Origin of the sequence: Arthrobacter sp. ISL-28 (genome assembly GCF_018613875.1) — a bacterium.
Lineage (GTDB): Bacteria > Actinomycetota > Actinomycetes > Actinomycetales > Micrococcaceae > Arthrobacter.
Map to the genome: position 1 here is coordinate 114,288 of NZ_JAGGPJ010000007.1, position 115,343 is coordinate 229,630.

Consider the following 115,343-nt stretch of genomic DNA (forward strand, 5'->3'; position numbering starts at 1 on the left):
GCCGGCGATCGCCGTCGTAGATCCCCAGGCGTAAGGCCGGAGGACGTTTTCGATTTCGTACACAGCCGGTAGTCCTTCTCTCTTGAAGCAGGTTCTTATCACAGGGGAGCGCATTGGCCGTTTGTGGCCACAAGCTCGCGGATGGCCTGCTCGTTCCCCTCACGCTTGAACTGGTTCAGCATCTCTTCGGTGATGGGCTCACCGTTGGGCGTGGTGGTTACCGGGGTGAAGTCCGACGACGACGACGGCGGGGGCGTCGGTGCGGTCAACGGCACGGAAGATCCGGCCGCCGTCAGCCCGCTGCCGCCGCCTGCGTACCGCGGCTGCAGCAGCGCGTCGTCGGGGGCGGCGGCGGGTGACGGCTCGGAGCTTTGGGCACTCAGCAGTTTCTTGACCTTTTCATGGATGAGGTCAAAATCCGGCGCCGTGGAGAAGGAGGCGTCAAAGTCCGGCGGACCAATGGTCAGGCGGCTGACTTCCTGGCCCTTGGCCTTCATGGCCAGGTCCACGAAACTGCCCAGCTGGCTTGAGGAAATGTTGGAGTCCACTACCTTGGTGCCGGCGTTGGCGATGTCCTCGAACTTGGCCAGGAGGGTGGCTGGGTCCAACTGCTTGAGCATGGCTTGCTGCACACACTGCTGCCGCTGGATCCGGGCGTAGTCATCGACGAACTCGCGGGACCGTCCGTACCAGAGCGCATGGAAGCCATCGAGCTTCTGATCGCCGGCGGGAATCCATCCCAGCGGCATGCCGTGGATGCCGTTGGCTTCATCGATCATGTCGCCGCTGATCGGCACCCAGCCGCCGGCCTTGATCCTGATTCCGCCCATCGCGTCAATGAGTTTGGCGAAGCCGTCCATGTCCACGAGCACGTAGGCCTGAACGGTGATGCCGAGCGTTCCCGACACTGCCTCCAGGGTGGCCTGTGCGCCCGGATCGGCGACGTCGGGATAGAGGTCTTTGTACTTGTTGGTGACCTCGGTGTTGATGGCGTTGATGAGGCATTCGTTGCCGCAGTCGTAGCCGTCAGGGTAGATCTGCAGCATGGGCGAGCCCTCGCTGAAACGGGCATTCTGCAGGTTGCGGGGGACCGAAATGATGGCTGTCTTGCCTGACTCGGCATCAACGCTGAGGACGGACAGGCTGTCGGGGCGCCGGCCGGTGCGGTCCGCGCCTGCATCGCCACCCATCATCAGGAAGTTGTACCGGCCGTCCACCGGCTCGATGGCCGGGCCGCCGGCATTGAAGATGCTGCCGATGGCGTTGCGGCTGACGTTGAGCAGGTACGCCGCGTACCCGAGGGAGCCGCTGCTGGCCACCATTGCGAGAGCCAGCGCGACGCCCACCACCGGCCGCATGCGCTGCGGCAAAAGCACGGGCCGGATCAGCCGCAAAGTGTTGATGAACAGCACCGCCCAGCCCACCGCCAGTGCAGCCAGGATCAGGACGATCAGCAGGGAGGCCACCGGATTGGTGACGATGTTGATGAGCAGGGTCCGGTTGGTGAACAGCAGCACCAGGGCCAGGATGAGCAGCGCCCAGACGGTCAGGGTGACGCGCAGGGCAATGCGGCCCAGCTTGCGGCCGCCGGCAGTGATCTGGGCGCTCCCGGGCACGAAAAGGGTGAGGAGGATCAGCAGAAAGGCCCGCTTTGTCCGGACGCGAGCAGGAGCACTCGCCGGGTAGCGGACGGGATCCGTGAGGAGCCCCTGGGATGGCAGTTCGGTGTTGGACATCAGTGTTCCTTAACGGCCGCCCCGGAGAACCACGTTGCCTTCCGAGAAGACTTCGCTGACCTTCTGCCGGAGGTTGGCGCCCTTCTGGCTGGCCACGTCATTGAGTTCCTGGGCGAACTCCAGGAGATCGCCGCGGAGGCGGACGGCGAGGTCGTCGGTGCCTGAGGCCAGCATCCGCACGGCGAGCAGGCCTGCGTTCCGGGCACCGGCGATGGAGACGGTTGCCACGGGGACTCCAGCGGGCATCTGGACGATGGACAGCAGGGAGTCCATGCCGTCCAGGGTCTTGAGCGGGACGGGAACCCCGATGACGGGAAGGGGAGTGACCGATGCCAGCATCCCCGGAAGGTGGGCGGCCCCGCCGGCTCCGGCGATGATGACGCGAAGACCGCGCTCGTGCGCCGTCTGGCCGTAGCGGATCATTTCAGTGGGCATCCGGTGCGCCGAGACGACGTCAGCTTCGAAGGGGATGCCGAACTCCGCCAGTGCTTCCGCGGCGGCCTCCATGACGGGCCAGTCAGAATCCGATCCCATGACGAGGCCGACCAGAGGGGAACGTGCACCTTGTCCCAGGGTGACAGCGGTTTCGGTGTTCATGCGTTCTCCTTGGTTGTACCTGGTCCTGTGTTGGAGGGAAGCCGGCCGTCGCGGATGATGTTCGCTACGGCAGTGGCCCGTTCCCGCAGTGACTCCACGTCGGCGACGGATGCGCCCACCAGATTGACATGGCCTATTTTCCTGCCCGGCCGCACGGATTTTCCGTAGCTGTGGACTTTAGCGGCGGGTTCAGTCGCCAGTGCGACGGGGTAGGCGGAAAACAGGTCCTGGTTCTCGCCGCCCAGGAAGTTTTTCATCACCACAACCGTGCCGAGCACATCCGTGGCGCCCAGCGGCAGGTTCAGAACCGCCCGCAGGTGCTGTTCGAACTGGCTTGTCACCGAGCCGTCCTGGGTCCAGTGGCCGGTGTTGTGTGGCCGCATGGCTAGTTCATTGATGAGGAACCCGGCTCCGGACCCGGGGGTCTCGAAAAGTTCCACCGCCATGACGCCGGTGACGCCCAGTTCGTTGGCGATCCGCAGGGCCGCATCTTCGGCGGCTGCGGCGACTTCGAGGGGGATGTCCTGCGCCGGGGCGATCACTTCGTCGCACACACCGTCGACCTGAATGGTGTGGACAACCGGCCATGCCCGGGACGCGCCGTCCGGCGTCCGGGCAACGAGGGCCGAGAGTTCACGGCTGAAGTCCACCTTGGCTTCTGCCAGGAGGGGAGTCATGACCGCAAACCAGTCGGCCGTCTCGGCCGCTTCCTCCGGCGATCCGACGATCCGCACGCCCTTGCCGTCATAGCCGCCCCTGGGCATCTTAAGCACTACCGGCCAGCCGGTCCCGTCGCCAAAATCGACCAGGGCGTCCACATCATCGACCGATGCCCACGCAGGATTCGGCAGTTCGAGGCGGTCGATGGCGGCGCGCATCACGAGCTTGTCCTGGGCATTAACGAGTGCGTCCGGTCCGGGCTGGACGTTGACTCCTGCCGCAATGAGGGCATGCAGGTGGTCTGCCGGGACATGCTCGTGGTCGAATGTCATAACGTCAAGGCCTTCTGAGAACTTCAGCAGTGCAGCCAGGTCCTTGTAGTCGCCCACCGGGGCGTTCGGCACGGCCGAGACCGCGGAAACGTCTTCGCCTTCAACCAAGACGCGGAGTTCGAAGCCTAGTGCTGTAGCGGCTGGGGCCATCATGCGCGCAAGCTGGCCGCCGCCAACTACGCCGATTACTGGAAAAGTCACATATGCCAGCCTACAGAAAAGGATCGGGGATACCGGCTTCCATGGCGAGGCGGACCCGGGAAATGCCCATTTCCGACGGCGGCACCTCCTCCGGAGGAGCTGGCAGTTGGTCCTTCGTTGAGTCTGCTGTGGGCAAAACGGGCTAAAATGGAAGCTTGGCCCATCGGCCCCAGTATTCACACGGCCATGGAGGGTCATGATTAACACATTTGCAGACCGCATCAGGGGACTCGCCTCGCTTTTCTGGCGCGAGGTGGCGAAATTCGGTGCCGTGGGCGGTGTGGCGTTTGTCATTGACTCGGCCGTTTTCATCTGGCTCTTCACCGGCCCGATGCATGGCAGCGAAGTGTGGGCCAAGGCCGTCGCTACCGTGGTGGCCAGTGTGTTTTCGTGGGTGGCTAACCGGTTCTGGACGTTCCGTCACCGCAAGCAGGCGAATGTGGTTCGCGAAGCAGCCCTGTTTGCCGTCATGAACTTCGTTGGCCTTCTCATCGCCTCCGGCTGCGTCTGGTTCGCGAAGTACATCCTGGACCTGAATGACAAGCCTTCCCTCTTCATTGCCGGCAGTGTCGTGGGGCTGGTGCTCGGAACGATCTTCCGTTTCTTCGCCTACCGCTTCTGGGTGTTCAACGAGGAACTGGACCAGGAACCGGAGTTCTCGCACGACCACGAGCTCATCGAGGGCCACCACCACCGCCATACAGCCGCCGCGACGGTGGCCGGAGACCCGCAGGCCAGGGAGCGGGGCGCCCACGACTCCGAGCTGCCTGTCCGGCCGGAGTAAGCTCAGACCCGAGGGGGCACTGCCCTCCGGCTAGCAGTCCGCTCCGGCTCGCACTGCCCTCCGGGCGCTAGTCCCCGTGGACCCGTTCGTCAGCCAGCAGCTTGTCGGTGAGCTCCACATCACCGTGGACCAGCACCACTGATCCGTCGTTTTTCCACGCTCCCAGGGCATTGGCCAGCGCCGCCTCCAGCCCGTCGTTGGCGCGGACCAGCAGTCTGGCGCCGGCCTCATGGCCGGCAGCGAAACTCTCCAGGAGTTCCGCGTGACGAACCGCCGTTCCGCTTGAGTTCCGCACAGCCGGCTGCTCCGGGTCGGGGTCCTCGTGAGCCATGAAGACGTCACCGTGGGAACGGACTTCCGCCGCGTAGTCGATCACGCCAGCTGGCAGATCGCCGGGCCACTTCATTGCGAGGGCCGGGAGCGGCACTGCTATGACGGCGTCGTACCCTGCTTCAGCCTCCGCCGGTTCCGCCGTCGCGAGCAGGTCTGCACCGTTGCCGTCCAGAACCACCTCCATCCCGAGCTGCCAGCCGGCGAGGGCCCAGATGATGGATTTCCAGTGGGCGGGAAGGTCCAGCCGGAGGCGCATGCCGGGGCCGGCGTCGAGTTCGTCCTGGAGGAGATTGCTCGTCTTGGCCACCCAGTTGTCCAGAACACGGCCGGAAAGTTCCACCCGCTCCGAGTCCGGGCCGTACCAGGTCAGGCGGGGGGAAGTGGAGTGGCCCGAGCGCAGGGCCGTCATCAGATCAGTGGCCGGGATATTCATGGCTACATCTTGCCACGCACGTCCTCAGTGTCTACCCGCTGGATGGCCCTGCCGGATGTCCTTGCACGGGAAGCGAAGAAGGTTGCCGAGGCTGTGGAGTTTATGTGATGTCTCCCACATCATTTAACTAACGTCATTTGCGTTATTCCGCTGTCGTGTCCGGTTTTCCCCGGGATTGCACAGGTTGCCTGCTGGATCGTAAGCTTGCTGTCAAATTTCGCGTGTCCCCCGGCGCGTTGCGGAAAAAATTCCCGGGCGTGGCGCGCCGCGTGTTCTGGCCCCGGGTTGATTATTATCCCGTGCGCGGCTTGACTCGTCTTACTTACACGCGTGTAATTAGTAATTGGAAGCCACCGCGAAATCTTGGGCACACAAACCTAGTGTCCTGAGTATCCGGGCAGGCTGCACAACTCAGGGGAGGGGACGCCATGGGGCAAGTTGAGCGTATCCATGAAGATGCCGTTGTAGCCGGTCAGGCCACGGCTAAATACCGTTCACGCGGGGTGCCAAGTGATTGGTATATCGATCCGGCCGATCCGGACGCCGCCGAGCGGTACAACCAGGACACGACCGCATCCTTGCAGGATCAGGCCACTGCCTTTCTTGCGGAGCACGAGGCGCTGCTTGGCGGGCGTCCGGAACAGGACGAGGACGTCAACGATCCTCCCATGGAGCTGCGCACCCCAGATGCAGGCGCCCTGGCCCAGCCCGTGTGGATCGGCCTGCCCTTTGAACGGGACTTCGACGACGAGGGCGAGCTCGGCTGGCAGACGGATGCGCTGTGTGCCCAAACCGACCCGGAAGCATTTTTTCCGGAAAAGGGCGGTTCCACGAGGGACGCCAAAAAGGTCTGCGGCGCGTGCAATGTGCGCTCGCAGTGCCTTGAATATGCCTTGGCGAACGATGAGAGGTTCGGCATTTGGGGAGGCCTCTCCGAGCGGGAGCGCCGTCGGCTGAGGAAGCGGGCAGTCTAATTCTTCAGGAAGTACACGTCACTGCCGTTGTGGTTGCACACAACGGCAGTGACTATCTCCCCAGGACCCTGGCCGCACTGGCTGGTCAGACCCGGCCGGCAGATCTTGCGATCGGAATTGATACCGGTTCCCAGGATAATTCCGCTGCCCTCCTTGAGCGCGCACTCGGCGAGGCCAATGTGACAGTCGCCAGTGCCGGCAAGACAGGGATGGGGGCCGCGGTAAACGCCGGGCTTGCTGCCCTGGCACCCTGGCATCCGGAAGCTCCGGAGGCAGGATCGGAATGGATCTGGCTTCTGCACGACGACGCCGCCCCCGGCCCCGAGGCGCTGGCCGAGCTGCTGTACGCCGTGGAGCGGGCCCCCTCCGTCACGGTGGCCGGCTGCAAGCAGTTGGACTGGGACGCGAAACGCAGGCTGATCGACGTCGGCCTGTCAACGAGCCGCTGGGCCGAACGCCTCACGCTGATCGAGGCAGATGAGCTTGATCAGGGCCAGTACGACGGCCGCTCCGACACATTCGCCGTCAATTCGGCGGGCATGCTGGTCCGGCGTGACGTATGGGAACTTCTGAAGGGGTTCGACCCAGCACTTCCCGGCACCGGGGACGACGTCGACTTCTGCTGGCGCAACCGTCTCGCCGGCCACCGGGTGGTAGTGGTCCCCAGTGCAAGGATGTTCCACGTTTCGCACCGGCCGCACGGGCTGGGCACACCCTCGGCGGCGCGCCGCGCGCAGGTGCATCTCCGGCTCAAGCACGCCTCGGCGTGGCTGGTCCCGGTACATGCCGTAGCCGCACTCCTGGGCAGCATCTTCAAACTCGTCTTCAGCATCGCCGTTAAGGATCCGGGGCACGGATTCTCCCAGCTCCTGGCCACAATTGCGGCGCTGGGCCGTCCGGCCGCCATCTTCCGCGGGAGGCGCAATGCCGCCCGAACCCGCCGCGTCCCGCGGTCGCTGGTCAGCAAACTGCAGACCGAACGGCGCGAAGTGTGGAGCCACCGGCGCTCCCTCATGGAAGCCCTCGGCGCCGACGACGCAGAGGCGGAGCAGACTGGCAGTGATTCGCTGGCGGAGCAGCCCAGCGGTGACTCCACCGACGACTTCTCCGCCCTCGCCACGGACGAACGCGGCTGGGCGGGCAACGGAGCCCTTGCCGCCGTCATCCTTGCCTGCATCGCTTCGTTCGCCGGGCTGGCGGGGCTCTTCCGCGCCGACGCCGTGGCCGGGGGCTCGCTGCTGCCTGTTTCTGACCGGGTGGAAGACATCTGGCAGCGGGCCTCCAGCTGGTGGATTGGGCTGGGCGCCGGGCTGCCCGGGCACGGCGACCCGTTTAGCTACGTCCTTTGGGTTTTGGGCGTGCTGGGCGGCGGCAACGCCAACGGCGCGGTCGTCTGGCTGCTCCTGCTGGCCATGCCGCTGTCCGGGCTCGCCGCGTGGTTTGCGGCGGGCGCCCTGACGTCGCGCCGGCGCCTCCGGCTGGCCGCCGCCCTGGCGTGGGCAGCTGCTCCGGCCCTGCAGGTCGCGCTGAACCAGGGGCGTCTGGGAGCCATCGTGGCCCACCTCATGATGCCGCTGGTGGTCCTCGCGCTGCTGCGTGCCACCGGGACGACGATCGGTCGCGGCCGCTTTGCCCTGCCCGCATTGTCCGAAGGGTCGTTTACGGAGAGGCCGCCGGTGAAGCCCGGCGTCAACGGAACGCCGTCCTGGACGGCCGCAGCGGCGGCCGGACTCGCCCTGGCCGTGGTTACCGCGGCCGCTCCGTCCCTGTGGGTGCCGGCCGCCGCCGTCATCATTCTTGCCGGCTTCCTGCTGCGGGGGAGGGGACGCACCCTGTGGTGGTCCCTCCTGCCAAGTGCGGCTCTCTTCATCCCCTTTGCCCTGTCCACCCTGGACCGCCCCCGCGCGCTCCTTGCGGACCCGGGGCTGCCGCTGGCATTTGACGCGGCTCCGCTTTGGCAGCGGGTCCTTGGCCAGCCGCTGGGCTTCGACGCCGCGGGTGGCCTGTCCGGGCTCGCGCCGTTCGCCGGCGGCGCCATGCCCTGGGCGCTGCTGCTTGCCCTCCTGATCGGAGCCCCGGTGCTGGCGCTGGCCGTGGCCGGGTTGTTCATTCCTTCCCGGCGCACCCGCGTTGCCCGTGCCCTGTGGGTGGCGGCCCTCATCGCAATGACGGGCGGCTGGCTGGCAGGGCACGTGGCCTCTGGCGCCAATGCGCACGCGCTGGTGCCGCCGTTCCCTGGCCCGCCAGTCTCCGCAGCCACTTTCGCATTGCTGGGCGCGGCGCTGATCGGCGGCGAAAGCCTGCTGTCCCTTGCCGGCAGCGCCGCCACCGCCGCGGGCTCGTCGTCCGGCAGGGCTGCCCAAAGCCTTAACAGGCGTGCTGTCCTGGCGCGGTTCACAGCAGCCCTTGCCATGGTGCTCCTCCTGTCAGGGCCGCTCGCCGGGCTCGCGGCCTGGACGGCCCAGAACGTTCTCCAGCCTGCCGCCGCCGAGGGCCCCGCCGGGACGCGGGGACTGGGTACACCCCGGCTGGTAGCCGCCACGGATCCGCGGACGCTACCGGCAACCGCGACTGACCGCGGTGAGGGTCCGGAGCAGACCCGCACCCTGCTGATCAGCATCGGCGACGACGAGACCTACGATGCCGCGCTCATGAGGGGCGGGGGCACCACCCTGGACGCCCTGTCCACGATTGCCTCGGCCCGTAACATCCGGGGTAATCCCGGCCAGGAATCCATCCGCGAGGATGACGAAGTGACGGCTGCCCTGCGTACCACCGTGGCCACAGTGGTCGCTGGCCAGGGGGTGGATCCGCGCCCCGAGCTCGAACAGATGGGCGTGGGATTCGTCGTCCTGCGGTCCGCGGACACCGCGGCCCAACTGACCGCGAGCCGGATGGACGCCGTTCCCGGCCTCGTGGCTGTCGGTCCGACCGACTCCGGCTGGCTGTGGCGGGTCAGTCTGCAGAACCAGGGCGTCCTCCAGCCCGCCGACGTCGCGCACCGGGCGCGCATTGTCGACGGCAAGGGCGCCACCACAAATCTTCTTCCGTCCGGTCTGACGGGTGTGGACACAGACGTGCCGAAGGGGCCCGAAGGCCGGCTGCTGGTCCTTGCCGAACGGGCGGATCCGGGCTGGACCGCGTGGCTCGACGGGCGGAAACTCACTTCCACCACGTCCGGCTGGTCGCATGCCTTTACCCTGCCTCCGAAGGCAGGCCACGTGACGGTCCGCTACGAAAGCCCCTGGGCAATCTGGACGGGGATTACCCAGGCGGCAGTGATCGGCCTGACCGTCCTGCTGGCTCTGCCAATGCCGGCCCGGCGCCCCAACACCGGCCTGTCCAGGGACGAAGGCTCCCTGCGTAAGGAATACCAGAATGCTTAAGCATGAGAACGACGGCGGCACACCTGCGCTGCCGGCAGAGGACGCCAAGTATTCGGACGCGTCAGATGCAGCATCCAGGGAAGGTGCCAAAGCCGCGAAAAAGGGCCGGCCCAAATCATCGAAAGGGGGCGGGGCCACAGCCGTGAACGAGGGCGGGGCGACAGTCCGGACTAAGGGCGGGCGTCCTGCCCGCCGCGGGGCGGTGGCCGGTCTGCTGTCCGCGGCCGCGATAGTTGCCGCCGGAGGGGGCATCGTGGCGGCGGCCTCGTTTGCGCCGCAACCTTCCGGCGGACATCCGCTTGACGTTCCACTGGCTTCGGTGCCGGCCGGCATCAGCCAGGACGTGTGCCCGGCCCCGGCCAAACTGGTGGAAGGGACGCCTGTGGGCACGGACCCGCAGTTCAGTCCCGTGTCTGACTCGGCCAAGAGCACTGTCTCCGCGGCGGTGGTCAGCGCGGCAGGCGCGCTGCTCCCGGGCAGCAGGCTCTCGGCACTGGATGGATCCGAACTGGTGCAGATTGCGAAGGCCCCAGGCTCTGCCACGGCTCCCGCCGGCGCCTCAGCGCAGCTTGCCGGCATCATTGCCCAGCACCACGTGAAGGATGTCACCGTCCTGAGTGCAGATGCCCTGGGCAACCGCCAGGCGGCGGCTGCCGGAATCATGAGCTATTCGGCGACCGACGGCGATCTCCAGGGCTCGGCTGCCGCCGCCTGCCAGGCCCCGCATAATGACCTTTGGCTGACCGGAGCCAACACGGCGGTTGGCCGGAGCAGTGTCCTCCACCTCACTAACGCTTCAACGACTCCAGCCACCGTCAGCCTGGAACTGTTCGGCAAGGACGGGCAGATTAAGGCCCCGGGCAGCCGCGGACTCCTGGTTGCCCCGGGAACCACGCGTTCCATCGTCCTCGCCGGGCTCGCTCCCGGCCAAGAGCGATTGAGCATCCACGCCCGCAGCACCGGTGGCCCGGTGAGCGCCGTCATTCAGCAGAGCGTCCTTCGCGGGCTGATGCCAGGCGGCGTCGACTTCATCGCCCCGGGAACGGCGCCCTCAGCGCTCCAGGTGATGACGGGAATAGGCATCCAGAATGCTGCCGGACTGAAAACGCTCACGAAGTCCCGCGACTTCAGTGATGCGGCGCCCTCGCTGCAGATCACCGTCCCCGGACCCGTCGACGCCGTGGTGGAACTCAAGCTCTTCGGCAGCGAGGGAGAGAAGGCACTGCCCGGCGGCGGCGTCGTCACTGCCAAGGCGGGAACCGTCACAGAGGTGCCGCTGGCAGGCGTCCCTGAAGGCCACTACACCCTCTCCGCGAGCTCGGATGTGGCCATCGTTGCGGCTGCGCGTGTCACCAAGGGACTGAAAGCGACGGAGGGTACGGACTTCGCCTGGGCACCGGCGGCAGGCAGGCTCGGCAGCCAGCACGTGGTTCCGGTCCCCGGTGCCGGCGAGCGGTCCATCGTCTTCGGGGCACTGGCAGACCGGGCAACGATCTCCTACACGCCCATCACCGCCGACGGTAAAGTGCGTCCTGCCGCCACCGCGGACATCGCCGGCGGAACCACGACATCACTGAAGGTGCCTGATCAGATCGGGAAGTCGCCCGTCGTTGGGTATCTGGTCTCCGCCGCCGGGGGTGCCGCCTATGGCACGGTGCTCCTCGAGAAGGAAGGCAGGAACGACGTCGCGACCGTCGCCGTCACGCCCGGCGCAACAGGCCAGGAGAAAGTGCCCGTATCGCTGGGATACTAGCCCGGACCGGGCGGTCCGCACTGATAAACAGCCGCCGGTCAGTAGCGCCTGCGGTAGACGGGGTCCAGGGTTTCGGGGGCCACCCCAAGCATTTCAGCGGTGTGTTCGACCACCACGTCGTGTACCAGGTCCTGCAGTTCTTCCCGAACCGGGCACCCTTGTTCCACAACCCGGCGGTACAGCGTGATGACCGGGCCTTCGTCCTCCGTGGCGGGCGTGTAGGAGCCCATGGGCGCGGGCGAACCGTCCGCCACCAACTGCTCCAGGTTCGGCGGGATCTCGTCAACCGCAAACCGCACGCCGTCGAGCGTCTTCCCCCAAATGTCGTGGAGCCGCTGGGCGGAGTCCATGACGAATTCGTCGAACCGGTCAGAACGGGTCCGGTAGGCGGGAAGTGTAGGCAACATCAGTTCCCCGCGAAGGCCGCGTCCATGGCGGTTTCGCCTGCGCTGTGCAAAGCTCCGCCCGGTGGCCGAGCCGGCGGCGCCCTGGGATGCCTCGGGGTCAGCCAACCGGACCGTAAAACTCGAATCATGGTGCGATGACTGCATATACCGACTCTAAACCCGCCCGATGATTTGCGCGACATAATCCGTGCCCGCAGCCACCCCCGTGGCGCGTGAGCGTCGTCAATGTGGGAATTCGCACTTCACGGGGGGTAGTCTGTGATGTCGTGGGTGCTATCCGTCAATGTTCCAGGTCAGCCTGCCGCCAGTCAGCGGTGGCAACTTTGACGTACGTTTACGCGGATTCCACGGCCGTCCTGGGGCCATTGGCCACCTATGCCGAGCCGCATTGTTACGACCTCTGCGAGCAGCATGCCGGCTCACTGACGGTTCCGCGGGGCTGGGAAGTCCTGCGCCTGGCCATGCCGTCCCAGCCGCCGCAGCCCGGCCCCGACGACCTTCTGGCACTCGCCGACGCCGTGCGTGAGGCGGCCTCCCGGCCGACGTCGTCCGTCACGCCACAGGGGCAGCGGACCGCCCATTCCACGATCGAGGCGCCGGCCGGCGCGGAGGGCACGCGGCGCGGCCACCTGCGGATCCTGCGAGAGCCGTCCTGATGACCAACTGGCGGTAGGCTGGAAGCTGCAAATCCGTCAGCCGCAGCGCGCCTTCGCCCAGCAGGGAGCATCCACCATGCCAAAGATCAGTCCTGAACTGTTGTCCGTCCTGCGGTGCCCGGTCACCGGCTCGGCCCTGACCCAGGAAGGCGAAGAACTGGTTTCCACGGCCACCGGGGAAAACGGCGAAAAGCTGCGCTACGCCATCGAAGACGGCATTCCGCTGCTTCTTCGCCCTGAGCTGCTGGCCGCAGCGAACACCGCCCAGTCAGACCAGCATGACGGCCCGGCCGCCGCCACCCCAGAATCCGCCAGCCCTGAAACCGCCGGCCCGGAAACTCCGGCCGTGCCCACAGCCTAACTCCACTCCCGCACCGCAGAAGGCACGACGCCGGATACACCAAAGGATCCCAATGACTCTCGATTACAAGGTTGCCGACATCTCCCTCGCGGAGGCCGGACGCCACCAGATCCGCCTCGCCGAGCACGAGATGCCGGGGCTCATGTCGCTCCGCAAGGAATTCGGACCGAGCCAGCCGCTGAAGGGCGCCCGCATCGCCGGCTCCCTGCACATGACCGTCCAGACCGCCGTCCTGATCGAGACGCTCACGGCCCTCGGCGCCGAGGTCCGCTGGGCATCCTGCAACATCTTCTCCACCCAGGACGAGGCCGCTGCCGCCGTGGTGGTGGGCACCGGAACCGTTGAAGATCCCCAGGGCGTCCCGGTCTTTGCCTGGAAGGGCGAAACCCTCGAGGAATACTGGTGGACGGCCGAGCAGATCCTTACCTGGCCGGGTGCGGACACCAACCCCGAACTCGGCCCGAACATGATTCTCGACGACGGCGGCGACGCCACGCTGCTGGTGCACCGCGGCGTCGAGTTTGAGGCAGCGGGCGCCGTTCCCGCCGCCGGCGAGAATGACCCCGAGGAATACGCCATCGTCCTGGACCTCCTGCGCCGGACCCTGGCCGAGGACCCGAAGAAGTGGACGCGGCTCGCCGCCGGAATCCACGGCGTCAGCGAAGAGACCACCACCGGCGTGCACCGCCTCTACCAGCTGGCTGAGCAGGGCAAGCTGCTCTTCCCGGCGATCAATGTCAACGACTCCGTGACGAAGAGCAAGTTCGACAACAAGTACGGAATCCGCCACTCCCTGCCGGACGGCCTCAACCGGGCCACCGACGTCCTGATCGGCGGCAAGGTCGCCGTCGTCTGTGGCTACGGTGACGTCGGAAAGGGCGCCGCCGAGGCACTCCGTGGCCAGGGCGCCCGCGTGATTGTCACCGAGATCGATCCCATCTGTGCGCTGCAGGCGGCCATGGACGGCTACCAGGTGGCCACGCTTGAATCGGTGCTGGCCCAGGGCGACATCTTCATCACCACCACCGGCAACAAGGACGTCATCATGGCCCGGCACATGGTCGGCATGAAGAACAAGGCCATCGTGGGCAACATCGGACACTTCGACAATGAAATCGACATGGCAGGCCTCAGCCGGGTGCCCGGCATCAAGAAGGTCGAAATCAAGCCGCAGGTCCACGAGTGGGTCTTCGAGGGCGACGCCGCGGACGGTTCGGATCCGCGGTCCATCATCGTTCTCTCCGAAGGCCGGCTGCTGAACCTCGGCAACGCCACCGGCCACCCGTCCTTCGTCATGAGCAACTCCTTCGCCAACCAGACAATCGCCCAGATCGAGCTGTTCACGAAGAAGGACCAGCCCGAAGGCGAGCGGGAATACGCCAACCAGGTCTACGTCCTGCCGAAGATCCTGGACGAGAAGGTGGCCCGCCTGCACCTCGGTGCGCTGGGCGTGGAACTGACGGAACTGTCCAAAGACCAGGCAGATTACCTCGATGTGGACGTGGCCGGCCCATACAAGCCGGAGCACTACCGCTACTAATCCCGGCGGTGCGCGCGTTCTGTGCTTCTGGTCCTTAACGAGGGCGGACGGTTGAACCTCCGCCGTGGGATAAAATTGACCGGTCAGCGTTTCTGCTGGGCATACGGACGGATGCCGATTGGCGGCCCGGCGGGGAACATGGAGAACCAATCATGACGGAAAAAGGCAACCGGAAGGTCGGAAAGATCCTTGCGGTCGTGGCGATTTGCGCGGCTGTTGCCGGCGGCGGCATCGGCGTTGCCACCGCGCCGGGCTGGGCCAATCCCGCACCGGAATCCGAGGCCTCCACGCCCGTCCGCAATGAGCCTGGCCTGGCCGCCCCCGTAGTAAAAGCCGTGGAACTGGGCGTGACGCCCACGGACGCTGCCAAGGGTGTCAATCCCGCCGTGGCACCGTCGGTCAAGGCTGTGAACGGCAAGGTCAAGGACGTTGTCCTGGTTCCGACAGCGGGAGGCGCGCCGGTCAAGGGCAGCGTGAGCGCAGACGGCACCACCTGGACCACGCTGGACCCGCTCCAGTTCAACACTGCATACAGCTACAGTTTCACGATTGTTGACGAGGCAGGCCGGGAGACCAAGAAGACGCAGACGTTCACCACGGTCGAAAGCGCCAACGAGGCGGATGCGGCGGTATATCCGCAGAATGGCGCCATCGTCGGCTCGGGTCAGCCGATCGAGATCGTCTTCAGTGAACCCGTGGCCAATAAGGCGGCAGTGGAGAAAGCCGTGAAGGTCACCGTTTCCTCCAAGCAACCCGTCGCATGGCACTGGTACTCAGACCAGCGCGTACGCATCCGGCCGGAGAAGTTCTGGGCGTCCAACAGCCAGGTCACCGTGGACATGAAGCTGTTCGGCGTCGATTTCGGCAACAGCATGATCGGCAACTTCAACGCCAAAGTGCAGTTCAAGGTGGGTCCCCAGCGGCTGGCCGTGGTTGACGACACGACGAAGACCATGAAGGTTTACTTCGATGGCAAGCTCGTCAAGACCGCCCCCGTCACCCTGGGCGATGCTGAATGGCGTTCACCCACCGGGTATGCCGTGATCATGGAGCAGGAACGCCGCTCCAAGTTCAACGCCGGCAGCATCGGCCTGAAGCCCGGCGACAAGGGCTACTATCCACCCCTCACCGTTGAATACGCCAACAGGCTCACGTCCTCAGGGGTCTATGTCCACCAGGCCCTGGAATCCGCCTGGGGCGCCGTGGGCAGGTACAACGTGTCACACGGTTGCGTGGGCCTGCTGCCTGCAGACGCCGCCTGGTTCTTCAACAACATGAAAAGCGGAGACGTCGTCCAGACCCTGAACACCGGGGCGCCAGCCGTCGAACCCCTCGAAGGGTACGGGGACTGGAACATTCCCTGGGCGCAGTACGCCAAGCGCTAACCAGAAGCATCTCAGGGGCACAGCCGCCTCCATCGGGCTGCGTCGTTGATTATTCGTTCCGGTTATAACGAAATAGCGGCATGATTGCTGTGCTGCGGGTGTCACCTCGCGGTGCCCAAGGGCCTGACGGTAGTCTCTTCAGGAGATACACAGCGTTGCCTGGTCCAGGCCTGGTGCGCGGACGCCTACGGAAGTGAAGCTCCAGTGAACGACAATTCTCCGATCCCGTCCAGACGGCTCGAGCCGCAGCTGGATCCGCAGCCGGGAGCCGATAATCCGGCCATTGATCCAGCCAAGGATTCTGACGAGCCAACGTTCGAGTGGATGAAGACGGCACCTTCGGCGGGGCCAGCCAGCGGCGCCGTGCCAGACGGGGGAGCCCAGCCTGCGAGGGGAGTCCCGCCTGCCGGGCCGGCCCAGCCCGGCACCAGGGCGGACCGCAAGGCGGCCGAGGCTGCCGCCGCGGACAGCGCCGCCCACGCTGCACCTGACTCCACCCCGCCGGCCGCCAGGCCTGCCATGGGCGCCCACTTCAGGGAACCCCTGCCGACCTCGGCTCTCCAGATCCGCCCTCCGCGCGAAGACGTGGAGCGCCGCAATGCGGAGCGCGAGCAGGCGGCCAACGCAAAGCCTGTGCTGCCGCGCGTCATGCAGGTCCTGCTGGCTGTTTTCTACCCCGTGGTCCTTTTGGTCCTCGCCGTGCGCGCCGTCACCAGTCCGCTCTTCCTCTGGGCCGAGTACCACCGGCCGGGCTTCCCGGGCGACGGCTACGGCTTCAACGCCGACGACCGCATGACGTACGGCTCCTACGCCGTGGACTACCTGAGCAACTGGTCGGGGCCCCGCTACCTGGGCGAGCTGGTGAACCGCAGCGGGGAGAAGCTCTTCCAGGACGGCGAAGTCAGCCACATGGCCGACGTCAAGCTCGTGATCCTCTCGGCATTCGGCGCCGGAGCCCTCGTTGGCCTGATCTGCATCGCAGTGATCATTTACCTGCGCCGCCGCAGCACGGGCGGTGTCCGGCGCGGCCTGTTCGCCGGCTCCATCGTGACACTGACGGTCATCATCGGTCTGGGTGCCCTGGCGGTACTGGGCTGGGAGCGGTTCTTCACCGAATTCCACCGGATCTTCTTCGCCAACGGTTCGTGGACGTTTGCCCTCGAGGATACGCTGATCCGCCTGTTCCCCGGGCAGTTCTGGATCGACGCGGGCATTGTGATCGCGGCCCTCGTCCTGCTCACGGCGCTGGTCACCCTGATCCTGACTTGGCCCACACGGCGCCGCCGCGGCCTCCCGAAGCCCGCCAAGAAGGTCAAGAAGGATGAGGCCGCGGATTCAGAGTCCCGGTCCGGCAGCCCCACGGGTGAAGACCGGCTGGCACCGCTGTAGAGCGTTCGGGCGAAGGGCTTGCGCGCTGCCGTCCCGCCTCAGATCGCGGTGGCCTCAGATCCAGGAGGGCATCCACATCCGGACCCGCCAGTCCTGGTAGGAGATGATCTCGGCGGTCCAGACGGGATAGAAGAATGCGGACAGCAGCACTGCGCCCACGAGGAACAGGACCACCCCGTACAGCCCTGAGCGCCGGCGCCACAACGGATCGGTTCTTCGCCCCAGGACAAGGCCCATACAGTACACGAGGCCGAGGACCAGGAATGGCGCGAAGGAAATCGCATAGAAGTAGAACATGGTCCTTTCGGGATACAGGAACCATGGCAGGTAGCCGCAGGCCACCGCCGCCAGCACGGCCCCCGCCCGCCAGTCCCTGCGGCCGGCCCACCAGAACAGCAGAACCGCCAACGAAACGGCGGCTCCCCACCAGATGAGCGGGTTTCCCACCGAAAGGATGGCGGACGTGCACTGGGCCACGTCACAGCCGGCCGTGCCCTGTTTCGGGGACTCGTAGTAAAAGGACGTGGGCCTGCCCATCACAAGCCAGCTCCACGCGCTTGCCTCGTAGGGGTGCTCCGAGCTCAGCCCCTGATGGAACTTGTAGGCCTCCAGATGGTAGTGCGCCAGCGACCGCACGGAGTCCGGGAGCCATCCCCAGTCCGCGCTCGGATTCGTCGTAGCCCATTGCCGGTAGTAGGCATCCGTCGACCGGAACCATCCCGTCCAGGTGGCAAGGTAGGTCACCGCGGCCACGGGAACGATGCTCAGAAACGCCGGAAGGCCGTCCTTGATGATGCCGGCGCTGATCCAGCCCCGGATCCCCGCGGTCCGGCGCGCACTTAGGTCCCAGAACACCGTCAGGAGTCCGAACCCGGCGATGAAGAAGAGCGCCGACCACTTGGTGCCGAGCGCCAGGCCCAGACAGACGCCTGCCAGGATGCGCCACCAGCGGATGCCAAGCCAGGGCCCGAACAGGAGCTGAAGCCGGGACGGCAACCCGCCTTGGTAAACAGCCGCCTGCCGGCCGAGCCGGGCGGCCAGTCGGCGCCGGCCGTCATCACGGTCCATGAGCAGCGCCCCGAACGCGGCCAGGATCCAGAACATGAGGAAGACGTCCAGCAGCGACGTGCGCGACATGACCAGATGGTGGCCGTCGATGGCGAGCAGCAGGCCGGCTGCGGCGCCCAGGATCAGGGACCGGAACAGTTTTTGGGCGATCAGGGCAAGGAGCACAATGGACAGCGTTCCTGTCAGCGCGGCTGAAAACCGCCAGCCCAGCGGATTGTCCGGACCGAAAAGCCACATGCCGGCGGCGATCATCCACTTGCCTACGGGCGGGTGGACCACGTATTCGGGGGAGGCCAGAATCACGGTGGGGTTCCCCGCGTTGAAGGCATCGTTTGCCTTGTCCGGCCAGCTCCGCTCATAGCCGCTGATGAGGTACGAGTAGGCGTCCTTGACGTAGTACGTTTCATCGAAGACCAAGCTCCGAGGCACGTCCAGGCGGACGAACCGCAGAATGCCGCCCACCGCGGCTGTCAGCGCCGGGATCAGCCAGAACCAGAGCCGAAGGGACGGCGGGTAGTCGCGCCAGCTTTGGATGCTGCCGATAAGCCGCCGGGTCAGTGCTTCGGCCGTAAACGCTTCGGCGGGGCGGCTGATCCAGCCGTGTCCTTCGAGGTTGCGTCCCCGAGGTGCGGCGGGGGAAACCGGTGTACTGGCGGAACCGGCCGTGTCGGGCCGAACGGAGGTCTGCGTCACGTGCCCATGCTACCTTCAGCCGCCGCCGGCCTCCTGCTGGCGCCTTCCGTGAGCCCGTCCCGGGCGAGCTTCCCGGCCCTCTGCCGCAGGGGTGGGTCTGTGGCGGCTCCGGGCCGGCAGTAGGCTTGAGGCGTGGACCATGAACCGAGCAGCGCGCAGACCAGTACCTCCGAGCAGGCGGCGGACTCGGGGCCGGGCACTCCCGCCGACCGGCCGGGACGCATCGTGCTGGCGGCCACGCCTATCGGCAACGTGGGGGACGCCTCGGCCCGGCTCATCGAGCTGCTGGGCTCCGCGGACATCGTGGCTGCCGAGGACACGCGGCGCCTGCACCGGCTCGTCCAAAGCCTGGAGGTCACCGTGGCCGGGCGGATCATCAGTTACCACGAGCACAATGAGGCCACGAAGACAGCAGAACTGCTGGATCAGGTGCGTTCAGGCAAGACCATTGTCATGGTGACGGACGCGGGCATGCCGGCGGTTTCCGATCCCGGGTTCCGGCTCGTCGAGGGTGCGGTAGCTGCAGGACTTACGGTCACGGCTGTTCCCGGTCCCTCCGCGGTCCTCACCGCCCTGGCACTGTCCGGGCTCCCCACCGACCGCTTCTGCTTCGAGGGATTCCTTCCCCGCAAAGCCGGAGAACGCGCCTCGCGGCTCGCAGATCTCGACGCCGAGCGCCGCACCATGGTCTTCTTTGAGGCGCCCCACCGGCTGGAGCCCATGCTCCGGGCGCTGCATGAACAGTTCGGACCGGAGCGCAAAGTGGCCGTGTGCCGCGAGCTGACCAAGACGTATGAGGAAGTCATCCGCGGCACGTTGCGCGAACTACTGCAGTGGGCAGAGACCAGCGAGGTCCGTGGTGAAATCGCCGTGGTTGTCGGCGGCGCCCCGGAGCGGGAGCCCGGGACACCGGAGGACAATGTGGCCGCGGTCAACGAGCTCGTTTCACAGGGCCTCCGGCTCAAAGACGCCGTGGCCGCCGTGGCCGAAGAAGCCCGCATCAGCAAGCGGGAACTCTATGCGGCGGTGCTTGCAGCCCGGTAAATTCCGGACCTTTGAAGGCTGTGCAGATGCACAGCAGACGGCGCCATGCGTAGTGCGCGCATGCGTAGACACTGGCGAGACGCGGGCAGTAGCGTGGCATTAAACCAGCCAAGCAGGCAGCAGGCGGAACGAGGTCCGCTGCAGGCAGCTGCAACAACCCGCAACCCCGATTGCTGACGAGGGAGTCACCGTGTCTGTTACTACAGAGTCCACTGTTACCGCAGAGCGCGAAAGCGAACTGCTCGCATCCGTTCCCACTGGCCTGCTCATCAACGGCCAGTGGCGTCCGTCGGCGTCAGGCAAGACGTTCGACGTCGAAGACCCCTCCACCGGCAACGTTCTCCTGACCATCGCCGATGCCGGAGCTGAGGACGGCATGGCCGCCCTCGATGCCGCCGCCGCCGCCCAGGAATCTTGGGCCAAGGTTCCTCCGCGGGAGCGCGGTGAAATCCTGCGCCGCGCCTTCGAGCTCGTCACCGAGCGCGCGGAGGACTTCGCGCTGCTGATGACCCTGGAAATGGGCAAGCCGCTGGCAGAGGCCCGGGGCGAGGTCACCTACGGCGCCGAGTTCCTGCGCTGGTTCTCCGAGGAAGCCGTCCGCGCCTTCGGCCGCTACTCGGTTTCCCCGGACGGCAAGTCCCGCCTGCTGGTCACCAAGAAGCCGGTGGGCCCGTGCCTGCTGATCACCCCGTGGAACTTCCCACTGGCGATGGCCACGCGGAAGATCGCCCCCGCGGTCGCCGCAGGCTGCACCATGGTGCTCAAGTCCGCGAACCTGACCCCGCTGACGTCGCAGCTGTTCGCCGCCGTGATGCAGGAGGCTGGCCTGCCGGCCGGTGTCCTGAACGTCATCCCCACGTCCACCGCCGGCGCCACCACGGGACCGCTGATCAAGGACCAGCGCCTGCGCAAGCTCTCTTTCACCGGCTCCACTGAGGTGGGCCGCCGCCTGCTCTCGGACGCCTCCGAAACCGTGCTCCGGACCTCCATGGAACTGGGCGGGAACGCCCCCTTCGTGGTGTTCGAGGACGCCGACATCGACGCCGCCGTCGCCGGTGCCATGCTGGCGAAGCTGCGCAACATGGGGGAGGCCTGCACTGCGGCCAACCGTTTCATCGTCCACGAGTCCGTCGCCGATGAATTCGCCGAAAAGTTCGCAGCCAAAATGGCGGACATGACCACCGCCCGGGGAACAACGCCCGAGTCCAAGGTCGGCCCGCTGATCGACGCCAAGAGCCGGAACAAAGTCCACGAACTCGTATCCGACGCCGTCGCCTCCGGCGCCACTGCCGTTGTCGGCGGCGCCCCGGTGGACGGACCCGGATACTTCTACCAGCCCACGATCCTCAAGGGCGTCACGGAAGGCAGCCGGATCCTCTCCGAGGAGATCTTCGGGCCTGTCGCGCCGATCATCACGTTCGCCAGCGAGGACGAGGCTATCCGGCTGGCGAACAACACGGAATACGGCCTCGTGGCCTACGTCTTCACCAGGGACCTGAACCGGGGCATCCGGATGGGCGAACGGCTCGAGACCGGCATGCTCGGCTTGAACGCCGGCGTCGTGTCCAATGCGGCAGCGCCGTTCGGCGGCGTCAAGCAGTCCGGGCTGGGACGCGAGGGCGGTCTCGAAGGCATCGAGGAATACCTGTACACGCAGTACATCGGGATCGCCGACCCCTACGCCGGCTAGCCTTCGCGCAAGCGACGCAGGCCGTCGCGGGCTTTGTTCCAGGAGCCCGCGACGGCGCGCCGGATCTTCGCCCCAAGGCTGCCAACCGCCCGGAAGGGCGTACCGGCGACTCGCCCCCACCGTGACGTGACCGACGGCGGCAGCCATTCCGCACGCAGCCAGCCCAAGAGCCCCGCATTGCGGCGCAGCACTTTCCGCACCGCCGCGATCTTGGCTGTAGTGGACGGGGCGGGGGAATTGCCCCCCGCGGCTTCAGGCTGGCCCACGGCGGCTGGCCGGCCGTACTGGTGGTGTTCGAAAGCGCTGGCAAGGTCCCGCACCGCGGCCTCCGCCGCACGGTGCGCTGAATCCTCCGCGGTTTCGGGCGCTGCCTTGTCGAGCCCGGCTTGTGCCGGCTTGAGTGCAGGCGAACCGCGAAGCCGGGCAGAAAAGGCCCGGGCTGTTTCACTGGGTCCCGGCCGCACGCCGTAGTCCGTGGCGAGGTCCAGTAGCTCCGACCACGCGAGCGGCGCAGCCTCTCCGCCCCTGGCGGCCGGTCCCCGCAGGCGGCGGGCCCGCAGGCTGGTGCGGATAATCTTCGGGGACGCTGCCATCAGGACCAGCAGGAGCGCTCCGACCGTACCGTAGACCATGGGAAGCACCTGGTTCCCGGGGCCGGCGCCCCCGTCACCCGGCAGAGGCAGAGCCCCTGGTTCCGGTGTGGGAGGCGGCGTGGCGCCATTCGTGGGCTGCAGGCCGTCATTCGTTCCATCATTCGTGCTGGCGCCGCCCGAGCCTGGGTCCTGGGCGTACGGTGGCACGACGCCCCGCGAGGGCGTGGGCTCGAACGGAACCCAGCCGAGGCCTTGGAAGTACAGTTCCGGCCAGGCATGGGCATCCCGGGCGTCGACCTCGAATTCGGGAAGGGCACCCTGTCCTGCAACAGACACCGTTGCCCCCGTCAGCCTGCCGGGTGCGTAGCCCACTGCAATCCGGCTGGGGATCCCCTCCACCCTGGCCATCACGGCCATGGCCGACGCGAAGTGGATGCAGTAGCCGCTCTTCTGGGCCAGGAAGTCCGCCAGCACGGACAATCCGTTGCCGTCGTAGCCGTTCTGGACCGGCGATTCCAAGGAATAGGTGAAGTCCCCGCCACGCAGGAACCGTTGGATTGCCATCGCCTTTTCGTACGCGGTCCGGCTGTTTGACGTGACAGAATCGGCGGTGGTCCTGACGATTTCCGGCAGATTGGCGGGCGGCCTGATGAACTCCTCGGGAATCCCCCGCACGGGCGCCGAGGACTGGTCCAGGAGCTCGGTTGTCAGTTTCGGAGCCGAGGACCGGACGAGGTATTGCTGATTCCTCGAGTTGGTGTCCGTGCCCTTGATACTGAGGGTGGCCGGGTCCCAGCTCCAGCGTCCCGTGAGGCCGTTGACCGCCTCTGGCGCGTACGGCACCGGAAGATAGGGGCTGGTGAAGTCTCCCGTGTTGACCAGCGTGAGCTGGCGGATCTGTTCTGGCGCCAGAATCTCGTGGCCCACCTCCATGCGGCCGGGACCGGCCCGGCGGATCGAATTCCGGTCGTCCGGCGACCAGGCCTCGCCGTCGAACCGGTCCACGGTCACGGACCGCAGATAAAGCGGAGTGGTGGCATTCGTGGCGTAGGTGATCCGGCCCTCGCCGGTCGGGCGGCGAAGGCTGTTGCCGAGGCTGATCATGGGATTCAGACCGCTGGAGGAGGCCCAGGGATTCAGCCGGGAGCCCTGCGGGAACGTGCCCTGGTCGAAGCCGGGGATGATGAGCTGGAGCACCAGCGTGGCCGCCAGCGCCGCGGCTCCGGTCATGGCGGCGCGTTTGATCTGGTCGGGATTCCTGGCGGTATCGGCCTGGGTGCGCGCGTCGGGGGCAAACCACTGGCTGCACGCGAGAATGAGCAGGAAGCCGGCCGCCGTTGCAAGGAATCCCACCAGGCCCACGCTTTGCGGCTTGATCATGGCGGGGACGACGAGCACCGCCAGGAGGCCGAGGCCGCTGGTGGCAGGCATGCCCAGCGGCAGGGCAAGGGCATCCACCAGTATGACCACCAGCCCCAAGGCGGCGCAGGTAACCAGGACGATGCCGGCGTTCGGGGCCACGGGAGAGCTCTCAGACAGCACCGTTTCGCTGGCCCGCCGCAGATGTCTGCCCAAGCTGGCCAGGGTTGCCTCGTAAGGGATGAAGCCGGCGAAGCTGTCCCTGCGGAAAAAAGTGAACGTCAGGATGAAGACCAACGAAACGAAGCCGCCCAGGGTGACCAGCAATGGCCGGACCCTGAGGGCGCGAAGCCCCGCCATGGTCAGGGACACCACGAAAATGGTGGTGAGTACCGGCATGTACCAGGCCCAGCCCCTGAGCACACCGTTGAGGGACAGCGCTGATCCGCATACGGCGAACGCCACGGATCCCGCCATGGCCCATGGATACGCACCAGCGCTGGGGCGCCGGGTCCTGCCTGGCGTGACCTCGTCCGGCTGGGCATCGGTGTCCGCCAGGCGCTGGGGTGTGAGGGTCACCGGGCCACCCCCGCTCCCCGGCGTACGTCGGCAGCTGCCGCTGCCAGGGCGTCGTCGCCTTCATCAAAATAGGTCCAAGCGGCCGGCAGGGAGGCGGAGGCATCCACGGCAACGGCACGCCAGCCGCCGAGCCGCAGGGCCTCGAGGACATCGTGGGACTCCGCTGGCCTGTCACTGATTACCATCGCAAACGCGTTCGCTGCGTACCCCGCCGCGGGCGCCAGCGCCCGCGCCTCGGCCAGCGTGATTTTGCCGAGGACCGCCAGGACCGGGCCGCGCATCCTGTGGGCAGCGAGCTTGTCAATGAGCCGGTCGTCGAAGACCGGCTGACCGGACTCCGGGCCTCCGGGGTGGTCCCGGCGGGCCGAGTCGTCCCGGCGCAGGTGGTGCGAACCGGAAAGCTGGATGGCGGCCAGGCTTTCGGCGACGGATTGGAGTCCGCCCGCGCCGCTGTATTCCTCACAGTCGGGTTCGGGCGCGGATGGCGAGCGGCGGAAGGCGGGGTCGCCTGCGGCGTCCAGGAACCTGAGGGCGTAATTGCGCTCGGACAGGTGCGCGCTGACCGACATTGCGGCCGTGACGGCCCACTCGAAGGCGTCACTTGTGACGAGGTCGTGGCCGTCGTCGCCGGAGCCGCTGAAGACTGAGCCGAACCCCGTGGAGTACGCGATGAACCGCTGATCGAGGATGATCGTCGCCTCCGGCGTGGTGACGGATTCCTCCTGCCTCACCATCAGGGCGCCGTGGCGGGCGGTCGCGGGCCAATGAACCCGGCGCATCGGATCGCCGTGCCGGTACTCCCTGGTCATCACGTCGTCGTCACTGGGATTGGCCCGGATCCGCGTGGCCGTTATCCCGTCATTTCCGCGGGCACCGGCCAGGCCGGTGACGGGAAGTTCGACGGCGGCCGGCGTCACGGTGAGCGTGTCGCCGTCGTCGATGGTGTGTCTGTGAAGCGAAAGCCCGAACGGATCCGTGAACTCCGCGGTCACCGGACCAATCAGGAACTGTCCCCGTTTCCCGGAGCGGAGACGGTACTCGTAGCGGCTCGTGCCGCCGCTGGCGGACATGGCGGGAAACCGGAAGACCGGCGATTCACCAAACCGCGATGGAAGCCGCTCTTCCATGATCACCCTGCCGGTGCCCGGCCCTGTCCTGGCGACGGCCAGCCGGACGGTCGTGATGGAGGCAGTCTCCACAGTGGAGGGACTGAATTCCCGGTACACGCGGAACCGGGGCTTGACCAGCCTGATGCTGGCGAGGGAGACGAGCGGCAGTACTACCAGCAGCACCCCCAGGGCCAGAAGGTCCCGGCGGCCCATAACCTGGGCGAAGAGCAACGAAATGACTCCGGCGGCGAGGAGCCCCCAGCCGCGCGTGCTGAAATGCTGTCGGGGGAGACGGTCCAGCAGTGCCACGGCGAATCCTCCTAGCGGCTGGGGCGCAAGTCGGGCGCCTGCCGGGGGTTATGAGGGCCGGAGGGTCCGGCGGCCGTGGATTTCCGGGGTCCACGGGCTGAGTTGTTCATCTCCTGGCTGATCGGAAGCTTGGCGAGCACGCCGCGGACCACGCTCTGCGGCGTCTCGCCCGTGCTGGCGGCTTTACGGTCAAGGATGATCCGGTGGGCCAACACGGATTCGGCAACGGCAACAACGTCGTCCGGGAGCACGAAGTCCCGGCCATCCAAAGCCGCTGTGGCTTTGGCTGCACGCAGCAGCTGAAGCATAGACCGCGGGCTGGCCCCGAGGCGCAGCATGGCGCTGTCCCGGGTGGCCCGACCCACCGCAACGGTGTACTCCTTCACGGATTGGGAGACATACACCTGCTGCACGGTGGCAATCATGGCGGCCACGTCCGCCGAAGTCACCACGGCTGTCACCCGCGCCAGCGGGGACGTCGCCTGATGGGTCTCCAGCATTTCGATCTCGGAGTCCTTGTCCGGATAGCCCATGGAGATCCGTGCCATGAAGCGGTCCCGCTGCGCCTCGGGCAACGGATAAGTCCCTTCCATCTCGATCGGATTCTGGGTGGCGACCACCATGAACGGTTCAGCCAGTTTGTACGAGTTTCCGTCCACGGTTACCTGGTGTTCCTCCATGCATTCAAGCAGGGCGGACTGCGTCTTCGCCGAGGCGCGGTTGATTTCATCACCGATCACGATGTTCGCGAAGACCGCGCCGGGACGGAACTCAAACTGACGCGAGGACTGGTTGTAGATGGATACACCGGTCACATCGGACGGAAGGAGGTCAGGGGTGAACTGAATCCGGCTGACCGAGCAGTCGATCGTGCGCGCCAGCGTCTTGGCGAGGAGAGTTTTTCCGACTCCGGGCACGTCTTCCAAAAGCAGGTGGCCCTGGGCGAGCAGGACCGTCAGGGCGAGCTTTGCCGCCTCGGCCTTGCCATCGATCACCGTATTGATTGCCGTCAGGATGCGTTCGGTCGCAGCGCTGAAAGCCTCCGCCTCGAGGGCGACCGTCTTGTAGCCGTTGACCTGGGTTCCGCCTTCCGCAGCACCTCCTGCAAAGACCTGTCCGCCCGGAAGTCTTTGGTCCATCGTGGTGCGTCGGTGCGGTTCCATCGGCAACCTTTCAGCCCTGAGTGACGTGCGGAACGGTATGCGGAAGCTCTTCCGGTGCCGGTCTCGGGCGATCACATCTATCCGTACCAGCGTACTAACACAACTGCCGTAGCTGACAGAGAGTTCCCGGTAAATCTGTGCGCGCTGCTGGACGGACCGCGGCGGTGGGGCACCGGCGGGTCCAGCCTGGCCCGTCGGGACCGGCCAGTCCGCGGGAGGACGGCCCCCGCCGTTAGGCTGGAGGGATGTGCAATTCCCTGACGCCCCAGCCCTATCGAGCGACCGGAAGCGACGGATCCGGCAAGCAGGGCTACCCGCCCGCGCCGGAACCCCTGCCGGTGCCGGTGATGGACAACCACACCCACCTCGACTTCCCAACCAAGGATGTCCAGGTGGGGGTCGGTGCGGCACTCGACGCCGCTGAGGCGGTAGGGGTCCGGGGCGCAGTCCAGGTCGGCACTGATCTGGAATCCTCCCGGTTCACAGTCCGGGCCGTTGACCTGGATTCCCGGCTGCTCGGAGCCGTGGCCATCCACCCCAACGACGCCCCCGAGTACGCCCGGCGAGGTGAACTGGAGGCGGCGCTGCGCGAAATAGAGGATCTCGCCGCCCACCCGCGGATCCGCGCCATCGGTGAAACCGGCCTGGACTTCTTCCGCACCGAGGGAGAGGGGCTGGCTCCCCAGCGCTATTCATTCCGCCGGCATATCGACATCGCCAAAAGATTGGACCTCACCCTCCAGATCCATGACAGGGATGCCCACGACGACGTCGTACAGGTCCTGCGGGAGGAAGGCACCCCGGACCGGGTGGTGTTCCACTGCTATTCCGGCGGTGAGGACCTGGCCAGGATCTGCAACCGTGAAGGGTGGTTCATGTCGTTCGCCGGAGCGCTCACCTTCAAGAATGCCGAGGGCCTCAGGGCTTCGCTGGCAGTTGCTGACCCGGCCCTTGTCCTGGTTGAAACTGATTCCCCGTTCCTCACGCCGCATCCGCACCGGGGCAGGCCCAACGCCAGCTACATGGTCCCGTACACCGTGCGGGCCATGGCCGAATTGACAAACTCGGATCTCGCCCGGCTCTGCACCCAAATCAGCGAAAATACCCTGCGGGCATACGGATCCTGGGACTGAGCAGCCCGAGCCCGAGAGCTCGCAGCTGCATACGCGGTATGTAATGGTTTTGGTCGCTTTATAACGGATCGGTTACAGTGAGGAACTGTTAGCCGGGGTCGGGGAAGGCCTCCGGAAAATGTCACTCATTTTTTAGGCAGGGCGCCTCGAATGTCCTGCCTTGTGAGTGTGGCGGCGCACAAGCCTGTTGCACACCTCCGGCCTGGTCCGGAGCCACCCCTTGGGTGGCTTGCCGTAGCTTGCTCTGTGCGTTTTTCCCCGTGCCCGGAAGGCTCCAAAGATACGGGCAATCGTGGTCAAGTTCTCTTCCCCGGACGGCAAGTTCAGTTTCGTCAAGATAGCCGCCCAGCTGGCGGTGCTTTCGGCGCTCGTGCTCGGACTGGTTGCCTTCGTTGGCAACAACAAGACAGTCACCCTGAACGTTGATGGCAAGGTGAGTTCCGTCCAGACCTTTGGCGGCACTGTGGCCCAAGTCGTCAAGAGCGCCAAGGTGGACCTTCAGGCCGCCGACCGCGTGTCCCCGTCGCTGGACACGCACGTGGAAAACGGTTCGGTGATCAACGTCAACCTGGCCAAAGCCGTGAAGGTGAGCCTCGACGGCGCCGAGAAGACTGTCAATACCACTGCCCCTGACGTCGCCGGTCTTGTCACCCAGCTCGGAGTGGCCAGCGCTTCCGAATTGTCGGTCCCGAAGAGTGCGCAGCTGTCTGTCGACGGATCCTTCGTGGCCATCTCGACGCCGAAGACCGTCAGCATCCTCGCCGACGGCAAGGCTGCGAAGACCACGACCACTGCGACGACGGTGGGCGAGGTGCTCAAGGATGCAGACGTGAAGCTGGCAGGCGCCGACCGCACGTCGCAGCCGGCCAACGCGCACGTCGTCAACAATATGGTGATCAAGGTTTCCCGGGTGGACACCAGTAAAACGGCCACCGTCACCGAAGAAATCCCCTTCCAGACGCTGACGACGAACAACGCCGAGTTGCTCAAGGGCGAAGAGGAAATCACCCAGGCGGGCGTTCCCGGGACGGTGACGAAGAAATACAAGCTCGTCCTGGTCGATGGCCGCGAAGCCTCCCGGACCCTTGTCTCCAAAACGGCAACGCTAGAGCCCGTGACAGAAAAGGTCACGGTCGGCACCAAAGCGAAGCCCAAGCCGGCCGACGCGAATACCGGCGCCGCCGCTCCCGCCATGATGAACGAGGCGATGTGGGACAAGATTGCCCAGTGCGAATCGGGCGGCAACTGGTCGATCAACAGCGGCAACGGCTACTACGGCGGATTGCAGTTCGATATTCAGACCTGGATCGGTGCAGGCGGCGGGGCCTATGCCCCCAATGCCAGCCAAGCCACGAAGGCCCAGCAGATCGATATCGCCAACCGCGTCTATGCCGAGCGCGGCCTGCAGCCGTGGGGCTGCGGCTGGGCGGCCAGCAGCTAACATGCCCGACGCGAAGCGCGCAGGTACTAAAGCCATCCGTGGCTGCTGACCACCGCCGCCGGGTCCGGAATCTCCGGGCCCGGCCTTCGCCGTCCCGCCTTGCCTTGCAGTCGTTACCAAACCCCAACCTGGCGGGCGCCGGGATAGGATACCTAGGTGACTGACCCGACTCCTTCCGCCTCCGATACCGCGCCTGCCCATCTGTTTGGCGCCTCAGACATCCGCAGGTTGGCCGAGGAAATCGGCGTCCGTCCCACCAAGACCCTGGGTCAGAACTTCGTGATCGACGGCAACACCATCCGCAGGATTGTGGCCGTGGCGGGCATCGGCCCGGAGGAAACTGTCCTGGAAGTCGGGCCTGGCCTTGGCTCCCTGACGCTGGGGCTGCTGGACGCCGCGAAGTCGGTCGTCGCCGTCGAAATAGATCCGGTCCTGGCCGCCAAACTGCCGGAAACTGTCCGGGAGTGGCGGCCCGCTGCCGCCCGTGACTTCCACCTCGTGCGAGCCGACGCCATGAAGGTCACCGAACTCCCGGTGGAGCCCTCGGCCCTCGTGGCCAACCTCCCGTACAACGTGGCTGTTCCTGTGGTCCTTCACCTCCTGCAGTACTTCCCGTCGATCCGTCACGGACTGGTGATGGTTCAGGACGAGGTGGCAGACCGTCTTGCCGCCGGTCCGGGTTCAAAGATTTACGGAGTGCCTTCCGTCAAGGCCGCGTGGTACAGCAGCATGCGCAAGGCCGGAGTAATCGGCATGAACGTCTTCTGGCCCGCGCCCAAGATCCAGTCCGGGCTGGTGGCCTTTACCCGCCGCGAACCTCCGGTCACCTCCGCCAGCAGGGAGCAGGTCTTCGCGGTGATTGACGCCGCGTTTGCCCAGCGCAGAAAAACCCTTCGGGCCGCCCTGGCCGGCTGGGCCGGCAGTGCAGCTGAGGCGGAGCGTTGCCTGGTCGCGGCTGGAGTGGATCCCACGGCCCGCGGCGAAGTTATTGACATCGCCGCCTTCGCCCGTATTGCCGAAGCCCGTCAGGCCGCGGATGCCTCAACGGCAGAGGACGCTTGACCGGCCGCGGACGCTTGACCCGCAGGGGCCGAACGCAGCCAGCAGCGCTCGTGAGTGACGCACGCAGGCCCGGTCTTTGTTGGAGCCCGGCACCGCCATGCCCTAGCTTGGACTCATGGACGCAGTGAGAGGGCGCTTTGCGGCGAGGACTGTCCGGGTCAAGGCTCCGGGCAAAGTGAACGTCTCCCTGGATGTGGGGCCACTGCGGCAGGATGGCTACCATTCCGTGGCGAGCGTGTACCTCGCCGTCTCGCTGTATGAGGAAGTGGCCGCCACCAGCACCCCCACGGACGGCATCACTGTGAGCATCAGCCCTGACAGCACCCTGGACCTCGACGGCGTCGACATCCCGCTGGACGAACGCAACCTTGCCTACAAGGCCGCCGCCCTCATGGCGGACGTGTCCGAGCACTCCAGCGGAGTCCATCTTGAAATCACCAAGCGCGTGCCCGTGGCCGGAGGCATGGGCGGCGGATCCGCCGATGCGGCTGCCACGCTGCTGGCCTGCGACGCGCTGTGGAACAGCGGGCTGTCCCGGGACGAACTGGCCCACCTCGCCGCGGAGCTTGGGGCCGATGTGCCCTTCGCCCTGCTCGGGGGCACAGCGGTGGGGCTTGGCGTGGGGGACGACCTCTCCCCGGCACTGGCCAAGGCCCAGATGGACTGGGTTCTGGTCACTGCCGAGTTCGGGCTATCGACGCCTGACGTGTTCCGGACACTGGACCGCCTTCGGGACGCTGAAGGGGTCGAGGCCGACGAGCCCACAGCGGTGGACCCGAAGATCCTGCAGGCCCTGCGCGGCGGCGACCCCGAGGCCCTGAGCCGGGTGCTGGTCAACGACCTCCAGCGGGCTTCCATCGAATTGGCGCCCAGCCTGCGGGACACCCTTGGCCTGGGTGAATCATGCGGCGCCATCGCCGGGATCGTCTCAGGCTCGGGGCCCACCGTTGCGCTGCTGGCGCACAATCCCGAGGCCGCCGAAAGGCTCGCCGAGGAGTTGGAGCGTAAAGGCCTGACGGCGCTCGCCGTGCACGGTCCCGTTCCCGGCGCCCGCATCATCTCCGATACCCTCCTTTAATACCCTTTCCATTACTTCCCGTATCTTCGTTCCCCAGTTTTCAGAAGAAAGCAGTTCCCAGTGGCACACCTGCTCGGCGGCGAGAACCTCTCGGTCTCGTACGCAACCCGTACCGTTCTCGATGGCGTCACCCTCGGACTCGAGGAGGGCGACCGGATCGGCATGGTGGGGCGGAACGGTGACGGCAAGTCCACGCTGATGCGTCTGCTTGCGCTCCGTTCGACGCCGGATTCCGGCCGGGTCACCAAACGCGGGGACGTCAATGTCGGCTACCTGGACCAAAGTGACGTCCTCGACGGCGACCTCACGGTGGGTGCCGCCATCGTCGGTGACAAAGCGGACTACGAATGGGCAGCCAACGCGCAGATCCGTGAGGTCATGGGCGGACTGGTGTCCGACGTCGACTGGCACGCCAACGTGCATGCCCTGTCCGGCGGCCAGAAGCGCCGCGTGGCGCTCGCTAAGCTCCTCATCGAAGACCACGACGTCATCATGCTCGACGAGCCGACCAACCACCTCGACGTCGAAGGCGTCGCCTGGCTTTCCCGGCACCTGAAGACCCGCTGGCGGGCGAACCAGGGCGCCTTCCTCGTGGTCACCCACGACCGCTGGTTCCTCGACGAAGTCTGCACCAAGACGTGGGAGGTCCACGACGGGATCGTTGATCCGTTCGACGGCGGTTATGCGGCCTACGTGCTGGCCCGCGCAGAACGCGACCGTATGGCGTCCGTGGTCGAAAGCAAGCGCCAGCAGCTTGTGAAGAAGGAACTCGCCTGGCTGCGCCGCGGAGCCCCTGCCCGCACGGCGAAACCCAAGTTCCGGATCGAGGCCGCGAACGCGCTGATCGCCGATGTTCCGGAACCCCGGGACTCCACGGCCCTGAGCAAGATGGCCACTGCCCGCCTGGGCAAGGATGTCCTGGACCTGGAAAACGTGTCACTCGATTTTGTGGGCGGCGAGGCCGGACAGAAGCTGTTCGACAACATCACCCTCCGCCTCGCCCCCGGCGAGCGGCTCGGGCTCGTTGGCGTCAACGGAGCAGGGAAGACCACGCTCCTCAAGCTCCTTAACGGCGAGATCCAGCCGACGTCGGGCAAGGTCAAGCGCGGCAAGACAGTGGTCACCGCGGTGCTGACCCAGGAGGTCAAGGAACTCGACGATGTGGCCGACCTCCGCGTGATCGAGGTCATCGAACGCGAAAAGCGCTCCTTCAACGTTGGCGGTAAGGAGTTCACCGCCGGCCAGCTCGTGGAGCAGCTCGGCTTCACCAACCAGAAGCAGTGGACGCCGGTCCGGGACCTGTCCGGCGGTGAGCGGCGCCGCCTCCAGCTCTTGCGCCTGCTGGTGGGCGAGCCCAACGTGCTGATGCTGGATGAACCCACCAACGACCTCGACACCGATACGCTCGCCGCCGTTGAAGACGTTCTCGACGGCTGGCCCGGCACGCTCGTGGTGGTCAGCCACGACCGCTACCTGCTGGAACGCGTCACGGACCACCAGATGGCACTCTTGGGCGACGGCAAGATCCGCGGCCTGCCCGGCGGCGTGGACCAGTACCTCGAACTGCGTGAATCAGCCCTCGCGGGATCGACGATCACCGGCGGCGGCAACCCCGTGACCTCCTCCAGCCCGGCACCTGCCGCTGCATCCGGTGCCTCCGAAGCCGAAAAGCGCGACGCCCGCAAGGCCAAGAACCGCATCGAGCGCCAGCTGGGCAAGATCACCCAGCAGGAAGAAAAGATCCACGCCCAAATGGTCAAGAGCACGGCCGACAATGACTTCGATGCAATGGCGGACCTCAACAAGAAGCTCAAGGACCTGACCACAGACCGCGAAGCCCTCGAGCACGAATGGCTCGAGGCGCTCGAAGTCCTCGGCGAGTAGCCATCGGGAAGCGGCCCACGTTGGGCCCGTGCTCGCCTGCGTGCCTGAGACGGCCCTTCGGCGTCGCTTAGACACGCCGCGTAATGGACATTCCGGTCGCTGGGCGACCTCCATGCCCTGACGCGTCGCGATGCGCTCCTTTCCGAAGGACCGCCTCCGGCGGGGAGAAGTCACCTCACCGCTGTGGACGAGGAGGCATTCCGAGCGTCGGCAATAGCGAGGCGGCAGACCTTCGCGTAGGAGCGCATCGCGGCGCATCGGGCTCCGAAGGTCGCTCAGCGACCGTAGGGGCCCCTATGCGCTGTGTCTAAGCGACGGCGAAGGGCCGCCGCATCGCGGAGGTGAGCACGTACGACGGCGCAGGGCCGCCGCTCGGAGGGGACCACGCACGACGGCGAAGGGCCGCCGCACCGCGGAGGCAACCTATCCTTCAGACTTGAGTTCCGGTTCCTTCTTTAGTCCGGTGAGTCCGTTCCAGGCGAGGTTCACGAGGTGGGCGGCTACGGCGCGTTTGTCGGGTTGGCGGCTGTCCTGCCACCATTGGCCGGTCATGGCGACCATGCCGACGAGCATTTGCGCGTACATGGCGCCGTCGGCGGCGCTGAATCCGCGGCGGGAGAATTCGTCGGCCAGGATGTGTTCCACGCGCTCAGTGACGTGCGAGAGCAGGGTGGAGAAGGCACCTTCCGGCTGGGACGGGGGAGCATCGCGCATGAGGATGCGGAAGCCGTCGGTGCGGTCCTCGATGTATGTCAGCAGGGCGAGGGCAGCACGTTCCACCAGGACCCGCGGCTTCGCTTCCTCGGTCAGGGCGTCGTTGATGGAGGCGAGCAGGATCCTGAATTCACCGTCCACCACTTGGGTGTACAGGCCCTCTTTCGAACCGAAGTGCTCATAAATAACCGGCTTGGAGACGCCTGCCGCAGCCGCGATCTCCTCGATGGTGGTGCCGTCCAGACCGCGCAGTGCGAACAGGCCGCGGCCCACGTCAACTAACTGCGAACGGCGTTGGGGACCGGTCATGCGTGACCGCGGGATGCGCCCCGGAGCCGGTTCCGGTGTCGCCATGAGGTTCCCCGTCCCCTTAGTTGTCCCTGTGCTCTTGCTCACCGTCCCATCATGCCCTATGCCACAGGGGACGCCGTGGCCGGGAGCAGCCCGTTGCATGCAGGCGCGGGGGATGGGGGCTGGACCGGCGGCGCACACCGGCCGAGGTCGCATGAGCCTCGACGTTCGTGGCAGAATTGGTTCTCGTGCCTTGGCTTCGAGCCGGGGCGCGGTCCGCTCTGGTGTAATGGCAGCACCCCGGCCTTTGGAGCCGTGGAGTATAGGTTCGAATCCTATGGGCGGAACTGCTGCAGCGGTGTCCAGTAGGATGAGCCTGTTGTCGGCTCCGGGCTCAGGCCCGGACAACGCCGCGCATTGAGCCGCATTTAGTAGCGCGAAACCGAGCAAGGAGAGCCCGTACGTGAGCCCCGAGAAGTCCGGCCCAGCCGCCGTTATCGTCCTAGCTGCAGGTGCCGGTACCCGGATGAAGTCCCGTACTCCCAAGATTCTCCACGAAATCGGTGGCCGTTCCATGGTGGCGCACGCTCTGCTGGCAGCGCGCAGCATCGACCCCCAGCGCGTGGCCCTTGTGGTCCGTCACGAGCGTGACCGCGTCGCTGCCCACCTCAAGGAGCTTGATCCCGAGGCCCTGATTGTTGACCAGGACGATGTTCCCGGCACCGGACGGGCTGTGGAGGTCGCACTGGAGGCACTGGATGCCGTTGCTCCGCTCGAGGGAACCGTTGTGGTGACCTACGGCGACGTACCGCTGCTGACGGGCGAGATGCTGGCAGAACTTGTTTCCGCCCACGAGTCCGAGGGCAACGCTGTCACGGTCCTGACCGCACTGCTCGATGACGCCACCGGTTACGGCCGCATCCTCCGCGGAGCAGACGGAACGGTGACCGGCATCCGCGAGCACAAGGATGCCTCCCATGCGGAGCGCGAAATCCGGGAAATCAACTCCGGAATCTACGCTTTTGACGCAGCAGTGCTCCGGGACGCCCTCCAGCATGTCACCACCGACAACTCACAGGGAGAGAAGTACCTGACCGACGTCCTCGGACTGGCCCGCGAGGCTGGCGGCCGGGTAGCGGCCGTCGTCACGGAAGACCGCTGGCAGGTCGAAGGCGCCAACGACCGGGTGCAGCTCGCTGCCCTGGGCGCAGAGCACAACCGTCGCATCGTGGAAGGATGGATGCGCGCCGGTGTCACCGTGGTGGATCCTGCCACGACGTGGATCGACTCCACCGTCACCCTGGACGAAGACGTCCGGATCCTGCCCAACACGCAACTGCACGGCACCACCGCCGTGGCGAGGGACGCCGTCGTCGGTCCTGATTCGACCCTGACTGATGTGCGCATCGGCGAGGGGGCCAAGGTGACCCGCACCCACGGTTCCGGAGCGGACATCGGCGCAGGTGCCACAGTCGGCCCGTTCACGTACCTCCGCCCCGGCACCGTCCTTGGGGAGACCGGCAAGATCGGCGCCTTCTACGAAACCAAGAACGTGACCATCGGCCGCGGATCCAAGCTGTCCCACCTCGGCTACGCCGGGGACGCCGAAATCGGCGAGGACACCAACATCGGCTGCGGCAACATCACCGCCAATTACGACGGCGAGAAGAAGCACCGCACGGTGATCGGCTCTGGCGTCCGCACCGGCTCCAATACAGTTTTCGTCGCTCCTGTCACGGTGGGGGACGGTGCCTACAGCGGCGCCGGGGCCGTGATCCGCAAGGACGTTCCCGCAGGGGCCCTGGCGCTGTCCATGACCACGCAGCGCAACTCGGAGGGGTGGGTCATCGCCAACCGTCCGGGTTCGGTGTCGGCGGCATTGGCTGCGGCAGCCGGCGAAGCCCGCACTGACACCCCAAGTTCCCCGGCATCTACAGAAGAGGGCAAGCAACCATGACCGAAATTACGGCTCGCGGCGAAAAGAAGCTGGTGCTCGCCGCAGGGCGTGCGCACCCGGAGCTTGCCCGGGAAATCGCCAAGGAGCTAGGCACGGAGCTGCTGCCCGTGGATGCCTACGATTTCGCGAACGGTGAGATCTATGTCCGTGCAGGTGAGAGCGTCCGCGGAACAGACGCCTTCGTCATCCAGGCCCATCCGGCACCCCTGAACAACCACCTGATGGAACAGCTGATCATGATCGATTCGCTGAAGCGGGCCTCCGCCAAGCGGATTACTGTGGTTTCGCCGTTCTATCCGTATTCGCGCCAGGACAAGAAAGGCCGCGGCCGCGAGCCGATCTCGGCACGTCTTGTCGCAGACCTTTACAAGACTGCGGGCGCCGACCGCATCATGAGCGTCGACCTGCACACCTCGCAGATCCAGGGCTTCTTCGACGGCCCGGTTGACCACCTCATGGCCATTCCGCTGCTTGCCGACTACATCCGCACACGCGTAGCGGCGGACAACATCACCGTTGTGTCGCCGGATACCGGCCGCGTCCGCGTGGCCGAACAGTGGGCTGAGCGCCTCGGCGGCGCCCCGCTCGCCTTCGTGCACAAGAGCCGCGACCTCACTGTTCCCAACCAGGCCGTCTCCAAGACCGTGGTGGGCCAGATCGACGGACGCACCTGTGTCCTTATCGATGACATGATCGATACCGGCGGCACGATATCCGGTGCGGTCCAGGTGCTCAAGAACGCCGGCGCCAAGGACGTCATCATCGCCGCGACGCACGCAGTCTTCTCCGATCCGGCAGCCCGCCGGCTTTCCGAGTCGGGCGCCCGTGAAGTCGTGGTCACTGACACGCTGCCCATCCCGGCCGCCAAGCGCTTCCCCGAGCTCACGGTGCTCTCCATCGCACCGCTGATTGCCCGCGCCATCCGCGAAGTGTTCGACGACGGTTCGGTCACCAGCCTGTTCGACGGCAACGCCTGACCACCGCTGATTGAGCTTGCCAAGCCTGGGGGTAGGCAAGCTTAATCGCTGGCCCCTGAGTCCTCTCACGCCCCGTTTTCAGGAATGGGACCCGGCGCTGGTAAGATTTTCCCGATACCTTGGCGAGGGAGAGCACCGGAAAACCGTATGCACGGGCAACCGGACCGCTGGTCTCCGTTATCGACTGGGTCTGAACCTCCCTTCTGGAAGGGCCGCCTCCGGGCCGCCCGGCGTTGAAGGTCGCTCCAGACCTCCGCCCTTGCTGAACACCGAAAAGCCACCAGGAGATACACATGTCTGAGCAGAAGCTCGCAGCAGAAGTACGCACCGAATTCGGCAAGGGCTTTGCCCGCCGTGCCCGCATGGCCGGCCAGATCCCCGCCGTCATCTACGGCCACGGCGCAGAGCCCATCCACATCACGCTTCCGGCCAAGGCCACCACCCTGGCCGTGCGCACCGCCAACGCCCTGCTGTCCCTCGACATCAACGGTGACGGCCACCTTGCCCTCGTCAAGGACATCCAGCGCGACCCGATCAAGCAGATCATCGAGCACATCGACCTCCTGACCGTCCGCCAGGGCGAGAAGGTCACCGTGGACGTCCCCGTTCACCTCGTCGGCGAGCTGGCCCCGGGCAACGCCTACAACCAGGAAATGACCGTCATCTCCCTCGAAGCCGAGGCAACGCACCTGCCGACCGCCATCGAGGTCGACATCGAAGGCCGTTCCGCCGGCCAGCACATCCACGCTTCCGACCTCGTGCTGCCCCAGGGCTCCGTCCTGCTGGCTGACGCCGACGCCCTCGTCGTCAACATCTCCGAGGCCACCGAGGTCTCCGCGGAAGAGGCTTCCGAGGAAGCCACCGCCCAGGCATCCGAGGCTGCTGCCGAGTAATAACGGCTCCTCTTCCGCGCCGGCTTACCGCAGTACAGCAGTGGCCGGGTCCTTTTGGGCCCGGCCACTGCCGTCCCCGCTAATAGGATTGATCCATGACTGACACCTGGCTGATCGTAGGACTTGGAAACCCCGGCTCCGAGTACAGCCGCAACCGGCACAACGTCGGCCAGATGGTCCTCGATGAACTCGCCGCGCGAATCGGTGGAAACTTCAAGGCCCACAAATCCCGGGCCCAGATCCTCGAGGGCCGGCTGGAAATCGGGGGCCCCCGCCTCGTACTGGCTAAACCTGCCACCTACATGAACGTCTCGGGCGGTCCGGTCTCCGCACTCTCCAGGTTCTATGATGTTGAACCATCCCGCATTGTGGCCGTCCATGACGAGATCGACATTCCCTTTAATACGGTGAAGCTGAAGATCGGCGGCGGTGAAGGCGGCCATAACGGTCTTCGGGACATCTCCAAAGCTCTCGCCACCAAGGACTATCTTCGTGTCCGGGTGGGGGTCGGCAGGCCGCCCGGTCGAATGGACACCGCAGATTATGTTCTCCATGACTTCGCTCCGGCCGAGAAGAAGGAACTGCCCTTCCTGCTCGACGACGCCGCCGACGCGGTGGAGCTGCTGATCCGTGATGGCCTTACCGCGGCCCAGCAGCGGTTCCATCCGGCCAGGGTGTGACGGGTCCCTACTCTTGCCTCGTCGGAAATAACTGGAATTTCCTCGGCGTGGCGCTGCTCTAAATCCTGAGAATTGATAATCCGTATGCCATTTATGGAACGCGATGAAATGTGAATGGAATGCCCTGTTTTATGGCGGGGGTGACGGGGTAGTCTGTCTCCTAAGCGGGGGAGGCGATGGGGCCTTGATCCTGCAAAGCGGGATGTAAGGAAAAGTTCATGTCAAATGAGCCACTGAGCTGGGGACGTGGGTCTACGGCGGGCGTGCTGGCGGGGCCAGCGTCAGCTGCCGGCGGAACGGACCTTCAACGATGGTCAGTCCCGGCGCGCAGCGCAGACCTGGAGGCTATCCGCAATGCCCTGACGGATCCCGATTCGCTTGGTGTCGTTATCACCGGGCCACGCGGCGTGGGAAAATCCTCGCTCGCCCGCACCGCTGTGGCAGAACTCGGCCCTGATGTCTGGGCCCTCCAGCTCCGCAGTCCGCTGAGCGGCTCGCGGACCTCGTATGGGTGCCTGGCCTTCCTCCTGGCGCGGTTGCCGCAGGCGGCGATGGGATCTCCGACCGCCATCCTCCAAGGCATCACGTCCCTTATCAAGAGCGACGCCGCCGGCAGGGAATGCATCATCACCCTGGACACCACGGGCATGATCGATGACATGAGCGCCGGCGTGCTCCTGAACATCATGCTCACGCGCACCGCGCGGATCATTGCGATTGCCCCTGGCACCAGCGACCTCCCGGCAGACTTCCATTGGCTGCTCACGGACCGCCGCCTCACTGAGGTGCGGCTGGAAAACCTTAATGAACTGCAGACCAGGCAAGTGCTGCTGACCCTGCTGGGCCACCGGGTGTCCGCCTCACTGGTCAGCACGTTCCATGCCATCGTTGGCGGTAACCCGTTGCTGCTCAAGGCACTCGTCACGGAGCAGCAGCAGTCCGGAAACCTCGTCCTGTCAGATTCTGTGTGGACCCTCCGGGACAAGGTGGTCCTCGACGGTGCAACGGGCCTTGACGATATTGTCCGCTCCCGCTGGTCCCGGGAATCTCCGGAAAGCCGCGAGGTCATGGAGATGCTCTCCTGCGCACGCAGGGTGCCCCTTTCGCGGCTGACCGACTTGTACGGCACCGACATCGTGGCGGATATGGAAGACGCCGGACTGCTGAAGGTGGGGGCCACCGAATCCCGCTGGGTTTCCCTGCGGGAGCAGTACCTCGGGGATGTTGTCCGGTCCTGGTTGAGCATCTCCCGGCGGCGGGAGCTCAGGAGCCAGCTGCTGGGCGACAGGGAACCGGAAATTTCGCAACTGACCCTGGAAGAGCGCATCGAATTTGCCTCGTGGACGCGTGAATGCCAGGCCGAACTGAGCCCGCCCATGGCAGTGGCCGCGGCCGAAGCAGCTGTGCAGCTGTTTGATCCACGCTTCGCCCTCAGCTGCCTTGAGGGAATCAAAAGAACCGATGCGGAGTGGGTAGCGGCACAACACCACAAGGCCGCTGCCTACCTGCTGCTGGACCTGCCATTGCAGGCCATGGATGCCCTCGACGACATCTCGCAGCCGCAGCTGGACGAGCTCCGCGCCGAGGACTTCGCCAGCCTCGTGGCCGCGAAGAGCAGAGTCATGATGTGGCTGCCGGAGCAGTGCGACAAAGTGCCGGCGGAGATCGCCAGCGCCCGGCAGCGTTTGGGCGTGGAGCCCGGCATGGCGGCCAGTTGGCCTGATGCCCTGGGCGCGGCTGCCAACGTCGTTACGCTGGCAGAGTTTGAATACCGGTCCTTCATCGGCGACTACATAACGATGATTCCGGCCCTGGAGGAAGCAGCCGATCCGGCGATCAACAAGGACACCGGGTTCCGCATCCAGGCCGCCCTGATCCTGATGCACGCACTGTCCTCAACCGGCAGGGAAATGGATGCCCTCCAGCTGATGCGGAGGGTCGGCGGCCAGCTGTCGGATGCTGGCCCCATGACCGGGCTGCGCGAAATGTTCTCCATGACGGCCTTCTCCGTGCTGCTCCAGGCAGGGCAGTGGCGGCGGTGCCTGGATCTCGTCGGCCCGCCCAAGGGGCACGAAGAACGCCGCCTGGCCCACCGGACGTCGGCGATGGAGCTGGCCACCGGAATCGCGTATGTCTACTCGGGCCGCGGCGCCGTGGCCCTCGATTCGCTGCTATCCGCCGTCGCTCAGCTGGAGCTCCGCCCGGTCGTGAACATGCTCCAGGCCGCCTATGCCGCCACAGCGTTCGCCTATGCACAAATCGGCAACGCCGGCCAGGCCCACAAATATCTCGACAAGCTGCACGGCGCACGCGGGCACTGTAGTTTCCGTACCAGGGTCATTACGGACTTCTGCGCCGACATGGCAGGGCGGTGGCTGGGAGACACCGACGCCACGAAGCGGCTGCTGGATGCAGCCCGCCGCGACATCGCTGCAGGGCGGTACACGCTGGCCGGGATCAGCCTGCTTGGTGCCACCGTCAACGGAACCGATGCCGACTTCCGCTTGATGGAGGAGGTCGCCGGCCACCGGCAGGGAAAGCTGGCCGAGATTTCCCGCCTGGTGGCCGTGGGCAGCCGTACCAAGGATGCAAAGGTGCTTTTGGAGGGGGCACACCTCGCAGCAGAGCTCGAACTTGATGCAGTGGAGGCACGATGCGTTGCCCTTGCGGTGGACTTTGCAAGGCATGCCGGGGATTCCGCGTCTGCCCGGGTCGCCCAGGCGAGGCTGGATAGCCTCACGGCGACTGTTCCCAGCCTGCCGATCGTTCCCAGCAGCGGCAGCCCGCTTCTGACAGCACGGGAACGCCAGATCTCCCGTCTGGCCGGGCGTGGTGTGTCCAACAAGGACATCGCCCTGGAAATGGGTGTCTCCGTCCGGACCGTGGAAGGCCACCTTTACCAGGTCTTCACGAAGCTCGGCGTTACTTCCAGGGGTGATCTGCCTGGACTCGTCTAACGGCCGCACCCAGAAGCCGGAACCGGAAAGTGACCACCGGCAGCTTACCGGGCGGCGTGAGGTAATAGACCACGTCTGCAGCACAATCCGCAGCCGTGCAAACCAGGCTGTGTTCCTCATGGCCGGGCCCGGGCTAGGGAAGTCGTCCCTGACGGACGCTGTCAGCGAGAAGATGGCCTCCGAATTGACCATCCTCCGGATCCATGGCAGCTCTTCACTCGCCAAGGTCCCCTACGGGGTGCTCGCCCCCTTCACTGCCGACCTGCCGCCAGAAGAAGCAGATTCACCGGTGGCAGTGCTCAGGGCCGTGTGGAAATACTTTCAGGAGCTCAAGGCGGGCAAGGACGTGCCCTTGCTCCTCGTTGTTGATGACGCCCACCACCTCGATGAAGCCACCGCGAACATGGTGGTGGACATGATGTCAGCTGGATGGGCCAGCGTGCTGGCAGCGGGACGTCCACGGCCCGGACTCCCGCAGGCGCTGAATCAGCTGTGGTATGACGGACAGGCTGAACGGATCGACCTCCGTCCGCTCAATGGTGACCAGGTGACGGAAGTCGTGGAGCACGCCCTCCACGGGACGGTCCCTGCCAACACAGTGCAGTCGCTTTGGTCTGCTTCGGGCGGCAACCCCATGCTCCTGAACTGCCTGCTGGGGGACGCCGTCGAAGCGGGCCTCCTTGCCAAGCGGAACGGTATCTGGCTGCTTCTGGGGCCCCTGCCCGCTGACGGCCCCAGACTTTCTGATGTGGTTGTTAAAGACCTCCTTCGCAGAACGCCGGAGGAACAGGACGCGCTGCGGCTCATCGCTTTGGCTGAACCAGTAGGCCGCGGCCTCATCGAGGACGTGTGCGGGGGCGCGGTGGTCCGGTCGCTCCTGGACCACCAGTTGGTCAGCGAGTCCAGCGGCAGGCACAGTCAATTGCGGATCTGGCACCCCATCCTGGGGGAATCCATGAGGCATCAAGTGTCGGTGTCCCGAAGCCTGCAGCTGCGGCAGAAGCTGAACGACTACCTCGACGCGCAGACGGCCGGGGCCGAAGGCAGGTTGCGGATGGTCGAGTGGTCGCTGGAATGCGGCTTGGAAGTGCCCGACCCCGACCTGCTGGACGCCGCCTTGCTTGCGGTGACAATGTTCAACAACTCCGGCGCGAGGCTCATGGCCGGACATGTCCGGGCGCCTGAGCTGCAGGCACACGCCGAGTCGATCTCCGCGAGGGCACTCTTCAACGAAGGGAAGTACCGCGAGGCTGCGACTCTCCTGGACAGCTGCTGGCTGGAGCTGGCCTCGGACCCGGAAGCCCCGCACATCCTCATGCTCAGGGCGTCGGCGCATCTGGCGCTCGGAAAATCAGCCGAGATGCTCCGCGCCGAGTCACGCCACCAGCTGACAGACGCCGGGCACGACGCCGCGGCTTCCTGGCAGGACAAAATCCACCACTTGCTGGAAATGGCCGAAGCCGGTGATCACGAGGGGATCGGGACGGTGATTTCGGCCCTGCGGGAGCGCAGGGCCCATGATGGTGAGGGGGAGACCCTGTCCTCCCATGCCCAGCACCTTCCCGCTGGAGAGGCAGCGACCGGATCCGGAGGGCCGGGACCGGTGAGGTCCCGGGGCGAGGCCCGTGCGTCCATCGTGAACGAAGCCACTCATGCCGTGGCTCATGCACTGCTCGCACAGGTCCTCGTGTCGGCAGGGCTGGCCCATCAGGCGCATTCCGCCGCCCTGGCCGCAGCCCCGGCTCTGCCGGCACTCCAGGGCGGCCTCTACTTCTTCAACGAGTTTGTCCTGACGCGCCTTGTTTCGGCCTCCCTCGCGGCCGGCAACTGGGAATCGGCGGAACACGAGCTGTCCAGCCACCCAGCGGAGGGGAATGCTGGGGCCGCCACGTTTGGCGGCGGAATCCAGATGCTACGCGGTCTGGGTTTCCTCCGCCAGGGACAGCTGGAACGTGCCTACCAGGTTCTTCTGCCCGCAGTTGAAGCCCTCCGCATCAACGATCCGCTCCAGCAGTTCCGGTTCGGCTCGGCGCTCGCCTTCTATGCGGCCGCGCGGCTGGGGGACGGCGCGCAGGCCCAGCGCCTCGAACAGGATCTGATTGCAGCACGGCATGCCACCGGCCCTGGATCCGAACTTCTCGCTGAAGGGTATGCCGCCGCGGCGGCCGAATACTTGGACCGCAAGGGCAGCGGCCTTGCCAAGCTGCGCGAGTTGGCGGCGTCTGAGCCTGTTGCCGTGCAGCCGGGCATCAGGATGGAATGCCTCATTCTTTGTTCCGATCTCGGCGACCGCACAGTGATTGCCGAAATCGCTGCCCTTGCCGACGCCGTGGAGGGCCGGTGGGCGGCAGGGTGGCACCAGCTCGCCCAGGCCTGGGCCACCGAGGACGCCGACCTACTCATGGAAACCGCCGCCGCCCTGGAAGAAGCGGGGCTGGTCAACCTGGCCCGGGAGGGCTACGCCCGGGCGGGCGCGATCCTCGACGGGGCGGGTGAACGGCGCCGTGCCCGGCAGGCCGTGGCTCACCGCGAGAAATGTGACCAGGAGCTTGGCGAACGGTTCCGCGAAAGCCCGTTCGTCGCCTCCGTCCCCAGCGTCCACCTGACCCGCCGTGAGCGGGACATCGTGGAGCTGGCAGTCCAGGGACTGTCTGACCGCGAGATCGCCCAGCAGCTGATGGTGTCGGTGAGGACTGTGGAAGGGCATCTGTACCGCAGCTACGTCAAGCTCGGCGTGCGCCGGCGGGACGAGCTAGCCCTAGCCCTGCCGAAGAAGTAGCCCTGCTGAAGAAGTAGCCCCTACGTGAGTAGGTGCCGCTCCGGCGCCCCCGCAACCCTTACCGCCGTCGGATGTGCCGTTCCCGGGACGCCCGGCACCGCCTTGAGAGCGACGTTCAGCACCGCCTTGAGAACGCTGTCCGCACCGCCTTAACGGCTGTGAACGGCTGATATTCCGGGCCTTCCATCCGCGGACAGGGCCACCTGCGAAAACCAGTAGTGAATTACCTGAAAAAACAAGTACACGGTACTCGTGCTGTAGGTCCCAGTACGCGATTAACTATTACTGGCAGCAGAAATGACGGACTACTCCCTCAGAGAAGCTGCCACCAAGCTTCCAAGGTCTCGCACTTGCATTCCGGCCCCCAGGGTCCGGGTTGAGGCGGGGCCGGCGACGTCAGAGCCTTCTGAGACCGAGGCTCTCCCCCCAGCCGTCGCCGGCCCTCATATGTGGTGAAACAGGGCGGTCCTTCAGGCGGAAGGGCCGCCTTTCGTGCGCTGTGGGACAATTGAGAGGTACCTCAAGGCATCCCAAGGAGTCCCATTGGCCGTAGTATCAACGCCAACCACGCTGGCGCGTGCCCTTCCCGCTCTGGATAATGCCGAAGTCCTGCGGATCCGGAACGACTTTCCTGTCCTGGACCAGCTGGTCAACGGCCGTCCGCTCGTTTATTTGGACTCAGGGGCCACATCACAGAATCCGTTGAGCGTGATCGAGGCCGAGCAGGAATTCTACGAGCAGCGGAACGCAGCCGTACACCGCGGCGCCCACCACCTTGCCGTCGAAGCCACTGAGGTATTCGAGGACGCACGGCAGACCATCGCCGATTTCGTCGGTGCACAGTACGAGGAAATTGTCTGGACGTCCAACGCCACCGAAGGCCTGAACCTCATCAGCTATGCGCTGTCCAATGCTGGCCTGTGGGCTGCGCAGGGACGCGGCGATGCGCGGCTGCGGGACCTCGGGCTCGGCCCGGGGGACGAGATCGTCGTCACCGAAATGGAGCATCACGCGAACCTGATTCCTTGGCAGGAACTGGCCTACAGGACCGGTGCCACGCTCCGCTACATACCGATCGAAGACTTTGGAAACCTTCGGCTGGACCAGGCCGCGGAAATCGTGGGCGAGCGCACCCGGCTGTTCGCTTTCACCCATGCGTCCAACGTGCTCGGCACGATCAACCCGGTGCAGGAGCTTGTCGCGATTGCCCGCCGGGCCGGCGCCCTCGTGGTGTTGGATGCGTGCCAGTCCGCGCCGCACCTGGCCCTCGACGTCAAGCAGCTGGATGTCGACTTTGCCGTATTTTCCGGCCATAAGATGCTAGGTCCGACCGGCATCGGCGTGCTTTACGGCAAGCAGGAGCTCCTGGACGTGCTGCCTCCCTTCCTGACCGGCGGTTCCATGATCACCACCGTGACGATGGAGCGCGCTGAGTATCTGCCTGCGCCGCAAAGGTTCGAGGCCGGAACACAAAAAATTTCTCAAGCCGTGGCGCTGGCGGCCGCCGTCAATTACCTGACCGAGACCGGCATGGACCGCGTCCACCGCTGGGAGTCGGAACTGGGCCAGCGCATGGTGGCGGGCCTTGAAGCGATTGACGGTATCCGGGTGCTTGGACCGGCCGCGGGCCAGGACCGGATCGGGCTCGCAGCATTCGACGTCGCGGGCGTCCACGCTCACGACGTCGGCCAGTTCCTGGACGCGCGCGGGATCGCTGTCCGCGTCGGCCACCACTGCGCCCAGCCGCTGCACCGGCGCCTTGGCCTGACGGCCACCACGCGGGCCAGCGCCTATCTCTACAACACCACCGACGACGTCGACGAATTCCTGGACGCAGTGTCCGGAGTCCGCGCCTACTTCCGCGCGTAGTGCCGGAATCCATGAAGACAGGTACCGCAGCATGAGCCTCGACCAGCTTTACCAGCAGATCATTCTGGACCATTCCAAGGCCCGCCACGGCAGCGGCCTGTCCGAAACGGCAGCACCGGAGGGCGCGTCTACTGGCCTGTCGCACCAGCTGAATCCCGTGTGCGGCGATGAAGTCACCCTGCGGGTCGCCGTGGAACGCGGCACCGTGGCGCAGCTGGCTTGGGACGGCGCCGGGTGCTCGATCTCCATGGCATCGGCCTCCGTCCTGAGCGAGATGGCCGAAGGCATGTCCGTGGACGAGTTGCGCTCGGTGATCAGCAACTTCCGGGAGGTCCTCCGCTCGCGTGGAAAGGTCCACGCGGATCCTGAGGTGCTCGGCGATGCTGCCGCCTTCGAAGGGGTGGCCCGCTATGCGGCGCGGGTGAAGTGCGCCATGATCTCCTGGGTCGCAGCGGAGGACGCGCTCAACCAGGCGGCCTAGCTCCATCCGCCTCCGTGGAAGCCAGGAAACCGGGCCGCCCTCATGAGACTCAGCCCAGGAGGGCGGCCATCCCGATCCCCGCCGTGGCGGCGCCCAAGACCATGGACACCGCCACCAACACCACATGGACGGTGAGGAACTTGGTGGCCTTGCCGGCGTCGTCCCGGGCCCGCGGGTCCCTCATCACCCGGCGCAGGAACTGCGGCCAGACAATGAGTGACCAGAAACCCGAGATGACCAGGATCCAGGCCAGGACGGCGGGGATTTCCATGACCTTAGTGGCTTTCGAGCCAGGCCTGCGCCTGCTGGGACTGGATGTTCAGGGCCTTGCCGACCATCGGCTCGGCGGCGTCGGCGATCTTGCTGCCCAGGAACGGGACGGAAGAGGAGACGTTGCCCTCGAGCTCAACCCGGGTGCTGCCGCCGTCAGCCACGAGCCGCTGAACTGCCGTGACATCAAGGGGCGCGCCGGTGATCTTGAGGGAGATGTTGCTCTGGCGGGAACCGTCGGCGGCAGGGGCGTCCCAGTTCTCCACCTGGGTCACCTTCAGGGTTTCACCCACGAACTTGCGGGCGATTTCCGGCAACCGGGTGGTGGGCAAGGTGCGGACGGACGTGGTGCTGAAGGCACCGGCAACGTCCCCGACCACGGTGAAGGACTCAAGGCTGCCTCCCACAAGTTCGCTGGTATGCCGCTGGAAGTCTTCGTTGGTGAACACCGCCGCCACGCTGTCGACGCCGTGGGGAAGGGTAGTGGATGCACTCAGTGCCATGGATCCTCCATTGTTGTGGGGTCAGAACGCTTTTTGCTCCCCACATCCTACGTGGTTGGCTGCGTCTCGTTGTCACCGCACTGTTCGACACCGGACTCTTTGACACTGGCGATCTTCCGGGCCGCCGCGGTGATGTTACGCGACATGGCCGGGAAGATCAGGCTGTGGAAGGGGAGCACTGCCAGCCAATAGAGGCGGCCGCTGAGACCTTTGGGGAAGAAAATTGCCCGTTGCCGGTAGCGGCTGCCGGCTCCGTCAGGCTCCACTGACAGCTCCAGCCAGGCCCGTCCCGGCGCGCGCATCTCGGCCCGCAGCCGGAGCAGTCTGCCCCGCTCGATCCGCTCCACCCGCCACCAGTCCACCACCTCGCCGACGGCGAGCCGATGGGGGTGCCGCCGGCCTCGGAGCAGGCCTGCTCCGCCGGAGAGCTTGTCCAGCCAGCCGCGGACGCTCCAGGCGAGCGGCAGGGAATACCAGCCATTTTTGCCGCCGATTCCCTCAATGACGGTCCACACGTGACCGGGGTCCACGTCGCCGTTGAATGTCCGCTCATCCACAAAGACCTTGTGCCCGGCCCACTCGGGGTCGCTCGGCAGCGGATCGGCGTCTGCTCCGGCTTTAGCCCACGTGGTTTCCACCTGCCCGTCGCGTTCCTTGCCGAGCGCCAGAGCCACGGCCCTGCGGTAGCCGGTGAGGCCGCCGTCGGGCTGTCCCATGTAGCTGTCAACGTCATGTTCGGCGGAGACAGCGTCATGTTGCAGCGACTGCACCAACGGGACGGACATGGACAGCGGAATGGGCGTCACAAGCGCCACCCACAGGCCGGCAAGCCTGGGCGCCGGAACGGGGAGCGCCAGGACCAGGCGCCGCGGCAGCCCGGCCTCGGCGGCATATTCCTTCATCATGCCGGCGTAGCTCAGGACGTCCCTGGAACCGATGTCGAACGTCCGGTTGAGCCGCTCGTCCAGTGATGCCGCAGCCACGAGGTAATGCAGCACATCCCGAACGGCGATCGCCTCGATCCGGTTCCGCACCCAGCTGGGCGCAGGCATGACGGGCAGTGTTTCCGAAAGGTGCCGGATCATTTCGAAGGATGCCGAGCCGGAGCCGATGACCACTCCGGCCTGGAACACGATGGCATCCACGGGGCCGGCCAGGAAGACGTCCCCCACGGCTTCCCGGGAGCGCATGTGGGTGGACAGCTCGGTAGTGCGCGGGTGCAGGCCGCCAAGGTAGACGACCCGCTGTACCCCGGCAGCCGCTGCAGCGCCGGCCACGAGTTCGGCCATGGACTTTTCCTTGGCCTCGAAGCCGGTCCCTGCAGCCATGGAGTGGACGAGGCAATACAGGACGTCGACGCCCGCCAGGGCATCTTCCAGGGCTGCTGCATCATCGAGGCAGCTGCGCACCACCTCGACGTCATCGAACCACGGAACGCCGGCGATCTTGTCGGGGGAGCGGACCAGCACCTTGACCCGATGGCCCGCATCCAGCAGGCGCGGGACCAGCCTGCCGCCGATGTATCCGGTGGCTCCGGTAACCAGCACCGTCCGCCCGATGGTGTCTGCGCTGCTGTCACGTCCGGTCTGGTCGCCCACGGAGTCTCCTTACGATGGCGGCTTTGCTGGACCCAACATCACCTGCCAAGCAAGCTTAGCAATGGCACTGCAACGACCCGCGGCGCCGACCCCGCTACAACTCTCCGCTGGAGCCGCCGTTGCCAGATGCCGCCCGGCCACCGGCAGGGGTAGGCTGGGATGACCCGGCATTCTCCCGAATTTCGGGTTTTCGTGTTGCCTGCATTCGAAGTGAATACTCCAGGAGAACCTGCCATGAGCACCACCGGCCAGCCAATCAAGGGCCTGCCCCTCAGCGGCCTGCGACGCGCCCTCGCCGCAGACAAGACTTTCGCCCGCGTGCAGGCTGAGGCGTCCAGGAGTTTCAGCTCCCGTAGCCAGGACTACCAGATCAGCGCCCCGGCCGGTCTGCGCGCGGTGCTGCTAGCGGAGATGGCGGACGGCCTGGAAATCCCCGACGGCGGCATGCCTGGCGTGGTTCTGGCCGTTACCGCAACGGGACGGGAAGCCGAGGATCTTGCCGCAGCGCTCCGTGCCTACCTGCCGGTGGACTCCGTGGCAGAGTTCCCCAGCTGGGAAACCCTCCCGCATGAAAGGCTATCGCCGCGCTCGGATACCGTGGGACGGCGGCTCTCGGTACTGCGCCGGCTGGCGCACCCGGAGAGCTCGACGGCGGGACCGCTGCGGGTCGTGGTGGCTCCCGTTCGCGCCGTGGTCCAGCCGATTGTGGCCGGCCTGGGCGAACTGGTTCCGGTCACCCTGAAGGTCGGCCAGGAAGCGCCGTTCACGGACGTGATCCGCAGCCTCGCCGACGCCGCATACGCCCGCGTTGACATGGTGACCCGCCGCGGCGAGTTCGCCGTCCGCGGCGGCATGCTGGACGTTTTCCCGCCCACCGAAGACCACCCCATCCGGGTGGAGTTCTTCGGCGACGAAGTGGACCAGATGCGCTGGTTCGCCGTCGCCGACCAGCGCTCTCTGTCCTCGCCCAGCCTGCACCATCCCACGGAACTCCATGCACCGCCGTGCCGTGAAATCCTCATTACGCCCTCGGTGATGTCGCGCGCAGCTACCCTCAAGACCCAGCTCCCGGCCGCCGCGGACATGCTCGAGAAGATCGCCGGCGGCATCGCCGTGGAGGGCATGGAGTCACTGGCGCCTGTGCTTGTGGATTCGATGGTGCCGCTCATGGAGCAACTGCCGGCCGGCTCCATCTCCGTGGTGATCGAACCGGAGAAGGTACGGGCCCGCGCCCATGACCTCGCCGCCACGAACGAGGAATTCCTTGAGGCAGCCTGGTCAACGGCTTCGGACGGCGGAGCTGCGCCTTTGGCGCTGGACACCGTCCTGGGCTCCCAGGCCTCCGTCGCCCTGCATTCTGCGAGCTTCCGGTCACTGACCGAAACCCGTACCGCTGCCCTCAACCATGAAGTGTCCTGGTGGTCCATCACCTCCCTCGCCACCGACGAGGAACTCACCCCGGACATCAACGTGCTCAACCTCCACGCCCGCGAACCGCGCGGCTACCAGGGGGATGTGGCCGAAATGATGGGCTTCATCGGCTCCCACGTCCGGGACCAGTGGCGCATCGTCGTGGCGACCGAAGGACCCGGTCCTGCCCAGCGGCTCGCCGAAATCTTCCACGACGCCGACATCCCGTGTGCCCGGGTCGACTCGCTGGACCACGAGCCCCAAGCGGGCATCATCGAGGTGACCACTGCCGCCGTCGGACGCGGTTTTGTCCTGGACGGGTTGAAGCTGGGCCTGCTGACCGAAGCCGACCTGCTGGGACGCACGTCGGCCGGCTCCACAAAGGACATGCGCCGCATGCCGTCCAAGCGGCGGAACGCGGTGGACCCCCTGCAGCTCCTGGCCGGAGACCATGTGGTGCACGAACAGCACGGCATCGGCAGGTTCGTGGAGCTCATCCAGCGCAAGGTTGCCGGTGGCGGGGACGGTGTGCGTGAGTACCTCGTGCTGGAGTACGCGCCATCGAAGCGCGGGGCGCCGGGGGACAGGCTCTTCGTCCCCACGGACCAGCTGGACCAGGTCACGCGGTACGTCGGCGGCGACACCCCGACGCTCAGCAAGATGGGCGGCTCCGACTGGGCCAGCACCAAGTCCAAGGCGCGCAGGGCCGTCAAGGAGATCGCCGGGGAACTCATCCGGCTGTATTCGGCGCGCATGGCCTCCCGCGGGCATGCATTCGGCCCGGACACCCCCTGGCAGCGCGAGCTGGAGGAGGCCTTCCCGTATGTGGAGACACCGGACCAGCTGACCACCATCAACGAGGTCAAGGCGGACATGGAACGGGAAATCCCCATGGACCGCCTCGTCTCCGGTGACGTGGGCTACGGCAAGACGGAGATCGCCGTGCGGGCCGCGTTCAAGGCCGTGCAGGACGGCAAGCAGGTCGCGGTTCTGGTGCCCACCACCCTGCTCGCGCAGCAGCATTACGAGACCTTCACGGAGCGGTTCTCCGGGTTCCCGCTGCGGGTCAAGCCGCTGTCGCGCTTCCAGGGCACCAAGGAGGCCAAGGAAACTGCCGACGGCGTGAAGAGCGGGGCCGTGGACGTGGTCATCGGCACCCACCGGCTGCTCTCCAAGGACTTCGCCTTCAAGGACCTGGGCCTTGTGATTGTGGATGAGGAGCAGCGCTTCGGTGTGGAGCACAAGGAAGCGCTCAAGAAGATGCGCACCAACGTGGACGTTCTGGCCATGAGCGCCACGCCGATTCCCCGAACCCTCGAGATGTCCCTGACCGGCATCCGCGAGACGTCCACACTGGCCACGCCGCCGGAAGAGCGGCACCCGGTGCTGACGTACGTGGGGCCGTACACGGACAAGCAGACGTCCGCAGCGGTCCGCCGTGAGCTCATGCGCGAGGGCCAGGTGTTCTTCGTCCACAACCGGGTCTCGACCATCGAGCGGACGGCCGCCAAGATCCGTGAGCTGGTGCCGGAGGCCCGGGTCGAAGTGGCGCACGGCCAGATGTCGGAGAGCCGGCTGGAGAAGATCATCGTGGACTTCTGGGAGAAGCGCTTCGACGTCCTGGTCTGCACCACCATCATCGAAACGGGGCTGGACATCTCCAACGCCAACACGCTGATCGTGGACGGCGCGGACAAGTACGGACTCTCGCAGCTGCACCAGCTGCGCGGACGGGTGGGCCGCGGCCGTGAACGGGCCTACGCCTACTTCCTGTACCCCTCCGAGAAGCCGCTGGGCGAAGTGGCACTGGAACGCCTGAAGGCCGTGGCGACGCACAACGAACTTGGTGCCGGCATGCAGCTGGCCATGAAGGACCTCGAAATCCGCGGCGCCGGCAACCTGCTTGGCGGCGAGCAGTCCGGCCACATCCAGGGCGTCGGCTTCGACTTGTACATCAGGCTCGTGGGCGAAGCCGTGGCGGATTACCGCGGCGAGGCCGAGGAGAAGGCCGCCGAGATGAAGATCGAGCTCCCCGTCAACGCCCACCTGCCGCACGACTACGTGCCCGGCGAGCGGCTGCGGCTGGAGGCTTACCGCAAGCTGGCCGCCGCGCTCACCAACGAGGCCATTGATGAAGTCCTCGCCGAGCTCGTGGACCGGTACGGGGAGCCGCCGCTGCCTGCGCAGAACCTTGTCGCCGTCGCGCGCTTCCGTGTGGGCGCCCGCGAAGCAGGGCTGTCCGACGTCGCCCTGCAGGGAAACTTCATCAAATTCTCTCCCGCGCAGCTGCCGGAGTCGAAGACCATGCGGCTTAACCGCATGTATCCGGGCGCCCAGTCCAAGCCGGCCCTGGACGCCGTGCTCATCCCAAAGCCGAAAACGGCCAAGGTTGGCGGCAGGGACCTCCAGGACGCAGAGATCCTGGAATGGGCCAACGGCGTGATCCGCAATATCTTCTCCGATGCCCCGCTTGCCGCACCGGCAGTAAGCGGTTAAGCCGTGATGGGAGGACACCACGCCGCGTCAGGGGCCGCGGCGTGGGTAGCTGTGGCCTCGACCGGGCCGTACACCTTGGGCTGGTATCCGCTGGATGCCACAGGCATACTGATTGGCGGAATGGCGACGGCGGGCACGGCCCTGGTATGCGACTGGGACCACCGCTCCAGCACGATCGCACACTCGCTGCCGCCGCTTTCGAATGTCATTGCGGTGGGCATCGAGAACGCCAGCGGAGGTCACCGCCAGGGCACGCACTCTGTTCTCGGGGCCGCGTTTTTCGTCCTGCTGGCGACGATGGCCGGGCAGATTCAGGTGCAAACAGACTGGGGGCTGCTGTCCGTGGGCGCCGGACTGCTGTGCATGTTCATGATCAACATCGCCGCGAAGGCGCTGAAGCTGTTCCCGAAGTCGGGCGTCATCAGTAATTGGATCTTTGCCCTGACCATGGCGGGCCTGGTGACCTGGTTCGCTCCAGACCAGTGGACCTGGCTGCCGGTCTCCATGCTGATCGGCGTCGTGGTCCACATTGTGGGTGACCTCGTAACCACCGGGGGCGTGCCGCTCCTGTGGCCGCTCGTGGTCAGACCGCCCAAAGTCCTGCGCCGGCTGCCGTTGCTGAGGATCGTCTGGCGGCCCAACGGCGCACTGTCCATCCCGCTCCTGGGCCGTGCAGGGTCCCGGCGGGAATGGCTCGTGCTCATTCCGGTCAGCGCCTACGCCATGGTGGGCATGTGTGTGGCAGCGTGGTCCCTCGCCGGCACCCATTATCCGGCGGCTTTGGCGCTGATCGGCCGACTGGCCGGCAGGGGCTAAACCTCCGATTAAACGCCTGAAGCCCCGGAAAAATCCGGGGCTTCAGGCGTTTGGGTGTGGCTCTCAGTGCTCACCGGCTGAGTCTGAGCGGCCCAGAATGGTCTGCGGGATCCAGTAGGCGAGAGCGAACAGGCCCAGGCACACGGCCATCGGCCACGGGTTGTCCAGTGACAGGAAGGACAGGGAGTAGATGGCACCCAGGAACAGGGCCATCATCACGACGAAGAGAACAATGCTGGAAACCAGGCTGTTCTCGTTCTGGGGTGTCTGTACCTGCGTGTTGATCTTGCTGGACATTCGTTCCTCCTCGGCCCCGCGGGGCTCAAACTGTGGCGGCTGCCGGCGGATCAGTAAGCGGACGAACCCTGTTCGCCCTTGACGATCGCAATTCCGGAGCTGGCACCAATACGTGTTGCACCTGCAGCAATCATAGCCTGAGCGTCCGCCAGGGAACGCACTCCGCCGGAGGCCTTGACGCCGATGCGGGGGCCGACCGTCCGGCGCATGAGGGCAACGTCCTCCACGGTGGCACCGCCGCCGTTGAAGCCGGTGGACGTCTTGACGAAGTCCGCGCCGGCCTCCACGGCCGCCTCACAGGCCAGGATCTTCTGGTCGTCGCTGAGCAGGGCGGTTTCGATGATGACCTTCAGGATCGCCTCGCCGCCATGGACTGCCTCCGCAACTGCCGTGATGTCATCCACGAGGGCGCCCTTGTCGGAAGCGCGGGCGGCGGCAATGTTAATCACCATGTCCACTTCGTCGGCCCCGTCCAGAACGGCGCCGCGCGCTTCGAAGGCCTTGACGTCACTTGGGGTGGCTCCCAGCGGGAAGCCGACCACCGAGCAGGTCAGCACGCCGGAGCCCTTGAGGGCGGTTTTCACGGTCTTCACCCAGACCGGGTTCACGCAGACCGACTTGAACCGGTACTCGGCGGCTTCGGCGCAGACTTTGAGGATCTCCGCCTCGCTGGCTTCCGGCTTGAGCAGCGTGTGGTCGATGTAGGAAGCGATGTTGGAAGGCTCAGCACCGGTGGCCGGAGTCCCTGCGGGGGTTGTTGCGGTGCCCGGTCCCGGGCTTGCTTCGTTGCTCATGCTGGTCCTTTCCATGGGCCTCACGGGCCGCAGTTTCCGCAGATGACGCGGCTCCTTGAGTGACCATCTTGCCACAGCCCACAACGCCTGCCGCAGGCTAGGCTGCGGCCGCCAGACCAGCCTCCGCTGCCGCTGCCATCAGCCCCGCCGCACAGACGCCCGCAGCGGATCCGGAGGCCACCAGCAGGCCCAGCCGCACGCCGTCGAATGATGCGGCATCACCGATGGCCCAGATCCCGGGTACGGATGAACGGTAGTCTGTGCCGACGACGATGCCCCCGGACCGGGCAGTCGCCACCCCTGCGGTGGCGGCGAGGCCGTCGCGGGCGATTCTGTCTTCGGCCAGCACGACGAGGTCCCCGCTCATCCTGCTGCCGTCATCGAAAACTATGCCGGCGGCAGGAAGCACAGACCCGGCCGGGGTGGGGACTACGGCGGCGGGGCGGGCAGTGGTGCGGACGGGGCGCACGCCCTTGGCACGGAGCACAGCTTCGGCCTGCCCGGCGGCTGCCCCGGTGCCGATAAGGATCCCCAGGGGCCGCCTGCCCAGGACCCGGGTGACTTCCTTGACGGCGTCGCCGATCTTCGCGGCGTCATCGATAGTGGAGTAGCTGAGGCAGCGGCCGGAACCTTCAACGGGCGACTCTGCGGGTGCCGAGCCGGTGGCAATCACCAGCTGGTCATAGCCGAAGTCCATGCCGTCCGCGGTGGTGACCACCCGGGCTGCGGCATCGATGTGGCTTGCGGGCTGGCCGAAGCGCACGGAGACAAACGGCAGGGCAGCGAGTTCCAGCAGCTCCGACGGCGCCTCGTCCAAGTTGCTCAGCACGGTGACGGTCCCGGCGAACTTTGCCCTGGCGAGCTGGGCGACGAGCGCCTGGGCGGCGGGACCTGCCCCGGCGATGACGACTCTGGGTGTCGAGACAGGAGCCGAGACGGCTGCCGAGGCAGTTGGTGAGCCGGAGCCAGGTGCGGTGGCGGATGCGGTGGAGATGAGCGGGAACTGTGCCGGAGCGGACATGTGCTGGCCCTTTCAGGTGCTGCAGGCGGGCCGGATCTCGGGCCCTGTTGTGCTGATGGGACCCAGCGTAGGCGGCCGGTTTTTCGCTCATGTTTCCCGGCCGTTGCGGAATTATCCCCGTCCGTTCGCCAGTTTTTACCCATCGGTAATAAACGCAATGCGGAGCCACATCGCGCCTATCCCGAGTGTGGGGAAGTGGCGCGGTGTGACCCCGCATTGCGTTGAGGCGTCGTGTGTTGAGGCGCTGTGTGTTGGGGCGTCGTGTGTTGAGGCGCTGTGTGTTGGGGCGCTCTGGTTTGTAGCGCTGAACTACACGCGGATCCGGTAACCGCGCTTGACCACGGTTTCCACAAGACTCCCGTCCGGCAGTGACGACCGCAGCCGGCTTACTGTCATGTCGAGCGCGTGCACCGAACCGCGCAGTTCGAGGAGCTCTGACAGCGACTCACGGGACAGCACGGCGCCGCCTGCACCGAGGAGTGCGCGCAGGAGCAGCAGCGGGGCGGGCGCAATCTCTACCGGTTCACCGTCGATCCGCAGCGAGCGGCCACGGAGTTCCACCGTGCCGGAACGGGTGTCCAGGCGCCGGACGTGGTTCAGGGCCAGGTGTTCGCACACCAGCCGGATCAGCGCACCCATCCGGAACCGTTCGGGAACCAGGGGACTGATTCCGGCGTCCAGCAGCGGCTGGGCGGTCACGGGACCCACGACGGCGGTGGTGACGGTGGTTTTCAGGCTCTCCACGAGCTGCTTGTACAGTCCCATTTCGTGCGCGGTGCTCCACATCGCATCCACTGCCGGGGCACTGGTGAACGTCAGGACGTCCAGATTGCCGCTGCAGGCGGCCTCGATCAGCCGCGGAAGGCGATCGGCGCCGTCGGGCTTAACCCAGCGGTAGGGGGTCACGGTGAGAACGGTGGCGCCGGACATCCGGAGCCGCTCAAGCTGGCGCACATCCGTGTAACCGTGCAGCTGGACTGCCACGGTTTTGCCCCGCACGCCCTCGGCCAGCAGCATGTCGACCAGGGTGGCCGTGGTTTCGTCGCTGCTGATGCCGACGTCGGCAAGGCCGGCCGCGCGGACGGCGCCCCGGGCTTTGGGCCCACGGACGAACATCCGGCAGGCGCCCAGGGTTTCGAGCAATTCCTCGCCGATTCCAAAGGCGTCCGCCGCCTCGCACCAGCGGCGCATGCCATAAGCGGTGGTGGCGATGCACAGGTCTGGCTTCGCGGCGATGATCGCCTTGGTGTCCTCGATGAGGCTGATGTCCTCGTTAACCGGGGCGATCTTCAGCGCGGGGGCGTGCAGCACTTCGGCGCCGCGGCGCTCCAGGGCCTCGATCAGGTCCCGGGAACGGCGGTGGGAGGTGACTCCAATCCGGAATCCCTCCAGCGGCGCCTCCGCAGCCTCGGGCGCGGTTGACTCCTGCGGCCCGGTGTCTGTCAGGGCGGGGGCGATGGCATTCAAAGCGCTCATTTCGTTCACGAACCCAGCAGCGAGGCCGCCAGGCGGTCAAGATCCGCGGCGGCCTCGGCATGCCCGCGGTTGGCCTCAGCCACGCGCACCACCTCGCCAATCACGAGGACGGCGGGGTTGCTGCAGCCGGCAGCGGCGGAGGCGATGGTGCCCAGTTCGGCGATGGTGGTCCGCTGGCCGGGGCGGTAGCCGCGTTCGACGACCGCCATCGGCATGTCGGCACGCATGCCGGCCCGGCGCAGGCCCGCGGCCAGGTGGTGCAGCGTTCCGATTCCCATGAGCACCACGATAGTGCCGCCCAGCCCTGCGAGGTGGGTGAGTTCCTTCTCGGTCAGCGGGGCGTGGCCGGAAACAACCGTGAACATGTGGCTGACTTCGCGGTGCGTGACGGGGATTCCGGCGGCTGCCGGAACGGAGATCGCACTGGTGACGCCGGAGATCACGCGGACGGGCACGCCGGCGGCGACGCACGAGGCAACTTCCTCTCCGCCGCGGCCGAAGACGTACGGGTCCCCGCCCTTGAGCCGGACCACGTTATTTCCGGCGAGGGCGCTTTCCACCATGAGCTTTTCGATGTCGCCCTGGCTGACCTTGTGGTGCCCGGGCTTCTTGCCCACATCCACCAGTTCGGCCGAGGTCAGGGAGGGCAGTTCCTGGTAGGGGGCCAGCCGGTCGTAGAACACGACGTCGGCATCGCGCAGGGCCTTGACGGCCGCCACAGTCAGCAGTTCGGTCGTGCCGGGGCCGCCGCCGACCAGCGTGACGTGGCCCACCGGGCCTGCAGGCGGTTCGGCGGAAACAGGGATGCCGGTGGCGCGGCACCGCTCCAGCAGTGCCTCCCAGCCCGGCTGGCCGTCGTTGACTGCTGCGACCAGGAACGGGCGCTCGGGCAGCGGGCCGTCATGGCTGGCTCCGTGCGGAGTGCTGAGGCGGGAGATGACGGCGCCAGCTGCCTTATAGCGGCGGACGGCCTGGCGGGCGGCGTGGTCGGAGCCGGTGACCAGGACCTCGCGGTCGGTGAGATCAATGCTGAGCTGCATGCTATACCTCGTTCTCATCGCGGGGCCTCATGGGGATGGAAGCCCCGATCAGCACTGGTTCTTGGCTGGCACGTGCTTTTTCCTCTGCCGTGGCCGGACGCATCTGGCCGCGCTCATCGGGGACGAAGGTAATGGAGTCGTCCTTCTGGTCCGGGGCGTTGACGAAGGAGCGGAACCGGCGCAGGCGCTCGGGATCAGTCAGCGTGTCAGCCCACTCGTCGACGTAGGTGTCAACGTGCTTGGCCATGGCTGCCTCGAGCTCCTCGGCGATGCCCAGGGTGTCATGCACCACGACGTCCTCGACGTGCTTGATGCCGCCGTCGAGCTCCTCCTGCCAGCGGGCGGTACGCTGCAGGCGGTCGGCGGTGCGGATGTAGTACATGAAGTAGCGGTCGATGTACTTGATGAGCGTCTCGTCGTCGAGGTCCTTGGCCAGCAGCTGGGCGTGCGCCGGGGTGGCACCGCCGTTACCGCCGACGTACAGGTTCCAGCCGTCGGCGGTGGCGATGACGCCGACGTCCTTGCCGCGGGCCTCGGCGCATTCGCGGGCACAGCCGGACACGCCCATCTTGAGCTTGTGCGGGCTGCGGAGGCCGCGGTAGCGCAGTTCGAGCTGAATGGCCATGGCCACCGAGTCCTGGACGCCGAAGCGGCACCAGGTGGAACCGACGCAGGACTTTACGGTGCGGAGGCTCTTTCCGTACGCCTGGCCGGACTCGAAGCCGGCGTCCACGAGTTCCTTCCAGATTTCCGGGAGCTGCTCGAGCCGGGCGCCGAACATGTCGATGCGCTGGCCGCCGGTGATCTTGGTGTAGAGGTTGTACTTCTCGGCGACCGCGGCGATGACGCCCAGCTTCTTCGGGGTGATCTCACCGCCGGCGATGCGGGGGACCACCGAGTAGGTGCCGTCCTTCTGCATGTTCGCGAGGGCGCGGTCGTTGGTGTCCTGCAGGGTGCCGCGGCCGGCGTCGAGGACGTAGGCGCTGTTCTGGCTGGCGAGGATGTTGGCGATAGTCGGCTTGCAGATGTCGCAGCCTGCGCCGGTGCCGTACTTGGCCATGATCTCTTCGAAGGAGGTCAGTTCCAGGACGCGGATGGCGTCGAACAGTTCCTGGCGGGACAGCTCGATGTGCTCGCAGAGCGCCTTCGAGACTTCGACGCCGGACTTGGTCAGTTCGCCCTCGAGGAGCTTCTTGAGCATCGGAACGCAGGAACCGCAGCTGGTTCCGGCGCGGGTGCAGCCCTTGAGTTCGCCGAGTTCCTGCACGGGGGCATTGCCTTCACAGGTTCCGCAGCCGTTGACGGTGTCGCGGATGGTTCCGGCCGACACGTTGTTGCAGGAGCAGAGGATGGCGTCGTCCGGCAGCTCTGTCTCGGGGGCTTCGCCGCCGCCGGCAGCCGTCAGGTAGGCGCCGGGCTCTGCCGGGAGTTCCCGGCCCAGAAGCGGGCGCAGGCTGGTGTACGGGGTGGCGTCGCCGACGAAGATGCCGCCGAGGAGGGTCTTGGCATCGTCCGTGGTGACGATCTTCTGGTAGACGCCGCGGGCGGGGTCCGCGTAAACAATTTCGAGGGCGTGCTCGGTCTTGGCAAAGGCATCACCGAAGCTGGCCACGTCAACACCTGACAGCTTCAGCTTCGTGGCGGTGTCAAAGCCAGGGAAGGTTGCCTCGCCGCCGTGCAGGCGGTCGGCCACGATTTCGGCCATGGTGTTGGCCGGGGCCACGAGGCCAAGGCACATCCCGCCGAAGTTCGCCACTTCACCAATGGCCCAGATTCCGGGTACTTCCGTGGCGCAGAAGTCATTGATGACCACACCACCGCGCTGGCCCAGGCTGAACAGCTGCTCTTCGCCTTCGGCAGCACGGAAGAGTTCATCGCGCGGCCGGACGCCAATGGCGACGATCACGATGTCCGCGTCGATAACGCGGCCGTCTGCCATGAGGACACCGGTGACCTGGCCGTCGTCGTCGGACAATACTTCCGACGGGAAGACGCCGCCGTGGACTTCGAAGCCCTTGGCTTTGATGAGCCGGCCCATTGCCTGGCCGGCACCTTCATCAAGCTGGGTGGCCATCAGCCACTGGGAACCGTCGATGACGATCGGGGTGGCGCCCAGCTGCTCCGTGCCGGCGGCCGATTCGAGCCCGAGAAGGCCTCCACCGATAGTTACTGCATTGACCTTGCGGCCCAATTTTTTCGTGAGCTGGGTAATGGCCTCGTTGATGGCCCAGACGTCTTCGAGCGTGCGGTAGACGTGCGTGAGCTCGGCGCCGGGGATTGGCAGGCGTGCGGCATTCGAACCGGTGGCCACCACCAGTTCGTCGTATTCGTAGGTGTTGCCGGCTGCGGTTTTAACGGCTTTGGCGGCAGCGTCGATCTTCACGACGCGCTCGCCGGTCTTCAGGTCCATGGACCCGTGGTCCCACATGGTCGCAGCGCCGAGCGTCAGGTCAACCGTGCTGTCCGTAAGCGCCTTGCTCAGTGCAACGCGGTCGTAGGGCAGGTGCGCTTCCTCCGTAAGTACAGTTACGTGCCAGCCTTCGAGGCCACGGGCATGCATGGCGTCGGCAAAGCGGTGGGCCGCAGGGCCGCCGCCGGCGACCACGATGCGGCGTGGTGTCTCTGTGCTTGAAGTCTGTCCGGTCACTTAGGGGCCTTTCGCATGGGCCGCAGACGGTGCTCTGCAGCTTGTCCATCCAGACTAGGCAAGGGCAGTTTCGCTTCAGTTTCCCTTATGTTTCGTGAACTTAACTTCTGCATCACGAACACATTTCGGGACAGGTGAGGTCTCTTTTACGTTCCGGACACATTGACTGCACGCCTCTGAAACACCGGCAACCTAGCTTGAATATACCGCCGCAATTGGCGGCTGAAGCAGGCGTACACACGCCTCGCGGGACCGGCCTTCCGCCGGGAAGCAGGCAAAGGGAGAGGAGCCGACATGACGGCAACACTGGAACTTGAGGGTCTTGAAACCGGATATGCCGCTGGCTGGCACCGGGTCTGCCCCGTGGACGAGCTGGAGCTCGCCTGGGGTGAGGCGGCGCTTGTTGCCGGCTTCCAGGTGGCATTGTTCCGCACCGCGCCCGGTGAGGTTTTCGCAGTAACCCAGGAGGATCCCGCCACCGGAGCCTTCGTGATGGCACGCGGCATCCTGGGATCGCGCGGCACCCGCCCCACCATTGCATCGCCGCTGCACAAAGAGGTTTACGACCTTGAGACCGGCGAGTGCTTCGGTAACGCCGAACTGCGGCTTGCCACGTTCACCACGCGCATCAACGGCGGCTACATCGAAATCGAGCTGTAGGTCAGCACCTACAGCCCCAGGGCCTCGCGGACATCGCCCAGGACCTGATCCAGGGCGGCCCGCGCGGCCAGGCGCGCCTCCGGCAGCTCTGCTGCCGATCCCACGCTTTGGATGACCTCGAGGTAGCACTTGAGCTTCGGTTCCGTGCCGCTGGGACGGATGATCACCCGAGTAAGGTCGCGGGTCAGGTACAGGAGTCCGTCGGTGGGCGGAAGTTCGTCGCTGCCTTCGGCAAGGTCGATGAACGATTCCACGGCGGAACCGCCAAACGATTCGGGCGTGCTCACCCGCAACCGGTTCATCATGGCGTCCAGCAGGCCCAGGTCCGCGACGCGGATGCTCAGCTGGTCACTCGCGTGCAGCCCGTGCACCAGATACAGCTCATCCAAAGTGTCGAAGATGGTCTTGCCCTCTGCCTTGGCCGCCGCAGCAAGCTCCGCGATCAGGACGGCCGCCGAAATGCCGTCCTTGTCCCGGACCAGATCCGGGGCCACGCAGTAGCCCAGCGCCTCCTCGTACCCGTACAGCAGGCCCGGCACGCGTGAAATCCACTTGAATCCCGTGAGGGTTTCCTCGTGCGCATACCCGGCCGCGGCGGCGATGCGCGACAGTAGCCGTGAAGAAACAATGGAATTGGCGAACACGCCGTCGTGAATTTCTTCAGCGTCAGCGGACAGCCGCGCCACCACATGCGCGCCGAGCAGCGCTCCCACTTCATCGCCCCGCAGCATCCGCCACGCGCCCGTGTCCGGATCCTTGGCCGCCACCGCTGCACGGTCGGCATCGGGGTCGTTGGCCAGGACGATGTCCGCATCGGCGTCAACAGCGGCCGCGAGGGCAAGGTCCAGCGCCCCGGGTTCCTCGGGATTCGGGAAACTCACGGTAGGGAAATCCGGGTCGGGCCGGGCCTGCTCGCTGACCAGCGTGACGTCCGTGAAGCCGGCAGCCTGGAGAACGGCCACGGCCGTGTCACCGCCCACTCCGTGCATGGGTGTGAGCACGATCCTGAGGTCCCGGGCCGGGAAGAGGCTCCGGTCTGCCAGCGCCGCAGCGGCTGCCTCGTAGTCGGCGGCAATGCCCGGCTCCAGGACTCTCCAGCCGTCCTCGGCCAGCCGGATGGAGTCCAGGGCTCCCACCTGGTCGATCTCCGCGGCGATGCGGGAATCGTACGGCGTAACGATCTGCGCGCCGCGGCCGCTTTCCTCCACCGCATGCCGGCCCAGGTACACCTTATAGCCGTTGTCCTGCGGCGGGTTGTGGCTGGCAGTGACCATGACGCCGCCGTCGCAGTCGAGCACACGCACCGCGTACGCCAGGAGGGGAGTGGGCAGCGCGGCGGGCATGAGGAATGTTTCGATGCCTGCCGCGGTGAAGATGGCGGCAGTCTCTTCGGCGAAGATGTCCGAGTTGTAACGGGCGTCAAAGCCGACGACGGCGCGCGGCCGGGTTCCGGGTGAAGCCTTTTCTACCGCTTGGACCAGGAAATTTGCGAAGCCGGCCGCTGCGCGGCGGACCACCACGCGGTTCATCCGGTTGGGCCCAGGTCCCAGCGCGGCGCGGAGCCCTGCCGTGCCGAACTGCAGCGTCCCGCTGAAGCTGTCCTGCAGTTGCTGAAGCGCGGCCGGCGTGCCGGATTCTGCGAGCTGCACCAACTCACTGAGGGCGGCGGAAGTCGCGGGATCCGGGTCCTGCGCTGCCCAGGCGCGGGCGTCGCTGAACAGCTGGGAATCGGCTTCGGAAGAGGTCATGGCATCCAAGCTATCGTCAAAGCTGCACTCAGCGGCGCCGGACAAGCCATCCGTACGGTCACATCTTGGCGACCGTTGCTCTGGCGGATTCCTTGATGCCAAAATTCTGGACACGTACTGTCTCGGAATGAAGATGAACCAGGGCGTGGAGTGGGCGTTGCACAGCTGCGTCAACATGTCGTGGCTGGCCTTCCGCTGCGACGGCATCCTCAAGAACGGGCGCGCCGGCGACATGGATGGGGACTACGCCCACAGCTGCCTTGCAACTAGACGGTGGTGCCATGGCACCGACGTTACCCGTGCTGCCAGGGACAGGATGGATGCGAACGTAGCCGTGAGCATCCGTCCTGTCCCTGGCAGCGCATCGCTGCTTTTGCCATTGCCGGTGTGTGTAGAAAGATCGCCACGAATAGTGCGGTGGCCAGGCACAGGGCGGCGTTGACCCAGATGGCTAGGGTGTGGCAAGAAATGTCAGGTTCAAGGCCAAGGTAGTTCCGAGCTCCATCAGTCGCCCAAGGACAAGGACCGCGGCGCATCGTCCTCCCGATTTCTCTGGCATACGATCCAGTTCCCGTATTTCTTGGGCCCGAGGAGAAGGTTGCCTTTTGGAAGTGATGCCTCTAGGTTGATCACTGCCGGACAAGCAACCGGCTCCGACCGAGACAGCAAGCCGTACGAGACACCCTGGAGATTGAGATGCGCACTCTGATCAGCACTGCCTTCGTTTCGTTGGACGGCGTCGTGGAGGCCCCCGGCGGCGAGCCCGGCTACCGCAACTCCGGCTGGACCTTCAAGCAGGTCGAGTTCGCGGCGGAGGCGTACGAGATCAAGGGCCGCGAGCAGCAGGAGGCCACGGCGATGCTGTTCGGCCGGACCAGCTACGAGGCGTTCAGCCCCGTCTGGCCGGACATGGCGGAGTTCGCCGACTACAAGCCGATGCCCAAGTACGTCGTCTCCACCACCCTCACGGACGACGACCTGGTCGAGGGCTGGGGCGAGACCACGATCCTGCGTTCGCTCGACGAGATCGCCGCGCTGAAGGCGACCGAGGGCGGCCCGATCATCATGCACGGCAGCGCCACCCTCAACCGGAATCTCTCCGACGCCGGCCTGATCGACCGCTATCACCTGATGGTCTTCCCGGTGCTGCTCGGGGCCGGCAAGCGGCTGTTCAGCGGCAAGGACAAGGATGCGCAGAAGCTGAAGCTCGTCGAGCACGAGGCGTACGCCAACGGCATCCAGAAGAACGTCTTCGACGTCATCCACTGAACATCCACTCAGCGGCGCCCGCCCCCGAGTACAAAACTTCAACGTTTCCAGCGACGGCTACGGCGCCGGCGAGGGCCAGAGCTTGGAGCGGCCCTTCGGGCACGCGGACCCCGGGGACATGTTCTCCTGGGCCGGGGCAACCGCGAGCTGGCCGAACCGGACTGACCCCGGCGGCAGCCGTGGCCTGGACGACTACATCACCCGAGACTTTCACCGCAACCTCGGTGCGGAGATTATGGGGCGCAACACGTTCTCCCCCCATCGGGGTCCGTGGATCGATCACGACTGGCAGGGCTGGTGGGGCGACGAGCCGCCGTTCCACACGCCGGTGTTCGTGATGACTCACCACGAGCGGCCTCCGTTCACGCTGTCCGACACCACCTTCCACTTCATCGACGCCGAACCCGCATCTGTCCTTCAGCGCGCCCGAGAGGCAGCGAACGGCCAGGACGTCCGGCTAGGCGGCGGCGCGAACATCATCCGGCAGTTCCTAGACGCCGACCTCGTAGACACCCTGCACGTCGCCGTCTCGCCCGTGACGCTGCGGGGCGGCTCCCGGTTGTGGGCATCGCCGGATGTGATAGGTGTGGTAGTTCGGTTGGGGTTTTACCGGGGACCATCAAGTGCGAGGAAGCGGCAACTGGCTGGACTTCCACGATGTACGACGGCAAGTCCGCCTCGTATATGTACGACGAGCGCTTCAAAGCCGGGCCGGATCTGACCAAAGAAGAACTCAGCGATCACACGCCGCAGGGTGTCGCGTGGTGGAAGAACTGGGACGGCAAAGGCAATGATCTACTGCTCGTCTCAACGTACGGCAAGGACGGGGCACACATTGTCGGCCTCGATCCGAAGGCCGAGGGCAAGACCGTGGGGACGGTCGACATCGAACCAAGGGGCGATGACACGGAACAGACCCACGCCGGTGCCCTCGCGTTGAACGACAAGTGGGTCTTCGTCGACGGCCCCAAATCCGGTAGTTGGCATACGATCCGCAAGTACAGCCTGTCCGAACTCAGGGCGGCGATGACGGCGAAAGGTGGATCTGTCAGGCCGGACGGCGGAGACCGTGAGGTCTACGGGGCGTCGTTCATGACCATCGACGGCGGCCATCTGTACGCGGGCAAGTTCAGCAATAAGCACCGCGACTGGATGTACAGCTACACGATTGAAGGCGACGGATCCCTGACTTTGGACCGGAAGGAAGACGGAAACGGTTTGCGCTGGGAGGTGCCGCAGCGGACGCAGGGCGTGGCAGTCGCGGATGGACGTTTCCTCTTCAGTTCCTCAAGCGGCCGCAAGTACCGCAGCAACCTCTACGCCACGGACAAGGGCGAAACGAATCTCGACAGGGCGTCCGTGCGTTGCTTCCGCGCGCCGAGCATGTCGGAAGGAATCACCGCCACGCCGGATGACGAGGCGTACCTGCTGTTCGAATCCGGTTCGTACAAGTACAACGCTTTCAGCGGGGATCCTGCGATCAACGTGATCGACGGCGTACACAGGGCCAAACTTAGTTCTCTGACGTCCTTGCCTGGTGGAAAGATCCGTCTCGGAACCCTGCACTGCGTCGAGCAGGAGGACTTCATTGGCGATGACGAGATCCAGCTCAAGGTCGAGGATCAGAACCTGGGGAAGTCCGTGCAGATCAGCGGGGGCGAGAAAAGGGAGATCGGCAAGACGGTCCAGTTCACCGGCAAGGTTTCGGTGAAGCTCCATGAAAAGGACGTCGAGGGCAACGACTATCTCGGTCAGCAGGTCCTCGAACCCGGCGCCAAAGACGGGATCATGGAGTTCTCGAAGGACGGCGCCAGGTACCGGCTGAGCTACAAAGTGACCTGAGCCTTCCGCCCTCTGACGGTGCTCTCGGCGGGATCATGTGCCTCTGACGACAGCGTCCAGGAAGCCAGGCGCAAGCGAAGACCGCGGCTTTCATCGCCAGATGCTGAGGGCATGAATAGATGCTCTCGGCGCTCAGTCCTATTCCGAGCCCGCGAGTCGAATGGAACAGTGTTTGTCGGCGTTGGAGTAGACCTGCAAGAGGCGAAGGGGATGAGCTGATTCGGCTTCCTGGCGCATTATGGCAGCCAAGACCTCACCCATCGATGGCACTGCGCCCCGCACATCGACAAACGGCTGGAGTGCGCGCAGGCGACGGTTTAGCCGGGTGTCAGGACCCAAGGCGGGGATTTGCCTCGCCTGCCGGTCCACTTGTCCGAGGCTTCCTGTGACTCACACGCGGCCCATTTGTGGCCCACGACTGGGCTGAAGCCGGTCACGACCAGCCAGTCCATCAAACGCAGGTTCCCTGAGGCGCGGCCCGACACGCTTGCGCAACTTCTCAGTGCAACCGATGCGGGATCTACCGATGCGGGACCTAGAGTCGAGCGATGATTTCGGCCAGGAGCTTGGAGATGCGCGGGCCGGCGGCGTGACCCGCTTCGAGCACTTCCTGATGGCTTAGCGGCACCGGGCTGATCCCGGCGGCGAGGTTGGTCACGAGGGAAATGCCGAACACCTCCATCCCCGCGTGCCGCGCGGCGATGGCTTCCAGGGCCGTGGACATTCCGACGAGGTCCGCGCCGATGCGCTTGGCGTACTGCACTTCGGCCGGGGTTTCGTAGTGCGGCCCGGAGAACTGCGCATACACGCCTTCGTCCAGGGACGCATCCACCTCGCGGGCCAGGCCGCGGATCCGGGCCGAGTAGAGGTCCGTCAGGTCCACGAACGTGGCGCCTTCAAGCGGTGACGTGCCGGTGAGGTTGATGTGGTCGCTGATCAGCACAGGCGTGCCCGGGACCCAGTTTTCGTTGAGCCCGCCGCAGCCGTTGGTGACCACCAGCGTCTTGCAGCCGGCGGCGGCCGCCGTCCGGACGCCGTGCACCACGGCGCGGACGCCCTTGCCCTCGTAGTAGTGGGTGCGGGCTCCGAGGACGAGCGCCCGCTTGCCTTCCCGAGTCAGCACTGAACGGATGGTGCCAACATGGCCCTCCACGGCGGGAGGGGAAAAGCCCGGGACCTCGGACGCCGTCAGCGTCGCTGTGGTTTCACCGATCAGGCCGGCGGCCTCGGCCCAGCCGGAGCCGAGGACCAAGGCGATGTCGTGGAACTCGACACCCGTCTCCGAGGCGATGTAGTCGGCGGCGGTCCGGGCTGCCTCGAAGGGGTCAATGGTCAGGAACTCTGTATTACTCACTGGTACAAGCTATCGTGCGGCGGCTGGCCTGCCCAGTGGAAACCGCGCCGCCCCGGGATCCCCGGGGGCAGGCCCTTTCTTGGTGGTGCGGCATCCGATGCGGGAGAATGGTTGTTTGTGACTATGCATCCTGATTTCAGCGCACCCCGAATCGCAATTCTCGGCGGAGGCCCGGGTGGCTATGAGGCCGCCATGGTTGCCGCCTCGCTGGGGGCCAAGGTCACGGTCATCGAGCGGGCCGGCCTCGGCGGCTCCGCCGTGCTGACCGACGTCGTCCCCTCCAAAACGCTGATCGCGACGGCGGACCTCATGACCCGGGTCGGCGAAGCGGGGGAGCTGGGCGTCAAGTTGGACGTCGATGGCGGCGACTTCGTGCCGGTCATGCGCGCGGATCTCAAGCACATCAACGACCGTCTCCTCGGCCTCGCGCGCCAGCAGTCACGGGACATCCAGGCCGGACTGGAACATCAGGACGTGCGCATCCTCAACGGCTCCGGCAAACTGCTGGACAACCGCACCATCGAGGTCCTCACCGCAGAGGGCACGGAGACCGTCGAGGCGGACGCCATCCTATTGACCGTCGGAGCGCACCCGCGGGAGCTGCCCACCGCCAGGCCGGACGGCCTGCGGATCCTGAACTGGGCCCAGATCTACAACCTTGATGAGCTGCCTGAGGAACTCATTGTGGTGGGGTCCGGTGTCACCGGCGCCGAATTCGCCTCCGCCTACAATGGCCTGGGCTCGAAGGTCACCCTCATTTCCAGCCGCGACCGGGTGCTGCCAGGTTCCGATACCGACGCCGCCGAAGTGCTGGAGGAGGTCTTCGAGCGCCGCGGCGTGACGGTCCTGTCGCGTTCGCGGGCCGAAAGCGTGGAGCGCACAGAGAACGGCGTTGTAGTCACCCTGGGTGACGGCTCCAAGGTCACCGGCAGCCACTGCCTGGTCTGCGTCGGTTCCATCCCGAACACCGCCGGCATCGGCCTGGAAGAGGCGGGCGTCGCGCTCACCGAGAGCGGCCACATCAAGGTCGACGGCGTTTCCCGCACCACTGCGCCCAACATCTACGCCGCCGGCGACTGCACCGGTGTCCTCGCGCTTGCCTCCGTGGCTGCGATGCAGGGCCGGATCGCCATTGCGCACTTCCTGGGCGACAGTGTGACGCCCATCAAGCTGCACCAGGTGGCGTCCAACATCTTCACCTCGCCGGAGATCGCCTCGGTGGGTGTGTCCGAGGACGAGATCGAGTCCGGCAAGTATCAGGGCGACATCATCAAGCTCTCGCTGAAGAGCAACGCCCGCGCCAAGATGCGCAACGCCAAGGACGGCTTCGTCAAGATCTTCGCCCGCAAGGGATCGGGCACCGTGATCGGCGGCGTCGTGGTGGGTCCGAACGCGTCCGAGCTGATCTTCGCCATCTCCATAGCGGTGAAACAGAAACTGCACGTCGACGACGTCGCCAGCACCTTCACCGTGTACCCGTCACTCAGCGGTTCGATCTCCGAAGCAGCACGGCGCCTTCACGTTCATATGTAGCGGCCTTCCTTCCGGGAGCATCCGGGGACTCCCAGAAGGAAGCCCCCTTGATGCCGGCAGCGGAGGGATCGGACACGGGGTCGAGTCCCTGCTCCTTCTGGCGTTCGTAGTCGCGCAGGGCGCGGACGGCCACAGGGCAGAGGAAGGCGATGGCCACCATGTTGAACCAAGCCATGACGCCGTACCCGATATCCCCGAGCGCCCATACGGCTTCGGTGCTCTGCACGGTGCCGAAGTAGACCGACAGCAGGATCACGGCCTTCACTATGCGTGCCAGGACGCCGCGGGAGGTGCCTGTAAGGTACACGATGTTCGTCACGCCGTAGTAGAAGTACGACAGGATGGACGTGAAGGCAAAGAAGAAAATCGCGACGGCGATGATGCCTCCGCCGATGTTGGATCCGGGAAGGATTGAGTCAACGGCGCGCTGAGTGAACTCCGCGCCCGGCTCAACTCCCGGCAGGTTCTCCACGAGCGGGCCGCGGCCCTGGGCCAGCACGTTGTAGGCGCCGGTGGTCAGGATCATCACGCCGGTTGCCGTGCAGACCATTACGGTGTCGATGTAGACCGAGAAGGACTGCACCAGGCCCTGCTTCACCGGATGGGAGACCGAGGCTGCCGCACCTGCGAAGCCGCCCTCGCCCACCCCGGCGACGTTCGAATACAGGGAGCGGCGGACGCCCCAGGACACTGCTGCCCCGATCAGGCCGCCGAAGACGGCGTCAACGCCGAACGCGGACGCCAGAACCAGCCGGATGACCTCAGGAATGCCCTGGAAGTTGAAGACCAGGACCACGACGGCAAGAAGGATGTAGACGGCAGCCATCGCGGGCACGACCTTTTCGGCAAAGGACGCGATGCGTCCAGTGCCGCCGAAGACGACGAAGCCCGTGAGGGCGACCAGCAGCAGGCCTGAAATCCACGTCGGGATGCCGAAGGCCGTGTCCAGCGAGGTCACGATCGTGGAGGACTGCACACCGGGGATCAGCAGTGAATAGCACAGCACCGCCACCACAGCGACCATGCCCGCGAGCCACTTCAGGCCCAGGCCCTTTTCGATGTACCAGGGGATGCCGCCGCGGTATTCGCCGTCGGCCTTCACCTTGTAGATCTGTCCGAGAGTGGCCTCGATGAAGGCGCTGGAAGCTGTGATGACGGCCGTGGCGATCATCCAGAAGAGGGCTCCGGGCCCGCCGAAGGCAATGGCCGTGGCGACACCGGCAATGTTTCCCACTCCCACGCGTCCTCCCAGAGCCATGGCGAACGACTGGAAGGAGGAGGTGCCCGTGTCCGTGTTGGCGCGCGTAAAGAGACACCGGACCATCTCGGGAAGGTGCCGGACCTGCACGGCCCGTGTCGCTATGCTGAACCCCAGCCCGGTACCAAGCGCAAGGTAGACCAGCGGATTCCAGATGAGGTCGTAAATACTGCCGAGAAATTCCATGTGCTGCTCCGTCAAAGTGAAGAGACGTCAATCTCTTTGAGTGGCGTCCTCTTGCACGTCCGGGCACTGGGCCTCTCGTCGGAACGCCGTTGTCCGATTGTCAGTCAATGATCTCTGCCCAACAGCTAATCATGTGACCTGCGCCATGTCCACTTATTGCTGATTGTCAGACGAAGTTACAGTAGGATGGAGCGACGGAGTGAGCGGCTGAGCTTGGAGGAGCAGAAAATGGGCGGAATCATCGTTGTAGGTGTCGACGGCAGTGCCACGGCGAGAAAGGCGGCAGAGTGTGCGCGCGATCTCGCTCTTGCCCTTGATGCCGAACTTCACGTGGTCAGCGCGTTCGAAAAGGACCGCACCATGGTGGTCGGAAGCGGCAGCGACCAACTGGTGGTGGGCGACGCGGACGCAGCTGAAAGAGTGGCAAGGGACGTCGCCCGCAGCCTCAGGTCCGGCGCCCTGAACGTCTCCTATTTCGCTGTCCGCGGCACGCCCGCCCAGGCCTTGATCCGGCAGGCCGAAACGCACGGCGCCCGCATGATCGTGGTGGGAAACCGGCGGATGCGCGGCCTTGGGCGGGTCCTCGGAAGTGTCGCAAGCGGCGTTGCGCACAACGCGCCGTGCGACGTCTACGTGGCCAAAACGGACGGGGAGTAGTCAGCTTTCAGGCGGCTGCCGCCTGGAAGTGTTTTTCGATGATCCCCTTGATGTCGGAGTGGCAGCCGCCGCAGCCGGTGCCGGCACGCGTGGCCGCGGAAACCTCAGGAACGGTGGAGCAGCCTCCCGTCACGGCTTCCGTGATCTTGCCGCCGCTCACGCCCGCGCACCGGCAGACAGTGCTTTCGGGATCGTTGGAGACGCCCGCTGAGGCCAGCTGGTCCGGGCCGTCGAGGCGCAGGAGCAGCGAACGGTCCGCGGGCATTTCGGCGCCACGCTCGAAGAGCTGCACCAGCTCGCCGGCGGTGCGGGGCATGCCCACGCTGACCAGGCCCTCCAGGACGCCGCCGCGGGTGGTCATCTTTACGTAGCGCCCGTGCTCGGGATCGGCCCACTGGGCGACCTGCAGCCGCGGCCGGCCGTTCACAGCCCCGGCGGTCAGGAGTTCCTCGTCCCAGGGCTCGGCCGCGTTGTCGCCGGCCACGGCCATGTTCAGGCCGCGCGCCTTGAGCACGATCACGCCCGGCATTTCCTGGGGGAGGGCGGGCAGCGAGTCCGCCTCCTCCTGGGAGCCCTCGGCAAGCAGGATCAGATATTCGGCTAGCCATTCGGCCTGCCGCCAGCCCGGGCCCACGAGCCCTGACGGGCCACGTGCGGTACGGCACTCAAGGCAGCCCGGGTCCGGGCAACGGACCTCGGCGCAGTCGCCGATGGCGAAGATGTGCGGTTCGTGGTGCGCGCGCAGCCGGTGGTCCACGAGGATTCCCGTGGCCGTCGACAGCCCGCAGCCCTCTGCAAGCTCGGTCCGCGGACGGACGCCGCAGGACAGTACCAGCAGATCGCCGTCGATCGCCGATCCGTCGTCGAGCAGCAGAGCGGAGAACCCACCGCCGGGAGCGTTGTGCTCAACACCCGTGGAGCGGGCGTTGCCGGCAATGCGGACGCCGCAGTTGCGGAGGCTGGCGGCAAGCACCGCGCCGCCGCCGCGGTCGATGTTCCGCCCCAGCGGATGCGGTCCGTTGTGCACCACGGTGACAGTGGCGCCTTCCTCGGCCGCCGCGAGGGCGGTCTCGAGGCCCAGGACGCCGCCGCCCAGCACCACGACGCGCTTCCGGCCGGCAACGGCCTCTCGCAGCACCTCGGCGTCGCGAAGGTCACGCAGTGCGGTGACGCCTTCGGGCAGGACCGGGGCTGCAGGGTCAGGGTTGATGCCGGTGAGGTTGGGGATGACTGGCCGGGAACCGGTGGCGAAGACCAGCCGGTCGTAGTGGGCCGAGGTGCCGTCGGCGAGCAGGACGTGCTGCCTGGCCCGGTCCACGCGCTTGACCTTGGCGCCCAGCCGGACGTCCACGCCGTCCCCGGCGAGGGCGGCGGCGTCGGCCAGGGCTAGTGCTTCAGGGGTAGTGCGGCCCACGCCGAGATCGGCGACGAGCACGCGGTTGTAGGCGGCCTCGGCCTCCTGGCCGATTACTGTCAGCGCTACCTGTCCGGCGCGCACGGCGGGCAGCAATTCGTCGACCAGCCGTGCCGCCACCGGACCGAATCCGACAATTACAATCTGCTCGCTCATGAGGCCTCCGATGTCTGAAGAACGCTGCTGTTGAGTACGTTCGCGGCGGCCAGCCGGACCCATACTTTGTTGAATTTGAACTCGGGCATCCCGGAGATGGGGTCTGTGGCGGCTTCCGTCAGCCGGTTTGCGCTCTCCAGTTCGGGGAAGTGGAACGGCAGGAACACGGTTTCGGGGCGGATGGCCGTGCTGAGCTCCGCCCGGCAGACCACCTCGCCGCGCTCATTCGCCACGGAGACCAGCGCACCGTCGGTGATGCCCATCCCGGCAGCGGCCGCCGGGTGAAGCTGGACCCTGGCTTCTGGCTGGGAAGCGAGGAGTTCGGCCACGCGCCGCGTCTGGGCCCCCGACTGGTAGTGCTCCAACAGGCGGCCGGTGATGAGGGTCATCGTCTTGGCCTCGGGATCCGGATTCGCTGCCGGCGTCCGACGGCGGCGGGGCGCCACCGGGGTCAGGACGGCCTTGCCGTCGGGGTGCGCAAACCCGTCCATGAACAGCCGCGGCGTGCCGGTGCTGCCGGCGGGGTAGGGCCAGTAGGCCGCCTCACCGTTGTCCAGCATGGTGTAGTCGATGCCGGAGTAATCGGCCAGGCCGCCGGCGGATGCCAGTCGGAGCTCTTCGAAGACCGTTTCGGGATCGTCGCTGAAGGTGGACGGTGCGTCCAGGGCTTCGGCCAGCTGCGACATGATCCACAGTTCGCTGCGGGCTCCGGCCGGTGGCCGGATCGCCCGGCGGCGCCGAAGGACCCGGCCCTCGAGGTTGGTCAGGGTGCCCTCTTCCTCAGCCCACTGAAGCACCGGCAGGACCAGATCCGCTTCGGCCGCGGTCTCGGACATGAAGAAGTCGCAGACCACGAGGAAGTCCAGGCTGCGGAGTCCGTCAATCACCGAGTTGGCGTCCGGTGAGGCGACCGCGATGTTGGAGGCGTGCACGAAAAGGCAACGGACGCCGTCGGGCTGTCCCAGCGACTTGAGCAGCTGCACGGCCGGCAGGCCGGGACCGGGGATCAGGGCCTCCGGTACGTTCCAGACCTTGGCCACGTGGGCCCGGGCCGCGGGATCAGTGATCTTGCGGTAGCCGGGCAGCTGGTCGGCCTTCTGGCCGTGCTCGCGGCCGCCCTGGCCGTTGCCCTGGCCGGTGAGCGTGCCGTAGCCGCTGCGGGCGGTGCCGGGCAGCCCGAGCAGCAGGCTGAGGTTGATGGCGGCGGTGGCGGTGTCGGTGCCGTCCACGTGCTGCTCGACACCGCGCCCGGTGAGGATGTAGCTGCCGCCGCGGCGTGCGCCGTAGGCCAGCCTGCGTGCCGTGTCGCGGATGAGATCGGCGGGAACACCGGTGAGGGACTGGACGCGCTCGGGCCAGAACGCGTTGACGCTGCGGACCAGGGCGTCGTATCCGGTGGTGCGCGCCTGGATGTAGTCCGTGTCCACGAGCCCTTCGTGGATGACCACGTGGGAGAGGCCGAGGAGGAGCGTGAGGTCGGTGCCGGGCAGGGGCTGGAGGTGGAGACCGCCGCCATCGGAGGTGAATGCCGCCGTGGCGGAACGGCGGGGGTCCACCACAATCAGGCCGCTGGCGTCGCGGACGCCCTGCAGGTGCTGGACGAAGGGCGGCATGGTCTCGGCGACGTTGGAGCCGAGCATCAGAATGGTGCTGGCGGTGTCCAGCGCCTCAAGGGGGAACGGCAGCCCGCGGTCCAGGCCGAAGGCGCGCATGCCGGCGGCAGCGGCCGAGGACATGCAGAACCGGCCGTTGTAGTCGATCCGGGATGTGCCGAGAGCCAGGCGGGCGAACTTGCCCAGCAGGTAAGCCTTCTCGTTGGTCAGGCCGCCGCCGCCGAAAACGCCGACGGCGTCGGCTCCGTACTTAGAGCGGGTTGCCTTGACGGCGGTGGTGATGCGGGCCAGCGCCTCGTCCCAGGTGATGGGGCGGTGGACGCCGTCGGGCCCTTTGAGCATGGGCTCGGTGACGCGGCCCGGGTGGTGCAGGAGGGAGGCCGAGGTCCAGCCCTTGCGGCACAGGCCGCCGCGGTTCGTGGGGAAGTCGCGGCCGCTCACCTCAAGGGCCGGCGCAGCCGGCACGGGGTCTGACCCCGGCTGGACAGCCGGGGTCAGACCCGCTGGGGACTTCAGCGTCATGGCGCACTGCAGGGCGCAGTAAGGGCAGTGCGTGTCGGCGCTTTTGGTCATGTTAGACGTGTCCCATCGCATTTCGGTTGGCGTTGCGGATGTAGAAGAACCAGCAAACGGCCAGCATCACAACGTAGGCCCCGACGAAACCGTAGAACGCCGGCGTGTAGGAACCGCTCGCCGAATTGGAGGCGTTCAGCACCTGCGGGATAACGAAGCCGCCGTAGGCGCCGATCGCCGAGATCAGGCCGAGAGCGGAGGACGCCAGGCGCTGCGTGGTCACCGAGCTGGCACCGGAGCGGGCTGCCCGGCTGGAGATGGCGAAGATGACCGGGATCATGCGGTAGGTGGCACCGTTTCCGAAGCCGCTTGCGGTGAAGAGCATCAGGAAAAGGACCAGGAAGAGCCAGAAATTCTTCAGCGGGAGCGTCCAGATCATGGTCAGCGTGATGATTGCCATCGAGGCGAAGGCCGTCACGGTCATCCTGGCACCACCCATGCGGTCAGCCATGCGTCCGCCGTAGGGGCGGGCCAGGGAGCCAACCAGCGGGCCGAGGAACGCCAGCGAAAGGGCCACCGTGCCGACACCGATGGAGGAGAAAGCGGGGAAGTAGTCCTTGATGAGTTTCGGGAATACACCAGCGAAGCCGATGAAGGAGCCGAACGTGCCGATGTAGAGCAGGGCCATGACCCACAGGTGCGGTTCCTTGATGGCGGCCAGGGATCCGGCGATGTCACCCTTGGCGCTGGTGAGGTTGTCCATGTACTTGTAGGCGCCGAAGACCGCAAGGAGGATCAGCGGAACCCACATCAGGCCTGCCATAGGAAGGTTCACGGTGCCTGCAGCCAGCAGGGTGATGGCGATCGGAACGGCGAGCTGGGCGACGGCGGCACCGAGGTTTCCGCCTGCGGCGTTCAGTCCCAGCGCCCAGCCCTTTTCGCGGGCGGGGTAGAAGAAGGTGATGTTCGCCATCGAGCTGGCGAAGTTGCCGCCGCCGAAGCCTGCCAGGGCTGCCACGAACAGCATGACGCCGAAGGGTGTGTCCGGGTTGGAGACGCACATCGCCAGGCCAACTGACGGAATCAGGAGAAGCAGCGCCGAAACGATGGTCCAGTTCCTGCCGCCAAAGCGCGGGACCATGAACGTGTAGGGGATGCGCAGTGTGGCGCCAACGAGGCTCGGCATGGAGATGAGCCAGAAGATTTCCGACGTGCTGAAGGTGAAGCCTGCGCCGGGCAGCTGGACCACGACGATGGACCAGAGCTGCCAGACGACGAAGCCGAGGAATTCAGCGAAAATGGACCAGTTGAGGTTGCGGCGTGCGATGGAACGGCCCTGGGATTCCCACTGGTGCTTGTTCTCTGCATCCCAGTTGGCGATCCAGCGGCCGGGGCGGACTTCAAGGGCGGGGGCATCGGTGGCAGGGGCTGCAACGGACGGCGCAATGGGGGAAGCGGAGCCGCTTCCGAGCCGCGGCTCGGCGGCAAGATCGAGGGAATTTCCGGTGCCGGTCTCTGCGGGGCGGTCAGCAGTCACGGTATACCTCCTTGGGGGAATGTTGTTCTTCCACCGTAGGGAAGGCGCGTTTCACGGATGGTCGCCCTTTGTTAACGTGCTGTGACATTTGCCTATCAGTGCCCTCAGGGCGGCGTTAGGCGTGAGGAAGACCTCATTGTGAGACAACCCGCAAAGTCCATATGCTGGACTATTTGTCCATTCAATGGACCCGGGGAACTAATATTGGAAGTCTGTTTGTCCCTTAGTTGGGCGGTCTCCACAAGACGTCCGTCCGGTCCTAACGAAAGCGTCTCAGACATGTCATCCTCTGCACTCTCTACGGAACACGGGTCCGCCCAGCCGGTGAATTCCAAGGGCAAAGTGATCTTTGCCAGCCTTATCGGCACCACGATCGAGTTCTATGACTTCTACATTTACGCCACCGCGTCAGTACTGGTCTTCCCCAAGCTCTTCTTCCCGGAGGCCACGGAGATCAACGCCCTCCTGAGCTCCTTCGCGATCTTCGGCGTCGCGTTTATCGCCCGTCCCATCGGCTCCGTTCTCTTCGGACACTTTGGCGACAAGTTCGGGCGCAAGGGCACGCTCGTTGCCTCGCTGCTGACCATGGGCCTCGCGACGTTCCTGATCGGACTGCTCCCCACTGCCTCCGTTCCCGGCTGGGCCATCCTGGCTCCGCTGCTGCTGGTGGTCCTGCGGTTTGCCCAAGGCCTCGCGCTGGGCGGCGAATGGTCAGGCGCTGCACTGCTAGCCACCGAAAACGCCCCCGAGGGCAAGCGGGCCATCTACGGCACCTTCCCGCAGCTGGGCGCCCCGATCGGGTTCATCCTGGCGAACATGCTCTTCATTTGGTTCAACTTCGCCCTGAGCCCGGCCGACTTCCAGGCCTGGGGCTGGCGCATTCCGTTCCTGCTCAGCGCCGTGCTCGTGATCGTGGGCCTCTACGTCCGCCTGAAGCTCGTCGAGAGCCTGTCCTTCCAGAAGGTCCTGAAGGAGGAAAAGGTCGCGAAGGTCCCCTTTGCCGCAACGTTCAAGAGCCACTGGCGCCCGGTAGTGGCCGGAACCTTCATCATGCTGGCCACATACGTGCTGTTCTACATCATGACGTCCTTCACGCTGACCTACGGCACCAAGCCGGCCTCGGTCGAAGCCGCGCAGGCCGTCGCCGAGAAGTCCGGCAAGCCGATGTCTGCCGCCGAGATTGCGAACTTCGTTCCCGGACTTGGCATCGCCCGCGGAGACTTCCTCTGGATGCTGATCCTCGGCGTCGTCTTCTTCGGCATCTTCACCCTCGTCTCAGGCCCGCTGGCCGAGAAATGGGGCCGCCGGAAGTTCCTGCTCGGCGTCACCGCCGGAATCTTCCTCTTCGGCGCGCTGTGGTTCACCATGTTCGGTCCCGGTGCGGGCGCCGCCATCGTCGGCCTGATCATCGGCTTCACCCTGATGGGCCTGACCTTTGGACCCATGGCCGCGATCCTGCCGGAGCTGTTCCCTGCCAACGTCCGTTACACGGGTTCGGCAGTGGCCTACAACCTCTCCAGCGTGATCGGGGCCGCCCCGGCGTCCTTCATCGCCATCGCCCTGTGGCAGGCGGCAGGCGGTAGCACCTGGCTCGTCGGCGTCTACATGGCGGCGGCCGCGGTGCTGACCTTCATCGCCCTGTGGATCACGCGGGAAACCAGGGACACGGACTACGAAAACAACGTCGCCTGATGGTTCTCTCCCTGCCGGACTGCCATTCGCGTTAGTGAAGCTAGTCCGGTAAGCGAAATGCCCGGTGTGATGAAATCACACCGGGCATTTTCATATGCTCGTGGGGGGGCACGAGGGCAGGGAGCGTCAGTCTTCGATCGTTGCGATGACGGCGCCTGCGGCCACCGTATGGCCGGCCGCCGCGGCGAGCCCGGTGATCGTGCCGGACCGGTGGGCGGTCAGGGGCTGCTCCATTTTCATGGCTTCAAGCACGACGACGAGATCACCTTCGGCGACGACGTCGCCGTCGGACACGGCCACCTTCACGATGGTTCCCTGCATGGGGGACGTGAGCGCGTTGCCGCCTGCCGCCACGGCGGCTCCGCCCGAGCGGCTCCGCTTCTTGGCCTTGACCTGCTTTCCGCCGCCCGAGGGAGCGCCGCTGAAACCGAGCGATGCGGGAAGCGCGACTTCCAGCCGCTTGCCTCCGACCTCCACTACCACGGTCCGGCGTTCACCGGCTTCCTCAGATTCCGGCGCGGCGCCGTTGGGCGTCCAGACGGGAAGATCGTTGACGAACTCGGTCTCGATCCAGCGGGTGTGGACGCTGAACGGGCCGTCGGCGGGAGCGAAGGCGGGATCGGAGACCACGGCAAGATCGAACGGGATCACAGTGGGAATGCCTTCCACTACCATTTCCTCGAGTGCCCGGCGGGCACGCTGAAGGGCTTGGGGACGGCTGGCGCCGGTCACAATCAGCTTGGAGAGCATGGAGTCGAAGTTGCCGCTGATCACGTCACCCTGTTCGATGCCCGAGTCGATCCGGATGCCGGGGCCCGTCGGGTTCTTCAGGGTGCTGATGGTGCCCGGGGCGGGCATGAAGTTGCGGCCCGGGTCCTCGCCCGTGATGCGGAACTCGATGGAGTGACCGCGGACCTCGGGATCGCCGTAACCCAGTTCCTCGCCGCGGGCGAGGCGGAACTGTTCGCGCACGAGGTCGATCCCGGTGACTTCCTCAGACACGCAGTGCTCCACCTGGAGCCGGGTGTTGACCTCCAGGAAGGAGATGGTGCCGTCCTGGCCCACGAGGAACTCGCAGGTTCCGGCGCCCACGTAGCCCGCTTCCTTCAGGATGTCCTTCGAGGACTCGTACAGGCGTCGGTTCTGGTCCTCGGTGAGGAACGGGGCGGGTGCTTCCTCGACGAGTTTCTGGTTGCGGCGCTGGAGGGAGCAGTCGCGGGTGGAGACCACCACGACGTTGCCGTAGGCGTCGGCGAGGCACTGGGTTTCCACATGGCGCGGGGCGTCGAGGAAGCGCTCGATGAAGCATTCGCCGCGGCCGAACGCTGCGGTGGCTTCCCTGACGGCGGACTCATAGAGCTCGGGAATTTCCTCCCGGTTGCGCGCCACCTTGATGCCGCGTCCGCCGCCGCCGAAGGCGGCCTTGATGGCTACCGGCAGGCCGAACTTGTCAACGAATTCAAGGATTTCCTCGGCCGATGCGACGGGGTCGGCCGTGCCCGGAACCAGCGGCGCGCCGACTTTTTCGGCAATATGGCGGGCCTGGACTTTGTCGCCGAGGGCGGAGATTGCCTCCGGCGACGGTCCGATCCAGGTGATGCCGGCGTCGATGACCTTCGCAGCAAACTGTGCGTTTTCGGCCAGGAAACCGTAGCCGGGGTGGATGGCGTCCGCGCCGGAGCGGCGGGCAACCTCGATCAGCTTGTCCATGACGAGGTAGGACTCGGCGGCGGTGTTGCCACCCAAGGCGTAGGCCTCGTCAGCCAGCCGGACGTGGAGGGCATCGCGGTCAGGATCGGCATACACGGCGACGGAGGCGATGCCTTCGTCTCGTGCTGCGCGGATGATACGGACGGCGATCTCACCACGGTTCGCGATCAGAACTTTAGTGACGTTCGAGTGAACTGGACCTGCGGACTTCTCCGGCTTAACTGACAAGGCGTCTCCTTCTTTCCTTCAGGGAGCCTAGCCTGATTTTGAGGATTCCGCCGATATTACTGGCGGAATCCGTGTGTAGGAGACCCCAGCTTTGTAGGGTTGCTACAAGGGGTGCCAAATGACTCACTCGGCCCGGACGTCGGCGGGATCGACCGCACCGGTGGTCCAAAGCTCGGTGACGTTCACCTTCGCCTGGCCCAGCAGCCCCCGCAGGGTGGAAATGGAGAGCCCGACGACGGTGTGGGGATCGCCGTCGACCTTGCGGATGAAGGCCCCGCCGTAGCCGTCGATGGTGAAGGATCCGGCGCACTGGAGCGGCTCGCCGGTGGCGATGTAGGTGTCGATCTCGGCTTCGCTCATGGCCATGAAGTGGACTTCGGCTGAGGATACGGAACCGAGCGTCGCGCCGGAGCCGGCGCCAGCGCCGCCGTCGTGCTCGGAGCCGTCCGTATCCCGGCAATCCACCAGCCAGTGGCCGGTGTGCAGCACGCCCATGCTGCCGCTCATTCGGAGCATCCGTTCCTTGGCGACCCCGGCGGTGTACGGCTTGCCGTGGGCCTCGCCGTCGAACTCGAAGACCGAGTCGCAGCCGATCACCAGGGCGCCTTCGGCTTCGGGCAGGGACGCCACGGCCTCGGCCTTGGCCCGCGCCAGCAGCAGGGCGGTGTCATGCGGGTCGGTCACGCCGTAACGGGCCTGGACGGCGTCCTCGTCCACATCGGAGACGAGAACCTCATGGGCAATGCCCGCGTTGCTGAGCAGTTTTGTGCGGGCGGGGGACTGGGAGGCAAGAATCAGGCGGGTCACGGCTCCAGCCTAATCGTGGAAGCCGTTTCGGGTCCTCTGCAAAGGGCCACGCTTAAATGTCACAGCCCACAGGGACACTTGCATCACCGACGGAATCAGGGACCGGAAGGGGCCTCAACAATGGCCGGACGCGATGATTACGACCTCTGTGGCTTGATCACGATGGGTAACCGCATGCTTCGGGACATGACTTTGCCCGAGGATGGTCCCGGGCTGATCGAACACTACCGGCGGCTGGACGAGCTGAGCTCTGCACTGAGGACTGCTAGAACGCGCCGTGAAGTCGCGGTTGTCCTCAGCCGTGTGCCGGTAGCTACGTCCGGGATGGGGACCTCCCCGATGGCATCCGAAGCGGTTGACCGGCTTCGGCGGGCGGTCATTAATGTGATGGCAGTTAAATGTCAGAGCCCACAGCGACACTTGAGGTATGGACGGTAATTGGGGGTCTGACGCGGCTCCGGCCGCAGCGGGGTACGGTTGCGCCTGCAGCTGCTGTCAGGCGCCGGCAACGGACGATGCAGCCTTAGCCCTGTGCGGAGGCATGGCCGAGCAGGACGGTGCCCGCCTGATTGATGAGATCCGGGCACTGGAAGACAGAAAGTCTGCCTTGGCTGCCCGTCAGGCCCGCCTGGCCGTCGCGTTTGATCAGCTGCAGCGCCGGCAGCAGTCTGAGGTCGGGATTCCCGCTGACCAGCTCGAGGCAGGCACCGGAGCACAGATTGCCCTCGCGCGTCGCGAATCCCCGGCCAAGGGAAACCGGTTGTTGGGCCTGGCCAAGGCCTTGGTGATTGAGATGCCGCACTCGCTCGCTGCCTTGGAGGCGGGGCAGCTGAACGAGTGGCGGGCCACGTTGCTGGTGCGCGAAACGGCGTGCCTGTCCTCCGCGGACCGGAGTAGCGTCGATGAGGAACTCGCGCCCGACGCAGGAACGCTGACCGGTCTAGGAGACCGGGCACTGGTGGCGGCCGCCCGTACCGCCGCCTATCGCCGCGACCCGCGCTCCGTCACGCAGCGCGCCGCCCACGCCGCCACCGAACGACATGTCAGTCTCCGCCCGGCCCCGGACACCATGTGCTACTTGACCGCCCTATTGCCCGTTTCGGCCGGTGTGGCCGTGCACGCAGCGCTCCGCCGCCACGCGGACTCCCTCCGCTCCGACGGGGATGAACATTCCCGGGGCCAGATCATGGCCGACGCCCTGGTCGAACGGACCACCGGCACCCCCGGTGGGATCACGGGGATCGAAATCCAGCTCATCATGACCGACCGCACGCTGTTCCAGGACGATTCCGAACCGGCCCGCCTCCCCGGCTACGGCATCGTGCCCGCCGCCTGGGCGAGGACGATCATCAGGGACACCGCTTCCAGCGCTCCTACCGCTGCTGCCCGTGACGCTGGCATCGCAGACGCTGGCATCGCAGACGCTGGCATCGCCGACGCTGGCTTCGCTGGTGCTGCCTCCGGGAATGCCGCCGTCAATACCTGGCTGCGTCGGCTCTACACCGCCCCGGGCAGCGGTGACCTGATCGCGATGGATTCCCAGGCAAGGCTCTTCCCCGCGGGGCTGCGACGTTTCATTCAGGCCAGGGATGACACCTGCCGCACCCCGTACTGCGATGCCCCGATCCGCCACCACGACCACATCATCCCGTGGCACGAGGGCGGAACCACCAGCCTCACGAACGGCCAGGGACTCGGCGAAGCCTGCAACCACACCAAAGAAGCGCCCGGTTGGACAGCAGCACCATCTCCCGCCGCCGGGCTGCGAAGACACGGCACGGAACTGCGCACGCCTACCGGCCACAGCTACCAATCCACCGCGCCCCCGCTGCCCGGAACGAGACTCGACCTCTTGAATGTGCAATCACGCGGACTTAGACGTCGGCTCCGGCGCCACGCGAAGGTTCTCAAGCGCGCCCGGGCGGAAGGGGGCTGGCTGCTTGAGCTAGCAACAATTGGACATTGCGTTGGGGGTTGCCGCGCGTAAAGAGCGTGGAAATGCTGGCTCAGATACCTGTTTCGGAAATATGACCCAGGCTTAGAGCGACTTCCGGTTTCGCCACAGCTCTGTCGTCCTCGAACCGCCGAGGGCATCAATCCGACCAGCGTTCCCAATAATTGTCGGCGGCCTGTAGGAATCGCCGTCGATGGGTTCGTTCTCCTAAGAGGGAAATGGCTCTCTGGCTACCCAAGGGGCCTGAATCCGGGCACGAGAAAGAACAACGAAACGGCAGGCGCCCAGACCACGAGCGAATCGACGAGAAGCGCGAACAGTAGCGAAGGCCAGCCCACGATCACAGGTTCGGGGTTTCCACGGATTGATTTAACCCTGCGGCCTTAAACGAGCCGCCCGCCGATCACAACTATCAGCGGGCGGCTATCAACTCCTGCTAAATATCGGGCTCTCTTTGCCGGCCACGACTGCTAGCGGACTCCGGCGGGTTCGGGCGCCGAGGCGTCAACCGGCGTCGGACTGGGCTGGCGGAGCTTCGCTCCTTCGACGTCCACATCCGGAAGGATGCGGTCGAGCCATTTCGGCATCCACCATGCCTTGTCGCCCAGGAGGTACATGGCGGCCGGAATGATGGTCATCCGCACCACGAAGGCGTCCACCAGCACACCGAAGGCCATCGCGAAGCCGAGCGGCCGGACCATGCTCAGGTGCGAGAAGATGAAGCCGGCAAAAACACTGACCATGATGATCGCAGCTGCGGTGACCACGGCCGCGGCATGGCTGAACCCGCTCCGCACCGCGTGCCTGGCCGTTTCACCATGCATGTAGGACTCCCGCATGCCCGAGGTGATGAATACCTGATAGTCCATGGCCAGGCCAAACAGCACGCCGATCAGGATGATGGGCAGGAAGCTCAGCACAGCGCCGGGGTTAGCGACGTCAAACACGGCCCCGAACCAGCCCCACTGGTAGACGGCCACCACGGCACCGAAGGCGGCGGCGAGCGACAGCAGGAACCCTCCGGTGGCGAGCAGCGGAACCACGACGGATCGGAACACCAGCAACAACAGGATCAGGGAGAGCCCGACGACGATGGCCAGATAAGGGGGCAGGGCGTCGCCGAGCTTCGCGGAGACGTCCACGTTGCCGGCGGTCTGGCCGGTGAGGCCAATGCTGACCCCGGTGGCGTCCCTGATTTCCGTGTTCTTGGCGCGGAGTTCTGCAACCACCTTGACGGTGCTGGCGCTGGCTGGCCCTTCCTTGGGAATCACTTGGAACACCGCCGTGCGGCGGTCCTCGCTCAGCGCCACCGGGACGGCAGCAGTGACGTCGTCGAGGCCGCGCAGGATATCGGCGACGTCGAACTGCTTGGCCTGCGCGTCCGCTTCGCTGAGTCCGGCGGGGAAATCGCCGACGACCACAATCGGGCCGGTGACACCTTCGCCGAAGCTGCGGCCGGTGACGCTATAGGCCTTGTACGCCTGGGAATCGACCGGCTCGGACCCGCCGTCGGGAAGCGCCAGCCGCAGCTCGCCGGCCGGCAGCGCAACGAGCCCAAGCAGGACCACGCCGGCGAGCAGTGCCAGAACGGGGTGGCGTGTCACGAGCCCGCCCCAGCCGTGACTGCTCCGGTGTTCTTCCCTGGCGCGATCCTCCGCGTCGTGGCCGGGTGCCGCGGTGTGGGCCTCGGCCTTTGCCCAGGCCCGCCTGGAGATGAGCTTGCTGCCCACTAACGAGAGGACAGCCGGGGTCAGGGTCAGGGCAACGACGACGGCGACTGCCACTGTCGCTGCTGCCGACATGCCCATGACGGCCAGGAACGGCAGGCCGGGAATCGCCAAGGCGGCGAGGGCGATGATGACCGTCAGTCCGGCGAAAAGCACGGCATTGCCTGAGGTGCCCGTGGCGAGGGCAACGGATTCTTCACCGTCCATGCCGGCCAACAGCTGAGTGCGGTGGCGGTTGACGATGAACAGCGAGTAGTCGATGCCGACGGCGAGGCCGAGCATGAGGGCGAGCATTGGCGAGATGGAGCTCATGTCCACGACGCTGGTGAGGGCGAACGTTGCACCCACTCCCACCGCTACGCCGACAACCGCCATGAGCAAGGGCAGCCCTGCCGCGATCAGTGTGCCCAGCATGACGATCAGGACGAGCGCCGCGATGGCGATGCCGACGATTTCCGAGATGCCGAACAGCTCCGAGACGTCCTCCGTGATTTCCTTGCTGGCCAAGGCAGTAACGCCCGCGGAGTCCACTTCATTGGCTATGTCCTGGACTTGCTGCCTGACCGCTGGTGCGAGGGCGTTGATGGAGGTCTTGAACTGGACCTGGGCAATGGCAGCCTTGCCGTCCGCGGAGACAAAGCGCATGCCTTCTGAAGCGGCGAGCTGGCGTTTGGCGAGGGCGAGCTTCGCCGCACCGGCCTCGAGTTCCCCGGCGACGGCGTCGAGCTTTTCCTGGCCAGCCGCGAGGGCTGCCTTCTGATCGGCCAGCTGCGCCTCAATCGCAGCAGACGGAAGTCCGTCGGCAACCATCTGCTGCACGGCGGCCTCGAGCTGGGTTTTGCCCGCCGCGAGTTCGGAACGTGCCTTGTCCAGCTTGGCCTGGCCTGCCCCGGACTGCTGCTCGCCGGCCGCGACGGCGGCGCCTGCCTTGTCGAGCTGCGCCTGGGTGGCGAACGGGTCCACTGTTCCCTCGACGTCCGGGAGGGTTTCAAGCTTCGCGAGCGCGGCCGAGACAGCATCCTTTCCGGCCTGGCTGAACTCGGCGTCCCTGGCTTCGAAAACGATGCCCGCGGAACCTCCCGACGACTTGGGAAGGTCCTGCTTCAGCTTGTCCAGCATGCGCTGGGTTTCGGTGCCTGGGATCTGGAAATTGTTGGACATCTTCCCGTGGAATGCGGCTGCCGAACCGCCGACCGCGAGGAGGATTGCCAGCCACAGCGAGATGACGAGCCACCGGTGCCGGTAGGAAAACTTGCCGAGGCGGTAAAGGAGAAGTGCCATGTCAGGACCGTTCTGAGGAGTTCGGGGCGGGAGTGTTATGTGCGGGAGTGTTGTGTGCCGGGGACTTTAGGCCGGATGCAGGAGAGTCCGGAGACTCGGCCCCCGGGGCGGCGAAGCCGGATCCCAGGAGGCTCATCGAATCGATCAGTAACTGCCGGAGGATGGCCAGTGATTTCGCTGAGAGGTCTGTTCCGCAGCGGGTGAACCACACCTCCATGGCGGCTTTGCCGCAGGAGATGACGGAGCCCGCCAGGGCGCGGAGGTAGAGCTCGTTCATTTCCGCACTCGGATAGTGGGCCACGCGCTCGCGGGCGGCGGCGATGATCTGTTCGGTGCAGTGGTCCCACGCCTCAAGCTCGGAGCGGGCCAGCAGGGGACTGGCCTGCGTCAGGCTGAAGAGCTCGGCCATCGGGGCAACCGTCATCGGGTCGGCGAGCTCCACAAGTGCCGCGCGGGCAGACTCGAGGATGGGCTCGTTCGCCGGCCGGAGCCGGAATTGCTGCAGCGCGATGTCCAGGAAGCCATAGGTCACCGAGGCAATGGCTGCCTCCGTGCTGCTGAAGTAGTTGAAGAAGGTGCGGCGGGAGATGCCTGCCGATTCGGCGATGTCCTCCACCGTAAAATTCCCCGGCCCCGCACTGCGCAGCAGCTCGAGGGTTGAATCCGAGATGGCCCGGCGCGTTGCCGCCTTGTTCAATTCGCGGCGGGATGGAGGAACGGGCGGGCCGGCGGGGGGAGAACTGGAAGTGGACACCCAATTACACTACGTGCATGTTTGCACTCTGCGCAATATTTGCTCCGGGGCCAGAGCGGTTCGGCTCCCGCCTGCCACTTAGACAACGCCTGCCGGTTCGTACCGCCGCCTGGCGAAACACAGGTTCAGGGGGATATTCACATGGACTTCACAGGCCGCACATAGCAAAGCGCAATGTTGGAGGTGCATCCTGCTGCCATGGCCGCTACGGTCGGCAGCGACGGCGCTGCCATCCCTCGGTCGATCGAGGAGAAGATCATGAATCTTACGAAGAAGGTGGCACTCAGCCTCAGCGGGGCGGCCGTGGCGCTCGCTGCAGGATTTGGCGTGACAGGAATGGCCGCGGCGACGACGGTTACCCCGACTCCCACGTCCGGCAGCCCCTCCGCTACCCCCGTACCCGATGATCACAAGCTGGGAGGCGGCAAGCACGGACACCACCACGGGGACCGCGGCGCGCAGGTTGCAGCGCTGGCGGCCAAGCTGGGCGTGGATGAGGCCAAAGTTGCAGACGCGCTCAGGGACTTCCGGGATGCAAACCGGCCTCCCGGTCCCCCTGCGGACGGACAGAAACCGGACGGGCAGAAACCGGACAGGCGGAAACCGGACAGGCGGAAACTGGACCGGTCGGCGATGGAGGGCGCGCTGGCTGCGTCCCTGGCAAAGTCCCTCGGTATCGACGAGGCCAAGGTCAAGACCGCCCTGGAAGAACTGCGCACCGAGGCGCAGAAGAGCCGGGCGGCAGCGCTGAAGCCGCGTCTCGATCAGGCTGTTTCAGATGGCACCCTGACACAGGCCGAGGCGGATGCAGTCACCAAGGCAGTGGAGCGGGGCGTGATCAGCGGACGTCGCTGACGCTCCGGATGCACCCGGCTCGCGTCTGCCCTATGCTGCCCGGTTCACGGCGGCAAGGAGGGCCTCGCCCAGCTCGGCCGGTTTGGTGAATTGTGGCCAGTGGCCCGTGGGCAGGTCCACCAGCTCCACGTCGCGGATGCGCGCGAGCTCCTCTACGTAGGGGTGGCGCGCGTCCATCCATTCAGTAAGCAAGGACGTCGGGAATTCACAGGCGATCACCGTGGCAGGGACGTCGTAGCGGCGCTCGTCGTGGAGGTGCTGCTTGTCGTATGCGACACCTTTCGGCTGCGGTATGGCACGCTCCCGGAACTCGGCCCGCAGTTCGGCGTCCAGGTCCACGAGGTCCTCCTCGTCAAAGCCGTCCCATGGCGGCAGGGGTATTTCGTCCCCGTCGGCGGGCAGCTGGTCGTTGATGACGCCACCCTCACCAAGCGGCCCGCTGTCCACATAGACGGCACGGGCAACGCGGTCGGGGCGGGCGTCAACCACGCCATGGATGATGGCTCCGCCGCCGGAGTGGCCGACGAGCACCACGGGGGCATCGATGGCGTCCACCGCGGCCACAACCGCGTCGACGTGGTCCCGCAGGCCGATGCCGGCCCGTGGCGCATCTGGCGCCTCGAGCCCGGGAAGTGTCAGCGGATGGACGCGGTGCCCCGCCGCAACGAGCGGGGGCGTCACCTCCGACCATGAAGAAGCGTCCAGCCAGAATCCGGGAACCAGGATGACGTCCATGACGGTACCCTACGCTGCAATGACGGCGGACGGCACGCGCGCCGGCCGTGTTTCCGCAACTGAAATTCCTGCCGGCCGTTACGCCTTGGCGTCGGCCAGTTGCCGGCTCTCTATGATTGCGGGGTCCTCAGCGGAACCCGCCGGTTCCGCCTGGTCAGCAGGGGAGTCATCCGCGAAGGGGTCACTGGAACGCGGCGCATTGTAGAGCGCCTCATCCAGGATCCCCTGGCGCTTGGCCACGATGGTGGGGACCAGTGTCTGCCCGGCAACGTTGACCGCAGTGCGGCCCATGTCCAGGATGGGGTCGATGGCCAGCAGCAGTCCGACGCCGGCCAGCGGCAGTCCCAGAGTGGACAGCGTCAGCGTCAGCATCACCACGGCGCCCGTTGTGCCGGCTGTAGCCGCCGAACCCAGGACGGCCACGAGGGCAATCAGCAGGTAGTGGCTGATGTCGAGCTGGACGCCGAAGAACTGGGCAACGAAGATGGCAGCGATGGCCGGGTAGACCGCGGCGCAGCCGTCCATCTTGGTGGTGGCGCCCAGCGGAACGGCGAAGGAGGCATAGCCGCGGGGGACGCCCAGGTTCCGCTCGGTGACGCGCTGGGTCAGCGGAAGCGTGCCGATGGACGACCGGGACACGAATGCAAGCTGCACGGCCGGCCACACGCCGGAGAAGTACTGCTTGACGGACAGTCCGTGCGTGCGGATCAGGGTGGGGTACACACCGAAGATCACGAGGGCCAGTCCGATGTAGATGGCGATGGTGAACTTGCCCAGCGATCCGATGGTGTCCCAGCCGTAGACAGCCACGGCGTTACCGATAAGGCCTACGGTGCCCAGAGGTGCGATGCGGATGATCCACCACAGGACCTTCTGGATGACGGCCAGCGCCGAGGCGTTGAGGGCCAGGAACGGTTCAGCCTGCTTGCCCACCTTGAGGGCGGCGATGCCGACGGCGACCGCGATCACCAGGATCTGGAGCACGTTGAAGCTGACGGCGGTGGTGACAGCACCGGTTTCCGCCACAGTGGAGCTTGCGCCAAGGCCCAGGAAGTTCTTAGGGAATAGTCCTGTCAGAAATGCCCACCAGTCGCCCGACTTGCCGGCATACCCGGCCTCTCCGGACAGGCCGGTGTTGGCCCCTGGCTGCAGCAGCACTCCGAGCCCGATGCCGATCAGCACGGCGATCAGGGACGTGACGGCAAACCACAGCAGGGTGTTCCAGGCAAGCCGTGCCGCGTTGGAGACGTCGCGGAGGTTGGAGATGGAGCTCACCACTGCCGTGAAAATCAACGGAACGACGGCGGACTGCAGCAGGGATACATAGCTCGAGCCAATGGTCTGCAGCGTCGCGCCGAGTCCGTTGGGGCTGGCCTTGGTGCTGCCGGTGTACTTTGCCAGCAGCCCAAGCCCGAGCCCCACGATCAAGGCGGCGATAATCTGGAAGCCGAAGGAACCTGCCCACCGGGGCAGTTGGAAGCCGGAACGCGCGGCCGACGAAGAAGTGGTTCGATTGCTCACGCCAACAAAGCTAGGCCGCATAAAATACAGCTTCCACCCGACGTTGAGAAATATTACGCGGAAGTAGCAGCGATCAACCGTCCCGATGCCCGGAAATGCAGCACAGAACCAACTTTTTGTGAAGTTATTCCCTTAGTCCGTGTGGCATATCTCTCCCGCGTGCCCTGATTTTGACGAGCTCAATCAGCGCTGGCTAGCCCAGCATTGCGCGTCTGAGCGTATCGAGCCCCACGGAGCCGATGTTCAACGCCTTGGTGTGGAACTCCTTGAGGTCGAAGCCGGGACGGGTTTCCAGCTCGGCCCGGATCTGCTCCCAGAGGCGCTGGCCCACTTTGTAGGACGGAGCCTGGCCCGGCCAGCCGAGGTAGCGGGCGAATTCAAACTGCAGCTGCCCCTCGCTGATGTCCAGGTTTTCCTTGAGGAAGTCGAAGCCCTTCTCCGGAGTCCAGCGGCCGGATCCCCAGCTTGCGGGCATCGCGAGCTCGAGGTGGACGCCGATGTCGAAGACCACCCGTGCAGCCCGCATCCGCTGCATGTCCAGCATGCCCATGTGGTCGCCGGGGTCCTTGAGGTAGCCGAGCTCCTCCATGAGCTTTTCGGCGTACAGCGCCCAGCCTTCGCCGTGCCCTGAGGTCCAGCAGACGTTCCGGCGCCAGCTGTTCAGGAGTTCGCGCCGGTAGACGGCAGTGGCGATCTGGAGGTGGTGCCCGGGCACACCCTCGTGGAACACCGTGGTGGTCTCGGCCCAGGTGGTGAACGTGTCTTCGCCCTCCGGCACGGACCACCACATCCGCCCCGGCCTGCTGAAGTCGTCGGAGGGGCCGGTGTAGTAGATGCCGCCGTCGGCTGTGGGAGCGATCCGGCACTCGAGGGTTTTCATCACGTCCGGGATTTCAAAATGGACGCCGGCGAGCTCCGCCACGGCTCGGTCCGAAAGCCCCTGCATCCACGCCGTCAGGGCGTCGGTGCCCTTGATCTGGCGTGAGGGATCGCTGTTCAGGATTTCCTTGGCTTCCGCAACAGTCGCCCCGGCGCGGATTTCCCCGGCCACTGCATCCTGTGCGGCGATGATCCGATCGAGCTCGCCCACGCCCCACGCATACGTTTCCTCCAGATCCACCGTGGCTCCGAGGAAGGACCGTGACGCGAGTGCGTACCGTTCCCGCCCCACGGCGTCCTTGTGCGGCGCAACCGGCAGCAGTTCATCCTGGAGGAACGCGGCAAACTGGGCATACGCTGCCCGGGCCGCGGCAGCGCCGTCGTCGAGGTTCTTCTGCAGTGCCGCCGGCAGCAGGCCGTCCGCTGTCCTGGCTCCGGCCGCCAGCTTCGCGAAGAAGCCGTCCTCAGCCGCGTACCTGGTGGACTGTTCAACCACAATGCTTACCTGGCGCGACGCGGAGACCCGGCCGGCTTCCTTGGCCGCGCGGAGGGATTCGATGTAACCGCGGAGCGCGCCGGGAACGTTGTGCGCGCGGCCTGCGATGTGCTTCCAGTGCTCCTCGGTGTCCGTCGGCATGAGGTCGAAGATGGAGCGGATATTCTGTGCAGGGGATTCGATGTTGTTCAGCTCGGCGGCGTCCCAGCCCGTTTCGTGGATCTCCAGGTGGAGCCCGAGGCGCTCGCGCATGGCGTCCAGCGTGACGGCATCCACGTCGTCGGCAGGAGCTAGTCCCGCAAGGGCATCGAGGGTGTCGCGGGCAGCAGCGGCAAATTCTTCGATCCCGGCAGGCGAAAAATCCTGGAATTCCGTATCGTGTCCGGGCACGCCGAGGATGGTGGCGAAGCTCGGATTGAGCCGGATGAGAGTGTCCGTGTAAGCGTCGGCGACGGCGTCAATGCCGGTCCGCGTCCGCGCAGGGGTTGGGGTTTCACTAGTCACCCCACGAGACTAACCGCGCATACCCGGTTATGAAAGACTTACTGAACTTTTGCCGCGGAGGCGGTGGGGACGGATTCAGCCGCGGCTGCGCTTCCAGGCCCCTGGGCCGGGGGTCGGGCCCAGGCGCAGTTGCTGTCGACGAACCCAGTGCCGGACGCTGGGCTTCCTGGAGTCAGCCGCTTCGGCAGATGCGATGGAAAGCACGACGGCGGTCAGCGCCGCCAGCTCCTCAGGTGTCGGTTCCCCTTTGACGACAGAGAAGAGCGGGGTTTCGACAGGCCCACCCGCCTGGATTTTGACAAGCTCAACCAGCGGGGTGGTGGCCTCAAGCTCAGCCGGCGGGTTTGCAGCAGGATCGGTTGCCGGGCTCACAGCGGGATGTTTCCGTGCTTCTTGGTGGGGAGGCTGGCGCGCTTGTCGCGGAGCGCCCGAAGTCCCTTGATGATCTGGAGGCGCGTATCTGACGGTGCGATAACCGCGTCAATGTAACCGAGTTCTGCTGCCTGGTACGGGTTGAGCAGCTCTTCCTCGTACTGGCGGATGACCTCGGCACGCTTGGCCTCGACGTCGCCGCCTGCCGCGGCGACTGCGGCGAGATCGCGGCGGTACAGGATGTTGACGGCGCCCTGCGCGCCCATGACGCCGATCTGGGCCGTGGGCCAGGCGAGGTTGAGGTCGGCGCCGAGCTTCTTCGAGCCCATCACGATGTAGGCTCCGCCGTAGGCCTTCCGGGTGATCACGGTCAGCTTAGGCACCGTGGCCTCCGCGTAGGCGTACAGGAGCTTGGCGCCGCGACGGATGATGCCCTGGAACTCCTGGTCCTTGCCGGGGAGGAAGCCGGGCACGTCCACCAGGGTGATGATGGGGATGTTGAACGCGTCGCAGTGCCGGACGAAGCGTGCCGCTTTTTCCGAAGCCGAAATGTCCAGAGTGCCGGCGAACTGCATGGGCTGGTTGGCCACGATGCCGACGGTGTGGCCCTCAACCCGGCCGTAGCCGATGATCACGTTCGGAGCGTAGAGGGACTGCATTTCAAGGAAGTGGGCGTCGTCCACGATCTGCTCAATGACCTTGCGCATGTCGTAAGGCTGGTTCGCGGAGTCCGGGATCAGCGTATCCAAGGCGAGATCGTCGTCGTCGAGCTCCAGCTCCTGCTGGTGCTCCAGGACGGGAGCTTCGGAGAGGTTGTTGGAGGGAAGGAAGTCCAGCAGTTCCCGGACGAACTCGATCGCATCGGCTTCATCCGAGGCCAGGTAGGTGGACGTTCCCGTCGTGGCGTTGTGCTGCCGGGCGCCCCCGAGGGTCTCCATGTCCACGTCTTCGCCGGTGACGGTCTTGATGACGTCGGGGCCGGTGATGAACATGTGGGAGGTCTTGTCCACCATCACCACATAGTCGGTAAGGGCGGGGGAGTATGCGGCGCCGCCGGCGCAGGGGCCCATGATGAGGGAGATCTGGGGGACGACGCCTGAGGCGTGCACGTTGTTGCGGAAGATGTCCGCGAACATCGCCAGCGACGCCACGCCTTCCTGGATTCGAGCACCGCCGCCGTCGTTGATGCCCACCACAGGGCAGCCGTTGCGCAGCGCGAATTCCTGGACCTTGACGATCTTTTCGCCGTTGACCTGGCTCAGTGATCCGCCGTAGACGCTGAAGTCCTGGCTGTAGAGCGCCACGAGGCGGCCGTCAACAGTGCCGTAGCCGGAGACGACGCCGTCGCCGAGCGGCTTCTTCTTTTCCATGCCGAAGGCCGTGGACCGGTGTACGGCCAGGGCATCGAACTCGACGAAGGAGCCGGCGTCCACGAGGAGGTCGATGCGCTCACGGGCCGTGTTCTTGCCGCGGGCGTGCTGCTTTTCGATTGCTTCCGGGCCGGAGGGCTGCTCGGCGCTGGCCTGGCGGTCGCGGAAATCGGCAATCTTTCCCGCCGTCGTGGTCAGGTCGTGGCTCATGAAGTTTCTCCGGCTCTGTAGCTGTTGTGCTGCAGCTGATGCATGCTGCAGCAGCGTAAACGGGATCCCTGATGCGGTGTCGCAGCAACTCCATTAAGTAGCTTCCGCACAAATCCAAGGCCCTGATGGCTAGTCTAGTGACGCCGATTCCGTGTGCTGCTGTAGGGATCCTACAATTTTCATCTCCCACCTCAGCGGGGGCGTGTATGTTACCCGCGAGTAACATAATGCGGCTAGAGTGTCTTTATGACCTCAAGCAACGACGCTTTTCCCGCCACTGCAACGCCCTACCAGGCCACGGGCTCTCTCAAGGGCCGGACCATTCTGATGTCCGGCGGCAGCCGCGGCATCGGCCTCGCCATCGCCCTGCGCGCCGCCCGTGACGGGGCCAACATAGTCCTGCTGGCCAAGACCGGCCAGCAGCATGCGAAACTCCAAGGCACCGTCTTCAGTGCCGCTGAAGAGATCGAAGCCGCCGGTGGACGGGCGGTTCCCCTGGTCGGGGACGTCCGCAATGACGACGACGTTGCGCGCGCGGTGGCCACCGCCGTCGAACGTTGTGGCGGGATCGACGTCGTGATCAACAACGCGTCAGCCATTGACCTCTCCCGCACGGACGATGTGGACATGAAGCGGTACGACCTCATGCAGGACATTAACGTCCGGGGCACCTTCCTGCTGTCCAAGCTTGCCCTGCGCGCCCTGCGCAAGTCAGCCGGCCACATCCTCACCCTCTCGCCGCCGCTGAACCTTGACCCCAAGTGGGCGGGCAGGCACCTCGCCTACACCATGGCCAAATACGGCATGAGCCTGACGACGCTGGGACTTGCGGAGGAGCTTAAGGACGACGGCATCCGCGTCAATTCCCTCTGGCCATGCACGCTGATCGATACCGCAGCCATCCGGAACATGCCGGGAGGTGAGTCGATCGTCCGGGCTGCCCGCGGCCCTCAGATCATGGCGGACGCGGCCCATGCTGTGCTCACCGGCGGCAATCTCAGGAACGGTGCTGCACCAACCGGCAACTTCTACACGGACGAACAGGTGCTCGCCGCCGCCGGTGTGAGCGACTTCAGCTCCTACAGCCTGGGCGCCGCCGAGGACCAGCTCGTACCTGACATCTTCCTCTGACTTCCCTGACCGGTGCCCTGAATCGGCTGCTCCCGCCCGGCAACTCGATAGGATTCAACTATGGATGCCGCACGCCCCGACGAAAGCCCTGAAGCGCAGGAAAACCTGAACGGAACGAACGGGCTCCCGGAGCGGCCCGCGCTGGACCGGGACGCCCTTTCCAGCGCCGAATTCCTGTCAGCCCACGGCATTTCGCAGCTGCAGGTAGTTGACGTCACCGGCTCCACCAACGCCGACCTCCTGCGCGCGGTCACGGTCGAGCCCAAGGCATGGCCGGATCTGGCCGTCCTCACCGCTGAGCATCAGACTGCTGCCCGGGGCCGGCTGGACCGCTCCTGGGAGGCGCCCGAGCGCAGTTCCGTCCTGGTCTCGATCGTTCTCCGGCCGGTCAATGCAGACGGCCGGCCGCTGCCCACCCAGACCTACTCCTGGCTCTCGCTTCTGGCAGCCCTGGCGCTCCGCGACGCCCTGCTGGAAACGGCCGGGCTGCAGGCAGAGCTGAAATGGCCCAACGACGTCCTGGTCCACGGCAGGAAAATTGCCGGCATCCTCGCCCAGCTCGGCCCGATGGGCGACGGCTCGGTGCCACCCGTGATCCTGGGCACCGGGCTGAATGTCACGCTGACCGAGGGCGAACTGCCAGTTCCCACCGCCACCTCGGTGCAGCTTGAAGCTGCCGAAACAGTGGACCGCACCGCTCTGCTAAAGAGCTACCTGTCCCGGTTCTGCACGCTCTACCGGAGTTTCTGCAACGCCGACGGCGACCCCACAGCCGGTCTCGCCGGCGGACCGTCCCTGCACAAGCGTGTGGAAGCCGTTATGGTGACACTGGGCCAGCAGGTGCGTGCCCATCTCCCTGGCGACCACGAAATCATCGGACATGCCTCCCGGCTCGACGACTCCGGCTCCCTCCTGGTGGTGGATGCCTCGTCCCATGAGCATGTGGTGACGGCCGGAGATGTGATCCACCTGCGCCCCTGGTCACCGCCGGGGCACTCCACAGAAAGCGGTAATGCGTAAAGACCTCCTACCGGGGGAGCAGGTCATTGTCATGACTCGCCCGCAGCCCAGGATGCTGTTTGTTCCTGCGGTGGTGTTTGTTCTGGCGCCGGCCCTGGCTGCCTTCGCGAGCGCCTGGATCATCCGCGGCGGGCTGGAGCGCCTCGTCCCGGCCGTGTCCGCCGACTGGACCTTCTGGCTGGTGACGGGTTGCGTGCTGTTGGCGCTGTGGGTCCTCTGCGGCTACTGCCTGCCGCGGCTGCTGCGCTGGCAGGCCACGCGGTACTTCCTGACCAACCGGAGAATACTGGCGCGCTACGGCATGCTCCGGCGGCGGGATCAGCAGGTGTTCCTGGAATCAGTGCGTAATGTCACGGTCAGCCAGACGGTGCTCCAGCGGATGTTGCGCTCGGGGACTATATCCTTGGATGCCGGGCACAAATTCAGCGCCGTGCTCCGGGACGTCCCGGAGGTCGCCACATTCCACCGGTTTGTGCTGGACGCTTTGAGCGAGCTTCCAAAGGAAGAGTTGTTTGAATGGGGTCACGCGCCGGACGAGTCCGATGCCGGATTCCCGCGGGATATGAGAGAAGGTGGGAGAGATGAACGATGAGGACCAGCGCGTGAGCCAGGAGCCGGGCGCCGGCGAGGCGACAGACGCCGTCGAGATCACTCCCGCCGCTGCGGCTCCTCCCACCGGAACGATGTCCGCGGAGCGCATCGCCATGAAGGCCCTTGAAGCCAGGCTGCTCGGCGGCGAGCGAAAACTGCGCCGCCGGGAAGTGGCAGCGGGCGCAGGGCTCTCGCTGCTGTCGGCGCGGAAGCTGTGGCGTGCCCTCGGGTTCCCGAACCTCGGCGACGAGGAGGTTGCCTTTACCGAGCGCGACCAGGCCGCCCTGAACACCGTGGTGGACCTCGTTCGCGCCGGCAAGCTCACGGAAGATGCAGCGATTTCCGTGACCCGCTCCATCGGGCAGATGACGGACCGCATGGTGGTGTGGCAGATCGAGGCCCTCGTTGAAGACATGGTCCATGAGCAGGGAGTCACTGACGCCGTGGCCCGCAAGCGCCTGGTCAACGAACTTCCCGGCCTCGTGGACGCCCTCGAGGAAATGCTCGTCTATTCATGGCGGCGCCAGCTCAACGCGGGGGTCCAGCGCCTCGCCGTCCGCGCCGAGGCCGGCCTGCAGGCCAGCGAGGAAGGCCGCGAAGGCGACGAGGACGACGCGCCGCTGCCCCTCGCCCGGGCTGTCGGCTTCGCCGACCTCGTGTCCTACACCAGCCTTTCCCGGCGGATGAACGAAAAGACCCTCGCCAAGCTGGTGCAGAGGTTCGAGAACAAATGCGCGGAGATTATCTCCGTGGGCGGCGGCCGGCTCGTGAAGACTGTTGGCGATGAAGTCCTGTACATCGCCGAGACCCCCGCTGCCGGCGCCGAAATCTCCCTGGCGCTGGCGCAGGCCTTCACCGACGACGAGATCCTCCCCGAGGCGCGGGTTGCCATGGTCTGGGGACGGATCCTGTCCCGCCTTGGCGACATTTACGGCCCCACCGTCAACCTTGCCGCACGCCTGACAACGCTGGCCGACCCGGGCACCGTGCTGGTGGATTCCATGACCGCGGCAGCCCTTGACCAGGACGAACGCTTCGTGCTGGTACCCAAAGCTGCGGAAAACGTCCGCGGCTTTGGCGAGATCCTGCCCGTAATGCTGGCCCGCGGCCAGGGTAAGGGCCTGGTCCTGGACTGAGCTGGTCCTGGACTGAGCTGGACAGCGTGGGCAGTCCTCCCCATCGCGCATCCAAGCGCCGGTGGGTAGGCTTGCCCGCGTAACGGATGACGCCAGCCGGCTTTCCTTGGACAAGCCGGCAACGCCCATGTAATAGTCGAGACTCAGAATTGTTCCGGCGTCTCTATGGGGGAGTGGCGGACTGTACGGCTCCTGGTTTTCGTCAGGGGCCCGATATGCCGCGCTCAGGCGGCCGTGAATTCGGGGGAATAATAACGCTGTGTCAATTTTGTTCGGCAGGCTGGGGTTCAGAAATCGCCGCAACAAGCTCATCACCGGTACCGTTTTTTCTGCGGCTGCAGCTGCCCTTGTAGCCGGTGCCATCCTCTACCCGGGTTTCAAAACCACTGACGTGGACCTGAACGACGGCGGCGTGTGGGTGGTCAGCAAGGCCAGGAATGCAGTGGGCCGGCTGAATTACCCGTCACGCGTCCTGGACGGAGCCGTGACGCCGGCCAGCACCACGTTCGACGTCCTGCAGAACGCCGGCAGGGTCTTCGTGGATGACGAATCAGGGTCCACCCTCAACCAGGTCTCGGCCGCCAACATGCGGCTCAGTGGCGACAAGCAGCTCCCGGGAGCGGCGCAGGTCAGCTTCGGCTCGGAGGTCATCTCCGTCACTGACCCCGCCACCGGCAAAATGTGGGCGATGTCGCCATCAACGGTGAACGCCTTCGATGAAGAGTCCAGTGAGCCGGTGGTGGCGGGTTCCGAGGGACTGGTGTCCGCCGTCGGCTCCGACGACCGGATCTATTCGGCGGACCCGGAAACAGGCCAGATGACGGTTACCGCCGTGGACGCCAACGGCGAGGCCACCGATACCCAGTCCAGCAGCTGGAACGGGCTGAAAGGCGCCGGTGATCTTCAGCTGGCCGTCGTAGGCGACCAGCCTGTGGTCCTGGATACCGCCGCCGGACGGCTCTTCCTTCCCGGCGGACGCGAGATAGCCGTGCCGGACGCGCGGGATGCAAAGCTCCAGCAGTCCGGGCCGGCGTCGGACGTCGTGGCGGTGGCCACGACCAAGGTGCTGCTGAAGCAGCCGCTGGACGGCTCGACGGCGAAGACCGTCACCTTTGGCGGGCAAGGCGTCCCCGCCGCCCCCGTGCAGCTGGGCGGCTGCGTGCATTCCGCCTGGTCCGGTGCAAACAAGTATGTCCGCGACTGCACCAATGACAGTGACGACAAGAACGTGGCGGTCCCGAAAGCCAGCGCCGCCCCAAGCTACGTTTTCCGCGTCAACCGCGACCTGGTGGTGCTGAACGATGTGAACTCCGGGAATGTGTGGCTGGTCAACCAGAACATGCAGCTGGTCAACAACTGGGATGACGTGGTTCCGCCCAAGAACCAGTCTGATGATCAGGACGAGGAATCGGCGGACGACAACACCATCAATGTCCTGCCGGACCGCACCAAACCGAACCGTCCACCGGAGACCAAACCCGACGTCGTCGGCGTCCGGCCCGGCCGCACCACGGTCCTGAGCGTCCTGGACAATGATTCCGACCCCGACGGCGACGTCCTCACCGCGTCCACAGGAAGCGAAGGGCTCCGGTCGGGCAGCCTTGAAAACATTTACGGCGGATCAGCATTCCAGATCACGGTCCCGGCCGATGCCGAGACGGGAACCGAGACTTTTGACTACAGCGCCGCGGACGGCCGCGGCCTGTCCGCGGGCGGCAAGATCACCCTGAACGTCGTGGCTCCGGACGAGAACAAGCCTCCCGCCTTCAAACGGGGCGACCCCACCACCCTGCTCGTGGAGCAGGGAAAGACCGTCAGCCAAAACATCCTCACTGACTGGGTGGACCCGGACGGCGATGACCTCGTCCTCATGTCCGCGACGGCCGACAACGAGCAGGACCAGGTGAAGGTCCGGCGGGACGGGCTGCTCACCTTCCAGGACTCCGGAGCCACCGCCGGCAAGAAAAGCGTCACGGTATCCGTCTGGGACGGACGGACCACGACCACAGGCAAGGTCGTGGTCAACGTCCAGCCGCCCGGCGCCCTGGCGCCGGTTGTCAACGCCGACCATGTAACCGCCGTCGCCGGCGAGGACCTCGTCATCGCGCCCTTGAAGAACGACGTCGACCCGAACGGCGGCGCCCTGCGCCTCGCCCAGGTGGAGGCAAATGGGCCTGCTGAACTCGGCCCCGTCACCGACGGCGGCACCTTCACCTTCCGCAGCCGGACACCCGGTCCCGTGTACCTGACCTACATTGCCAGCAACGGCCCGCAGAGCAGCCAGGGCCTGATCCGGGTGGACGTCGAGTCCGGCAAGGACACAGGAAATCCGGTTGCAGTCCACGATGTTGCCCTCCTGCCGGTGGGCGGCAGCGTGCTCCTGGACCCCCTCGCCAACGACTCGGATCCCTCCGGCGGTGTTCTGGTGCTGCAGTCGGTCTCGCTCCCGGAAAACGCCACCGCCTCGGTCAGCGTGCTCAACCACAGCGTCCTGCGGATCACGGACATTGCCGGCACGAAGGAACCCTTCCTGTTCCGTTACACCATGTCCAACGGCACGAATGCGGCGACGGGCAGCGTGTCCGTGGTGCCCGTTCCAGCGCCGGCCGTCGTGGAGGCGCCGCAGCCGAAACCCGATGAAGTCAACGTCCGCGTCAATGACGTGGTCACCATTCCCGTGCTGGACAACGACACACATCCGCAGGGCGAAAAACTGACGGTGGATCCCGTCCTGCCGCAGCCGGTGGCTGCCGAGGACGGCAAGAGCTTCGTGTCGGAAAACACCCTGCGGTTCATTGCCGGCAGCCAGCCGAAGACTGTCCGGGCGATCTACAACGCCGTTGACCCGCAGGGCCAGAAGAGCGCTGCCGCCGTCACCATCCACATTCTGCCTCTCGACGGCGCCGAGAACTCGCGTCCCCAGCCCAAGAACCTGACGGCCCGGGTAGTGGCGGCAGGTACGGTGCGGATTCCCGTGCCGCTGGACGGCATAGACCCCGACGGCGACTCCGTGCAGCTGACCGGCATCGACAGCACGCCCGGCATGGGCACGGCGACGGCCGGAAGTAACTTCATCGACTTCGTTGCCGCCGGCGACGGCGCCGGGACCGATTCCTTCCGGTACAAGGTGGTGGATCGGCAGGGCGCCGTGAACACGGGCACCGTGACCGTGGGCATAGCGCCGCGGGGCGACGTCAACCAGAAGCCGGCCCCCGTGGACGATGAGGTCAGGGTCCGGCCTGGCCGGCAGATCGCCGTCGACGCCGCCGGTAACGACACAGATCCGGACGGCGACCCGATCCGCATCGTGAGCAATGGGATCGAGGCTGACCCCGCCCTGAAGGCGGAAGTCAGCAAGCAAAGCGGCCGCATTCTCCTGCAGGCACCGACCGCCGAAGGCACAGTCAACGCCCGTTACACGGTTGCGGACGAGCTGGGCGCGTCGGCGCAGGCTGCCATCACCATGAACGTGGACAGCAAGGTGCCGCTCCAAGGGCCAATCGCACGGGACGACCGCGTGACGTCGGCCCAGACCCTCGGCAAAACCGCCGTTGACGTCCCCGTGCTGAAGAATGACGAAGACCCGGACGGTGTCGGTGAGAACCTGAAGATCGGCAGCGGCAGTGAAACCGCCCGCCCCGGCGCCGACGGCACCATGATCGTCGAACTGACCGAGCAGCCGCAGCTGGTGCCCTACACCGTGGAGGATGTGGACGGCAAGACGTCCACGGCCATTATCTGGGTGCCGGGCATCGGCCAGCAGGTTCCGACGCTCGCCAAGGACGATGTGCTCGAGGTTGTTGCGGGCCAGGCCGTCACGGCCGACCTGGCCGAGTGGGTGAAAGTGCGCGAAGGCCGCTCGCCCCGCCTGACCCAGACCGACCGGATCAAGTTGATCGGGGCTGACGGCGGGGATCCCGTGGCGAACGGCGGCACTGCGATCAAGTACACGGCCGGGAAGGACTATGTGGGGCCGGGATCCATCAGCTTTGAAGTGACGGACGGCACCGGGCCGGATGATCCTGCTGGCCTGAAGTCGACGCTGAGCATCCGCACGAACGTCCTGCCGGATCCAAACCGGAACAATCCGCCCGCCCTGCTGGGAGGCTCGGTGGACGTGCCGCAGGGGGAAACGGCGCAGACAGACTTGGCCAAACTGACGTCTGATCCTGACAGGGATGACGTGCCGAACATGAAATACGAACTCGTCGGCGGTGCCCCGGCCGCCTTCAACGCCCGCATCGAGGGCGCCTCGCTCAAGGTTTCCGCCAAGGACGGCGTGCGGCCCGGTGACGGCGGAGCGGTGCAGGTGAAGGCGAAGGATCCGAGGGGCCTCGAATCCACTGCTACCTTCCGGCTCTCCCTAACCGCATCCAACCGTGCCAAACCAGTGGCCAATGATGACGCCGAGCCCGGCGCGGCGGCAGGAAAGCCGGTGACCGTCAAGGTACTGGCCAACGATTCGAATCCGTTCCCGGAAACGCCCCTCAAGATCATCGGTGTGGCGACGGAAACAGGGCAGGGGACGGCCGCAATCGCCGGGGACTCGGTGACCGTCACGCCGTCGGAAGGATTCTCCGGAACCATGGTGGTCTCCTACACTGTGGCGGACAAGACTGAGGAAGCCTCGCGGTACGCCACGGGCCGGATCCGGCTGACGGTCAAGGACGAGCCGCTCGCGCCCACCACGCCGCAAGCGCAGAGCGTCGGGGACCAGACCGCCCTCCTGAATTGGACGGCCCCGGCGGACCGGGGGTCGCCCATCACCAAGTACACGGTCTATGGCGAGGGCGGCTTCGAGCAGGACTGCCCGGCCAACTCGTGCACGCTGAACAACCTGGTGAACAACACCAAGTACCACTTCCAGGTGACGGCCACGAACGACGTCGGCCAGTCCGAGCGTTCGCCGGCGTCGGCCGAAGTCCGCCCCGACGTCAAGCCGGACACCCCGCTGGCGCCGGCGCTGAAATTCGGCGATAAGCAGCTCACCACGTCCTGGAAAGCGCCCGCCAGCAAGGGGTCGCCGGTCAAGTCCTACGATCTTGAGATTTCACCGGCTCCGAGCGGACAGAACGCCCAGATCCAGAACCTCACATCCACCAGCTATGTCTGGAAGGGCCTCACGAACGGCGTGGCCTACAAGGTGCGCGTCCTGGCACGGAACGATGCCAAGGATCCGTCCGAGTGGAGCCAGTATTCCGCCGCGGAAATTCCGGCAGGGGTTCCAGTGACGCCCGCCGCGCCGCGTGTTTCCGGGGCGGGCTCTGTGGGCAGCCAAAGCCAGTTGCAGGTGAACTGGACGGCGCCGAACAGCAACGGCGACGCGGTGTCCGCCTACACGCTGACAACGTTCCGGGGAGGCGCAGCTGTCAAGAGCCAGCAGGTGGCTTCCGGAACCTCCCTCAACGTCACCGTGGCGAACTCCGAAGCCGACTATTCGTTTACCGTTTCAGCCACCAACAAGGCCGGCACCTCCGGCACCAGTCCCCGGTCCCAGCCCATCCGGGCTGCCGGTAAGCCGGGCATGGTGAACGGCGGCAGCGTGCGAGCCAACGGCAACAGCGGGCAGCTGGCCGTGACGTTCACGCCGCTCACCGACGCCCAGCGCAACGGCTCGCAGGCCGACGAAATCCGGTACAGCTGGTCCACGGCCTACGGTTCCGGTCCGATCGGCCCGGGCGGCGGAACCATCACCGGCCAGCCCAACGGCAGAGACGTGACCGTGAACATCATCGCCACGTCAGTCAAGAACAACGTTTCCGGCGACGCCAAAGCCATTGGAACGGGCAACCCCTACGCACCACCGAGTGCACCCGACGTGCAGGGCCAGCCCTCCACCACGCAGAGCGTCCACTGGACCTGGAACAATCCTGCCAACAATGGCCGGGCCATCCAGCGGTTCGAGGTCAGCTACGAAGGCGGAGGCTGGCAAAGCGTGGGCCTGGCGAACCGCTATGACAGGGACACGAACGCCTGGAGTTCAACAAAGTCCCTGCGCGTGCGCGCCTGCTCCGTTGTGTGCGGCACGGCCGGTTCTGCCAACGCGACGTCCGGCAATAACCCGACGCCGCCCGGACCCCGGCTGTGGCCGACCACGGTCAATGTGAACAGCTGCCTTGAAAAAGCGAGCGGCTCCGGCGACCACTGGAGCGGCAGCACCTGCACGTCCTACAAGATGCCGCAGGGGTCGAATCTTGAGCTGGAGTGCTACCGCGACGGCTGGGGCTCCAACCGCTGGTTCTACATCTATAACCGCAATGGCAGCCGCTGGCTGAATGAGTACAGGTTTATCCGCTATGACACCGTCACGCCCAGGACCTTCAGCGGCATGGGTTCCTGCCCTTCAAGCTACTGACCCTTCCAGGCACTGACCCCAGCTTCTCACCGGGGCTGGCCGCCCGCCCCCAGCAATGACCACCACACACAGAACAGGAACCAGCAATGACCATGACCACCGAGCAGGCCGAGTGGTTTGCAGGCACCTTCGAGAAGCTTGTTGCCAATGTGGGCCACGCGGTCCTGGGCAAGGCCCACGTGATCCGCCTGACCTTCACGGCCATGCTCGCCGAAGGCCACGTGCTGTTCGAGGACGCGCCCGGAACCGGCAAAACGTCCCTCGCACGCGCGCTGGCCGCCACCGTCCAAGGGTCCAACAACCGCATCCAGTTCACACCGGACCTGCTGCCCTCGGATGTCACCGGTGTGACCATCTACGACCAGAAGACCCAGAAGTTCGAATTCCACAAGGGCCCGATCTTCAGCAACATCGTCCTTGCCGACGAGATCAACCGCGCCTCGCCCAAGACGCAGTCGGCGCTGCTGGAGGTCATGGAAGAATCTCGCGTGACCGTGGACGGCACCACCTATGAGGCGGGCCGCCCGTTCATGGTGATGGCCACCCAGAACCCGATCGAACAGGCGGGCACCTACCGGCTGCCCGAGGCCCAGCTGGACCGCTTCCTCATCAAAACGTCCATCGGTTACCCCGACCATGCCTCTACGGTCCAGCTGCTGGGCGGCACCAACCTGAAGGACCGCTCCAAAGGCCTGCAGCCCGTCATCACCACCCAGGCCGTGGCCGACATGGCCGACCTCGCAGCCACCACCCACGTGGATACCGCGGTGCTCGAGTACATCTCCCGGCTTTGCGAGGAAACCCGCAACACCCCTGAGACCCGCCTGGGGGTTTCCGTCCGCGGCGCCCTGGCCATGGTCCGGGCAGCCAAAGTCTGGGCCGCCAGCCAGGGACGCAACTTCGTCCTGCCGGACGACATCAAGGACCTTGCCGGGGTTGTCTGGACCCACCGCTTTGTCATGGACCCCGAGGCTGAGTTCTCCGGTGCCACGGCTGAAGCGGTCCTCGCCCGCGTCCTGGCCGACGTCGCCGCTCCGCAGCAGCGCGCGGCTGTCTGAGACGCACGCCCCGGCCCGCACCTCCCGACCACGCACCCAGAGAAGAATCGCAAACAAAGGTTTTCACATGCCCACCGGCACTCCATTCACGAGGCTTGCTGACCGCCTTCGGAACCGCCTTCGAAAACCCGTACGGACGGGTCAACCCCCTTTCCCGAAAACCGCACGGTCCGGCAGGCTTCACCCCTCGGCGGTGTGGTCGGAGGCAAGCAGCACTGCGGGCCTCGCGCTGGTTCCGGCATGGCGTGCTGTCAGCGGTTTGTGGACCCGCTATATCCATCCCGTCCTGGCGGTGGTGAGCGTCCTCGGCTGGTCCGTGCTGGCAGCGTCGGTCCTGCTGTGGGCTGCCGGGCAGGCGTTCGGCTGGCAGGAGGCTAAGGCCGCGGCCATCGCAGCGCTGGTCCTGTTCATCATCGCCGTCGGCTTCATCCTGGGCAGGTCTTCCTACGGGGTCCTGCTGGACCTGGCCCGGACGCGGGTGGCGGTGGGGGACAGCGCCGTCGGAAGCATCGCGGTGTCCAACACGTCCCCACGGCCGCTCCTGCCGGCAGACCTGGAGCTTCCGGTAGGTTCGGCGACTGCCATCTTCCACCTGCCGCGTATGAAGCCGCAGCAGGTGCACGAGGACCTTTTCACGATTCCCACAGCCCGCCGCGGCGTCATCGTCGTCGGGCCAGTGCGTTCGGTCCGGGCCGATCCGCTGCACCTTCTCCGCCGCCAGGTCCTCTGGACCGAACCCCAGGATCTCTACGTCCACCCGAAGACCGTGGCGCTGGCAGGATCCGCCGCCGGCTTCATCCGCGACCTGGAAGGCATGCCCACCACCGAGCTTTCCAGTGCGGACGTCTCGTTCCACGCCTTGCGCGACTACGTACCGGGCGACGACCGCCGCCATATCCACTGGAAAACCACCGCACGGACCAACAAGCTCATGGTCCGCCAGTTCGAGGAAACCCGCCGCGCCCACCTTGCGGTCTCGCTGTCCATCAACACCGACGAGTACGCCGCCGAGCACGAATTTGAAATGGCCATCTCCGCCGCCGCCTCCATCGGGCGCCAGGCCATCCGCGAACAGCGCGAACTGGACGTCCTGACCCAGACGGGGCCGCTCCGCTGCGAAACGGGCCGCAACATGCTCGATGGAATGACCCGGATCGTGGGCAGCCCGCTGCGGAAGACCGCCGTCGACCTCGCGCGGACCCTTGCCGATACGGTCCCCAATGCCTCCGTCGTGTGCTTCGTCGTGGGCAGCCAGGTGACGCCCACCCAGTTGCGTTCCGCGGCCGCTTCGGTGGCTCCGGGCGTTCGCAGCCTGGCGGTGCGGATCGACGCCGGAGCAGCACCGGCGCGCGCCAACATTGCTGACCTCACGGTTCTCACGCTCGGAGAGCTTTCCGACCTTCCCGCCGTCCTGCGAAAGGCGGCCTCATGAGCCAGGCAACCGGTCTCCGCCCGCGCCGGCAGGCTGCGGCGCCGCCGTCGGCCTTTTCCAGCGGCCAGCCGCTGTGGCACTTTATGCTCGACGCCGGTGCACTCACTGTCCTACTGGGGCTGGGTGTCCTGGGGTTCAGCCTCAGCTTCGGCGGAGACCCCTACTACCTCGCGGCAGGGTTTGGCGGCATCTTCCTCGGCCTGGCCATTTCAGCCTGCAATGCCCATTTCCGGCTCGGGCTCCTGATCACCACGGCCCTCGCCCTCGGCGTCTATCTCGTCCTCGGCACCGCCCTCGCCGTGCCCGGCGCCGCCATCGCCGGGGTCATCCCCAGCCTCGAATCGCTGCGCACGCTCCTGCTGGGGATCGTGTTCGCGTGGAAGGACATGCTCACGGTCGGTGTTCCGGTGGGCACCGCAGGGGGAGTGCTCATCGTTCCTTTCCTCAGCTCGCTCATCGCCGCCGTGGTGGCCGGGATTCTCACGTGGCGGACCAGGAGCCCCTACTGGCCCCTGCTGCCGGTGCTGGTCCTGTTTGTCACCGGCATTGCCTTCAGCACGAACGCCGGATTCCTGACCGTGGAAAGGGGCATTGCCCTGACCGTGGTGGGCATCGCCTGGGCGACATTCCGCCGTGACTGCCTGCGCCGCAGCAGTACCCGTAAGGTGTCCGTCAACCGTCCCCAGCACGACGCCGACACCGCCACCCGCGCCAGAATCCGGCGGCTCGCCGCCGGCGCCGCCGTCATTGCCGCGACGGTGGGAATCACGGCAGCTGTTTCGCCGCTCATCTCCTCGGGCGCTGAACGACGGGTCCTGCGTAACGTCGTCGTGCCGCCGTTTGACCCCAAGGACTACGTCACGCCCCTGGCGAGCTTCCGGAACTTCGTCAAGGACAAAAAGGACGACGCGCTGTTTGTCGTCAAGGGCCTCCCCAAGGATGCGCGTGTCCGGCTCGGGGCACTGGATGCCTTCAACGGAACCAACTACTCCATGGACCCCAACGGGTCCGGCAACTTCAGCAAGGTGGGCGACGCCAAGTCGATCAACACGCTGGCGGATTCCACCGGAGCAGTCCCCACGAACGACTACACCCTGGACATCACCGTCGAGGACTACCAGGGCTACTTCGTCCCCGGCGGCCGGAAAACCACCGGCCTCAGCTTCGCTCCGGGCTCCTCCAACGCCGCCTCCGGACTGTACTTCAATTCCGGAACAGATACGGCTGTCACCACCAAGGGCCTGTCCAGGGGCGACTCGTACAGCGTCCAGGTTTCGGACCCGGTGAAACTGGAGCACGGCCAGCTGACGCAATACGACTTCGCCAAGGCGACGCTTCCCGACGTCTCCGACGTCCCGCCCGTGGTGGGTGCCCAGGCCAACGATCTTTCGTTAGACGCCCCCACAGCGGTCGACCAGGTGCGGCAGATCGAAGCCCATTTCCAGAAGAAGGGCGCCTTCAGCAACGGGCTCATCGCGGACGGACAGCTGCCGAGCGTATCCGGACACAGTGCGGCCCGCATCCGCGACATGCTGACAGCCAAGCAAATGCTCGGCGACGACGAACAGTACGCCGTGGCCATGTCCCTCATGCTGCGCCACCTGGGCATTCCGTCCCGCGTGGTGATGGGCTTCTACCCCGACCCGAAGAGCCCGGAAAACGGCGCGGGGGAGGTCAGGATCCGGGGCAAGGACGTCCACGCGTGGGTCGAAGTGGCCTTCGACCGGGTGGGCTGGGTGGCTTTTGACCCCACTCCGCCTAAGGACAACATCCCCATCCCGCCGGACCCCGAAAACATGTCAAAGCCCAAGCCTCAGGTCCTGCAGCCGCCGCCCCCGCCGCAGGAGCCGGCCGACCTGCCGCCGGATGCCTCGCCAGAGGCGCTCGATGCCGATGAGAAGAAGAACAACCCCTGGCTGTTCTGGGGCCCGATTCTCAGCGCCATCGGAATTGCCCTGGTTCCGGTCGCTATCCTTGCGCTGCCGCTGATGCTCATCGCCCTGCTGAAATTGCGGCGGCGAAAGGCGCGGTTCAGGGACGGACACCCGGCCCAGCGCGTGGGCGGCGGATGGAATGAAGTCCTCAGTCTGGCCACCGATATGGGCGCCGCTGTTGACAGCCGGGCTACCCGGCGTGAAAGCGCCGCCGTGGTCGCGGAGGCATTCCCCGCCGCCAGCAGTACGACCACCCTGCTGGCGCAGCGGGCGGACGCTTCGATTTTCGGAGCCGGCCGGCCGAGTGAGGAAGATGTCCGTGAATACTGGACCCTCGTTGACGGCTCACTCAAGGAAATGACGGGAACAGCAGGCTTCTGGAGACGCCAGCAGGCACGCTTCTCCCCGAGATCGCTGCTGGCCGATGCCCGGAGCGCGCTCGATGCCCGCGGCGCTCTCAGCGTACTGAACAGGGGCCGGCCGGACGATGACTGACCCGCTCATGACCAACAGCAGGTCTGACCGCACAAGCCGCTGCGGCCATTGCCGGCAGCCGATTCGGACTGGTGCAAGCTACTGCGCCGCCTGCGGGGCGGCGACGCACCCGGCGTCGTTTCCCGGTAGCATCCCGGTAGGGCAGGGGGAAGGAACGGACATGGGAGCCAAACTGGAGCTGGTCCCGGCGGCGCCGGGCAAGCGCCTTGGCGCGGCGGTGCTTGACTGGCTGGCGCCGACAGTTGTCCTGCTGGTGCTTTTCTCCATCGGCTTTGCCAGCGTCACGAGTTCCCGCAGCGCCGGTTTCATCGTCTACGACACCGGCACGCTGGCGCTGCTGGGCAGCACCGCAGTGGGACTGACCCTCATCTACATGGTCGTCCTGGCCGGCGTCGAGGGCCGTTCAGGGAACACCATTGGGAACCGGCTCATGGGCATCCGCAGTACAGACAAGGACGGTTACGCACCGGGAACGGGCGCCGTTTTCCTACGGGGGACCTTCACGGGAGCCGGGGTGCTGCTGGCCGTTGCCGCCGCCGCTGCGGTGGTGATTGCCAAATGGTTCGACGCCGCCTGGTGGACCCTGGTACCCATGTCCCTTCTGGGGTGCGCGTGGGCTGTCCTCGTGGTACTTTCCAGCTCCTGGGACAGAAACGGCCGGCTCCAGGGCTGGCACGACCGTGCCGCCAAGACCCTCGTTTTTGACGTCCACGCCGGACGCAATCCCGTGACCTCGGGCGGCATCGAGGGACCGTACAGCTTCGCCCCGCTGGACCTGCCGCCCGTTCAGCAGGTGTCCTCACCGGTTGCCGTGGCCACCCATGCTTCCAGCCGGCCCGCCGGCACCCAGCCCGCCGCCAGCCACCCTGCTGACGGCGAGCCGACGGACGTCCATCCGACGGGTGGCCACCCTGACGAAGGCCTCGACCGCACGCAGCTGCGCGGTGCCCGGGAGGAGGCCCGGCCCGTGGCGGTCCTGAGGATCCGGCTCGACGACGGCCGCGACTTCCGGCTGGAACGGAATGTGCTCATCGGGCGGAACCCCGCTGCCGGTGCCGGAGAATCGCAGGCCCAGTTGCTCGCCGTGCCGGATCCCGGACGGACCATTTCAAAGACGCACCTGCACCTACTCACCGACGGAGCGGGTGTTTGGGTAACGGACCGCAACTCCACCAACGGCAGCGCGGTCACCACCCCGGACGGGGTCCGTAGGGCGCTGCAGCCGGGCGTCCCCTTATTTGTCAGCCCCGGAACAACCGTTCACTTCGGGGACCGCACCTTCAACGTAGGACAGGCATGAACTCACAGCAGGCGGCCCGCACGGAAACGGCCAGCGGCAAGCCAGGCCTCAGCCTGAGCTACGGCTATGGAACGGACCGCGGCCTTCGCCGCGAGCTCAACGAGGACTCCTTTATTGCGTCCGATCCCGTCTTCGCTGTGGCGGACGGCATGGGCGGCCATGAAGCCGGCGAAGTTGCAAGCGGCATGTGTGTGCGCGTACTGGCGCAGGTGCCCCAGCTGGCTACGGGGGAGCGGACTGCAACGGCCTCCTTGCTGCAGCAGTACCTGGATGTTGCCGACGATTCCATTCGCACCGCCACCGATTCCCGGGCGGGCACCACACTGACTGGCGTGGTGGTGGTGGAACAGATGGGCATTCCGTACTGGCTTGTTATGAATATCGGGGATTCGAGGACCTACCGGCTGAGCCAGGGCCGGCTCAGCCAGGTCAGCGTGGACCACTCAGAAGTCCAGGAGCTTGTCGACACCGGTGAGATCACCGCCGAACAGGCCGCCGTCCATCCCCGCCGCCACGTGGTGACGCGGGCGCTGGGTGCCGGCGACGAGAGTGAAGCCGACTACTGGCTGCTTCCGATTGAGGAGGGCGACCGCATCATGGTTTGCTCCGACGGCCTCAACGGCGAGTTGACGGATGAGGAGATGCTTGACGTCCTCAGCACGGCAGCGGATCCGCAGGAGGCTGTGGACCTTCTGATTCAGGCGGCGCTCAGAAGGGGCGGCCGGGACAACGTGACGGTGATCGTCGTCGATGCCCGGAACGTCCTTACCCACGACGGCGTTTCCACCACTGCGCCGCGGACCGCCGCTGGTGCGGAGGAGGAGGATACGTTGCCGCGCCCTGTCGGAAGCAAGGAAGTGGCCGGAAGCAAGGAAGCTGCAGGCACGGAAGCTGGAGGCGAGCGGGACGCGGCAGGAAATGCGGCAGGAAATACAGAAGCTGCAGGCGGGCCGGGCGTCCCTGGCGACAGGGTAGTCCCTGGAAGCGAGGAAAGTGCCCGTGACAGCAGCTAACTACGCTCCGGGCACTTGGTTTGGGCTGGTCCGGTCGGGAACAGCAGTCATATTGGGGCCGGAAGCGCCGCCGGAGCTTGTCAGGACCCTCTGGAAGCTGCTTCAGGACCGGCCCGAAATGCACGATGTGCTCCATGCAGTGACGGGCGGACTGGGCGTTCCGCTGTCCAGCTGCCCGAGCTTTGGAATCATCGGCTTCCGCGAATCACTGCGGGTTTTTCTCCGCGGTGACCTCGACCTGAGAGTTCAACAGCAGTCGGGCACCGTCGAGCTGGACGGGCGAAATGTCACCACCTGGACCGAGAGATGGCTCGATTCCCCGGAACGGTTCAACCTGACCGTACCAAGCGCGGCCGGTAAGCCCGGAGAACCCGGTACCTTGGAGCTGCCGGTGGCCGAAGGCGTGGTCCTTCTCCGGTCGCTGCATGTGGACGTGACCGGAAAGGCAGCCGGAGGTGCAGCCGGAACGTGGGCGGTGACCGGATCGTCGGCGGAAGCATCGGCCGAAACAATGGTCGGCCTGCCCGAGACTATGTTCGACGGGGCTGCCTTGGCCGGGCCTGCCTTGGGCCGGACTGAACTGGACACGGCTGGCTTGGGCGGGTTCGACGTCGACGCATCGGAAGAAGCGGACCTCCAAGTTACTGCGCTGGGTGGAACGGCCATCGGTGAGACGCGGCTGGAAGAGCCCGAGCGGGAAGTAGCTGAGCGGGAAGAGCCTGAGCAGGAAGACAGCGGAAATCCCGCTGAGCTGCCTGCTGCCGCCATCGAATTCACGAGTTCCTACGACCACCTGTGGGACAAGACCGTGATGCGCAGCATCGAGGACGCAGCCATCCGCACCGGGGAGGACCACGACGGCGGGCCACAGACAGCAAGCGCCAGTCCGGAAGCCCGCAAGGAATCCGAACGCGCCCACGCAGATGCCGCCGGCGATGCCACAGACCAAGGCACCGCCGGGCCTGGTGTCCAAGGCACGGACAGCACTGCGAAGGACGGGACGGCACCACACCGGGGCGGCGCCGCCCAGAGCGTCGGCCGGAGGGAGCCCGAAGGCCCCGAAGAACGCGGGTCCGGCGGCCTGACTTCCGGGGGTCTCATCGATTCGCTGCCGTGGGCCACCGGCGGCAACCGTGGCGCGGGTCCATCCGCGCCGCCGTCGTTCATTTCCCCGCCGGACTCCCGTCCGGCGGGGTGGGCGATACCTCAGTCCGAACAAAACCAGCCGGCACAAAACCAGCCGGCACAGAACCAGCCCACACAAAGCCGGCCAGTGCAAAGCCAGCCGGTACAGAACCGCGTTGCATCGGCCCCGGCCGAAGCGCCGGCGCTGCCCTATCTTGCCGAAGGCGACCACGACGGCCAGACAGTTTTCAAGAGTGACCTCATAGACGCATCCGCCCAGACCCAGGCTGCACCCGGCGCGGCGCCGGGCGTGACACCGGGCGACGGTCCGCGCGTCCTGGCCCGCGTGTGCGGGTCAGGCCACGCGAATCCGCCCACCAGCGGTCAGTGCTCCACGTGCGGCGCGCTGCTTCCCGACGTCGCCGTCCAGGTTCCCCGCCCGCGGCTGGGGCGGCTCCGGCTGTCCACCGGGGAAGTGATCGAGCTGGAGGAGTCGCTTGTCATCGGCCGGCAGCCGTCGGTCTCAAGGGTCCAGGGCGGTGCCATGCCCCGGCTGGTTCAGGTGGCCAGCCCCGGCGGGGACATCTCACGGTCCCATGTCGAGGTGCGGCTTGAGGGCTGGCATGTGATGCTTTGCGACCTCAAGGCCACCAACGGCACTGTGCTGGTCCGTGAGGGCCAGCCACCTCGGCGGCTTGCCCAAAATGAGATGGCGATCGTCCTGGACGGCGACATCGCCCAACTTGGCGACGACGTTTCGCTGCGTTTTGAGGAGATCCTGTGAGTTCCAAGCGGCCAGTAGCCCCGCCGCCCCGGATACCCGGTTTCACGTACATCAGCCTGCTCGGATCGGGCGGGTTCTCGGACGTGTATTTGTATGAACAGGACCGTCCGCGCCGCAAGGTGGCCGTCAAGGTCCTGCTGTCGGGCCTGAAGACGGAGGGCGCGCGGCGGAGGTTCGAGTCCGAGGCCAACCTCATGGCCCAGCTGTCCTCCCACCCGTTCATCGTCACGATCTTCGAGGCCGAGGTCACGGAAGACGGCCATTCCTACCTCGCTATGGAGTACTGCTCGCGGCCGAGTCTGGACGTCCGGTACAGGCGGCAGCGCTTCAGTGTGGACGAGGTGCTGGCTGTGGGCATCCAGGTGGCCTCCGCCGTCGAGACCGCCCACCGGGCCGGCATCGCCCACCGTGACATTAAGCCGGCCAACATTCTGGTCACCGACTACAACCGTCCGGCGCTGACTGACTTCGGCATCTCCGGAACGCTCGGCAGTGATGCGGACGAGGACGCAGGAATGTCCATTCCCTGGTCGCCGCCGGAACAGTTCCGGGAGGGAGCCGTCGACGGCGTCCTGGTCGACGTGTGGGCGCTCGGCGCCACCCTGTACACGCTGCTCGCCGGACGCTCGCCGTTTGTCCTGCCCGGCGCAGACAACTCCCAGCGGGAGCTGATTTCGCGCATTACCAGCATGCCCGTTCCCCGGCTGGGCCGTGCTGACGTGCCCGAGTCGCTGGAGCTCGCCTTGGCCACGGCGATGGCAAAGTCGGCGTCGTCCCGTTACTCGTCGGCCCATGCCTTTGCACTGGCACTGCAGCGCATTCAGGCTGAACTCAACCTGTCTGTGACCCCGTTCGAGGTCCTGGAGGAACGGCAGCAGGAGGACGTCCACCCGGATGACGGCGTCGAGGAGACCCGCGTCCGCAACGTTGCCGCCATCGACCCGGACCGGACAGGCAGCGCACCGACCTTCCCGGCACGGACCTGGCCCCTGACCGCCGCCGGACCTACCGCCGGTCCCGCCGCCGGACCTACCCCCGGTCCCGCCGCCGGACCTATCCCTGGTCCCGCCGCCGGACCTACCCCCGGTCCCGCCGCCGGACCTACCCCCGGTCCCGCCGCCGGACCTACCCCCGGTCCCGCCGCCGGACCGGCCTCCGAGGATGATTGGACGGCCCAGGCAACGGTCCTCAGGAACCGCCACACCGAGGCCCCTGCGGCCCCGGACAATGCTGAAACCACACCGGATCACGGGAAGCGGAACCTCTGGCTGGCCATCTCCGGCGGGGCGCTTCTCGTGGTGGCGATCATTGTAGGAATCGTCGTGGCAACAGCCGCGCCGCAACCCAAGGTGCTGCCAAGCGATCAGCCGAGCAAGCCGCCGGCGGATGCCCTGGACGACGGCTCCGTACCGGACGTAGTCAAGCTGGCGGGCAGGGCCGGAGCAGCCGGCAAGGTCCGGTTTACGTGGACGAACCCGCAGCCGAAACCGGGTGACACCTACAAGTGGCGGATCAAGACCGTCAAGGGCGGCGGGAGCTACCTCTCGACGTCGGTGACACGCGTGGACGTGAGCGCCAATCCCGATGAACCCACCTGCGTGCAGGTCATCATCGTGCGCGGTGACGGCTCAGCCTCGCCCGCAGGCGAGGATTCCATCGCGTGCCTTTGACACCCGCGCCCGAGGCCCGGCGCCGAAGGCCCTGCAGCCGCGGACAGCATGAACAAGCCCAACGAGGAGACACGGAAACATGGGAGACCTGGCGGTAGATTTCTGCGGCGAGTGGTACGAACCGACGGATGATGACGTCTTCAGCATCGGCCGCGAAGGCGATCTGGAGGTAGATGACAACCCCTACCTCCACCGCCACTTCCTCCAGATTGCCCGGTACGACGGCATCTGGTGGCTCAGCAACGTGGGCAGCATGCTCTCGGCCACCGTGGCCGACGCCTCCGGCGGCATGCAGGCCTGGCTGTCCCCGGGGGCGCGGCTGCCCCTCGTCTTCAGCCACACGAACATCATCTTCACGGCCGGCCC

General features: G+C 66.1%; 82 protein-coding genes, 1 tRNA gene and 1 pseudogene (2 of these 84 cut by a window edge). 49 read left to right on the forward strand and 35 right to left on the reverse strand.

What is annotated here, in order from left to right; all coding sequences use genetic code 11:
• The 4 genes in view from manA to J7E80_RS05465 are tightly spaced (at most 35 nt apart) and all read right to left on the reverse strand, a layout consistent with a single transcriptional unit that may run on beyond the window.
• A protein-coding gene (gene manA / locus J7E80_RS05450) for a mannose-6-phosphate isomerase, class I (protein ID WP_215050463.1) crosses the window boundary here: on the reverse strand, nucleotides 1–63 show its start. 1,188 nt of this gene lie to the left of the window's left edge; the window shows 63 of its 1,251 coding nt (coding positions 1–63); it begins with the start codon at nucleotides 61–63; its stop codon lies beyond the left edge, outside the window.
• Nucleotides 64–98: 35 nt separating this feature from the next.
• Complete coding sequence (locus J7E80_RS05455; protein WP_215050464.1) at nucleotides 99–1,736, reverse strand: LCP family protein; 1,638 nt, start codon at nucleotides 1,734–1,736, stop codon at nucleotides 99–101.
• Nucleotides 1,737–1,745: 9 nt separating this feature from the next.
• Nucleotides 1,746–2,333, reverse strand: coding sequence for a 5-(carboxyamino)imidazole ribonucleotide mutase (purE, locus tag J7E80_RS05460; RefSeq protein ID WP_215050465.1), 588 nt, complete (start codon nucleotides 2,331–2,333; stop codon nucleotides 1,746–1,748).
• Nucleotides 2,330–3,478 carry a 5-(carboxyamino)imidazole ribonucleotide synthase gene (locus J7E80_RS05465; protein WP_251036528.1) on the reverse strand — a complete coding sequence of 383 codons (1,149 nt, stop codon included), beginning with the start codon at nucleotides 3,476–3,478 and terminating at the stop codon, nucleotides 2,330–2,332. Before J7E80_RS05465 ends, purE begins: the two co-directional genes overlap by 4 nt.
• 244 nt (nucleotides 3,479–3,722) lie before the next feature.
• On the opposite strand from J7E80_RS05465, the gene J7E80_RS05470 reads away from it, so the two are divergent.
• The gene (locus J7E80_RS05470; protein ID WP_251036487.1) at nucleotides 3,723–4,310 is read left to right on the forward strand and encodes a GtrA family protein; all 588 of its coding nucleotides are present in this window, start codon (nucleotides 3,723–3,725) and stop codon (nucleotides 4,308–4,310) included.
• A gap of 67 nt (nucleotides 4,311–4,377) precedes the next feature.
• On the opposite strand, the gene J7E80_RS05475 is transcribed toward J7E80_RS05470, so the two are convergent.
• Nucleotides 4,378–5,076, reverse strand: a complete 699-nt coding sequence (locus J7E80_RS05475; RefSeq protein WP_215050467.1) for a TIGR03089 family protein — start codon at nucleotides 5,074–5,076, stop codon at nucleotides 4,378–4,380.
• A 428-nt stretch (nucleotides 5,077–5,504) separates the two neighbouring features.
• Between J7E80_RS05475 and J7E80_RS23690 the strand changes: the two genes are divergently transcribed.
• From J7E80_RS23690 to J7E80_RS05490, 3 genes are read left to right on the forward strand one after another with little or no spacing between them, the layout of a single operon-like run.
• Nucleotides 5,505–6,050, forward strand: a complete 546-nt coding sequence (locus J7E80_RS23690) for a WhiB family transcriptional regulator (RefSeq protein WP_251036488.1) — start codon at nucleotides 5,505–5,507, stop codon at nucleotides 6,048–6,050.
• Nucleotides 6,051–6,079: 29 nt separating this feature from the next.
• On the forward strand, nucleotides 6,080–9,436 hold the full coding sequence (locus tag J7E80_RS05485) for a glycosyltransferase family 2 protein (protein WP_215050468.1): 3,357 nt from the start codon (nucleotides 6,080–6,082) through the stop codon (nucleotides 9,434–9,436).
• A complete protein-coding gene (locus J7E80_RS05490; RefSeq protein WP_215050469.1) occupies nucleotides 9,429–11,189 on the forward strand; it encodes a DUF5719 family protein in 1,761 nt (586 codons plus the stop codon). Before J7E80_RS05485 ends, J7E80_RS05490 begins: the two co-directional genes overlap by 8 nt.
• Nucleotides 11,190–11,227: 38 nt before the next feature.
• Here the strand turns inward: J7E80_RS05490 and J7E80_RS05495 are convergent, their stop codons facing one another.
• Complete coding sequence (locus J7E80_RS05495; RefSeq protein ID WP_215050470.1) at nucleotides 11,228–11,740, reverse strand: metallopeptidase family protein; 513 nt, start codon at nucleotides 11,738–11,740, stop codon at nucleotides 11,228–11,230.
• Nucleotides 11,741–11,862: 122 nt separating this feature from the next.
• Here J7E80_RS05495 and J7E80_RS05500 point away from each other — a divergent pair, with 122 nt between their 5' ends.
• The 5 genes from J7E80_RS05500 (at nucleotide 11,863) to J7E80_RS05520 (ending at nucleotide 16,927) form a co-directional block, all read left to right on the forward strand.
• Nucleotides 11,863–12,252: a DUF3499 domain-containing protein gene (locus J7E80_RS05500; protein WP_215050471.1), complete on the forward strand. Its 390-nt coding sequence runs from the start codon at nucleotides 11,863–11,865 to the stop codon at nucleotides 12,250–12,252.
• A 76-nt stretch (nucleotides 12,253–12,328) separates the two neighbouring features.
• Complete coding sequence (locus tag J7E80_RS05505; protein ID WP_215050472.1) at nucleotides 12,329–12,613, forward strand: Trm112 family protein; 285 nt, start codon at nucleotides 12,329–12,331, stop codon at nucleotides 12,611–12,613.
• A 52-nt stretch (nucleotides 12,614–12,665) separates the two neighbouring features.
• Nucleotides 12,666–14,153 carry an adenosylhomocysteinase gene (gene ahcY / locus J7E80_RS05510; RefSeq protein WP_215050473.1) on the forward strand — a complete coding sequence of 496 codons (1,488 nt, stop codon included), beginning with the start codon at nucleotides 12,666–12,668 and terminating at the stop codon, nucleotides 14,151–14,153.
• Between the two features lie 152 nt (nucleotides 14,154–14,305).
• Nucleotides 14,306–15,538 (forward strand): Ig-like domain-containing protein, encoded by a 1,233-nt coding sequence (locus tag J7E80_RS05515; protein ID WP_215050474.1) that lies wholly within the window; start codon nucleotides 14,306–14,308, stop codon nucleotides 15,536–15,538.
• Between the two features lie 204 nt (nucleotides 15,539–15,742).
• The gene (locus J7E80_RS05520) at nucleotides 15,743–16,927 is read left to right on the forward strand and encodes a TIGR01906 family membrane protein (RefSeq protein WP_396020727.1); all 1,185 of its coding nucleotides are present in this window, start codon (nucleotides 15,743–15,745) and stop codon (nucleotides 16,925–16,927) included.
• Nucleotides 16,928–16,981: 54 nt separating this feature from the next.
• On the opposite strand, the gene J7E80_RS05525 is transcribed toward J7E80_RS05520, so the two are convergent.
• Complete coding sequence (locus tag J7E80_RS05525; protein ID WP_215050475.1) at nucleotides 16,982–18,688, reverse strand: phospholipid carrier-dependent glycosyltransferase; 1,707 nt, start codon at nucleotides 18,686–18,688, stop codon at nucleotides 16,982–16,984.
• A gap of 132 nt (nucleotides 18,689–18,820) precedes the next feature.
• Between J7E80_RS05525 and rsmI the strand changes: the two genes are divergently transcribed.
• Both rsmI and J7E80_RS05535 read left to right on the forward strand, forming a co-directional pair.
• Nucleotides 18,821–19,732 (forward strand): 16S rRNA (cytidine(1402)-2'-O)-methyltransferase, encoded by a 912-nt coding sequence (rsmI, locus tag J7E80_RS05530; RefSeq protein WP_215050476.1) that lies wholly within the window; start codon nucleotides 18,821–18,823, stop codon nucleotides 19,730–19,732.
• A 190-nt stretch (nucleotides 19,733–19,922) separates the two neighbouring features.
• On the forward strand, nucleotides 19,923–21,422 hold the full coding sequence (locus tag J7E80_RS05535) for an NAD-dependent succinate-semialdehyde dehydrogenase (protein WP_215050477.1): 1,500 nt from the start codon (nucleotides 19,923–19,925) through the stop codon (nucleotides 21,420–21,422).
• Here the strand turns inward: J7E80_RS05535 and J7E80_RS05540 are convergent.
• The 3 genes from J7E80_RS05540 to J7E80_RS05550 are packed head-to-tail and all read right to left on the reverse strand — an operon-like array spanning nucleotide 21,419 to nucleotide 26,534.
• Nucleotides 21,419–23,953: a transglutaminaseTgpA domain-containing protein gene (locus tag J7E80_RS05540; protein WP_215050478.1), complete on the reverse strand. Its 2,535-nt coding sequence runs from the start codon at nucleotides 23,951–23,953 to the stop codon at nucleotides 21,419–21,421. The two genes, J7E80_RS05535 and J7E80_RS05540, sit on opposite strands and share 4 nt — an antisense overlap.
• Nucleotides 23,950–25,371, reverse strand: a complete 1,422-nt coding sequence (locus J7E80_RS05545; RefSeq protein ID WP_215050479.1) for a DUF58 domain-containing protein — start codon at nucleotides 25,369–25,371, stop codon at nucleotides 23,950–23,952. Before J7E80_RS05545 ends, J7E80_RS05540 begins: the two co-directional genes overlap by 4 nt.
• Before the next feature lie 11 nt (nucleotides 25,372–25,382).
• A complete protein-coding gene (locus J7E80_RS05550) occupies nucleotides 25,383–26,534 on the reverse strand; it encodes a MoxR family ATPase (protein WP_215050480.1) in 1,152 nt (383 codons plus the stop codon).
• 245 nt (nucleotides 26,535–26,779) lie between these two features.
• Between J7E80_RS05550 and J7E80_RS05555 the strand changes: the two genes are divergently transcribed.
• The 5 genes from J7E80_RS05555 (at nucleotide 26,780) to J7E80_RS05575 (ending at nucleotide 33,132) form a co-directional block, all read left to right on the forward strand.
• Nucleotides 26,780–27,667 (forward strand): TatD family hydrolase, encoded by an 888-nt coding sequence (locus J7E80_RS05555; RefSeq protein WP_215050481.1) that lies wholly within the window; start codon nucleotides 26,780–26,782, stop codon nucleotides 27,665–27,667.
• A 292-nt stretch (nucleotides 27,668–27,959) separates the two neighbouring features.
• Entirely contained in the window at nucleotides 27,960–29,108 is a 1,149-nt protein-coding gene (locus J7E80_RS05560) for a resuscitation-promoting factor (protein ID WP_215050482.1), read from the forward strand.
• A 156-nt stretch (nucleotides 29,109–29,264) separates the two neighbouring features.
• On the forward strand, nucleotides 29,265–30,170 hold the full coding sequence (rsmA, locus tag J7E80_RS05565; RefSeq protein ID WP_215050483.1) for a 16S rRNA (adenine(1518)-N(6)/adenine(1519)-N(6))-dimethyltransferase RsmA: 906 nt from the start codon (nucleotides 29,265–29,267) through the stop codon (nucleotides 30,168–30,170).
• A gap of 115 nt (nucleotides 30,171–30,285) precedes the next feature.
• Nucleotides 30,286–31,248 (forward strand): 4-(cytidine 5'-diphospho)-2-C-methyl-D-erythritol kinase, encoded by a 963-nt coding sequence (locus J7E80_RS05570; protein WP_215050484.1) that lies wholly within the window; start codon nucleotides 30,286–30,288, stop codon nucleotides 31,246–31,248.
• A 60-nt stretch (nucleotides 31,249–31,308) separates the two neighbouring features.
• Nucleotides 31,309–33,132 carry an ABC-F family ATP-binding cassette domain-containing protein gene (locus tag J7E80_RS05575; protein ID WP_215050485.1) on the forward strand — a complete coding sequence of 608 codons (1,824 nt, stop codon included), beginning with the start codon at nucleotides 31,309–31,311 and terminating at the stop codon, nucleotides 33,130–33,132.
• 423 nt (nucleotides 33,133–33,555) lie between these two features.
• Here J7E80_RS05575 and J7E80_RS05580 read toward each other — a convergent pair whose 3' ends face one another.
• Nucleotides 33,556–34,200 (reverse strand): TetR/AcrR family transcriptional regulator, encoded by a 645-nt coding sequence (locus J7E80_RS05580; protein ID WP_311380772.1) that lies wholly within the window; start codon nucleotides 34,198–34,200, stop codon nucleotides 33,556–33,558.
• Between the two features lie 212 nt (nucleotides 34,201–34,412).
• Between J7E80_RS05580 and J7E80_RS05585 the strand changes: the two genes are divergently transcribed.
• From J7E80_RS05585 to sufU, 9 genes are all read left to right on the forward strand, one after another.
• Nucleotides 34,413–34,484 (forward strand) — tRNA-Gln (locus tag J7E80_RS05585).
• A gap of 116 nt (nucleotides 34,485–34,600) precedes the next feature.
• Nucleotides 34,601–36,094, forward strand: coding sequence for a bifunctional UDP-N-acetylglucosamine diphosphorylase/glucosamine-1-phosphate N-acetyltransferase GlmU (gene glmU / locus J7E80_RS05590; RefSeq protein WP_215050486.1), 1,494 nt, complete (start codon nucleotides 34,601–34,603; stop codon nucleotides 36,092–36,094).
• Nucleotides 36,091–37,071, forward strand: a complete 981-nt coding sequence (locus J7E80_RS05595; protein ID WP_215050487.1) for a ribose-phosphate diphosphokinase — start codon at nucleotides 36,091–36,093, stop codon at nucleotides 37,069–37,071. Before glmU ends, J7E80_RS05595 begins: the two co-directional genes overlap by 4 nt.
• A gap of 293 nt (nucleotides 37,072–37,364) precedes the next feature.
• Entirely contained in the window at nucleotides 37,365–37,964 is a 600-nt protein-coding gene (locus J7E80_RS05600; protein WP_215050488.1) for a 50S ribosomal protein L25/general stress protein Ctc, read from the forward strand.
• 95 nt (nucleotides 37,965–38,059) lie between these two features.
• Nucleotides 38,060–38,644 (forward strand): aminoacyl-tRNA hydrolase, encoded by a 585-nt coding sequence (gene pth, locus J7E80_RS05605; RefSeq protein WP_215050489.1) that lies wholly within the window; start codon nucleotides 38,060–38,062, stop codon nucleotides 38,642–38,644.
• A gap of 218 nt (nucleotides 38,645–38,862) precedes the next feature.
• The gene (locus J7E80_RS05610; RefSeq protein ID WP_215050490.1) at nucleotides 38,863–41,601 is read left to right on the forward strand and encodes a LuxR C-terminal-related transcriptional regulator; all 2,739 of its coding nucleotides are present in this window, start codon (nucleotides 38,863–38,865) and stop codon (nucleotides 41,599–41,601) included.
• 118 nt (nucleotides 41,602–41,719) lie between these two features.
• Nucleotides 41,720–44,380, forward strand: coding sequence for a LuxR C-terminal-related transcriptional regulator (locus J7E80_RS05615; protein WP_251036489.1), 2,661 nt, complete (start codon nucleotides 41,720–41,722; stop codon nucleotides 44,378–44,380).
• 543 nt (nucleotides 44,381–44,923) lie between these two features.
• The gene (locus tag J7E80_RS05620; RefSeq protein ID WP_215050491.1) at nucleotides 44,924–46,249 is read left to right on the forward strand and encodes a cysteine desulfurase; all 1,326 of its coding nucleotides are present in this window, start codon (nucleotides 44,924–44,926) and stop codon (nucleotides 46,247–46,249) included.
• Nucleotides 46,250–46,280: 31 nt separating this feature from the next.
• The gene (gene sufU, locus J7E80_RS05625) at nucleotides 46,281–46,730 is read left to right on the forward strand and encodes a Fe-S cluster assembly sulfur transfer protein SufU (protein ID WP_215050492.1); all 450 of its coding nucleotides are present in this window, start codon (nucleotides 46,281–46,283) and stop codon (nucleotides 46,728–46,730) included.
• 49 nt (nucleotides 46,731–46,779) lie between these two features.
• Here the strand turns inward: sufU and J7E80_RS05630 are convergent, their stop codons facing one another.
• Genes J7E80_RS05630 through J7E80_RS05640 form a run of 3 tightly spaced genes read right to left on the reverse strand, consistent with a single transcriptional unit; the run spans nucleotide 46,780 to nucleotide 49,101 of the window.
• Nucleotides 46,780–47,001 carry an SCO4848 family membrane protein gene (locus J7E80_RS05630; protein WP_215050493.1) on the reverse strand — a complete coding sequence of 74 codons (222 nt, stop codon included), beginning with the start codon at nucleotides 46,999–47,001 and terminating at the stop codon, nucleotides 46,780–46,782.
• Nucleotides 47,002–47,005: 4 nt separating this feature from the next.
• Nucleotides 47,006–47,503 carry a DUF2505 domain-containing protein gene (locus tag J7E80_RS05635; protein ID WP_215050494.1) on the reverse strand — a complete coding sequence of 166 codons (498 nt, stop codon included), beginning with the start codon at nucleotides 47,501–47,503 and terminating at the stop codon, nucleotides 47,006–47,008.
• Nucleotides 47,504–47,550: 47 nt separating this feature from the next.
• Nucleotides 47,551–49,101 (reverse strand): SDR family oxidoreductase, encoded by a 1,551-nt coding sequence (locus J7E80_RS05640; protein WP_215050495.1) that lies wholly within the window; start codon nucleotides 49,099–49,101, stop codon nucleotides 47,551–47,553.
• 234 nt (nucleotides 49,102–49,335) lie between these two features.
• Here J7E80_RS05640 and mfd point away from each other — a divergent pair, with 234 nt between their 5' ends.
• Together mfd and J7E80_RS05650 are read left to right on the forward strand one after the other, a co-directional pair.
• A complete protein-coding gene (mfd, locus tag J7E80_RS05645; RefSeq protein WP_215050496.1) occupies nucleotides 49,336–53,007 on the forward strand; it encodes a transcription-repair coupling factor in 3,672 nt (1,223 codons plus the stop codon).
• A gap of 6 nt (nucleotides 53,008–53,013) precedes the next feature.
• A complete protein-coding gene (locus tag J7E80_RS05650; RefSeq protein WP_215050497.1) occupies nucleotides 53,014–53,823 on the forward strand; it encodes a metal-dependent hydrolase in 810 nt (269 codons plus the stop codon).
• Between the two features lie 63 nt (nucleotides 53,824–53,886).
• Here J7E80_RS05650 and J7E80_RS05655 read toward each other — a convergent pair whose 3' ends face one another.
• From J7E80_RS05655 to nirB, 6 genes are all read right to left on the reverse strand, one after another.
• On the reverse strand, nucleotides 53,887–54,120 hold the full coding sequence (locus tag J7E80_RS05655) for a hypothetical protein (RefSeq protein ID WP_215050498.1): 234 nt from the start codon (nucleotides 54,118–54,120) through the stop codon (nucleotides 53,887–53,889).
• 50 nt (nucleotides 54,121–54,170) lie between these two features.
• Nucleotides 54,171–54,914 (reverse strand): deoxyribose-phosphate aldolase, encoded by a 744-nt coding sequence (gene deoC, locus J7E80_RS05660; RefSeq protein WP_215050499.1) that lies wholly within the window; start codon nucleotides 54,912–54,914, stop codon nucleotides 54,171–54,173.
• A gap of 97 nt (nucleotides 54,915–55,011) precedes the next feature.
• Complete coding sequence (locus tag J7E80_RS05665; protein ID WP_215050500.1) at nucleotides 55,012–55,935, reverse strand: FAD-dependent oxidoreductase; 924 nt, start codon at nucleotides 55,933–55,935, stop codon at nucleotides 55,012–55,014.
• 309 nt (nucleotides 55,936–56,244) lie between these two features.
• Complete coding sequence (locus J7E80_RS05670) at nucleotides 56,245–57,411, reverse strand: uroporphyrinogen-III synthase (protein ID WP_215050501.1); 1,167 nt, start codon at nucleotides 57,409–57,411, stop codon at nucleotides 56,245–56,247.
• 5 nt (nucleotides 57,412–57,416) lie between these two features.
• Complete coding sequence (gene cobA / locus J7E80_RS05675) at nucleotides 57,417–58,451, reverse strand: uroporphyrinogen-III C-methyltransferase (RefSeq protein ID WP_215050502.1); 1,035 nt, start codon at nucleotides 58,449–58,451, stop codon at nucleotides 57,417–57,419.
• Between the two features lies 1 nt (nucleotide 58,452).
• On the reverse strand, nucleotides 58,453–61,098 hold the full coding sequence (gene nirB / locus J7E80_RS05680; protein ID WP_215050503.1) for a nitrite reductase large subunit NirB: 2,646 nt from the start codon (nucleotides 61,096–61,098) through the stop codon (nucleotides 58,453–58,455).
• Nucleotides 61,099–61,392: 294 nt separating this feature from the next.
• Here nirB and nirD point away from each other — a divergent pair, with 294 nt between their 5' ends.
• Nucleotides 61,393–61,758 carry a nitrite reductase small subunit NirD gene (nirD, locus tag J7E80_RS05685; RefSeq protein ID WP_215050504.1) on the forward strand — a complete coding sequence of 122 codons (366 nt, stop codon included), beginning with the start codon at nucleotides 61,393–61,395 and terminating at the stop codon, nucleotides 61,756–61,758.
• Between the two features lie 8 nt (nucleotides 61,759–61,766).
• Here the strand turns inward: nirD and J7E80_RS05690 are convergent, their stop codons facing one another.
• A complete protein-coding gene (locus tag J7E80_RS05690; protein ID WP_215050505.1) occupies nucleotides 61,767–63,506 on the reverse strand; it encodes a phospho-sugar mutase in 1,740 nt (579 codons plus the stop codon).
• A 696-nt stretch (nucleotides 63,507–64,202) separates the two neighbouring features.
• On the opposite strand from J7E80_RS05690, the gene J7E80_RS05695 reads away from it, so the two are divergent.
• The 3 genes and pseudogenes from J7E80_RS05695 (at nucleotide 64,203) to J7E80_RS05705 (ending at nucleotide 66,617) form a co-directional block, all read left to right on the forward strand.
• Nucleotides 64,203–64,775 carry a dihydrofolate reductase family protein gene (locus J7E80_RS05695; RefSeq protein ID WP_215050506.1) on the forward strand — a complete coding sequence of 191 codons (573 nt, stop codon included), beginning with the start codon at nucleotides 64,203–64,205 and terminating at the stop codon, nucleotides 64,773–64,775.
• A 46-nt stretch (nucleotides 64,776–64,821) separates the two neighbouring features.
• Nucleotides 64,822–65,496, forward strand: a pseudogene (locus J7E80_RS05700) (dihydrofolate reductase family protein); the annotation flags it as partial.
• Complete coding sequence (locus J7E80_RS05705; protein ID WP_215050507.1) at nucleotides 65,433–66,617, forward strand: hypothetical protein; 1,185 nt, start codon at nucleotides 65,433–65,435, stop codon at nucleotides 66,615–66,617. The pseudogene J7E80_RS05700 and the gene J7E80_RS05705, both read left to right, overlap by 64 nt.
• Nucleotides 66,618–67,152: 535 nt before the next feature.
• Here the strand turns inward: J7E80_RS05705 and J7E80_RS05710 are convergent.
• On the reverse strand, nucleotides 67,153–67,971 hold the full coding sequence (locus J7E80_RS05710; RefSeq protein ID WP_215050508.1) for a purine-nucleoside phosphorylase: 819 nt from the start codon (nucleotides 67,969–67,971) through the stop codon (nucleotides 67,153–67,155).
• Between the two features lie 117 nt (nucleotides 67,972–68,088).
• On the opposite strand from J7E80_RS05710, the gene J7E80_RS05715 reads away from it, so the two are divergent.
• Nucleotides 68,089–69,504 (forward strand): NAD(P)H-quinone dehydrogenase, encoded by a 1,416-nt coding sequence (locus tag J7E80_RS05715; protein WP_215050509.1) that lies wholly within the window; start codon nucleotides 68,089–68,091, stop codon nucleotides 69,502–69,504.
• Here J7E80_RS05715 and J7E80_RS05720 read toward each other — a convergent pair.
• A complete protein-coding gene (locus tag J7E80_RS05720; RefSeq protein WP_215050510.1) occupies nucleotides 69,455–70,948 on the reverse strand; it encodes a sodium:alanine symporter family protein in 1,494 nt (497 codons plus the stop codon). The genes J7E80_RS05715 and J7E80_RS05720 overlap by 50 nt on opposite strands.
• Nucleotides 70,949–71,176: 228 nt before the next feature.
• On the opposite strand from J7E80_RS05720, the gene J7E80_RS05725 reads away from it, so the two are divergent.
• Entirely contained in the window at nucleotides 71,177–71,605 is a 429-nt protein-coding gene (locus J7E80_RS05725) for a universal stress protein (protein ID WP_215050511.1), read from the forward strand.
• Nucleotides 71,606–71,612: 7 nt separating this feature from the next.
• Here J7E80_RS05725 and J7E80_RS05730 read toward each other — a convergent pair whose 3' ends face one another.
• From J7E80_RS05730 to J7E80_RS05740, 3 genes are read right to left on the reverse strand one after another with little or no spacing between them, the layout of a single operon-like run.
• Nucleotides 71,613–73,175 carry an FAD-dependent oxidoreductase gene (locus tag J7E80_RS05730; protein WP_215050512.1) on the reverse strand — a complete coding sequence of 521 codons (1,563 nt, stop codon included), beginning with the start codon at nucleotides 73,173–73,175 and terminating at the stop codon, nucleotides 71,613–71,615.
• The gene (locus J7E80_RS05735) at nucleotides 73,172–75,361 is read right to left on the reverse strand and encodes a molybdopterin oxidoreductase family protein (RefSeq protein ID WP_215050513.1); all 2,190 of its coding nucleotides are present in this window, start codon (nucleotides 75,359–75,361) and stop codon (nucleotides 73,172–73,174) included. The genes J7E80_RS05730 and J7E80_RS05735 overlap by 4 nt, the downstream gene beginning before the upstream one ends.
• A 1-nt stretch (nucleotide 75,362) precedes the next feature.
• Nucleotides 75,363–76,838: an MFS transporter gene (locus J7E80_RS05740; RefSeq protein ID WP_215050514.1), complete on the reverse strand. Its 1,476-nt coding sequence runs from the start codon at nucleotides 76,836–76,838 to the stop codon at nucleotides 75,363–75,365.
• A gap of 279 nt (nucleotides 76,839–77,117) precedes the next feature.
• Between J7E80_RS05740 and J7E80_RS05745 the strand changes: the two genes are divergently transcribed.
• The gene (locus J7E80_RS05745) at nucleotides 77,118–78,530 is read left to right on the forward strand and encodes an MFS transporter (protein ID WP_215050515.1); all 1,413 of its coding nucleotides are present in this window, start codon (nucleotides 77,118–77,120) and stop codon (nucleotides 78,528–78,530) included.
• Nucleotides 78,531–78,656: 126 nt separating this feature from the next.
• Here J7E80_RS05745 and J7E80_RS05750 read toward each other — a convergent pair whose 3' ends face one another.
• Together J7E80_RS05750 and J7E80_RS05755 are read right to left on the reverse strand one after the other, a co-directional pair.
• On the reverse strand, nucleotides 78,657–80,468 hold the full coding sequence (locus tag J7E80_RS05750; protein ID WP_215050516.1) for a biotin carboxylase N-terminal domain-containing protein: 1,812 nt from the start codon (nucleotides 80,466–80,468) through the stop codon (nucleotides 78,657–78,659).
• A gap of 123 nt (nucleotides 80,469–80,591) precedes the next feature.
• Nucleotides 80,592–81,275, reverse strand: a complete 684-nt coding sequence (locus tag J7E80_RS05755; protein WP_215050517.1) for a nucleoside triphosphate pyrophosphatase — start codon at nucleotides 81,273–81,275, stop codon at nucleotides 80,592–80,594.
• A gap of 541 nt (nucleotides 81,276–81,816) precedes the next feature.
• Between J7E80_RS05755 and J7E80_RS05760 the strand changes: the two genes are divergently transcribed.
• Nucleotides 81,817–83,262, forward strand: a complete 1,446-nt coding sequence (locus J7E80_RS05760) for an HNH endonuclease signature motif containing protein (protein WP_251036491.1) — start codon at nucleotides 81,817–81,819, stop codon at nucleotides 83,260–83,262.
• Between the two features lie 437 nt (nucleotides 83,263–83,699).
• On the opposite strand, the gene J7E80_RS05765 is transcribed toward J7E80_RS05760, so the two are convergent.
• Together J7E80_RS05765 and J7E80_RS05770 are read right to left on the reverse strand one after the other, a co-directional pair.
• Nucleotides 83,700–86,237 (reverse strand): MMPL family transporter, encoded by a 2,538-nt coding sequence (locus tag J7E80_RS05765; protein WP_215050519.1) that lies wholly within the window; start codon nucleotides 86,235–86,237, stop codon nucleotides 83,700–83,702.
• Nucleotide 86,238: 1 nt separating this feature from the next.
• Nucleotides 86,239–86,991 carry a TetR/AcrR family transcriptional regulator gene (locus J7E80_RS05770; RefSeq protein WP_215050520.1) on the reverse strand — a complete coding sequence of 251 codons (753 nt, stop codon included), beginning with the start codon at nucleotides 86,989–86,991 and terminating at the stop codon, nucleotides 86,239–86,241.
• Nucleotides 86,992–87,249: 258 nt separating this feature from the next.
• Between J7E80_RS05770 and J7E80_RS05775 the strand changes: the two genes are divergently transcribed.
• On the forward strand, nucleotides 87,250–87,846 hold the full coding sequence (locus J7E80_RS05775; RefSeq protein ID WP_215050521.1) for a hypothetical protein: 597 nt from the start codon (nucleotides 87,250–87,252) through the stop codon (nucleotides 87,844–87,846).
• Nucleotides 87,847–87,876: 30 nt separating this feature from the next.
• On the opposite strand, the gene J7E80_RS05780 is transcribed toward J7E80_RS05775, so the two are convergent.
• The 5 genes from J7E80_RS05780 to J7E80_RS05800 all read right to left on the reverse strand — a co-directional run bounded on the left by J7E80_RS05780 (nucleotide 87,877) and on the right by J7E80_RS05800 (nucleotide 93,933).
• Nucleotides 87,877–88,581, reverse strand: a complete 705-nt coding sequence (locus J7E80_RS05780) for an alpha/beta fold hydrolase (RefSeq protein WP_215050522.1) — start codon at nucleotides 88,579–88,581, stop codon at nucleotides 87,877–87,879.
• A 78-nt stretch (nucleotides 88,582–88,659) separates the two neighbouring features.
• Nucleotides 88,660–90,102 carry a dicarboxylate/amino acid:cation symporter gene (locus tag J7E80_RS05785; protein ID WP_215050523.1) on the reverse strand — a complete coding sequence of 481 codons (1,443 nt, stop codon included), beginning with the start codon at nucleotides 90,100–90,102 and terminating at the stop codon, nucleotides 88,660–88,662.
• 193 nt (nucleotides 90,103–90,295) lie between these two features.
• Nucleotides 90,296–91,981 carry a DUF885 domain-containing protein gene (locus J7E80_RS05790; RefSeq protein WP_215050524.1) on the reverse strand — a complete coding sequence of 562 codons (1,686 nt, stop codon included), beginning with the start codon at nucleotides 91,979–91,981 and terminating at the stop codon, nucleotides 90,296–90,298.
• A gap of 75 nt (nucleotides 91,982–92,056) precedes the next feature.
• Nucleotides 92,057–92,293 carry an acyl-CoA carboxylase subunit epsilon gene (locus tag J7E80_RS05795; protein WP_215050715.1) on the reverse strand — a complete coding sequence of 79 codons (237 nt, stop codon included), beginning with the start codon at nucleotides 92,291–92,293 and terminating at the stop codon, nucleotides 92,057–92,059.
• A gap of 56 nt (nucleotides 92,294–92,349) precedes the next feature.
• Nucleotides 92,350–93,933: an acyl-CoA carboxylase subunit beta gene (locus tag J7E80_RS05800; protein WP_215050525.1), complete on the reverse strand. Its 1,584-nt coding sequence runs from the start codon at nucleotides 93,931–93,933 to the stop codon at nucleotides 92,350–92,352.
• 246 nt (nucleotides 93,934–94,179) lie between these two features.
• Between J7E80_RS05800 and J7E80_RS05805 the strand changes: the two genes are divergently transcribed.
• The 13 genes from J7E80_RS05805 to J7E80_RS05865 all read left to right on the forward strand — a co-directional run.
• Nucleotides 94,180–95,064, forward strand: a complete 885-nt coding sequence (locus tag J7E80_RS05805; RefSeq protein WP_215050526.1) for an NAD(P)-dependent oxidoreductase — start codon at nucleotides 94,180–94,182, stop codon at nucleotides 95,062–95,064.
• A gap of 60 nt (nucleotides 95,065–95,124) precedes the next feature.
• Nucleotides 95,125–96,084: a biotin--[acetyl-CoA-carboxylase] ligase gene (locus J7E80_RS05810; protein WP_215050527.1), complete on the forward strand. Its 960-nt coding sequence runs from the start codon at nucleotides 95,125–95,127 to the stop codon at nucleotides 96,082–96,084.
• Entirely contained in the window at nucleotides 96,077–96,676 is a 600-nt protein-coding gene (locus J7E80_RS05815) for a PH domain-containing protein (protein WP_215050528.1), read from the forward strand. The genes J7E80_RS05810 and J7E80_RS05815 overlap by 8 nt, the downstream gene beginning before the upstream one ends.
• The gene (locus J7E80_RS05820; protein WP_251036492.1) at nucleotides 96,666–97,811 is read left to right on the forward strand and encodes an adenylate/guanylate cyclase domain-containing protein; all 1,146 of its coding nucleotides are present in this window, start codon (nucleotides 96,666–96,668) and stop codon (nucleotides 97,809–97,811) included. The genes J7E80_RS05815 and J7E80_RS05820 overlap by 11 nt, the downstream gene beginning before the upstream one ends.
• A 259-nt stretch (nucleotides 97,812–98,070) precedes the next feature.
• Nucleotides 98,071–104,166 (forward strand): Ig-like domain-containing protein, encoded by a 6,096-nt coding sequence (locus tag J7E80_RS05825; RefSeq protein WP_215050530.1) that lies wholly within the window; start codon nucleotides 98,071–98,073, stop codon nucleotides 104,164–104,166.
• Nucleotides 104,167–104,252: 86 nt separating this feature from the next.
• Complete coding sequence (locus J7E80_RS05830; RefSeq protein ID WP_215050531.1) at nucleotides 104,253–105,224, forward strand: MoxR family ATPase; 972 nt, start codon at nucleotides 104,253–104,255, stop codon at nucleotides 105,222–105,224.
• 67 nt (nucleotides 105,225–105,291) lie between these two features.
• Nucleotides 105,292–106,656, forward strand: a complete 1,365-nt coding sequence (locus tag J7E80_RS05835; protein WP_215050532.1) for a DUF58 domain-containing protein — start codon at nucleotides 105,292–105,294, stop codon at nucleotides 106,654–106,656.
• On the forward strand, nucleotides 106,653–109,085 hold the full coding sequence (locus J7E80_RS05840) for a transglutaminase domain-containing protein (RefSeq protein ID WP_215050533.1): 2,433 nt from the start codon (nucleotides 106,653–106,655) through the stop codon (nucleotides 109,083–109,085). The genes J7E80_RS05835 and J7E80_RS05840 overlap by 4 nt, the downstream gene beginning before the upstream one ends.
• A 160-nt stretch (nucleotides 109,086–109,245) precedes the next feature.
• Nucleotides 109,246–110,385 (forward strand): RDD family protein, encoded by a 1,140-nt coding sequence (locus tag J7E80_RS05845; protein ID WP_215050534.1) that lies wholly within the window; start codon nucleotides 109,246–109,248, stop codon nucleotides 110,383–110,385.
• On the forward strand, nucleotides 110,382–111,398 hold the full coding sequence (locus tag J7E80_RS05850) for a PP2C family serine/threonine-protein phosphatase (protein ID WP_215050535.1): 1,017 nt from the start codon (nucleotides 110,382–110,384) through the stop codon (nucleotides 111,396–111,398). Before J7E80_RS05845 ends, J7E80_RS05850 begins: the two co-directional genes overlap by 4 nt.
• Nucleotides 111,385–113,307, forward strand: coding sequence for an FHA domain-containing protein (locus J7E80_RS05855; RefSeq protein ID WP_215050536.1), 1,923 nt, complete (start codon nucleotides 111,385–111,387; stop codon nucleotides 113,305–113,307). The genes J7E80_RS05850 and J7E80_RS05855 overlap by 14 nt, the downstream gene beginning before the upstream one ends.
• Nucleotides 113,304–114,977, forward strand: coding sequence for a serine/threonine-protein kinase (locus J7E80_RS05860; RefSeq protein ID WP_215050537.1), 1,674 nt, complete (start codon nucleotides 113,304–113,306; stop codon nucleotides 114,975–114,977). The genes J7E80_RS05855 and J7E80_RS05860 overlap by 4 nt, the downstream gene beginning before the upstream one ends.
• 79 nt (nucleotides 114,978–115,056) lie before the next feature.
• Nucleotides 115,057–115,343 carry the 5' portion of a hypothetical protein gene (locus J7E80_RS05865; protein WP_215050538.1) on the forward strand. 418 nt of this gene lie beyond the right edge of the window, so only the first 287 of its 705 coding nucleotides appear in the window; the start codon lies at nucleotides 115,057–115,059; its stop codon lies off the right edge, out of view.

Coding starts and splice junctions, on each gene's coding strand:
- J7E80_RS05580 (WP_311380772.1), bottom strand. CDS start 34,200: ATGGCGACACCGGAACCGGCTCCGGGGCGCATCCCGCGGTCACGCATG.
- J7E80_RS05760 (WP_251036491.1), top strand. CDS start 81,817: ATGGCCGAGCAGGACGGTGCCCGCCTGATTGATGAGATCCGGGCACTG.
- mfd (WP_215050496.1), top strand. CDS start 49,336: ATGAGCACCACCGGCCAGCCAATCAAGGGCCTGCCCCTCAGCGGCCTG.
- sufU (WP_215050492.1), top strand. CDS start 46,281: ATGAGCCTCGACCAGCTTTACCAGCAGATCATTCTGGACCATTCCAAG.
- J7E80_RS05765 (WP_215050519.1), bottom strand. CDS start 86,237: ATGGCACTTCTCCTTTACCGCCTCGGCAAGTTTTCCTACCGGCACCGG.
- pth (WP_215050489.1), top strand. CDS start 38,060: ATGACTGACACCTGGCTGATCGTAGGACTTGGAAACCCCGGCTCCGAG.
- J7E80_RS05650 (WP_215050497.1), top strand. CDS start 53,014: ATGGGAGGACACCACGCCGCGTCAGGGGCCGCGGCGTGGGTAGCTGTG.
- J7E80_RS05775 (WP_215050521.1), top strand. CDS start 87,250: ATGAATCTTACGAAGAAGGTGGCACTCAGCCTCAGCGGGGCGGCCGTG.
- J7E80_RS05515 (WP_215050474.1), top strand. CDS start 14,306: ATGACGGAAAAAGGCAACCGGAAGGTCGGAAAGATCCTTGCGGTCGTG.
- J7E80_RS05595 (WP_215050487.1), top strand. CDS start 36,091: ATGACCGAAATTACGGCTCGCGGCGAAAAGAAGCTGGTGCTCGCCGCA.
- J7E80_RS05850 (WP_215050535.1), top strand. CDS start 110,382: ATGAACTCACAGCAGGCGGCCCGCACGGAAACGGCCAGCGGCAAGCCA.
- J7E80_RS05705 (WP_215050507.1), top strand. CDS start 65,433: ATGTACGACGGCAAGTCCGCCTCGTATATGTACGACGAGCGCTTCAAA.
- deoC (WP_215050499.1), bottom strand. CDS start 54,914: ATGAGCAACGAAGCAAGCCCGGGACCGGGCACCGCAACAACCCCCGCA.
- J7E80_RS05455 (WP_215050464.1), bottom strand. CDS start 1,736: ATGTCCAACACCGAACTGCCATCCCAGGGGCTCCTCACGGATCCCGTC.
- J7E80_RS05550 (WP_215050480.1), bottom strand. CDS start 26,534: ATGGAACCGCACCGACGCACCACGATGGACCAAAGACTTCCGGGCGGA.
- J7E80_RS05665 (WP_215050500.1), bottom strand. CDS start 55,935: ATGTCCGCTCCGGCACAGTTCCCGCTCATCTCCACCGCATCCGCCACC.
- J7E80_RS05475 (WP_215050467.1), bottom strand. CDS start 5,076: ATGAATATCCCGGCCACTGATCTGATGACGGCCCTGCGCTCGGGCCAC.
- J7E80_RS05495 (WP_215050470.1), bottom strand. CDS start 11,740: ATGCAGTCATCGCACCATGATTCGAGTTTTACGGTCCGGTTGGCTGAC.
- J7E80_RS05555 (WP_215050481.1), top strand. CDS start 26,780: ATGTGCAATTCCCTGACGCCCCAGCCCTATCGAGCGACCGGAAGCGAC.
- J7E80_RS05730 (WP_215050512.1), bottom strand. CDS start 73,175: ATGAGCGAGCAGATTGTAATTGTCGGATTCGGTCCGGTGGCGGCACGG.
- J7E80_RS05470 (WP_251036487.1), top strand. CDS start 3,723: ATGATTAACACATTTGCAGACCGCATCAGGGGACTCGCCTCGCTTTTC.
- J7E80_RS05815 (WP_215050528.1), top strand. CDS start 96,077: ATGCGTAAAGACCTCCTACCGGGGGAGCAGGTCATTGTCATGACTCGC.
- J7E80_RS05805 (WP_215050526.1), top strand. CDS start 94,180: ATGACCTCAAGCAACGACGCTTTTCCCGCCACTGCAACGCCCTACCAG.
- J7E80_RS05745 (WP_215050515.1), top strand. CDS start 77,118: ATGTCATCCTCTGCACTCTCTACGGAACACGGGTCCGCCCAGCCGGTG.
- J7E80_RS05845 (WP_215050534.1), top strand. CDS start 109,246: ATGGGAGCCAAACTGGAGCTGGTCCCGGCGGCGCCGGGCAAGCGCCTT.
- J7E80_RS05810 (WP_215050527.1), top strand. CDS start 95,125: ATGGATGCCGCACGCCCCGACGAAAGCCCTGAAGCGCAGGAAAACCTG.
- J7E80_RS05835 (WP_215050532.1), top strand. CDS start 105,292: ATGCCCACCGGCACTCCATTCACGAGGCTTGCTGACCGCCTTCGGAAC.
- J7E80_RS05635 (WP_215050494.1), bottom strand. CDS start 47,503: ATGGCACTGAGTGCATCCACTACCCTTCCCCACGGCGTCGACAGCGTG.
- J7E80_RS05570 (WP_215050484.1), top strand. CDS start 30,286: ATGGACGCAGTGAGAGGGCGCTTTGCGGCGAGGACTGTCCGGGTCAAG.
- J7E80_RS05840 (WP_215050533.1), top strand. CDS start 106,653: ATGAGCCAGGCAACCGGTCTCCGCCCGCGCCGGCAGGCTGCGGCGCCG.
- J7E80_RS23690 (WP_251036488.1), top strand. CDS start 5,505: ATGGGGCAAGTTGAGCGTATCCATGAAGATGCCGTTGTAGCCGGTCAG.
- J7E80_RS05465 (WP_251036528.1), bottom strand. CDS start 3,478: ATGATGGCCCCAGCCGCTACAGCACTAGGCTTCGAACTCCGCGTCTTG.
- cobA (WP_215050502.1), bottom strand. CDS start 58,451: ATGCAGCTCAGCATTGATCTCACCGACCGCGAGGTCCTGGTCACCGGC.
- nirD (WP_215050504.1), top strand. CDS start 61,393: ATGACGGCAACACTGGAACTTGAGGGTCTTGAAACCGGATATGCCGCT.
- J7E80_RS05780 (WP_215050522.1), bottom strand. CDS start 88,581: ATGGACGTCATCCTGGTTCCCGGATTCTGGCTGGACGCTTCTTCATGG.
- J7E80_RS05720 (WP_215050510.1), bottom strand. CDS start 70,948: ATGGAATTTCTCGGCAGTATTTACGACCTCATCTGGAATCCGCTGGTC.
- J7E80_RS05615 (WP_251036489.1), top strand. CDS start 41,720: ATGGCCGGGCCCGGGCTAGGGAAGTCGTCCCTGACGGACGCTGTCAGC.
- J7E80_RS05690 (WP_215050505.1), bottom strand. CDS start 63,506: ATGACCTCTTCCGAAGCCGATTCCCAGCTGTTCAGCGACGCCCGCGCC.
- J7E80_RS05820 (WP_251036492.1), top strand. CDS start 96,666: ATGAACGATGAGGACCAGCGCGTGAGCCAGGAGCCGGGCGCCGGCGAG.
- J7E80_RS05695 (WP_215050506.1), top strand. CDS start 64,203: ATGCGCACTCTGATCAGCACTGCCTTCGTTTCGTTGGACGGCGTCGTG.
- ahcY (WP_215050473.1), top strand. CDS start 12,666: ATGACTCTCGATTACAAGGTTGCCGACATCTCCCTCGCGGAGGCCGGA.
- J7E80_RS05610 (WP_215050490.1), top strand. CDS start 38,863: ATGTCAAATGAGCCACTGAGCTGGGGACGTGGGTCTACGGCGGGCGTG.
- J7E80_RS05600 (WP_215050488.1), top strand. CDS start 37,365: ATGTCTGAGCAGAAGCTCGCAGCAGAAGTACGCACCGAATTCGGCAAG.
- J7E80_RS05800 (WP_215050525.1), bottom strand. CDS start 93,933: ATGAGCCACGACCTGACCACGACGGCGGGAAAGATTGCCGATTTCCGC.
- J7E80_RS05670 (WP_215050501.1), bottom strand. CDS start 57,411: ATGAGCGCTTTGAATGCCATCGCCCCCGCCCTGACAGACACCGGGCCG.
- J7E80_RS05505 (WP_215050472.1), top strand. CDS start 12,329: ATGCCAAAGATCAGTCCTGAACTGTTGTCCGTCCTGCGGTGCCCGGTC.
- J7E80_RS05630 (WP_215050493.1), bottom strand. CDS start 47,001: ATGGAAATCCCCGCCGTCCTGGCCTGGATCCTGGTCATCTCGGGTTTC.
- J7E80_RS05830 (WP_215050531.1), top strand. CDS start 104,253: ATGACCATGACCACCGAGCAGGCCGAGTGGTTTGCAGGCACCTTCGAG.
- J7E80_RS05735 (WP_215050513.1), bottom strand. CDS start 75,361: ATGACCAAAAGCGCCGACACGCACTGCCCTTACTGCGCCCTGCAGTGC.
- J7E80_RS05725 (WP_215050511.1), top strand. CDS start 71,177: ATGGGCGGAATCATCGTTGTAGGTGTCGACGGCAGTGCCACGGCGAGA.
- purE (WP_215050465.1), bottom strand. CDS start 2,333: ATGAACACCGAAACCGCTGTCACCCTGGGACAAGGTGCACGTTCCCCT.
- J7E80_RS05490 (WP_215050469.1), top strand. CDS start 9,429: ATGCTTAAGCATGAGAACGACGGCGGCACACCTGCGCTGCCGGCAGAG.
- J7E80_RS05655 (WP_215050498.1), bottom strand. CDS start 54,120: ATGTCCAGCAAGATCAACACGCAGGTACAGACACCCCAGAACGAGAAC.